Genomic DNA, 112,905 nt, shown 5'->3' with positions numbered 1-112,905 from the left:
ATCTGCCTCGACGGTCTGCGCCCCTCCCACCACGTCGACCAGGTGCTGGCCGCCATCCGAACCCGGCTGGCGCACGAACCGGACGAGGAGCGCTCCCTGACCGCGGAGGAGATGCGGCGACTCGCCCGGTGCCGCATCATCGAGCTGGTGACGGAGGCGGGTCTGACGCCCGACCCGTTCCCCCCGGTGGCATATGACCCGCGGTAGCCCGTCCGTGCCTGTTTGACTGCCGCTTTGATCACACCGGAGCCCCCGCCGCAATGGAACCGACAAAGCGTCGCTACGATGGCCAGGGCCGGTGGACCGTACCCGGCCGGGTCAGACCGACAGTCAAGCCGGCCGACCCCAATCCCCGCTCCCGGAGGGTTCTTCCGTGCCGGCTGGAACGCTGTACCGCGGCCGGGAAGGCATGTGGTCCTGGGTGGCTCATCGAGTCACCGGTGTCCTCATTTTCTTCTTCCTGTTCGTACACGTCCTGGACACCGCTCTCGTGCGTGTCTCCCCCGAGGCGTACGACGACGTCGTGGCCACCTACAAGACCCCGCTCGTCGCACTGCTCGAGTACGGCCTGGTGGCCGCGATCCTGTTCCACGCGCTGAACGGTCTCCGCATCGTCGCCGTGGACTTCTGGTCCAAGGGCGCGCGCTATCAGAAGCAGATGCTCTGGACCGTCCTGGGCATCTGGATCGTGCTGATGGTCGGGGCCCTGTACCCCGTCCTCGGTCACGCCGTACGTGAAGTCTTCGGGAGCTGAGGCCGATGTCCACCGAGACTCCTTCCACCGCGATCGGTGACGTCGAGGGCGTAAGCCTGTACGACGTCGACAACCCGGCCCCGGTGATCGAGCCCCCGCGTAAGCGCACGGGCAAGACCCCCAAGGGTTCGCGCACGAACTTCGAGATGTACGCCTGGCTCTTCATGCGCCTGTCGGGCATCGTGCTGGTCGTCCTCGTCATCGGCCACCTGCTGATCCAGCTGGTGCTCGACGGCGGCGTGTCCAAGATCGGCTTCGCCTTCGTCGCGGGCCGATGGGCCTCGCCGTTCTGGCAGGTCTGGGACCTGGCGATGCTGTGGCTCGCCATGCTTCACGGCGCCAACGGCCTCCGTACGGTCATCAACGACTACGCCGAACGGGACAACACCCGCTTCTGGCTGAAGATGCTCCTGTACACCGCCACGGTGTTCACCGTCCTGCTGGGCACGCTGGTGATCTTCACCTTCGACCCGAACATCCGCTAGGCGCCGGGACAGAGGGACCAGAGGGAAACCATGCAGATCCACAAGTACGACACCGTCATCGTCGGCGCCGGCGGCGCCGGCATGCGCGCGGCCATCGAGTCGACCAAGCGCAGCCGCACCGCCGTGCTGACGAAGCTCTACCCCACCCGCTCCCACACGGGCGCCGCGCAGGGCGGCATGGCCGCCGCGCTGGCCAACGTGGAGGAGGACAACTGGGAGTGGCACACCTTCGACACGATCAAGGGCGGCGACTACCTGGTCGACCAGGACGCCGCCGAGATCCTGGCGAAGGAGGCCATCGACGCGGTCCTCGACCTCGAGAAGATGGGCCTGCCGTTCGGCCGTACGCCCGAGGGCAAGATCGACCAGCGCCGCTTCGGCGGTCACTCCCGCAACCACGGTGAGGCCCCGGTCCGCCGCGCCTGCTACTCGGGCGACCGCACCGGCCACATGATCCTCCAGACGCTGTACCAGAACTGCGTCAAGGAGGGCGTGGAGTTCTTCAACGAGTTCTACGTCCTGGACCAGCTGGTCGTCGAGGTGGACGGCGTCAAGAAGTCCGCCGGCGTCGTCGCCTACGAGCTGGCCACCGGCGAGATCCACGTCTTCCAGGCGAAGTCGGTCATCTACGCCTCGGGCGGCACCGGCAAGTTCTTCAAGGTGACGTCGAACGCGCACACCCTGACCGGTGACGGCCAGGCCGCCTGCTACCGCCGTGGCCTTCCGCTGGAGGACATGGAGTTCTTCCAGTTCCACCCGACGGGCATCTGGCGCATGGGCATCCTGCTGACGGAGGGCGCCCGTGGTGAGGGCGGCATCCTCCGCAACAAGGACGGCGAGCGCTTCATGGAGAAGTACGCGCCGGTCATGAAGGACCTCGCGTCCCGTGACGTCGTGTCCCGCTCCATCTACACGGAGATCCGTGAGGGCCGCGGCTGCGGTCCCGAGGGCGACCACGTCTACCTCGACCTCACGCACCTCCCGCCGGAGCAGCTGGACGCGAAGCTCCCGGACATCACCGAGTTCGCGCGTACGTACCTCGGTATCGAGCCCTACACGGACCCGATCCCGATCCAGCCGACCGCGCACTACGCCATGGGCGGCATCCCGACCAACGTCGAGGGCGAGGTGCTGGCCGACAACACCACCGTCGTCCCGGGCCTGTACGCCGCCGGCGAGGTCGCCTGTGTCTCCGTGCACGGCGCCAACCGCCTGGGCACCAACTCGCTGCTCGACATCAACGTCTTCGGACGCCGGTCGGGCATCGCCGCCGCCGAGTACTCCGCGAAGAACGACTTCGTCGAGCTTCCCGAGAACCCGGCACAGCTGGTCCAGGACCAGGTCGAGCGGCTGCGCAACTCGACGGGCACCGAGCGGGTCCACGCGCTCCGCACGGAGCTGCAGGAGTGCATGGACGCCAACGTGATGGTGTTCCGTACCGAGCAGACCATCAAGACGGCGGTCGACAAGATCGCCGAACTGCGGGCGCGCTACCTCAACGTGTCCATCCAGGACAAGGGCAAGCGGTTCAACACGGACCTGCTGGAGGCCATCGAGCTGGGCAACCTGCTCGACCTGGCCGAGGTCATGGCGACCTCCGCTCTGGCCCGCAAGGAGTCCCGCGGCGGTCACTACCGCGAGGACTACCCGAACCGCGACGACGTCAACTTCATGCGCCACACCATGGCGTACCGCGAGGTCGCGGACGACGGCACCGAGTCGATCCGGCTCGACTACAAGCCGGTCGTCACGACCCGCTACCAGCCGATGGAGCGTAAGTACTGATGGCTACCCCGACCCTGGACAAGACCGACAAGGCCGAGGCGGGCTTCGCCGACTCCCCGTACATCACGGCCACGTTCCGGATCCGCCGCTTCAACCCCGAGGTCTCCGACGAGGCCCAGTGGCAGGACTTCCAGATCTCGATCGACCCGAAGGAGCGTGTGCTCGACGCCCTTCACAAGATCAAGTGGGAGATGGACGGCACCCTGACGTTCCGCCGCTCCTGCGCGCACGGCATCTGCGGCTCCGACGCGATGCGGATCAACGGCAAGAACAGGCTCGCCTGCAAGACGCTGATCAAGGACATCAACCCGGAGAAGCCGATCACGGTCGAGGCCATCAAGGGCCTCACGGTCCTCAAGGACCTCGTGGTCGACATGGACCCGTTCTTCCAGGCCTACCGCGATGTCATGCCCTTCCTCATCACCAAGGGCAACGAGCCGACGCGTGAGCGTCTGCAGTCCCCCGAGGACCGCGAGCGCTTCGACGACACCACCAAGTGCATCCTGTGCGCCGCGTGCACGTCCTCGTGCCCGGTGTTCTGGAACGACGGCCAGTACTTCGGCCCGGCGGCCATCGTCAACGCGCACCGATTCATCTTCGACTCGCGTGACGAGGGCGGGGAGCAGCGCCTGGAGATCCTCAACGACCGTGACGGTGTGTGGCGTTGCCGCACGACGTTCAACTGCACGGACGCCTGCCCGCGTGGCATCGAGGTCACCAAGGCGATCCAGGAAGTGAAGCGCGCGCTGATCACCCGTCGCTTCTGACCCACGCGTCGCACCGGAGGCCCCGCTTCCCGCACGGACTGTGCGGGAAGCGGGGCCTCTTGGTGCGTCGGGCGGGCCGGGACGGTACGGTCGTGCGGAGCCGTCGACCGGCTCGCCCTCTCCCGGCGCAGGACAGCACGGGAGCAGATGGATTGATGGAGAACGGGGAACGTCGTGAGCGATCCGAATCCGTACGCGGACGACTCATACAAGTGGGGCCCGCCCCAGCCGCCGGGCAACCCGCCCACGATGCCGGACGGCCAGGGTTACGGCTATCCGGCGCCGGGCGCCGCTCCGACGTACGGCTATCCGCAGCCGCTGCCCGACTCCGCGGCCCAGCCCGGTCCCGGTTACGGCTATCCGGGCCCCGGACAGCCGACGGAGCCCGGCTTCAACCTGCCGGTGCAGCAGGGCGGCGGCGGAGTCCCGGTGCTCTCGCTCGGTGACATCACGGTGATGAACGACGGCATCGTGACCCCGTCGGGCACCCTGCCGCTCAAGGGCGCGGTGTGGACGGCGACCGACATGTCGCGCACGGAGGAGAAGATCCCGACCGTGGGCATCGTGCTCGCGATCGTCTTCGCGCTGTTCTGCCTCATCGGTCTGCTGTTCCTCCTGATGAAGGAGAAGCGCACGACCGGCTTCGTGCAGATCACGGTCACCAGCGGCGGCCGGCACCACCAGACGATGATCCCGGCGACGGGCCCCGAGACCTTCCAGTGGGTCATGTCGCAGGTGAACACCGCGCGTTCGATGAGCGCCTGAGTCCGGGACGGCCGCTCCTCCTCGCCCGGTTAGCCTTGGGACCGTGGTGGAGCAAGAGAAGAAGGCGCCGAAGAGCGAGCAGACCCGCACCCTGATCCTGGAGACCGCGCTCCGGCTCTTCGAGGAGCGGGGGTACGACCGGACGACGATGCGGGCGATCGCCCAGGAGGCCGGCGTCTCCGTCGGGAACGCCTACTACTACTTCTCCTCCAAGGAACACCTGGTCCAGGGCTTCTACGACCGGATCGCCGCCGAGCACGAGGCGGCGGTCCAGCCGGTCCTGGCCGGCGAGACGGATCTCGCCCTGCGCATCCGGGGCGTGCTGCTCCGCTGGCTGGACGTGGCCGAGCCGTACCACCGCTTCGCCGCCCAGTTCTTCAAGAACGCCGCCGACCCGGAGAGCCCGCTCTCCCCCTTCTCGGAGGAGTCCGTGGGCGCCCGCGAGGCGGTGATCTCCGTGCACGAGCGGTGCCTGGCCGGATCCAGCACCAAGTACGACCCCGAACTGGGCGTCATACTGCCGCAGTTGATGTGGCTGATGCAGATGGGCCTGGTGCTGTTCTGGGTCTACGACCGGTCCGAGGGCACCGGCCGCAGCCGCCGGCTCGTCGAGCGCACCGCACCGATCGCCGCCCGGGCCATCGCGCTCTCCCGCTTCCGGGTGCTGCGGCCGCTCGTGCGGCAGATCCACGACGTCCTGGTGGAGTTCCTGCCCGGGGCGCGCGGCGCCCAGGACGTCAGATCCAGCTGAGTTCCCACAGCCGCCAGATCCCGGTGCCGTCGGAGAGGTACTGGGACCCGGACACGGACTGCTTGCTGACGACGTAGTCCTTCTTCTGCCACAGCGGGACCAGCGGCACGTCCTCGCCGACCAGCTTCTGCATCTCCTTGAAGTCGTCCGAGGTCCGGCCGCGGTCGCTGTACTGCTGCGTGGCCGCGATCAGGGCGTCCATCTTCTCGCTGCTGTAGCCGTTGTGGAGGGAGTTCTCGCTGCCGACCAGGGGCTGGCTGAAGGTGTCGGGGTCCGGGTAGTCGGGGAGCCATCCCAGGGTGTACGCGTCGTACTCACCGGCCGCGTAGCCCTTCTGGAAGGCCTGCCACTCGACGGCCTTCTCCTTGACCTCGAAGAGCCCGTCCTTCTCCAGCTGGCGGACCAGCTCGGCGGACTCCGCCTTGTTGGCGTCGTCATCGCGGTGGGCGAAGGTGATGTGCAGCGGAAGATCCACACCGGCCTCCTCCATCAGCTCCCTGGCCCGGTCCGGGTCCGACTCCGGGTAGGAGTCGAAGAAGGGGGTGCTGTGCCCGATGTAGCCCTGCGGGATCAGGGAGTACAGCGGTTCGACGGTGCTCCGGTAGGCCTTGGTGACCAGCGGCCCGCGGTCGATGAGCCAGGCGATGGCCTGGCGGACCTTCTTGTCCGCGAGCGGCGCGCCGTCCCGGACGTTGAAGACGAGGTTGCGGATCTCCGCGCTGTCCGCCTCGGTGACGCGCTGGTCATCGGCGGCCGGGTCGAGCTCGGCGAGCTGCTCGGAGGGGAGCTGGCGGTGGGTGACATCGACGTCCCCGGCCGTCCAGGCCGCCTGGAGCGCCTCGGACCCCTCGAAGTAGCGGATGTCGACCGCGACACCCGTCTTCTTCAGCGCGCCCTTGTACGCCGGGTTGGGCACCAGCTCGGCCTGGACGCCGGGCTCGAACGACTTGAGGGTGTACGGGCCCGAACCGTCGACCTGGCCGCCCGTGCGGAGCTTGTCCTTCGGGTACCGGGTGGGGTCGACGATGGACCCGGCGCCCGTGGCCAGCTTCTGCGGGAACGTCGCGTCCCTGGCCGAGAGGTTGAAGGTGATCGTGCGGCCCTCGGTCACGATGGAGTCGAGGCTGGGGAACAGCACCGAGGGCCCCGCGTCCGCCTTGATCCTGAGCATGCGCTCGAAGGAGTACTTGACGTCCTCGGCCGTGATCTTGCGGCCGTTGGAGAAGGTCAGGTCGTCCCGCAGGCTGCACTGGTAGGTCTGGAGCTTCTGGCCGACGAAGTCGCAGCTCTCGGCGGCGTCCGGTTCCGGCACGACCGCCCCGGGCCTGAAGGTCATCAGGGACTGGTAGAGGTTGCTGTAGATCGCCCAGGAGCCGGCGTCGTACGCACCGGCCGGGTCGAGCGAGGTGACCTCGTCGGACGTTCCGACCGTGATCGGGAACTCGTTCACCTCGTCCGAGGGAAGCAGCTGCCAGGCGCCGACGCCCGCGATGACCAATACCGCCAGAATCGCGAGAATCCGTAGACGGATGAACCGCATGTGCCGTGCTCCCTTGCCAACCCCACCCCGGCTCACGTGCACAGAGAGGCACATCATCGCCGCATGATCACCCTTACCCAATCACACGATATTCACATCTGGAAGGCCAGGGTGGGCACTCACAGGTTTCGGGCTCAGGCCTGCGGGGAAGCGAGTTCCACCACGGTGATGTCGGAGGGGGCGCCGACGCGCACGGGCGGGCCCCAGGCGCCCGCACCTCGCGAGACGTACAACTGCGTGTCGCCGTAGCGTTCGTATCCGGCGACGGTGGGGTTGGCGAGCTCCGCCAGGAGGTTCCCCGGCCAGAGCTGGCCCCCGTGCGTGTGGCCGGAGAGCTGGAGTCCGACGCCGTATTCGACGGCCTGGTCGATGACGACGGGCTGGTGCGCGAGGAGGACGGAGGCGCGGCTGCGGTCGCGGTCGCCGAGCGCGCGGGCGAAGTCCGGGCCCTGGCCCTCGCTCTCGCCCGCCACGTCGTTGACTCCGGCGAGGTCGAAGCCGGCGATCTCGACGCGGGCGTTCTCCAGCGGGTGCAGACCCAGCTCGCGTACGTGGTCGACCCATTCGGCGGCGCCGGAGAAGTACTCGTGGTTACCGGTGACGAAGTAGCTGCCGTGGCGGGCTTCGAGCCCGGCGAGCGGCTCGGCCGCGGGACCGAGGTCGGCGACGGATCCGTCGACGAGGTCTCCGACGACGGCGACCAGGTCGGAGCCGGTGGCGTTGATCGCGTCGACGATCCGCCGGGTGTGGGCGCGGCCGAGGATGGGGCCGAGGTGGATGTCGCTGACCACGGCGATGCGGAAGCCGTGGGCGCCCCGCGGGAGTCCGGCGAGGGGGACGGTGATCCGCTTGGTGCGGGGGCCGCGCAGCACCCCGTAGGTGCCGTAGCCGACGGTGCCGAGCCCGGCGACGGCGGCCGCTCCGCCGACGGCACGGGCGACGAAGAGCCGGCGCGAGGGGCCGGCGACGGACGGGGCGGGAGTCTCGGCGCGCGGCGCGAGGTCCGTACGGGTGCTGCCGCCGCCCGAGCCGGGCCCGGAGGTGGTGGCGGAGGCCTGGTGAGGGCGCTCGGAGGCCGGAGCGGCGGCCTGGTCCGTGGGCCGGCCGGCGGTCGCGGTGGCCTGGTCCGTGGGCCCGTCACCGGCCGTCGCGGCCCGGCGGGCGAGCAGCCGGCGCAGCAGGGGCCGGACGGCCTCGCCGACCAGCAGGGCCAGCGTCAGGTAGAGCAGAGCGGCCAGCCAGAGGTAACCCGGCCAGGCGAGCACCTGCTGCACCGGGAAGGGGACCCCGGCGCGGCTGGAGACCAGGGCCCCGACGCTCAGCAGCGGCAGTACGAAGGCCGCGACGGTGCCCGCGCGGCGCGCGAGGCTGTCCTTCGCCGTCGTGTCACCGATCAGCCGGCGCCACACATACCGGTGTACCGCGGCGAGCAGTGCGAGAACCGCGACCGCCACCAGTACGAAGACCACAACCACGTACGCTCCCCCGCTGAAACGATCCTGTACGGACGGCGGCCCACGCCCGGGCCGTCATCTGCCTTCGCGACGCAAAGCCCTGACGCCACGGAACCCGATGACCCCCACAGCCGTCCCCAGAAGAAACGAGGTGATGGCGAGCAGGAGATGGACCCAGAAGTACGCGGTCGGATCGCCCGCGTCGTCGAACGCGAGCCCGCTGCCGTCCTTCCAGAGATTTTTGACAAAGGTGACCCAGATGACCCAGCTCCACGCTCCGAAGACGAGCAGGAACCAGGAGACGGAGCGGCTGAGCTTCATGGAATCAGTATCGCCGCCGCGCTCCCGTCCGATCGCCCGGGGTGGGCTGTCCCGGCGGTATGCACGGCGGGTCAGGCCATCCGGGTCCCCATCCTCAGCAACGCCATGTACGTTTCCGACCGTGCCTGCTCTGAAAAAGACCGTAATGACGGTCCTCTCTGCCGCGTTGCTGTCCGTATGTGTCGTCAGTCCCGCCGGGGCAGCCGACAAGGACAAGACCGACGACAAACAGCCGAAGCCGAACGGTCCGATGTCGACCGTGGGCGGCAAGCGGCTGGGCGAGGTGGGCACCCAGGTCGATCTGGGCCCAGGCGCCCCGGTCCTGCCGAAGGACCTCACCGCACGGTCGTGGATCGTCGCGGACGCGGAGAGCGGGCAGGTGCTCGCGTCGCACAATTCTCACTGGCGGCTGCCGCCCGCCTCCACCCTGAAGATGCTCTTCGCCGACACGGTCCTGCCCGCCCTGCAGCCGAAGTCCCTCACCCATCTGGTGACCGAGGACGAACTCGCCGGCGTCGGTGAGGGAAGCAGCCTGGTGGGCGTCAAGGAGGACCACTCCTACACGGTCCACGACCTGTGGCTCGGCGTCTTCCTGCGCTCCGGCAACGACGCGGTGCACGTGCTCTCCGAGATGTACGGCGGCGTGCCCGCGACGGTCGCCGCGATGCAGCGGCACGCCGAGGAGCTCCAGGCGCTGGACACCACGGTCGTCTCCCCCGACGGTTACGACGCCCCGCACCAGGTCTCCAGCGCGTACGACCTGACGCTGTTCGCCCGGAGCGGCATGCAGAAGGCGGACTTCCGCGAGTACGCCGCAACGGCGACGGCGGAGTTCCCCGGTGAGCAGAAGAAGGGCAAGAAGCGGGAGAGCTTCGAGATCCAGAACACCAACCGGCTGATCACCGGTGACATCGGGGTGGAGCCGTACAAGGGCATCGCGGGCGTCAAGAACGGCTACACCACCCACGCGGGCAACACCTTCACGGGGATCGCCGAGCGCGACGGGAAGGTGCTGCTGGTGACGGTGATGAACCCGTCGTCGGAGGAGAGCCACGCCGTCTACAAGGAGGCCGCCGGCCTGCTCGACTGGGGCTTCTCCGCCAGCGGCAAGGTGACCCCGGTCGGCGAGTTGGTACCGCCGAAGTCCGCCGTGGTCTCGAAGGGCTCGGAACCCGCGGGCACGGGCAAGGGCGCCGCGAAGGAGAAGAAGCCGGCCACGACGTCCCACGCCGCCGCCACCGGCTCCAACGGGGTCTGGACAGCGCTGTCGGTCGCCGGCGGAGTGCTGGTGGCCCTGGCGGCCGCGGTGTTCCTGGTCAACCGGCGCTGGCCGCTGCCCGACCTGGTGCGTCGCCTCCCCCGTCGCTGACCTCCGCGCCCTCCGCCTCCGCTGTGCCGTCCTTGCTCGGCGTCGCCGTCCAGGCGGCACAGACCAGCAGCAGCTTCGCGCTGAAGTTGATCCACAGGAGGAGGGCGATCGGCACGCCGAAGGCGCCGTACATGCTCTTCGAGGCGACATCCCTCATGTAGCTGCCGAGCAGCAGCTTGAGGAGTTCGAAGCCGACCGCGCCGACCAGCGCCGCCACGATCAGCCGCCGGCGCGGCGGCTCCACTCCGGGCAGCAGGGTCAGCAGGTAGAGCAGGATCAGGAAGTCGGCGACGACGGCCACGACGGCGGCGGCCGCCTGGAGCAGCATCCCGCCCGCGCCGTCCTCGGGGATGCCCGCGCGGTCGGCCGTCCAGCCGATGGCCGTGGACGCGACGGTGGAGACCGCGAGGGTCACGAGCGCCGCTCCACCGAGACCGAGCAGCAGACCGGCGTCCTTGAGCTTGCGGACGACCGGGTTCCCCTCGTCCACGTCGTCCTTCTCCCACACGGCGCGCAGGCAGTCCCGCATCGAGCCGATCCAGCCGATGCCGGTGAAGAGCAGCAGCACACCGGCGACGACCCCGACCGTGCCCGCGTGGGCCACGAGGCTGTCGATGCCGAGCTGGTCCGAGATGCCGGGCACCTGCTCGGCGAGCTTGTCCTCGATCTTGTCGAGCTGCTGGGGGGAGAGCAGCGCGGCGCCGATGGCGGCACCGACGGCGATCAGCGGGAAGAGCGCCAGGAAGCTGAGGAAGGTGATCGCCGCGGCGAGCCTGGTCCAGTGGACCCGGTCCAGCGTCTCGTAGGAGCGCCAGGCGTGCGTCTCCATCAGCCGTGCGACGAACGGCCCGACGACGGGGAGTTTCTTCAGCCAGTCCATGCACTACGCGTACCCTCCCGGGCACGGAAAACCGTCGCCCGGGGCCGCCCGGATCACCAATCACCCATTTCGGTGAGTGCTGTAACAAATCCCTCAAACGGGTTTTATTGGGCGATACGGTCACTACCACGTCCGTCGACACCCCGCTAGGAGTTATCCCGTGAAGGACGCCTTCGGTGCCCCGCGTTCCCTGCTCGTCCTCGGCGGCACCTCGGAGATCGGGCTGGCCACCGCGCGGCGGCTGATCGCCCGCCGCACCCGGGCCGTCCAGCTGGCCGGGCGGCCCTCCCCCGCCCTGGAACGCGCTGCGGCCGAGCTGCGCGAGCTGGGCGCCGACGTCCGAACCGTCGCCTTCGACGCGCTCGACTCCGCCTCCCACGAGGAGGTGCTCGGGAAGCTCTTCACCGACGGGGACATCGACATGGTGCTGCTGGCCTTCGGGGTCCTGGGCGACCAGGCGCGCGACGAGGAGGAGCCCCTGGCCGCGGTCCGGGTGGCGCAGACCAACTACACGGGAGCGGTCTCCGCGGGTCTGGTGTGCGCCGGCGCACTCCAGGCGCAGGGACATGGGTCGCTGGTGGTGCTCTCCTCGGTGGCGGGCGAGCGCGCCCGGCGCGCCGACTTCATCTACGGCTCCAGCAAGGCGGGCCTGGACGCCTTCGCGCAGGGGCTCGGCGACGCGTTGCACGGGACGGGGGTGCACGTGATGGTCGTACGCCCCGGCTTCGTGCGGTCGCGGATGACCGCCGGGCGCGAGGAGGCACCGCTCGCCACGACCCCGGGCGCGGTCGCGGACGCGATCGTGACGGGGCTGCGGCGGCGCTCGGAGACGGTGTGGGTCCCCGGGGCGCTGCGCGTGGTGATGTCGGCCCTGCGGCACGTGCCGCGTCCGCTGTTCCGGCGACTGCCGGTGCGGTAGGCCACCGCGGTCAGGCCGGGCTCAGGGGTGCAGGGACGGCCGGTCCATGGAGCTGCCGCCCTGGGCCGGTACGGCGGGTGCGGCGCCGCCGCCGCCGAAGGGGAACTCGTTGATCTTGCGCCAGACGCCGTCCGCGCCCTGCTCGTAGAGCGCGAAGGAACCACAGGTCCAGGCCGCCTCGTACGAGGAGAGCTCCTCGTACGCCCGGTCCATGGCCTCCTCCGCGATGCCGTGCGCCACGGTCACATGCGGGTGGTACGGGAACTGCAGCTCGCGCACCAGGGGCCCGGACGCCTCCCGGACCCGCTTCTGGAGCCAGGAGCAGGCCGAGGCGCCCTCGACGACCTGGACGAAGACGACCGGCGAGAGCGGGCGGAAGGTGCCCGTGCCCGACAGGCGCATCGGGAAGGGCCGGCCGGCCGTGGCGATCTGGGAGAGGTGGGTCTCGATCGCCGGCAGGTCGGCCGCCTCGGCCTCGGTCGGCGGAAGAAGGGTGACGTGGGTGGGGATGCCGTACGCGGCAGGGTCCCCGAAGCTCGCGCGCCGCTCCTGGAGCAGGCTGCCGTACGGCTCCGGGACCGCGATCGAAACGCCAAGCGTTACGGTCCCCACATCGTTCTCCTCAATCTTCGAAGGTCGTTCTTCGGTCGTGCCGACGCCAGTGTGGCCCCTTCGGCCGTGGTCCCGCCAGGGTCCTTGGACTCAGTGCTTCGCAGGCAGAAGGCCCATCCGGTCATAGGTCTGCGCCAGTGTCTCGGCGGCGACGGTCCTGGCCTTCTCGGCCCCCTTGGCCAGCAGGGCGTCCAGGGTCTCCGGGTCGTCCAGGTACTCCTGGGTCCGGGTCCGGAACGGGGTGACGAACTCCACCATGACCTCGGCGAGGTCGGTCTTGAGCGCGCCGTACCCCTTGCCCTCGTACTTCTGTTCAAGGTCCGTGACGGCGGTGCCGGTGAGGGTGGAGTAGATGCTCAGGAGGTTGCTGACGCCGGGCTTCTTCTCCGTGTCGTAGCGGATCACCGTGTCCGTGTCGGTCACCGCGCTCTTGACCTTCTTGGCGGTGACCTTCGGGTCGTCGAGGAGGTTGATCAGGCCCTTCGGCGTGGACGCCGACTTGCTCATCTTGATCGACGGGTCCTGGAGATCGAAGATCTTCGCCGTCTCCTTGAGGATGTACGGCGCCGGGATCGTGAACGTCTCGCCGAAGCGGCCGTTGAAGCGCTCGGCGAGGTCCCGGGTGAGCTCGATGTGCTGGCGCTGGTCCTCGCCGACCGGGACCTGGTTCGCCTGGTAGAGCAGGATGTCGGCGACCTGGAGGACCGGGTAGGTGAAAAGGCCCACGGTCGCCCGTTCGGCGCCCTGCTTCGCGGACTTGTCCTTGAACTGCGTCATGCGGGACGCCTCGCCGAAGCCGGTGAGGCAGTTCATGATCCAGCCGAGCTGGGCGTGTTCGGGGACATGGCTCTGGACGAAGAGCGTGCACCGCTCCGGATCGACCCCGGCCGCCAGCAACTGTGCGGCGGCGAGCCGGGTGTTGGCCCGGAGCTCCTTCGGGTCCTGCGGCACGGTGATCGCGTGCAGGTCCACCACCATGTAGAAGGCGTCGTGGGACTCCTGCAGCGCCACCCACTGGCGGACCGCACCGAGATAGTTGCCGAGGTGGAACGAGCCTGCGGTGGGCTGGATTCCGGAAAGCACGCGGGGTCGATCAGAGGCCATGGAGCCATTGTCTCAGGTGTGGAACCGATCTCCGGCAACCGGTGGAGGAAAGATGTGAGGGCGCGGGAAGGGGCTCGGCCGGGGGGCCGCCGCGGCGGCGGGGCCTCGGTGATCACCCGTGCGCGGACCGGGGCACCGCGATGAATGAGACGAGAAACACGGTCCGCCCGGCAGGGTGTGCGCGGTGTCCGTGAGGCGCGCCGCACGCGGAAGGTTTCCAGGTCCTGGATCCGACCGACGATACAAAGTGGGCACCACCCCCGCCCCCGCCGCACGACGAACGGAGATCCCGTGTCGACCACGGAAACCGCCATCGCCTCCGCCGAGGCGCACAGCGCGCACAACTACCACCCGTTGCCCGTCGTCGTCGCCTCGGCGGACGGCGCCTGGATGACCGATGTCGAGGGGCGCCGTTACCTCGACATGCTCGCCGGCTACTCGGCGCTCAACTTCGGGCACGGCAACAGGCGCCTGATCGACGCGGCCAAGGCTCAGCTCGAACGCGTGACCCTGACTTCCCGCGCCTTCTACCACGACCGGTTCGCCGAGTTCTGTACACAGCTCGCCGAGCTCTGCGGCATGGAGATGGTCCTCCCCATGAACACGGGGGCCGAGGCCGTGGAGACGGCCGTGAAGACGGCCCGCAAGTGGGGCTACCGCGTCAAGGGCGTCCCGGACGGCATGGCGAAGATCATCGTCGCCGCCGACAACTTCCACGGCAGGACGACCACGATCGTCAGCTTCTCCACCGACCATGAGGCTCGGGACGACTTCGGCCCTTACACACCGGGGTTCGAGATCGTTCCGTACGGGGATCTCACCGCGCTGTCCGGAGCGATGACGGAGAACACCGTCGCGGTGCTGATGGAGCCGATCCAGGGCGAGGCCGGGGTGCTGGTTCCGCCGCCGGGCTATCTGGCCGGGGTGCGGGAGATGACCCGGGAGCGGAACGTGCTGTTCATCGCGGACGAGATCCAGTCGGGCCTGGGCCGCACGGGCCGGACCTTCGCCTGCGAGCACGAGGGCGTCGTCCCCGACATGTACGTGCTGGGCAAGGCGCTGGGCGGTGGCGTCGTACCCGTCTCGGCCGTCGTGTCGTCCTCCGCGGTCCTCGGTGTGTACAGGCCGGGCGAGCACGGGTCGACCTTCGGCGGGAATCCGCTGGCCTGCGCGGTGGCCCTGGAGGTGGTCGCGATGCTGCGCACCGGTGAGTTCCAGCAGCGGGCGGCGGAGCTGGGCGACCATCTCCACCACGAGCTCGGGCTGCTGGCCGGCGGCGGCGCGGTGGAGGCCGTGCGGGGCCGGGGCCTGTGGGCGGGGGTCGACGTCTCCCCGGCCCTCGGGACGGGCCGGGAGATCTCGGAGAAGCTGATGGACCGCGGGGTGCTGGTCAAGGACACCCACGGCTCCACGATCCGGATCGCCCCTCCCCTGGTGATCAGCAAGGAGGACCTCGACTGGGGCCTGGACCAGCTCCGCGGCGTACTGGCCGGCTGAGCGCCCGGTCCGGCCGCGGGCGCCCGGTCAGAGGATGACGTGGGGCAGGAAGCGCGCGTACTCGTCCGTGACCAGCCCCGCCGATTCCCGGATGCCGAGCCCGGCGGCCTCGTCCTCGACCACCCAGGCGCCGAGCACCACCCGGTTGCCCGCGAAGTCGGGCAGGGGGGCCAGCTCCTGGTAGCAGCAGGGCTCGTCGCGCAGGACCGGGGCGCTGCCCGGTTCGTGGACGGTGACCCCGGCGCCCTCACGGCCGAGCAGCGGCTTGGCGACGTAGCCCGCCCCGTCCGGCCCGGCCAGCTCGCGGGGTCCGTCGAGGTAGGCGGGGAGGAGGTTGGGGTGGCCCGGGTACAGCTCCCAGAGGATGGGCAGCAGCGCCTTGTTGGAGAGGAGCATCTTCCAGGCGGGCTCGATCCAGCAGGTGCTGCCGGTTCCTCCGCCGTTGTCCAGGGTCTCCAGCACATGCGGTCCGAAGCGGTCCGTCGCCAGCCATTCCCACGGGTACAGCTTGAAGCAGCTGCGGATGAAGCGGAGCCGCTCGTCGACGAAGCGGCGGGACAGCCGGTCCCAGCCGATCCGCTCGACGGAGAGCGCCCGGGTCTCGATCCCGGCCTGCTCGGCGGTCTCCCTCAGATACGCCACCGTCATCAGGTCCTCGCCCAGCTCGTCGCCGTCGGAGTGGGCGAAGTGGAGAGGGCCGGGCGGCAGCAGCGGCGCCTGCCGCTTCCAGGCGTCGACGAGGCGCTCGTGCAGGGAGTTCCACTGGTCGGCGCCGGGGAAGCGGTCCTCCATCCAGAACCACTGGGGGCTGGCGGCCTCCACCAGCGAGGTGGGGGTGTCGGCGTTGTACTCCAGCATCTTGGCCGGGCCGGTCCCGTCGTACCGCAGGTCGAACCTGCCGTACAGGGAGGGCAGTTCGGCGCGGCGCCGCCAGGACTCGGCGATCAGGCCCGCCAGCCGGGTGTCCGTGATGCCGAGATCGGCGAAGCGGTCGTGCTCGACGATGTGCGCGGCGGCGGCCAGACACATCGTGTGGAGCTCCTCCACGACCTCCTCCAGCGCCTCGACCTCGGGCAGGGAGAAGACGTAGTAGGCGCTCTCGTCCCAGTAGGGGCGCAGGGAGCCGTCCGGGTAGCGGGTCAGGGGGTAGATCAGCCCCTGCTCCTCGACGGTCTCCTGCCAGCCGGGGCGCGGTTCCGTGGTGCGGCGTTCCATGAGGGGTCTCAGCCGCCGCTGGAGCCGGAGGAGCCGAATCCGTCGCGCTCGACCGCGGACTTGTCGAAGCTGCCGCCGGAAACGCGGTTGTTGTGGCTGCTGCCGCCGTAGTAGTACTTCCCGCTGCCGTTGCTGTCCTCGCACTCGTACTCCGGCAGGATCTCCTGGGTGACCCGGTCGACGCACCGCTCGTCCGGTTCCGAGCCGCACGCGGTGAGCGTCGCCGCGAGTACTCCCATGCCGCCGAGCACGACGGTGCTCGACCTCAGCTTGCGCCTGTCCATGTGCTGTTCTCCCCCGTCGTACCCACGGGCCGGTGTACGCCCACCCGCCAACTGCCAGTCAGATTAGATGCACGATCCCCCCGACTGAAACCCGGTGCCGCCCACTCTCCGGCGTCACGCCTACGGCAGCACCCGGCAGAGCGCGTCCAGCGCCCCCGCCCATCCGCTCTCCGACGGCGTGCCGTAACCGATGACCAGCCCGTCGCGGCCGGGGGCCGCGTCCTGGTGCCGGAAGCGCGAGAGCCGCTCCAGCGCGAGCCCCTGCCAGGTGGCCGCCTGGACGACCGACTGCTCGGTCCCCTCGGGGAGTTCGAGCACGGCGTGCAGCCCCGCCGCGATGCCGCTCACCTCGAAGTCCGGTGCCCGCTCGGCGAGCGCCTCGACGAGCTGGTCACGACGGCGCCGGTAGCGCAGCCGCATCGCCCGCACGTGCCGGTCGTACGCTCCTGAGGCGATGAGCTCCGCGAGGGTCAGCTGGTCCGGCGCCGCGGACATCCAGTCGAAGCCGCCCTTCGCGTCGCACACCTCGTCCACCAGTCCCTCCGGCAGCACCATCCAGGCCAGCCGCAGCCCGGGCGCCAGGGACTTACTGGCCGTCCCCATGTAGACCACCCGTTCCGGGTCGAGGCCCTGGAGGGCGCCCACCGGCTGGCGGTCGTAGCGGAACTCGCCGTCGTAGTCGTCCTCCAGGATCAGACCGCCCGAGGACCGCGCCCAGTCGACCGCCGCGGCCCGCCGGTCGGGATGGAGCGGGACGCCCGTGGGGAACTGGTGGGCTGGGGTCAGCAGCACCGCGCCCACGCCCGGTGCCCCTCCCAGCTCCCCGGTCCTGGCCCCGAGCGCGTCCACCGGGAGGCACGGGGTGCGCAGGCCGGCGTCGGCCAGGAGGTTCCAGTGGATGTCCAGCCCGTACGACTCGACGGCCGCCGCCCGCACCTTGCGGCGTCGCAGCACCTTCCCCATCAGCGTGAGCCCGTGGACGAATCCGGAGCAGATCACGATGCGCTCCGGGTCCGCGTACACCCCGCGTGCCCGTGCCAGGTAGTCCGCCAGCACGCTCCGCAACTCGAAGCGGCCCTGCGGGTCGTCGTACCCGAAGGCGGCGTCGGGGGCGGCGGTGAGGGCCCGTCTGGCGGCCTTGAGCCACTCGGCGCGGGGGAACGCCGAGAGGTCCGGCGAGCCCGGCATCAGGTTGTGGACGGGCCGCCGTCGCACCTGCCGGCCCGCGGCCCCCCGGGCGGCGGGTCCGGGCGCGTCGGCCCGCTGCGCGACCCTGGTCCCCGAACCCTGCCGCGCGGTGAGCCAGCCCTCCGCCACGAGCTCGGCGTAGGCGTCGGCGACGGTGTTGCGTGCGATCCCGAGATCCACGGCGAGCGTCCGGGACGAGGGCAACCGCGTGCCCGGGATCAGCCGTCCGGTGCGCACGGCCTCACGCAGCGCGTTCATCAGCCCGCTGCGCAGGCCCGTGCCGACCGGTTCGATATGCAGGTCGGCGCCGAAAGCGGCCCAGGAATCTGTCATGGAAATGGACCATACCGGTGCGCCATCCGACCGTTAACTTCGCATCATGACGACGCACGCACAGCACCACACACCCACCGACAACGCCCCCGAGCACCCCGCCCGCCTGCAGTGGGCCCAGCTCGTCCCGGATGTCTACAAGGCCATGGTCCGGCTGGACGCCGCGTCCCGTCAGGGACTGGACCCGACACTGCTCGAACTGGTGAAGGTCCGCGCCTCGCAGCTCAACCACTGCGCCCTCTGCCTGGACATGCACTCGAAGGACGCCCTCGCGGCGGGCGAGTCCGTCGAGCGGCTCATCCAGCTCAGCGCCTGGGAGGAGTCGCAGCACTTCTACACGGAGAAGGAGATCGCGGCGATCCAGCTGACGGAGGCGGTGACGGTCCTGACCGACGGTTTCGTGCCGGACGAGGTCTACGCGAAGGCCGCGAAGCGGTTCGAGGAGGCCGAGCTGGCGCAGCTGATCGCCGCGATCACGGTGATCAACGCCTGGAACCGGTTCGGTGTGACCTGCCGGATGGCCCCGGGGCACCACACGCCCGGCGACATCAAGCACTGAGCCGCAGCCGCCGAGCCCCGTACCCACCTCCCGCCCCGGAGCCCTGATGAACGAGCCCGTGTCCGTCTTCCGCGCCCTGCACCACGGCCGCCCCTCCGGCGACCCGCTGGTCCTGCCCGGCCCGTGGGACGCCGCGAGCGCCCGCGTGTTCGAGGAGGCAGGCTTTCCCGCCCTGGCCACCCCGAGCGCGGGTGTCGCCGCCTCCCTCGGTCACGCCGACGGGGAGACGCCGGCGGACGAGATGTTCGCGGCGGTGGCGAGGATCGCCCGAGCGGTGTCCGTTCCCGTCTCGGCGGACGTCGAGGCCGGTTACGGTCTGGCCCCGGACGAGCTCGTCGACCGCCTCCTGGAGGCCGGGGTCGTCGGCTGCAACCTGGAGGACTCGGTGGACGGCGTGCTCGTCGACCCGCCGAGGCAGGCCGACCGGCTCGCCGAGGTGCGCGCGGCGGCGGGCGGGCGTCTCTTCGTCAACGCCCGCATCGATACGTACATCCACGGGGACCCGGCCGCCACGGACGTGGTGGCGGACACGGTGGCCCGCGCCCGGCTCTACGCCGACGCCGGTGCCGACTGCGTCTACCCGATCATGGCCCCGCCGGACACCCTGCCCGCTCTGGCCGCGGCGGTCCCGGTCCCGCTCAACGCGCTCGGCGCACCCGACGGCCGGGCCGCCACCCGCCGGCTCGGCGAGCTCGGCGCGGCACGGATCACCTTCGGCCCGCAGCTCCAGCGCAGGGCGGCGGACGCCGTGCGGGAGCTGGCCGGGCGGCTGCTCGGCGACTGAGCAGACGTACGAGGGCGCCCCCGCAGCTGCTGCTGCGGGGGCGCCCTCGTACGTCCTCCGGGGCCGGCCGGTGGCCGGGCTCCGGTCAGATCAGGCCGAGCTCGCGGACCGCGTCGCGCTCCTCGGAGAGCTCCTGCACCGACGCGTCGATGCGCGCACGGGAGAACTCGTTGATGTCCAGGCCCTGGACGATCTCGTACTTCCCGTCCTTCGTGGTGACCGGGAAGGAGGAGATGATGCCCTCGGGAACGCCGTAGGAGCCGTCCGACGGGATACCCATCGAGGTCCAGTCGCCCTCGGCGGTGCCGTTGACCCAGGTGTGCACGTGGTCGATGGCGGCGTTGGCGGCCGAGGCGGCCGAGGACGCGCCACGGGCCTCGATGATCGCGGCGCCGCGCTTGGCGACGGTCGGGATGAAGGTGTCGGCCAGCCAGGCCTCGTCGTTGACGACCTCGGCGGCGTTCTTGCCGGCGATCTCCGCGTGGAAGATGTCCGGGTACTGGGTCGCCGAGTGGTTGCCCCAGATCGTCAGCCGCTTGATGTCGGAGACGGCGGCACCGGTCCTGGCGGCCAGCTGCGAGATCGCGCGGTTGTGGTCCAGGCGGGTCATCGCGGTGAAGCGCTCGGCCGGTACGTCCGGGGCCGCGGCCTGTGCGATGAGGGCGTTGGTGTTGGCCGGGTTGCCGACGACGAGGACCTTGATGTCGTCCGCGGCGTTGTCGTTGATGGCCTTGCCCTGCGGCTTGAAGATGCCGCCGTTGGCGGACAGCAGGTCGCCGCGCTCCATGCCCTTCGTGCGCGGGCGGGCGCCGACCAGGAGGGCGACGTTGGCGCCGGCGAAGCCGACGTTGGCGTCGTCCGTGATCTCGATGCCGCGCAGCAGCGGGAAGGCGCAGTCGTCGAGCTCCATGGCGGTGCCCTCGGCGGCCTTCAGGCCCTGCGGGATCTCGAGGAGTCGCAGGTTGACCGGCACATCCGGGCCGAGCAGGTGGCCGGAGGCGATGCGGAAGAGCAGCGCGTAGCCGATCTGGCCGGCTGCGCCGGTCACGGTGACATTCACGGGAGTGCGGGTCATGGCGGTCTCCGTTAGACAGCTGGCGGTAGGGGTCCCTGCCCCTGGTGCTGGATACCTCTGAATCTTGACGTGAAGAGATATCCAGCGGTCAGGCTATCCGACCCTCGCCGCAGGAGCCGCCCGGCCCCCTGTGGGACCGCGCACAGTCGGTCACGCAGCGCAGCGGCTCCGCTGCCTTCACACAGCGCAGCGGCTCCCCTGCCTCACGTGCCTCACTCCGGCGTGGTGCAGCCGGTCGTCCCGGAGGCGAGGGTCGCGCAGGCCTTGGCGTCGGAGGCCTTCTTCACGGCGACCATCGGGGTGTACGCCTCGGCGTCGGCGTCCACCGTGCCGTCCTGCTCCGACGGACCGGCGGCGATCTTCACGGTGTCCCCCGGGGACGCCTGGGTGAGACGGGCCCACGCGGCGCCGCAGGTCTCGCTGTAGCGGACCTCGACGAGGCCGCCGCCGACGGTCTCCCTGGCCACCGTGCCGGCGAACTGGCCGCCGCAGCCCATGGCTTCCGGGTCCTGGCCGGTGCAGTCGGCGCCGCTGCACTCGACCCCGGCGGGCAGCTGGGACGCGCTGGTGCCCGGCGCGGCGGACGGCGTCGCGGCGACCGCACCGGTGTCGTCGTCGCCACCCAGATCGGTGAGCATCACGGCCCCGGCCATCAGCAGGAGCGCGCCCACGAGCCCCGCCAGGAAGAGCGTCAGCCTGCGCCGGCCGCCCTCCCGCCGCTCTCCGGGACCGCCCGCCGGGCGGCGTCCGCCGCCGGTGGAGTCCGGCACCGCCCCCGGCTGCGGCTGCTGCGGAATCCGCGGAACCGTGCCGCGCTGGACGGGCACGGACGGCGGACGGCCGCTGTCGCGCCCTCCACCTCCCGGCCCCGCGGCGGTGGAGACTCCCGTACCGCCGCCGTCCGCACTCCTGCCCGCCACGGTGGCCGCGGCCACACCCGCCTCACCGAGCGCCGCACGCGCCTGGGAGATCCTGATGGTCTCCATCGTCATGTCGTGGCGCATCTCGGAGCGGCTCCAGGCCCGCTCGGCCAGCTCCCACATGGTCGTCAGATGGTGCTGCTGAACGCCCGTCACCTCGGCGAGGGCGACGATCGCCCCCTTGGGTGCGAGCAGCCTGCCGTTGAGGTAACGCTCCCACGACGTCCTGCTGTAGCCCGTGCGGTCGGCGACCGCGGCCAGGCTCAGACCGCTGCGGTCCACCAGTCTGCGCAGCTGGCCCGCGAACTCCCGTACCTGCGGATCGAGTTCCTCCGGTAGTGCCTTCCAACGAGGCATTGGTTCCCCCCCAGTCGATTCCCCCGGACGTTCCCCGGCGCGCCCCCGATCCCGGCACCGGGCCCTTCCCCCCTGCCGTCGGAGCGTCTGGTCCTGCGCTCCGGACTACCCAGAAGGATGCACGGATCCAGGATGTCAGTTCCGGACAAAGGGGCGCACGGGGGCATTCGGTATGAGCGCGGCCTCCGCTGTGCGCCGTAGCGCGCACCGCGCACGGTTCCCCTCGTTGCGTGACGATCACACGATGGCGGAATGGTCACTTCCGTGCCACAGGCACCGGGCATCCCTTGAACCCGGTACCTCATGTCCATGACGCTTGACCCAGGACAGGGCAAGGCCGCTCAAGTCACCGCATTCCGGCGCTTCTTGCACCGGCGCCCTGTCCGGTGTCCGTCCCTTCTCGGGGGAGGGGACGGACACCCCTCAGCGGATCGTGAAGTGGACGACGTCCTGCAGGAACGGGACCCGCAGCCAAGGACGGGGCTGCTCCATCAGCGCGAGCAGCACGATCAGCGCGCCCATCAGGCCGTACGTGACCAGGTCGGTGAACCGGGACCGTACGGCGAGCATGCCGACCGAGGGGACCGTCCAGCGGAGCACCGCTCCCGCGAGCAGGGCGACGCCCATCACGATGGCGCCGACCCTGAACGCCTCGGCGAAGGGGTCGATCGCCACGATCAGCAGGCCGATCCCGGCGGTGCAGAGCACCGTGAGCAGCGGCCACTGCCGGGCGGGTGCGGGGGCGTCCCCCGGTGCTGCCCGGCCGCCGCCCTCGGGACGCGCGGTGTCCCGGGTCAGCGAGAAGCGACGCGAGGGCGCCCAGGTCGAGCCACTCCGCCCTGCTGCCGCTTCCCCGGAGGCCCCGTCCGCCTCAGTGGTGCCGGGGACCCCCTCTTCCCCGGGGACACCGGCCTCGCCCCGCACTGCCTCTCCCGGTGCCCCGGTCTCCCCTGACACCTGGACCTTCTCGGACACCCGGGCCTCCTCGGCCGTGTCTGCCTCCTCGGCCGGCCCGTCCGCGTGCGTACCGCCCGCCGGACTCGTACCAGCGCCCATGACGTTCCTCCGGTCCGGGTCAGCCCGCGGATGCGGCGGAGTCCTCGGCGGCGCCGCGCTCGGCCGCCTCGACCACGTTGACGAGCAGCTGGGCCCTGGTCATGGGGCCGACGCCGCCCGGGTTCGGGGCGACCCAGGCGGCCACCTCCGCCACTCCGGGGTGGACGTCGCCGACGATCTTTCCGTTCTCGTCACGGCTGACGCCGACGTCCAGCACGGCCGCGCCCGGCTTCACGTCCTCGGGCTTGATCAGGTGGGGCACACCGGCGGCCGCGACGATGATGTCGGCCTTCCTGAGGTGCGCCGAGAGGTCACGGGTGCCGGTGTGGCACTGGGTGACGGTCGCGTTCTCGGACTTGCGCGTCAGCAGCAGCGGGAGGGGGCGGCCGATGGTGACGCCCCGGCCGACGACGACCACATGGGCGCCGTTGATCTCCACACCGTGGCGGCGCAGCAGGGTGACGACGCCCTGCGGGGTGCAGGGCAGCGGGCCGCTCTCGTTCAGCACGAGCTTGCCCAGGTTCATCGGGTGGAGGCCGTCCGCGTCCTTGGCCGGGTCCATCAGTTCCAGGATGCGGTTGGTGTCGATCCCCTTGGGAAGGGGAAGCTGCACGATGTAGCCCGTGCAGTCCGGGTTGGCGTTGAGCTCCCGTACGACCTCCTCGATCTCCTCCTGCGTGGCGGTGTCGGGGAGTTCGCGCTGGATGGAGCCCATGCCGACCTGGGCGCAGTCACGGTGTTTGCCGTTCACGTACCAGCGGCTGCCCGGGTCGTCGCCGACGAGCAGGGTTCCCAGGCCGGGTGTGATGCCCTGTGCCTTGAGGGCCGCCACGCGGACGGTCAGATCGGACTTGATCGCAGCTGCGGTGGCCTTGCCATCGAGAATCTGGGCAGTCATGGCACCCATCCTCGCGGATGACCCCGCCCCCGTACCAATCCTGGCTTGCCACGTGGACGCGAGATTGCACTTGCACAACACATTCGGCGATCGGCTGGACAAAAGGTGGATGTCACGACGACGATAAGGCCCGCATCACTGCGGGCAGTGTCGGGGGGACCAACCGTTAAGATCGCGCAGCTTTCCTCCGTCAGGACCGCGTCGTCCCCACGTCACAACGGAGGAAACCCGCCATGAGCTTCGGCGACCCCAACAACCCCTACGGCCAGCAGCAGGGTGGCCAGCAGCCGGGCGGGCAGCAGCCGGGCTACGGCTACCCGCAGCAGGCCCCGCAGGGTGTCCCGCAGCAGGGTTACGGCTACCCGCAGGCGCCGCCGGTCCAGGGCGGCTACGGCTTCCCGGGCGGACCCACCGAGATGCCCGGCGGTGTGAAGGCCGCGCGCGTCATGCTCTACGTGATCGCGGGCCTCCAGGTCATCGGGACGATCTTCGTCGCCCTCGCCGCCGTGGCCGTGAACGCCGCCAAGGACGACCCGACGCTGCAGGAGGACGTCCAGTTCCAGGAGCTGGCCGACTACTCGGGCAGCGCTCTGTGGGGCATCGCCGTCTTCGCCGTGCTGTGGGGAGTCCTCGCGGTCGTCTTCGCCTCCAAGTTCGGCAAGGGGGGCAACGGGATCCGCATCGCGACGATCGTCTTCGCCGTGATCACCGCGATCCTCGGCATCTACCCCTTCATCGTGATGGGTCTCGTCCACACGATTCTCGCCGTCCTGGTCGTCGTCTTCGTGGCGAAGTCCGACGGCGGCGCCTGGTTCAACCGCCAGCGGCAGCCGCAGTACTGACGTCGCCGTACACACGTCGCGTGAAGGCCGCAGCACCCGCTCACCGGCGGGTGTGCGGCCTTCAGCCGTTTCCGGGCGCCGGGGTGGTCCGCTCCATGACGACGAAGGAGCCCACCTCGCGGGTGACCCGGTAGCGCGCCTCGGGGTGGAGCTGCTGGGCGTACTTCACCGGGTCGTCGATCGGCCGCGACCAGCCGAAGTCCAGGTTGATCGCGACGACGTCGGGTGCGGTGCCGGGTGCCCCGCCGACCCAGTAGACCGTGCGGTCCCCGGTCAGGTGCGCCATCAGCGTGATGTCCGTCTCCACCCGCGCGCCCACGGGTATCGCCTCCAGCGCCTCTTCGGCGGCGTGGGTGCGGGCGTCGGCGCGGTACGTCTCCGGGCGCAGCAGGTCGCGGAGCGGGAGGTGCTGGGTGAGGGCGACGGCGATCGCCACCGCGACGGGGACGGCGACGTTCGCGTAGGAGACGAGCCAGGGCCGCTTCGAGCCCCGGCTGCGCCGGATGCCGTCGGCCATGGCCAGGAAGATCACCGGCATCAGGATCGCGCTGTAGTGCCAGACCATGCCCCAGTGGTTGGAGTCCTGGGAGAGCAGACGCCAGCCGAGCGTGGGCAGGACGAGCAGGACCAGCGGTGAGCGGAGCGCCATGAAGGCGGTGATGCCGACGAGGAAGACCAGCATCTCCAGCTTGACGGAGGAGTCGAGCACACCGAGGACGGAGTCGAGCAGGGAGACCTCCTGCCCGCCGTTCTCCTCGATCTTCTTCCAGTAGTCGTACGTCCCCGCGCTGCTGGCCGCCGGGATGAGCACCAGCACGGTCAGCGCGAACGCGAACACGCCGAAGGCCGCCAGCAGGAACCCCTGGAGCCGCCGCCCGTACAGGGCCAGGAGCAGGCCGACGACGGCGACGGTGATCCCGAGGTCCTCCTTGACCAGGACCAGCGGCAGCGACCACAGGACGACGGCCCGCGGGCGCTCCATGAGGAGGGCACGGCAGGCCAGGGCCAGCAGCGGGACGGCGAACGCTATCTCGTGGAAGTCGGCCTTCACCGCTTCCTGGAGCCCCCAGGACAGCCCGTACGCGACGGTGACGCAGAGGCCGGAGCGGCCGCCCAGGATCTGCTGGACGGTGCGCCCGACGATGACCGCGGAGCCGGCGAAGAGCGCGGCCTGGGCGAACAGCAGGGCGACGGCGGACGGCCAGATCCAGTAGAGCGGGACGAGGAGCGCCACCACGGGGCTGAAGTGGTCGCCGAGTATCAGATAGCCCGGTCCCTTGATGTCGACGACCGGCGCGTCGAAACCGGCGTACGCGCGCACCTCCTGCTCGAAGATGCCCAGGTCCCAGGAGGGCGACTGGAAGTGGCTGTACCGCAGGTACGCGTAGAGGAAGTAGAGCGCGCACAGGACCACGGCGGCGATGAGGTACGGGCGCAGCGGCGCCGGGTGCGTACCGACGGCCGGCTCAGGGGCCTGCTCTCCGGACGCCTCGGTCTCGCTCTGGTTCAGGTCAAGCACGGTGCCCCCGCAACGAAATCCCTCACTGGTCACTGCCGGTCCCGCCCGGCACGGCCCGACAAGGCCATTCATTAGAACAGAGGGACGACTGATCTCCGTACGCCGGGACGCGCCGCAGGCCGCACCCGGAACGGGTACGGCCTGCGGGATGTCACTGCGGGCGCCGTCAGTGGAAGAAGTGGCGCGTGCCCGTGAAGTACATGGTCACGCCCGCCTTCTGCGCGGCCTCGACGACGAGCTCGTCACGGACCGAGCCGCCCGGCTGGGCGACGGCCTTGATGCCGGCGGCGGTCAGGATCTCCAGACCGTCGGGGAAGGGGAAGAAGGCGTCGGACGCGGCGTACGAACCCTGGGCCCGCTCCTCGCCCGCCCGCTCGACCGCGAGCTTCGCGGAGTCGACACGGTTGACCTGTCCCATGCCGACGCCGACCGACGCACCGTCCTTGGCGAGCAGGATCGCGTTGGACTTGACCGCCCGGCAGGCCTTCCACGCGAAGGAGAGCTCCTTCAGCTCCTCGGCGGACAGTGCCTCACCGGCGGCGAGGGTCCAGTTGGCCGGGTCGTCGCCGTCGGCCTGGAGCCGGTCGGTGACCTGGAGGAGCGCGCCGCCGTCGATCGGCTTCACCTCGAACGCGGACGTCGGGGCCTCGGGGCAGCGCAGCACGCGGATGTTCTTCTTGCGGGCGAGGATCTCGACCGCACCGTCCTCGTACGCCGGGGCGACGATGACCTCGGTGAAGATCTCCGCGACCTGCTCGGCCATCGCGACGGTCACCGGGCGGTTGACGGCGATGACGCCGCCGTAGGCGGACAGCGGGTCGCAGGCGTGCGCGTTGCGGTGCGCCGTCGCGACGTCGTCGGCGATCGCGATGCCGCACGGGTTGGCGTGCTTGATGATCGCGACGCACGGCTCGGCGTGGTCGTAGGCGGCACGGCGGGCGGCGTCGGTGTCCGTGTAGTTGTTGTAGGACATCTCCTTGCCGTGCAGCTGCTCGGCCTCGGCGAGGCCACCCTCGCCCTCGGTGTAGAGCGCGGCCGGCTGGTGCGGGTTCTCGCCGTAGCGCAGGACGTTCTTACGCGTGAAGGTGTCACCGAGGAACTCGGGGAGGCCCGAGTCACCGGCGGCTGCGTAGTCGCCCGCGAACCAGGAGGCGACGGCCACGTCGTAGGCGGCGGTGTGCCGGAAGGCCTCGGCGGCGAGCCGCGTGCGGGCGGTCAGGTCGAAGCCACCCGCCTTGACCGCGGCGAGGACGTCGGCGTAACGCTCGGGGCTCGTCACCACGGCCACGGACGGGTGATTCTTGGCGGCGGCGCGGACCATCGAGGGGCCGCCGATGTCGATCTGCTCCACGCACTCGTCGTCGGACGCGCCGGAGGCGACGGTGGCCTTGAACGGGTAGAGGTTGACGACCACCAGGTCGAACGGCTCCACGCCGAGCTCGGCGAGCTGCTCGCGGTGGGCGTCCAGGCGCAGGTCGGCGAGGATGCCGGCGTGCACGCGGGGGTGCAGCGTCTTGACGCGGCCGTCGAGGCACTCGGGGAAGCCGGTGAGCTCCTCGACCTTGGTGACCGGCACCCCGGCGGCTGCGATCTTCCCGGCGGTGGAGCCGGTGGACACCAGCTCGACACCCGCCTCGTGCAGACCGCGGGCGAGGTCTTCGAGCCCCGTCTTGTCGTAGACGCTGACCAGGGCGCGGCGGATGGGCTTATTCACCGACATGACCGAGATGAACCTTTCGTCCCTCAATGCGATAGCCGTCGCGGGCGAGCCGCCCCACGGCCTCGACGAGCAGCTTGCGCTCGACTTCCTTGATGCGTTCGTGGAGGGCGGCTTCGCCCTCCACCGTTTCCTCTTCGGTCACCTCGACCACGCCCTGCGCGATGATCGGACCGGTGTCGACGCCGTCGTCGACGAAGTGGACGGTGCACCCGGTGACCTTCACGCCGTACGCGAGTGCGTCGCGGACGCCGTGAGCACCGGGAAAGCTGGGGAGCAGGGCGGGGTGGGTGTTGACGATCCGGCCGCCGAACCCGGCGAGGAACTCCTTGCCCACGATCTTCATGAATCCCGCGGATACGACGAGGTCCGGACGGTGTTCCGCCACGGCCGCCGTCAGGGCCGCGTCCCACTCCTCGCGGCTCGCGTACTCGCCGAGCTTGCACACGAAGGTGGGAAGCCCGGCCCGCTCGGCACGCTCGATGCCGAGGGTGCCGTAGCGGTCCGCGCCGACCGCGACGATCCGGGCGCCGTAGCCATCGGGGTCGTCACCGATCGCGTCGAGGAGTGCCTGGAGGTTCGTGCCTGAGCCGGAGACGAGCACGACCACACGGGCCGGAGCGGCGGAGAGGGGCGGGGAGGCCACGGCAGGGCCCTTTCTCGCGTGGTGCAGCAGGTACGCGATGTACAGGAGGTGCGTTTGTATGGTCGTACGAAAGAAGCTCGTCCCGGGATACGGGGAACTCTACGAACGGTTCGACCGTCAGCAACGATACCGGCACACCCGGCGGCCCCCACGGGACGGGGGCGTAGCCGGGAGGTAGCGTCAGGGGACAGGGAACCGCCCCCGGGCGGAAATGACGAGATGGGGAAGACGTTCACCACATGCCGGACCGCCTCCGCACCGCCCTTGGCCACCCGCTGCCCGAGCGGGCATCCACGCTGATGCGGGAACGCCAGTCCTCATCGCCGGACTCCTCGTCGGGCTCGGGTTCCTCTTCGGGTTCGTCGTCGGGCTCGGGTTCCTCGTCCGGGTCGTCCGGGTCGTCCGACGACAATCCGTTCGCGGCACCGCCCGAGGACCGGCCCGATCAGCCCTGGCAGCCACGCCACCCTCCCCACACGCCGAACCACGGCAACGGCGGAAGCGATGACGGCGGCGAGGGACAGTCCGACGACCGCCCCGTCTGGGGCAGCCAGTGGAGCGACCAGCAGCCGGGCCGGCAGAGCGGCGGCTTCGGCGGCCGTCCCGGCGGCACCGGCGGACCGCGCGGCCAGGGCGGTGGCCCGGAGGGCAGCCCCGGCGGGCTGCGCTGGGACCCGACCGACCCCGCCCAGCGGCGGGCGCGGTACGCGGTGCTCGGCGGCATGTGGGCGTTCTTCTTCGCCCTCTTCGACTTCCCCGAGATCGCGATGCTTCTCGGCGCCCTCGCCGTGTACTGGTCGATCAGCGCCCTCCGTGGCGGGCCGCGGAAGAACCAGGCGGCCGGCACCGGGCAGGCGGCGGTGTCCGGCGCGAGCAGCCCTGACCGGGCCACCGCGCCCCCGCAGCCGGGGGCCGCGCCCGTCGTCGCGCAGAGCAGCAGCCGTCAGCAGACGACGGCGGCCGTCAGCGGCCTGGTGACGGCGCTCCTGGCCCTGGCGATCGTGGCCACCGGCTATACGGTCCAGCTGGTCTACCGCGACTACTACACCTGCGTGAACGACGCACTCACCAAGACCGGCGCCATCGCCTGCAACGACAAGCTGCCCGACCCGCTGGAGCCCTTCTTCGGCGTGAAGAAGTAGCTCCGCCCCGCGCTGGAACGCTCGTCACGGAGCAGCTTCCCGGCCGGGTTCCGGGTGCCCCTCGGCATCCGGGACCCGGCCGTTCGGCGTATCCGGGCCGGCAACGGGCTCGGGCTCGGGAACGGGAACGGTGGCCGGGGCTGGAACAGGCGCGGGTGCGGTCACGGGGGCCGACGCGGGCGCCGGAGCGGGCGCGTGCGCGGCAACCGGTGCGGGGGCCGGCGTGGACGGCGGCGTGGGTGTCGGCGCGGCGGCCGGTACCGGGCCGGGTGCGGGCTCCACGTCCGCCGGGAAGTCCGCCATCAGCCCGCCCGACCTCTTCTTCAGCGCGGCCAGGCGCGCCTCGCTCGCCCCGCCCTCGTGCCACGGGCCCGCCGACAGGAAGTCGTACGGCTCCGCGCCCTCGCCCGCTCCCCCGGACCCCTCCTCCGTACTCGGCTCCGGCTTCTGCCCCGGTTCCGCCGTCGCCCGCTCCCCCTTCAGCGCGTCCCACCGCCATCCCCACCGGTGTTCCCTCAGCCGCCACGCCCTGAGCAGCAGCGCCGCCGGTACGCCGATCACCGCCGTCCACGCGAGAGCGGCCGGGCCCACCAGCCACCACACGGGGCCGAACTCCGCGAGCGCCCCGGTGCCCAACGGGCCCCCCGAGACCGCCGCCAGTACCGACGCGCCGGCCCCGCAGCCCAGGGCCGCCAGCCCCGCCACCAGCGCGGTACGCGCCTGACCCCACGCCTCCTCACGCGCCCCGCGCTCAGCAACCGCCCCCCGGGCGACGAACCGGGCGACGGCCAGGGCCGCGACGGACGGCACCGCGACCGCCGCCCAGTTCGCGAGCGTCCCCGGGCCGTGGGACGGCACCGCGGCGAGCAGCGGGAAGTCGGGCAGCGTGGGGGGCCCGGTGAACGCGAGCGGTGTGACCACGGACTCCGTGCCGAGGGCGAATCCCGGCCCGAGGCCGTAGGCGGCGCCCCACATCGCCGCGTTCGGCACGAGCGCCGTCGCCAGCAGAAGGACGGAGATCCGGCCCGCCCAGTCGCCCGAGAGCCCCACGAACGATTCCCGTGCCGCCCCCGTGTGCCACACCAGTGCCACCGCGACCAGCAGTGCCCCGCCGCCGAGCAGCGTGAGCACACCGACGGCGGCCGACCGCAGTGCCACCGCGGCCCCGGACCGGAAACGGGAGTGGGCTGCGGCCTCCTGCAGCCTCAGCGGCGCCCAGACCAGCAGCGGGGTCAAGGGACGCCCACGGGCCGTCCACACCCCCGCGGCGGCCGCGGCGGCCACCACGAAGGTGACGGGGAAGGCGAGCGAGGCCCGGTCGGCGGGCAGCGCCCCGTCCCGCGCGTAGGCCGCCGCGGCCAGCGCCACCAGCAGATATCCGGCGCCCACCGCGCAGAACGCCCCGACCGCCGAGTGTCCGCGCGACGCCTTCTCCTCGGTCTCCGCCGAGTCCCTGGCGGCCCGGTGCAGCAGCCACACGGGCAGCACGACGAGCAGCAGCGGGACCGTCCCCACGGGCGCGGGATGGCCTCCCACCGTGTCGGCCCTGACGAGTTCGGCACCGTGGGCGAGCAACCAGATCCCGGTCGCCACATGGAGGGCCCCGGCGGGCCCGCTGTCCGGGTACGGAGAGCTGATCCACAGCACCATGACCAGGACCGCCAGCGCGCCCAGCCCGAGCCCGGCGGCCAGCGCCCCGCGTACGAAGGCGGAGGCCAGTGCGGCGGACCTGCTCCGCTCGGCCGGCAACGTCGGGCTGCGTTCGGTCACTTGGGTCACGCGGCCATGCTGCCAACGACACGCGCTGATTCCGTGTAACGGGCGAATGGCCGTGGTGTCGCCCAATATACGTTTATGTACTTTTTCACCCAGTGCAGCGCCATCGGGGACGGAGGCCGGGCATGACGCGAAGCGCCACCGGCCCGGCTCCCGCCGCCCCCCTGCCATCCCCGAAGGAGCGCCGCAGACTGCGCGAGGCCAGGGCACTGAGTGAGGAACAGGTCGCTGCGGCCGTGGGAGTCACGCCCGCCACCGTCCGCGCCTGGGAGACAGGGCGCACGAGCCCGCGGGGCCCGCGGCGCACGGCCTACGCCAGGCTCATCGGCTGCGACGAACACCGCCCTGCGCCGCCCCCCTCCGTCGAAGCCACCGGGAGCAGCACGATGTCCCCGACCGAGCCCGGCACCGGCACCACCCCGGACACGCCCACGCCCGGAAAGCCCTCCTTCCACACCCCCACGCCGAAGGCGCCGGCCCTGGGCGTCCCTGCCCAGGACGTCCCTGCTCAGGACGTCCCTGCTCAGGACGTCCCTGCTCAGGACGTCCCTGCTCAGGGCGGGAGCGCGCCCAGGACCACGGCGCCGGACGCGCACGACCCCGCTCCGCAGCCCCGGCCTGCCCTCACCGCCGAAGAGGCGTACGACGCGCTGTACGGCCGCACGGCACCGGGTCTCACCCGTCAGATGTACCTGCTGACCGGCCGCCGGAAGCTCGCCCGGGAAGCCGTCGAACACGCCTTCCGGATCGCCTGGCAGCGCTGGCCCGAGGTGGCCAGGGACCGCGATCCGGCGGGCTGGGTGCGGGCGGCGTCGTACGAGTACGCGATGTCGCCCTGGCACCGGCTGCGCCGCACCCACCGCCGGCCCGACGCGCTGCCCGAGGACCCGGCGCGGCGTGCGCTGCTCGACGCACTGCTCGGCCTGCCGCCCGTGTACCGGCGCACCCTGCTGCTCCACGACGGGGTGGGGCTCGGGCTGCCCGAGACGGCGGCGGAGACGGAGGCGAGCACTCCCGCCACGGCGAGCAGACTGCTCAACGCCCGGGCCGCCGTCGCCGAGCGGCTGCCCGGAACGGTGGAGTCGACGGAGCCCGGCGGCAGGCCGGCACTCCACGACCGGCTGGGCGCACTCGCCGTCGCGGAAGAGGTGCCCGAACCGCCACCGGCCCCCGCCGTCCGCGCGGGCAGCGAGCGCATCGCCGAGCTCTGGACCCGGGCGGCGCTCTGCTTCGGGGTGCTGCTCATCGGCACGACCGCCTTCACCCTGTACACGGCCCCCACCCAGTACGAGCAGCCGCTGGCACCCGCAGAACGTGTCGGCGGCGTTTTTCCGCGGGGTGGGCCGGAGAAGCCGACGCCGCAGGACCTGAAACTGCAGAAATCGCTGCGGGGCGAGCTGACGCACGGCCCGGAGCGGCTGGTGCCACGGATTCCCTGACCGGAGCCCGGATGGAACTCTCCGGCGGGGATCCCTCCGGCGGGCGTCCGGAACGGAAACGGCGCGGGCCCGCACCCCTTCGATGAGGGGTGCGGGCCCGCGCCGTTTCCGCTGTGAGGCGGTGCGACGGGTGACGCGGTGGGCGTCAGCCGCCGAGGATCTCGCGCGCCAGCTTGGCGGTCTCGGTCGGCGTCTTGCCGACCTTCACGCCTGCTGCCTCGAGGGCCTCCTTCTTGGCCGCGGCGGTGCCGGAGGAGCCGGAGACGATGGCGCCGGCGTGACCCATGGTCTTGCCCTCCGGGGCGGTGAAGCCCGCGACGTAGCCGACGACCGGCTTCGTGACGTTCTTCGCGATGTAGTCGGCGGCACGCTCCTCGGCGTCGCCGCCGATCTCGCCGATCATCACGATGAGGTCCGTGTCGGGGTCGGCCTCGAACGCGGCGAGCGCGTCGATGTGCGTCGTACCGATGACCGGGTCGCCACCGATGCCGACGGCCGACGAGAAGCCGATGTCACGGAGCTCGTACATCATCTGGTAGGTCAGCGTGCCGGACTTGGACACGAGACCGATGCGGCCGGGCTTGGTGATGTCGCCCGGGATGATGCCGGCGTTGGACTGGCCGGGGGTGATCAGGCCGGGGCAGTTCGGGCCGATGATCCGGGTCTTGTTGCCCTTCGAGCCGGCGTACGCCCAGAAGGCGGCCGAGTCGTGGACGGCGATGCCCTCGGTGATCACGACGGCCAGCGGGATCTCGGCGTCGATCGCCTCGACGACCGCGGCCTTCGCGAAGGCCGGCGGCACGAAGAGGACGGACACGTCGGCGCCGGTCTTCTCGATCGCCTCGGCGACCGACCCGAATACGGGTACCTCGGTGCCGTCGAAGTCGACGGAGGTGCCCGCCTTGCGGGGGTTCACGCCACCGACGATGTTGGTGCCGTCGGCCAGCATGAGCTTGGTGTGCTTCATGCCCGTGGCGCCGGTCATCCCCTGGACGATGACCTTGCTGTCCTTGGTGAGGAAGATAGCCATGGTGTTGGAGTCCCTCGTCCTTACTTCGCAGCCGCGGCGAGCTCGGCGGCCTTGTCGGCCGCGCCGTCCATGGTGTCCACACGCTGAACGAGCGGGTGGTTGGCGTCGGAGAGGATCTTGCGACCCAGCTCCGCGTTGTTGCCGTCGAGGCGCACGACCAGCGGCTTGGTGACTTCCTCGCCCTTGGACTTGAGCAGCTCCAGGGCCTGGACGATGCCGTTGGCGACCTCGTCGCAGGCGGTGATGCCGCCGAAGACGTTGACGAAGACGGACTTGACGTCCGCGTCGCCGAGGATGATCTCCAGGCCGTTCGCCATGACCTCTGCGGAGGCGCCGCCACCGATGTCGAGGAAGTTGGCGGGCTTCACGTTGCCGTGCTTCTCACCGGCGTACGCGACGACGTCCAGGGTCGACATGACCAGACCGGCACCGTTACCGATGATGCCGACCTCGCCCTCGAGCTTGACGTAGTTGAGGTTCTTGGCCTTGGCGGCCGCTTCGAGGGGGTTGGCCGCGGCCTTGTCCTCGAGCGCCTCGTGGCCGGGCTGACGGAAGTCGGCGTTCTCGTCGAGAGACACCTTGCCGTCCAGCGCCAGGATGCGGCCGTCCTTGGTCTTCACCAGCGGGTTGACCTCGACGAGGAGCGCGTCCTCGGCGACGAAGGTGTCCCACAGGGTCACCATGGCCTCGGCGACACCCTCGGCCACCTCGGCCGGGAACTTCGCCTGGGCCACGATCTCGCGGGCCTTCTCGATGTCGACGCCGTCGACGGCGTTGACCGGGACCTTCGCGAGGGCCTCGGGGGTCTTCTCCGCGACCTCCTCGATGTCCATGCCGCCCTGCACCGACGCCATGGCGAGGAAGGTGCGGTTGGTGCGGTCGAGGAGGTACGAGACGTAGTACTCCGCCTCGATCTCCGGTGACAGCTCGGCGATCATCACCTTGTGGACCGTGTGGCCCTTGATGTCCATGCCGAGGATGTCGGTCGCGCGAGCGACCGCCTCGTCCGGGTCTGCCGCCAGCTTCACGCCGCCGGCCTTGCCTCGGCCACCGACCTTCACCTGCGCCTTGACGACGGACTTGCCGCCCAGCCGCTCGGTCGCCTCGCGGGCTGCCTCAGGCGTGTCGATCACTTCACCGGCCAGCACCGGTACACCGTGCTTGGCGAAGAGGTCCCTCGCCTGGTACTCGAACAGGTCCACGCGCGTCCGTCCCTTTTAGTGGTCTCGCGGTTCGTTTTCTGCGTGGGCGTGCCGCGAGGGCAACGTGACTGCGCAGTCACAAGGGAGGCGCACACGGTGACCGGGTACGCGGCATGTCCATCCGGCAGGTTATCCCCCGCACCGGACCGGACCCTAAATTGCAGATCACACCTGAGCGGTGATACCGGTCACAGACCCCGCTGGTGGCCGGGTTACGAGGGACAAAACACCACCTCCGCGGGGTCCCGCCGGACGGCCCGTGGCCGGGCCGCGGACCCGGGACCCCGGCCGGTCAGCGCCCTGTGTCCGGTATCGGCAGCGGCCGTTTCTCGATCGCCGCCGCCATGACCTCGGGAAAGAGGTCCGGAGTGCAGGTGAAAGCGGGGGCTCCGAGCGCGCCCAGCGCGGCGGCGTGCTCGCGGTCGTAGGAGGGCGTGCCCTCGTCGGAGAGGGCCAGCAGGGTCACGAACTGCACTCCGGACGCCTTCATCGCCGCGGCCCGTCCGACCATCTCGTCGCGGATCCCGCCCTCGTGGAGATCGCTGATGAGGACGACGACGGTGTCCGCCGGACGGGTGATTCTCGACTGGCAGTAGGCGAGGGCGCGGTTGATGTCCGTACCGCCGCCGAGCCGCGTGCCGAAGAGGACGTCGACCGGGTCGTCGAGCTGATCGGTGAGATCGACGACCGCCGTGTCGAACACGACGAGCCGGGTCGCCAGGGTCCGCATCGAGGCGAGCACCGCGCCGAAGACCGAGGCGTGGACGACGGAGGCGGCCATGGACCCCGACTGGTCGACGCAGAGGATGACGTCCTTCTTCACGGACCGGTCCGTGCGCCCGTAACCGATGAGACGTTCGGGTATGACCGTACCGGCCCCCTCACGTCCGGGGAGGGGCACGTAGTTCTTCAGGTTGGCCCGGATCGTGCGGTCCCAGTCGATGTCCCGGTGGCGCGGCCTGGAGGCCCTGGCCGAGCGGTCCAGGGCGCCGGTGAGCGTCGCCCTGGTGCGGGTGGCCAGCCGGCGCTCCAGGTCCTCGACGACCTTCCGTACGACGGCGCGGGCCGTCTCCCTCGTCGTCTCCGGCATGGCCTTGCCGAGCGAGAGCAGGGTGCCGACCAGGTGGACGTCGGGCTCCACGGCCTCCAGCATCTCCGGCTCCACCAGCAGGGCGGAGAGCCCGAGGCGGTCGATCGCGTCGCGCTGCATGACCTGGACGACGGAGGCCGGGAAGTACGTACGGATGTCGCCGAGCCAGCGGGCCACCGAGGGGGCGGACGCCCCCAGCCCTGCCGAACGCTCCGCCCCGACCCGCCCGCCGGGCTTCCTCCCGCCGTCGTACAGCGCGGTCAGCGCTCCGTCCATCGCCGCGTCGCGCCCGGTGAGCGCGCGTCCCGTGCTCTCGGCACCGTCCGCGCCGAGCACCATGCGCCAGCGCCGCAGCCGCTCGTCCTCGGCAGGAGTCGCGTCCATCGTCCTCTTCCCCTTCTCCGTGTCCGCCCCGCTCGTGGTCATCCGGCCGCCTCCTTGGCCGGGGTGTCCAGACCGAGCAGCAGCCGGAGCACGGGCACCACCGCGTCCGCCCGCTCCTCGTCGAGTCCTTCACCGAAGCCCGGTGCGGCGGGTACGCCCTCGTCGCGCGCCCCGCCGGAACCCGGTCCGCGGCGCACGAGCTCGCCGAGCGTGCGGCGTACACCTGGCTCGTAGGCCGAGAACGTCCGGCGCAGCAGGGGCAGCACGACGGTGAACGTGTCAGCCGGTATGCCCGTCAGCCAGGTGTCGACGAGCCCGAGGAGCCGCTCGTCGTGGACGAGCAGCAGGCCGCCGCCCGCGGCTCCGCCGACGAAGCCCTCGATCCAGCCGGCCGCGTCGGGTGGTGCGGCGCCCGGCGAGAGGGCGAGTCCCATCAGGCGCGCGGCCTCGCTCTCGGCCAGCCGGCCGTCGTCCAGGAGCAGGCGCGTGGCGCGGCCCCGGACGACCCCGGCGACCGCGTCCCTGGCGGAGAGCCTGCGCAGGGCTCCGGCCCACCGCTCGGGCAGTCCGTCCGCCCCTACGGCGCCGGCGAGCAGCCCGACCGCGGTGTGCACGCCCTCCACCCGGCGATGGGCCTCCGCGGCCGCGTCCGCGTCGAGGCCCGTGCAGGTGGGCGGCAGGCCCACGCAGACACGCTCGGCGAGGCCGACGGCCACCTCTCCCAGGGCCGCGGTGTCGGTGGAGCGCACGTCCCCGTACCGCAGGGAGCGGGCCAGGGCCGGCAGCGCGTCCGCGAGGTGGCCGACGTCCGCGTCGAGGGCGGCCCGGTCGGAAAGGGCCCTCATCACGACGGGCAGGGCGTCCGGCAGTCCGGCCAGGAGGCACTGCTCGGCGAGCGTCGTGACCCCGGCGAGCGACGACGCGGAAACGGCCTCCGACTCGGCCCTGGCCGTCGCGGCTCCGAGCACGGTGGTGCCCCACACCCCGGCCTCGGCGATCCGGACGAAGAGCTCGGGCTCCCAGCGCAGCCGCCAGCTCTCCCGGAAGGTCCCCGTGCTCCCCCGGCCCGCGACGGTTTCGCCCCAGCCCACTCCGAGGAGCCGCAGCCGGTGCAGCAGTCTGCTGCGGGCCGCGTCGGTGTCCTTGCGCAGGTCGAGGCCGAGCTCGCGCCTCTCCGCCTCGGGCCTGAGCCTCAGCGTGCGCTGCTGCCGGTCCAGGTCGCGCTGGAGGGGGACGGCGGGGGCTGTCTCCGGGACCTCGCCGAGGATCTCGCCGACGACGAGCCGGTCCCGCACGAGGGCCAGTGGCACATCGGACCCCTCGCACATGACGGCCCTGACCGCGTCGGTGGCCTCGGCCAGGCCGACGGCCGGGCGGTCGCGCAGGGCGGCCAGCGTCCCGGCGAGCCGGACGGCCTCGATGACATGCGCCGGGGACACGGCCCTGTCCGCGTCGCGCAGCAGGCCGGCCACCTTCGTCATCCAGCGCTCCACGGGCCGGTCGTGGGCGCCGAAGAGGTGCCCGTACCAGCCGGGGGACTCGATCCCCGCGCCGTATCCGCTGTGCCGGGCCAGCCTGCGATGGGTCCAGGGCACCCAGGTCAGCTCCGCCTTGACCTTGGGCATCCCCTTGAGGAGCGCCCGGTCGGCGGCGACCGTCGTCCGCGCGCCGAGGGCAGGCACGTGCCACGCACCGCAGACCACGGCGATGTCGTCGCCGAACTCCTTGCGGGCGGCGCGCAGCTGAAGGCGCATGGCGGCCTCCCGCACGGCGTCCTGCGGGTGGCCCCCGTCGCCGTACGCCTCACGCAGCGCGGTCATCGCCTCGGCGAGCGCGGCGAACGGCGCGCACGGATCAGCCGGTCCGCCGTCGGCCGCGCGGTGCTCGACGACGTCCTCCCACCAGCGCTCGGGGTCGTCGTAGCCCGCGGCACCGGCGAGGATTCCGATCGGATCGATGCCCCTGCCTTCCTCCGGGCCGTCCTCACGCCGCTCCGTCAACGCCAGGGAGTGCGCGGCGGGCAGGTCCACGAACCGCACGGGGACCCCGTGCGCCGATGCCCAGCGGATCGCCACCCACTCGGGGGAGAAGTCGGCCATCGGCCAGAAGGCGGCACGTCCCGGATCGTCCACGGCGTGGGCGAGCAGCGCGACCGGCGGACGCATCCGGGCGTGCGCGGCGAGCGGCAGCAACGCGTCGGCCTCGGGCGGCCCTTCGACGAGCACGGCAGCCGGCCGTACGGATTCGAGGGCGGCCAGCACCGCGCGGGCGGAGCCCGGGCCGTGGTGGCGCACCCCCAGCAGCAGCGGTCCCCGGGGAGCTGTGGTCCCCCCGGCGCGGGCTGTCATTCGGCGGCCTCACGGCAGGCGCGGTAGAAGTCCTTCCAGCCGTCCCGCTCCCGGACGACGGTCTCCACGTACTCCTGCCAGACCACGTGGTCGGTCGTGGGATCGCGGACGACGGCTGCGATGATGCCGGCCGCCACGTCCCCGGGGCGCAGGACGCCGTCGCCGAAGTGGGCGGCGAGCGCGAGGCCTCCGGTGACGACGGAGATGGCCTCGGCCGTGGACAGCGTCCCGGACGGCGACTTGAGCTTGGTGCGGCCGTCCGTGGTGACGCCGTCGCGCAGTTCGCGGAAGACCGTGACGACGCGCCGGATCTCGGTCATGCCGTCGGGCGTCGGTGGCAGGTCGAGCGAGCGTCCCGTCTGGGCCACGCGCCGGGACACGATGTCCACCTCGGCCTCGGACGTCGCGGGGAGCGGCAGCACGACGGTGTTGAACCGGCGGCGCAGGGCGCTGGAGAGCTCGTTGACCCCGCGGTCGCGGTCGTTCGCCGTGGCGACGAGGTTGAACCCCTTCACCGCCTGGACCTCCTGACCCAGCTCGGGGACGGGGAGCGTCTTCTCCGACAGGATCGTGATGAGCGCGTCCTGCACGTCGGCGGGGATACGCGTGAGCTCCTCGACGCGCGCCGTCATTCCCTCGGCCATGGCCCGCATGACGGGGCTCGGCACCAGAGCCTCGCGGCTGGGTCCGTCCGCCAGCAGCCGCGCGTAGTTCCACCCGTAGCGGACGGCCTCCTCGGGGGTGCCCGCGGTGCCCTGGACCAGCAGGGTCGAGTCTCCGCTGACGGCCGCGGCCAGGTGCTCGGACACCCAGGTCTTGGCGGTCCCCGGAACACCGAGGAGCAGCAGCGCCCGGTCGGTGGCGAGCGTGGTGACGGCTACTTCGACAAGACGGCGCGGACCCACGTACTTCGGAGTGATCAGCGTGCCGTCCGGGAGTGTCCCGCCGAGCAGATAGGTGGAGACGGCCCATGGCGAGAGCTTCCAACGGGCAGGCTTGGGGCGGTCGTCGGCGGCGGCGAGCGCCTTGAGCTCGTCGGCGAAAGCATGCTCGGCGTGCGGCCTCAGAGCTTCGCCGCCGGCTGCGTCGGTCTGTACGGACACGGTCATGGATCCCCCTCCGGATCGGTCGATCCGATGCGGTTTCCACGGTGCACCATGCCACTGACAATCGGTCCCGGCACACGGCCGGGACCGGTCTCGGTCTCGGTCTCGGTCTCGGTCTCGGCGTGAAGGATCAGCCCGTGACGGGCGAGACCGCGACGCACCCGCCGCTCGTGAGGAGTTCCTCGCCCTTCGCCTCCCCGATGACCTCGCCCTTGTGCGTGATGGTGCAGGCGAGCTCCGCCGTGCCCTCGTCCGGTGCGACGGGCATCACCGCGGCCGGCATGATCCCGCGCAGCGTGACGGTCTTCTTCCACGGCAGGGTGGGCGACTTGACCGTTTCGATCTCCGGATCCATGGCGTCGCCGCCACCGCCGTGGAACTGGATCTCGCCGACGCCCGTGCCGGTGACTTCGTAGGTCACCTGGTACGTCTCGTCCACGACCTTGTCGACTGATTCAGGAGAACAGCCGCCGAGGCCGAGCACGAGGCCGCAGACGGCCGATGCCGACGCGGCCGCACGCGTGGTCACTCCGTGGCGTGTGGTGCGCATGGTGCGGTTCATCTGAATCCCCCGATTCGTTTGCCGAACTCTCCTCCTCGCAGAGAAGCGCACGGACGCGAAGCGGTCAAGGCGCCTCGGAACGGGTGGAATCGCAGGTCGGGGCCGATTGTCAGTGGTGCGCTCTACCGTCGGGTCCATGGTGCTGTCTCAAGGGGGAGAACCCTGGCGCTCCACCAATCCGGTGGAGGCACGCCAGGCGATGGAACGAGTGCTGGACCTCGCTTCTGACGTGTGGTCACGCGAGGCGGGGGGTGCGTTCGCCGCGGAGCGTGCGTGGACCGGAGCGGGGTGCGGCCAGGGCGTGGTGTGGGGGATCCGCGAGGCCGGCGAGGGGCCACCGCACCGCACAGCGGTGGACACGAACGATGCGGCGTACACGTGCGGTTGTACCGGCGGGGAGACGCCCTGCGGGCACGCCCTGGGGCTGCTGCTGCTCCATGCGTCCGAGGCCCCGATGCTGGACCGGACGAAGGAGCCGCCCCCCTGGGTCGCGCAGTGGCTGGCCGACCGACGCGCGCGGGCGACGTCCGGGGGGTCCGCGGCACGCGCGGCTGCCCGGCGCGCCGACCGCAGGGCCGAGCGCGTCACCGGCGGCGCGCAGGAGATGGACCAGCGGCTCATCGACCTGCTGCGCGGCGGACTCGCGGCGGCGGACCGGCCGGGATACGGGCTGTGGGAGGAGACGGCAGCCCGCATGGTCGACGCGCAGGCCCCAGGGCTGGCGTCCCGTGTGCGGGAGTTGGGGTCCGTCCCGGCTTCGGGGCCCGGCTGGCCGGCGCGGCTGCTCGAGGAGTGCGCGCTCCTGCGTCTGCTGGACTCGGCCTGGCTCGGACTCGACCGGCTGCCCGCCCCCCTGGCGGCCACGGTCCGTTCGAGGGTGGGGCTGACGGCCTCGGCCGAGGGACCGGCCGTCCGCGACCACTGGCTGGTCCTCGCGCAGTACGACACGCCGGACGGCAGGATCGTCACCCGTCGCACCTGGATGTACGGCAGGGATTCGGGGCACACCACACTGTTGCTGTCCTACGGCGCGCCGGGACGTGCCCCCGCCCCGCCGCTGCCGGTGGGCACCGTGATGGACGCCGAGGTGACGCCGTATCCGGGCGGCGGAGGACTGCGGGGCGAGCTGGGACCGCAGTTCGGCGAGCCCCTCGCCACAACGGCGCCGCCGCCCGGCGGCACCACCGCCGACGCCCTTGCCGCGTACGGGAACGCGCTGCGCGACGACCCCTGGCTCGACGCCTGGCCGGCCACGCTGCGCGCGGTCATACCCGCGCCGTCCGGGGACGGCTGGCAACTGGTCGGCGCGGCGGACGGCTCCGCCCTGCCGGTCGCACCCGCGGCGCTCTCCCGGCCCGGTCTGTGGAAGCTCGTGGCGCTCTCCGGCGGCCGCCCGCTGACGGTGTTCGGCGAGTGCGGGCACCGGGGTTTCGACCCGCTCGCGGCGTGGTGCGCCGAGACCTCCGACGCCGAGGACGGGCCGAGGGCGGCGGTGGCGCTCGCCTGACCACCACGCGTTCCCTCTCTCCCCTCGACCGACCACCGGATCACCGGAAGGGACCCGATGTCCACCACCGTCACGACGAACGACGCAACCGTGAGCGCCCTGTGGGAAGACCTCGTCACCTCGGCGCTGCTCGGCACCGACCGGCGCCCTCTCCGGGCGGATGACGGCACCGCGGTCGGTCCGGCGGCGCTGCTCGACACGGCGGCGGTGCACACCGTGCGCCGCAGGGCGGCGCTGCGGCCGGCCACCGGGGCCGCCCTGCCCGTGCCCGCGCCCGCCGATCCCCGGCCGGCGCTGCCCGCCCCCGCCCGCCGCCGGCTCGCGCAGTTGCTCGCCGACCGCTCGGCGCCGCCCACCGGGGGGAGGCGCGGAGCGGCTCCCGATCTCACCGAGCTCATCCCCCAGTGGCTGGCCTCCGCCGGTGCGCACGGTTACCGGGCGCCGGCGGAGCTTCTGCCCGCGCTGCTGGACGCGGCGAGAGCGCGCACGGATCTGCGTCCGCACGTGCTGGCGTTCGCCGGTCCGCGCGGGATCTGGCTGGCCGGGCTGAACCCCGAGTGGAAGTTCGCGCTGCGCGCCTCCTCACGCGGCGCGCAGCGGCCGGACACCGCGGATCCGGAGGCGGTGCGCAGGCTCTGGGAGGAGGGGCTCTTCGCCGAACGGGTCGCGCTGCTCGGGGCCGTACGGGAGCGGGATCCGGGTGCCGCCCGGTCCCTGCTCGCCACCACCTGGTCCACGGAACGGGCCGAGGACCGGCTGATGTTCCTCGATTCGCTGCGCTCCGGCCTTTCGGGGGCGGACGAGACGTTCCTGGAGGAGGCCCTGGCGGACCGCAGCCGCAACGTGCGCTCCACGGCCGCCGAGCTGCTGTCCGCCCTGCTCGATTCGGCGCTCGCCCGGCGGATGGCGGCCCGTGCCACATCCTGCGTGAACCCCGACCGTACGGGCGGAGCCGTATCCGTCGCCGTGGAGGCTCCGCACGAGTGCGACGCCGCGATGCAGCGCGACGGCGTGGTGCCGGTGCCGCCCTCGGGGCGAGGTGAACGGTCCTGGTGGCTCGGCCAGTTGGTGGAGGCGGCACCGCTCGGTGTCTGGCGGGAGAGGTTCGGCGGCCGGACGGCGCAGGAGCTCGTGGCGCTGCCGGTGGCCGACGGCTGGGCGGGTGAGCTGCACGCCGCCTGGTGCCGGGCCGCCGTGCGGCAGCGGGACCCCGAGTGGGCGCGGGCGCTCCTCGGGGCCCCCTCGACGCCCCTGGCGAACGGCCCCGGGACGGCGTCGCTGGCGGAGCGGTCGAAACTCCTCGCCACTCTGCCCGCCCCCGAGCGGGCGCTCTGGGTCGCCGGTTTCATAGCCGCGCACGGCCTGTCCGAGGCGTTCCAGCTGCTCGGCGTCTGCTCAGTGCCCTGGGACGGGCCGCTCGGCCGGTCGGTGGTCGACGCACTGGACATCGCCCGGGACGCGGGGAGCTACCCCTGGAGCTTCAGCGGGGTGATGGGCCTCGCCGAGCGCTGCCTCAACCCTGCCGAGGCGGACCGGCTCGCGGTGCTCACCACCACGCCCGACGAGCCGGAAGGTGCCTCACCGGGGGCGGGTGGCTACTGGTCGGAGGCGTTCCAGCGCCTGGTCTCCACCCTGCGCCTGCGCGCCGCCATGGACGCGGAGCTGGTCCAGGACGGCACGGAATGACCACGGACGGACGTCGGGATCCCGGCGGGCTCAGGACTCCGCGGACTCAGGCCTCCGCGGGCTCAGGCCTCCGCGGACTGGCGGACGTGCGTGTTCACCCAGTCCACGATCGAGGCCGTCGTCGCACCCGGGGTGAAGATCTCCGCGACCCCCTGCTCCTTCAGCGGAGCGATGTCCGCCTCGGGGATGATGCCGCCGCCGAAGACCTTGATGTCCTCCGCCTCGCGCTCCTTCAGCAGCTCGATGACCTTGGCGAAGAGCGTGTTGTGAGCACCCGAGAGGATCGAGAGACCGATGGCGTCGGCGTCCTCCTGGATCGCGGTGTGGACGATCTGCTCGGGGGTCTGGTGGAGCCCCGTGTAGATGACCTCCATGCCCGCGTCCCGCAGCGCCCGCGCGATCACCTTGGCCCCGCGGTCATGGCCGTCGAGGCCCGGCTTGGCCACCACCACACGGATCGGACCGGTCACACCCATCAAAGCCTCCACATGCGTTTCCCGTGCCCGGAGGGCCGGTGATGTGAACGAACGTTATCCACAGCATCCCGCACGGTCTCGTTTCGCGGTGGACCGGGAGGGGGAAATCACACATGGGACATGTTCGCCGGCGTCGTTCCCAGCACCGTGCGGCCGATCAGCCGCACGGGGAGCGCCGCCAGGGGAGCCGCAACGAGGTCGTCGTACCACCGCGCCGTCAGCCGCACGGCACGGTGGTACGGCCCACGGCCGCATCATGGCCGCCGGGCCGCCGGTCACCTCCGCAGCACCCCCGTGAGGGCGTACGGGGCAGGGAGCCGCCTCCCCCGCATGCCAGTGCAGGAGGTCGGCCATGAAGGTCCTGTCCTTCCTACCCCTACTGCTGCGCAGGCCGTGCCTGCGCCCCGCCTGGCTGTCGTCGACGCTGATCAGAGCCACCGCGCTGGAGCTGGTGATCCTCGCCGGGCATGTGCTCATCTACCCCTCCGGCCTCGCCCCTGAGCGCCGGCACCGCACGCCCCCGCCCGACACCGGCGCCGGATCCGACGCGGAACCCGGGCGGCTCACCCGTTCGGCGGACACAGCTGACGCGGCTGACACGGCGGACACGACCGCACTGCCCTCCGCGGCCGACACCCGCCCGCCCGTCGTGCTCCTGCACGGCTTCATCGACAACCGCTCCGTGTTCGTCCTGCTCCGCCGCTCCCTGGCCCGGCACGGCTGGCACCATCTGGAGTCGCTCAACTACTCACCGCTGACCTGCGACATCCGCACGGCGGCCGAGCTGCTCGACCGCCACGTGGAGGAGATCTGCGCCCGCACCGGGCACCGCGAGATCGACATCGTCGGCCACAGCCTCGGCGGCCTGATCGCGCGGTACTACGTGCAGCGGCTCGGCGGGGACCGGCGGGTCCGCACCCTCGTCACCCTCGGTACACCGCACAGCGGCACCGCCGCCGCCCCGCTGGCAGGCGCGCACCCCATCGTGCGCCAGATGCGCAGCGGATCGGATCTGATCGAGGAGCTGCGTCGCCCCGCCCCGGGCTGCCGGACACGGTTCATCAGCTTCTGGAGCGAGCTGGACCGGGTGATGCTGCCCGTCGAGACGGCCTGCGTCGATCACCCCGACCTCGACGCGGTGAATGTGCGCGTCACGGGAATCGGCCATCTCGCCCTGCCGGTCCACCCCGCGATCGCGTCCGCGATCCGTCAGGCACTCGAGTCCGACGGCGCGTCCCTCGGAGCTCCGGGAGCTGCTCCGGGAGCCGCCTCCGTCGCCTGATCCCCCGCCTCAGGCCCCCACACGCCCCCGTCGAATAGAACAATTGTCGAACATAGAGCCAAGGCTGCCTCTCCGGTCCACCGAAAGGCGGCCGATTGCCCGTTTCCTGAGGGGCTGAAAGCCGCCGAAGATTGTCGTCCTCACCTACCGCCGGGTACAGTCGCGGCCACTACTCACCCTGGGATCCCCCCACCGGACCCCGGAACAGGTCCTGCTGCCGAGGCGAGAGAGAAGTTGGTGAACGACCAGCACCCCCACGCCGGGTATGCCGGATACGACAGCCAGTCCACCGGCAGCTTCGACACCGACCCGCTCTTCGGAACCCTGCCGGGTCAGCACGACAGCAGCCACGGAACGACGTACGGCGGCGGCTACGCCCCGGCGTACGACGGCGGCTACGGCGGCGGCCAGTGGGACACCGGAGCGCATCAGCAGGCCTCGTACGACGCCTATGACGCCCAGGCCCACCCCCCGCAGGCGCCCCAGGGCTACGACACGACGGCCGCCTGGATGCCCGAGGCCGGAATCCCGGCCCAGGCCCCCGCCCCCGACGCGACGGGCCAGTGGGACACCACGGGCTGGGACCACACCGGCCAGGCCGGCCAGTGGGCGACGGGCGACACAGGCGCCTTCCCCACCACGACGTTCGAGACCACGGCCTACGCGACCGGCACGTACAGCGTGCCCGCCTTCGAGACCACGGGTTACGAGAGCTACGCGACGCCCGACACCGGCACCTTCGACGCCACCGCCTGGAACACCGGCGCCACGCCCGAGGACGCCGCGTACGCACCCGCACAGACGTCGTATCCCTCGTACGAACACCAGTCGGCGTCCTACGAGCCGTACGAGACCGCCGAGTTCGCCTCCCACGACGGCGTCGGCGCCCAAGACCTCCACGACCTCCACGGCGCCCAGGACCCGCACGACTCCCCCGGCTCCCACGACCACGCCGGAACCGCCGGGGACGGGATCGCACAGACCGACCCGTACGCCGAGGCTCTCGAAGCCCGCGGTGAGCCCGAGCCGCTCTCGGACGTCGTCGACGTGACCGCGGAGTCCGCGTCCGTGGCCGCATCCGCCCGCCCCGTGAACCGTTCCGCCGCCCCGCGCGGCGGCCGGGGCCGGCGCCGTACCCCCGCGAAGCGCTCGGCGCTCCTCACCGTCGCCGTCCCCTCCGCCTGCGTCATGAGCGTCGCGGGCATCGCCGCGGCCTCGGTGAGCGGTGTCGGCGGAGGCGAGGAGACGAAGGACGAGACCGCGTCCATGGCGGCCGCCGACACGGTCAAGCCGGCCGTGGCCAACAACAAGCTGGACACCCAGCTCGCCAACCTCAGCGCCGACGCCGAGAACTTCGCCGACCGCGCCAGCCGCACCCAGGAGCGCATCGACCTGAAGGAGCGTCAGGCCGCCGAGAAGAAGAAGCGCGAGGAGGAGGCCGCGCGCCGCGAGGCCGCGCGTCCCAAGTTCATGCTGCCCGTGAAGCAGCACGGCCTCAGCGCCACCTACGGCCAGGCCGGTGTGAACTGGATGTCCGTCCACACGGGCATCGACTTCCCCGTCTCCTACGGCACCCCCGTCATGGCGGCGACCGACGGCACGGTCCGCACCCAGTGGAACAGCGCCTACGGGAACATGGCCATCGTCACCGCGGCCGACGGCACCGAGACGTGGTACTGCCACCTCAGCACCACCAAGATCCGCTCCGGCTCGGTCAAGGCGGGCGACGTCATCGCCTACTCGGGGAACTCCGGCAACTCCACCGGCCCGCACCTGCACTTCGAGGTACGGCCCGGTGGCGGCTCCGCGATCGACCCCATGCCCTGGCTCCGCAGCCACGGCATCAACCCGAACTGAGTCCGGCCGTCACATGAGGGCTGCCCCCCTGTGACGGCCGGCCCGGGTCAGAGCTTCTCGACCGGCGCGTAGCGCAGCAGCAGCTTCTTGGGCCGCTCGTCGCCGAAGTCGACCGTCGCCTTCGCCTGGTCGCCGAACCCCTCGACCGCCGTCACCGTGCCCAGGCCGAACTGGTCGTGCGTGACCCGGTCCCCGACCACCAGCGTGACCACCGGCTTCTCGGAGGTGCGCCGGGTCGCGAACCCCGACGGCCCGGACTTCGAGCGCGACGAGGACAGCGACGACGTGATGCCGGACGTCGGCCCCGCCGGAGCCGCCATCGGCCCCTTGCGCTTCCACTCCAGGTGCTGGTCCGGGATCTCCTCCAGGAACCGCGACGGCGGGTTGTACGAGGGCTGCCCCCACGCACTCCTCATCGACGCCCGGGTCAGATACAGGCGCTCCCGGGCGCGCGTGATGCCCACGTAGGCGAGCCGGCGCTCCTCCTCCAGCTCCTTCACCTGTCCCAGCGCGCGCATGTGCGGGAAAACGCCGTCCTCCATGCCCGTCAGGAACACCACGGGGAATTCGAGGCCCTTCGCGGTGTGCAGCGTCATCAGCGTGACGACGCCGGAGCCGTCCTCGTCCTCGTCGGGGATCTGATCGGCGTCGGCGACGAGCGCGACCTTCTCCAGGAACTCGGCGAGGGTGCCCGCACCCTCCTCCTCCGCCCGCTCCTGCTCGAATTCGAGAGCGACGGACGCGAGCTCCTGGAGGTTCTCGATACGGGTCTCGTCCTGCGGGTCGGTGGATGCCTGGAGTTCGGCGAGATAGCCGGTCCGCTCCATGACGGCCTCCACCACGACCGCCGGGCCGGCGCCGGACTCCACGATCGTGCGGAGCTCCTCCATCAGCGTGTTGAACCGCTTCACGGCGTTCGCCGACCGGGCCGCCATGCCGTACGCCTCGTCCACCCGGCGCAGCGCCTGCGGGAAGGAGATCTTCTCGCGCATCGACAGGGCGTCGATCATCGCCTCGGCCCGGTCGCCGATGCCCCGCTTGGGCACATTGAGGATGCGGCGCAGCGGGACGGTGTCCTCGGGGTTGGACAGCACCCGGAGGTAGGCCAGGACGTCCCTGACCTCCTTGCGCTCGTAGAAGCGCACTCCGCCGACCACCTTGTAGGGCAGTCCGACGCGGATGAAGATCTCTTCGAAGACACGGGACTGGGCGTTCGTGCGGTAGAAGACGGCGACGTCGCCCGCCTTCGCGTCCCCGGAGTCCGTCAGCCGGTCGATCTCGTCGGCGACGAACTGCGCCTCGTCGTGCTCGGTGTCCGCGACGTAGCCGGCGATACGGGTGCCGGCGCCCGCGTTCGTCCAGAGGTTCTTGGGGCGGCGGCTCTCGTTGCGCTCGATGACGGCGTTGGCGGCGGAGAGGATCGTCTGTGTGGAGCGGTAGTTCTGCTCCAGCATGATCGTGGTCGCGTCCGGATAGTCCTCCTCGAACTGGAGGATGTTGCGGATGGTCGCGCCGCGGAAGGCGTAGATCGACTGGTCCGCGTCACCGACGACGCACAGCTCGCCCGGGGCGTCGTCCTCGCCGGCCGGGCCCACCAGCTCGCGCACCAGGGTGTACTGGGCGTGGTTGGTGTCCTGGTACTCGTCGACCATGACGTGCCGGAAGCGGCGGCGGTAGTGCTCGGCGACGTCGGGGAACGCCTGGAGCAGGTGGACCGTCGTCATGATGATGTCGTCGAAGTCCAGGGCGTTGGCCTCGCGCAGCCGCGCCTGGTAGAGCGCGTAGGCCTGGGCCAGCGTCTTCTCGAAGCCGTCGGCGGCCTGACCCGCGAACGTCTCCTCGTCGATCAGCTCGTTCTTCAGGTTCGAGACCTTCGCCGTGAACGACTTCGGCGGGTAGCGCTTCGGGTCGAGGTCCAGATCGCGGCAGACCAGCGCCATGAGCCTCTTGGAGTCGGCGGCGTCGTAGATCGAGAACGAGGAGGTGAAGCCCAGGCGCTTCGACTCACGGCGCAGGATCCGCACACAGGCGCTGTGGAAGGTCATGACCCACATGGCGTTGGCGCGCGGGCCCACGAGGTCCTCGACGCGCTCCTTCATCTCGCCGGCGGCCTTGTTGGTGAAGGTGATCGCGAGGATCTGCCCCGGATGGACCCCTCGCTCGGCCAGCAGATGGGCGATCCGGTGGGTGAGCACCCTGGTCTTGCCCGAGCCGGCCCCGGCGACGATGAGCAGGGGGGACCCGGCGTGCACGACGGCGGCACGCTGCTCGGTGTTCAGCCCTTCGAGCAGCGCGGCGGAGTCGGTGACGGGGCGCGGGGCACCGTCGCGGTAGTAGGCGTCACGCGGCGGCGGAGGCGCGTCGAAGACGTCCTCGAAGAGGCCCTCCGGCACCGCTTCGGGCGCGTGCTCCTCGGGGGGCGGCGGGGGGCCGTCCTCCGCTTGCTGGAGGCCGGTCAGGAAACTGTCGTCAAAGAGGCTGCTCATCGCCTCACGAGTCTAGGCGGCCGCACCGACAGCCCGGGGCCGCATCGGCGACAAGGGCCCCGGACCGTGTGCGTAACGAGATCATCCACCCACAGAACGTGAGATTCCAGGGTGGTTCCCCGGCCCGTGGACCGCCACCCGGAAAAGGTCACGAAAATGTATCGGGCATATCGAACATCAACCTTCACAGGGACACCACGGGTTGGCTAGCGTGCTCCGACGGGTGCCCCGTACCCCCTTGAGGCGAACCGCGCCACACGGGCACCCCCGCCGAATCCGTACCCCCCGAAGGGTGTCCGGAACCGGGGACCCACACGCAGCACCGGGGTGAATCGGTCCGTCTCCACCGGACCGTAGGGCAGCCTTCCGTTCCGCCCGAACCCGACAGCTAACCCGGTAGGCGGTCCACGGAAGGAGATGCCGGCCTTGGCGTCGCATCGCAAGCCGCGCACCCGGGTGCGCACCACCACCCCCGCCGTCGGTCTCACGACCGCGGCGCTCGCCTCCGTCACCCTGCTCTCCACGCAGAGCGCGACGGCAGCCCCCGCCGAGCCCAAGCCCAGCATCGAGGAAGTGCAGAAGAAGGTCGACGCCCTGTACCGGCAGGCCGGCACCGCGACGCAGCAGTACAACAAGGCGAAGAGCGCGTCGGCCGAGCAGCGCTCCAAGGTCGACGCGCTGCTGGAGGCCGCGGCGAAGCGGGCCGACAAGCTCAACGAGACGCGCCGGGAGCTGGGCAACTACGCCGCCGCGCAGTACCGCAGCGGCTCGATCGCCCCGACGGCGACGTTCTTCCTCGCGGACGACCCGCAGTCGTACTTCGACCAGGACCAGCTGATGGCCCGGATGACCAGCCAGCAGCAGAAGGCGGTCGCCGACTTCCGTACGCAGCAGAAGGAGGCGGCGGCGAAGCGCGTCGAGGCGACGAAGAGCCTGGAGACGCTCACCGAGTCGCAGGCCACGCTGCGCACCAGCAAGCAGCAGGTGCAGACGAAGCTCACCGAGGCCCGCTCGCTGCTGTCGGAGCTGACCGCCGAGGAGAAGGCGCGACTCGCGGAGCTGGAGCGCGAGAAGGAGGCCGAGGCCAAGCGCAAGGCCGAGGAGCTGGCCCGGCAGCAGGCCGCGAAGGAGAAGGCCGAGCAGGCCGCCAAGGAGGAGGCCGCGAAGGAGGATGCCGGCTCGGGCACCGGCACGGAGACCGGCGGCACGGGCTCCGACAGCGGCTACGCCTCGAAGGCCGAGAAGGTCCTGGCCTTCGCACGCGCCCAGATCGGCAAGCCGTACGTCTGGGGGGCGACTGGCCCGTCCTCGTACGACTGCTCCGGGCTCACCCAGGCGGCCTGGAAGGAGGCGGGCGTCGATCTGCCCCGCACCACCTGGGACCAGGTCGAGGTCGGCACCCGGGTGGCCACGGCGGATCTGCAGCCGGGAGACCTGGTCTTCTTCTACGACGACATCAGCCACGTCGGCATCTACAAGGGCGACGGCATGATGATCCACGCGCCGAAGCCGGGTGCGAACGTCCGCGAGGAGTCGATCTACTACATGCCGATCTACGGCAGCGTGCGCCCCGCGTGACGCGCGGCAGCACCACCGGCGGGCGGGCCCGGGGCACAGCCCCGGGCCCGCCCGTGCGCGCTCAGGTCCAGAGCGTGGCGATGAAGATGTTGGCGACCGTCAGCCCGCCGACGGCGGCGAACGCGCCCTTGCCGACCTTCTCCTCGTCCCGCTTCACGTAGACGAGCGCCAGGACCACGATCAGGACCAGCAGCTTGACGCCGATCTTGACGTTGTTCACGCTCTGGTCGTCGGCCTGGTTGAGCCCGACCAGGGCGACACCCGTGACGAGCATGGTGAGCGCGCCGTGCAGCATGGCCGGGACGAAGCATGCCGTGCCTGCCCCCATGGCCTTCATCTGGGTCAGGAAGCCGCCCAGCAGGGAGGCGATACCGATGATGTGCAGGGCCACGAAGACATTGATGAGTACGTCCATGGCCGCAGCCTAACCGCGGCCATATCACCACTCTTCGGCCAGGTACGACTTACTGATGAGTTCCCCCGGACCCTGCGCGGATTGCCGGACTCCGGTTGATTTTTCCGGTCAACCGACGGAAACGAAACAGCATATGAGGGCAATAGCTGTCATTACACCTCTTCCCTGTGCGCCGGGTTTAGCGTCCCTCCCAGGTGACCGGCTCTGCACCACCGCCCCCGTACCGGGCGGCTCCCGGTCGCCCCGCCAGGAATCCGGCGGCGGGCCACTCCCCCCTGTGGTGACCCGCCGCCGGACCCCGGCGGGCCCGCGGCACCCACCGACGGGCAGTCGAACGGAAGGACGCACCACCCCCGTGGCCGCCCATCGAGAAGCCGCTCACCGCAAGCCCAAGCAGCGTCTGTTCACCGGGCCTGCTGCCCGCACAGCAGCCACCCTCGCCCTCGCCGGGGCCGCGACCGCGACCGCCCTCGAAGGCGCCGCCCAGGCCGACCCCCAGCTCACCCCGGCCCAGGTCGAGGCCAAGGTCGACCGGCTCTACCACGACGCCGAGGTGGCCACGGAGAAGTACAACGGCGCGAAGGAGGAGGCGGCGGCCTCCGAGAAGTCCCTCGAAGCCCTCCGGGACGAGGCCGCCCGCAGGACCGAGCGTCTCAACGCCTCGCGCGACGCCCTCGGCTCGTTCGCCACCGCGCAGTACCGCAGCACCGGCATCGACCCCGCCGTCCGGCTGGCCCTCTCCTCGGACCCGGACGAGTATCTGGAGCGCGCCTCCTACGAGGACCGGGCGGGCGACCGCCAGGCCGGTGCGCTCCAGGGCGTACGCCGACAGGTCAGCGACATCGCCCAGCTGCGCGCCCGGGCGAAGGACGAGCTGGAGGTCCTCGCCTCACGCCGGGCCGACCTGAAGAAGCACAAGGACGCGGTCCGCACCAAGCTCGCCGACGCCCGGAAACTCCTGGCCGGCCTCACCGCCGAGCAGCGCGCCGGCTACGAGCGCTCGGCCGACGCCGCGCACGGCGGCAGCGCCGCCCGGGCCGGCCGGGGTGCCCCACGCGGTTCCGTGGCCGCCCCCAACGCCCGCGCGGCACAGGCCGTCGACTTCGCGTACGGGGCGCTCGGCAAGCCGTACGTCTGGGGCGCCACCGGACCCGCGTCCTTCGACTGCTCCGGCCTCACCCAGGCCGCCTGGCGCGCGGCGGGAGTCTCCCTGCCCCGTACGACGTACACCCAGATCAACGCGGGCCAACGCGTCTCCCGGTCCGAACTCGCCCCGGGCGACCTGGTCTTCTTCTACTCCGGGGTCACCCACGTCGGGCTCTACATCGGCGGCGGCCAGATGATCCACGCCCCGCGCCCAGGTGCCCCCGTCCGTATCGCGCCGATCAGCGAAATGCCTTTCGCGGGAGCGACACGGGTCGCATAGGCTCCCGGGCCCATGGACACCGCCATCCAGCATTACGCCCGTACGCTCGCTCTCCGCTCGCCGGACCACTACCGGGTCGGCCCCTTCACGGTGCGCCACAACCCGGGCTGGGAGCTGAAGTTCGCCAACTACGCCATCCCCGACCAGGGGGCCGAACCCACCGCACAGGACGTCGCCGACCTGGTCGCCGCGTTCCGTGAGCACGACCGGCTGCCCCGGCTGGAGTTCCTGCCCGCCTGGGCGCCCGCAGTCGAACCGGCCCTGCTGGCGGCCGGTTTCACCGTCGAGAACCGCGCACCCGTCATGGCCTGCACCGCCGACGGCCTGCTTACGCCCAAGCCGGTGGACGGCCTCCGCATCGCCGAGCCCGTCACCGACGCGGAGTTCACCTCCGCGGCCGCCGTCCAGCACACCGGTTTCGGCGGGGAGGGCGGCCCCGACGACGGCGAGATCGCCTGGCTGCGCCGGGCGACGGAGAGCGGCGGCGTCTCGGGACTGGCCACCGTGGACGGCCGCCCCGCCGGCGCGGGCGGCTGCTCGCCCCCGGCCGACGGCATCGGCGAACTGGCCGGTCTGGCCGTCGCCGACGCCTTCCGCCGCAGGGGCGTCGGTGCGGCGCTCTCCGCCTGGCTGACCCGCACGGCATTCGAGCGCGGCTTCCACACCGTATGGCTGGAGCCGGGCGGTCCCGACGTCGAGCGGATCTACGCGGGCGTCGGCTACCGCAGGACCGGCGAGAAGCTCAACATCTCGCTCGACCCCGCCTGAGCACGGGCCGGGCTCAGACCAGCCGTCGCGCCGTGGCCCACCGGGTCAGCTCGTGCCGGTTGGAGAGCTGGAGCTTGCGCAGCACGGCCGAGACATGGGACTCGACCGTCTTCACCGAGATGAACAGCTGCTTGGCGATCTCCTTGTACGCGTACCCCCGGGCGATCAGCCGCAGCACCTCGCGCTCGCGCTGCGTCAGCCGGTCCAGGTCCTCGTCGACCGGCGGGGCGTCCGTCGAGGCGAACGCGTCAAGGACGAACCCGGCCAGCCTCGGCGAGAACACCGCGTCGCCCTCCTGGACCCGGAAGACCGAGTCGACGAGGTCGGTGCCGGTGATGGTCTTGGTGACGTAGCCGCGTGCGCCGCCACGGATGACGCCGATGACGTCCTCGGCGGCGTCCGAGACGGACAGCGCGAGGAAGCGCACCGGGTTCTCGACGCCGCCCATCATCGGGGCGCAGCGCCGCAGCACCTCGACACCGCCGCCTCCCGGGAGGTGGACGTCGAGAAGGACGACCTCGGGACGGGTCGCAGTGATCACGGTGACCGCCTGATCGACGTCGGCGGCCTCGCCGACGACCTCGACCCCGGTCTCCTCGGTGCGGCCGATCTCGGCCTGGACGCCGGTGCGGAACATCCGGTGGTCGTCGACGAGCACGACCCGTACCCGGCGCTCCGGGCCCCCGGTCGCTTCGGTGTTCTCGGTCATTCGCTCGCCCTCTCCATCTCCAGCTCGACTTCCGTGCCCCCGCCGGGCGCCGAACGCAGCCGCGCCGTGCCGCCGTTGCGCTGCATCCGGCCGATGATTGATTCTCGTACGCCCATCCTGTCGCCCGGAACGGCGTCCAGGTCGAATCCCGGCCCCCGGTCCCGTACGGAGACGAAGACCGTGCGGCCCTCGACCTCCGCGTAGACCTGGACGGCACCGCCCTCGCCACCGTACTTGGCGGCGTTGACCATCGCCTCGCGTGCGGCCTGCATCTGCGCCGCCAGCTTCTCGTCGAGCGGGCAGTCGCCGACGACGACGACCTCCAGCGGGACCCCGTGCATGTCCTCCACCTCGGCGGCGGCCCGCTTGACCGCCTCGGCGAGGCTCGCCGGCTCCTCGGCCTCCTCCTTGCCGGTGCCCTCCGGGTTGTACAGCCAGTTGCGCAGCTCGCGCTCCTGGGCGCGGGCGAGCCTGCGGACCTCGCCGCCGTCGTCCGCGTTGCGCTGGATCAGCGTGAGCGTGTGCAGGACGGAGTCGTGGACATGGGCGGCCACCTCGGCACGCTCCTGGGCCCGGATGCGCATCAGGCGTTCCTCGGAGAGGTCCTGTGTCATCCGCACGAGATAGGGGCCCGCGAGCAGCGCGATCCCGGTGAGTACGGCGATGGCGGCGGTCAGCGCGGTGCCGAGCTGGGCCGCCGAGCCCCGCACCACCATGAAGGCGGCGAGGCCGAGGCCGACGAGCGCGACGCCCGCCAGTCCCCGGGCCAGTTGCAGCACACGGCGGCGGCGGCCGACCTCCATCCAGCGGGCGCGGCGCGCGTTGTCGGCCTGGCGCCACACCAGGACGGAGCCCGCGCCTATCAGCAGCGCGGGCCAGACGTAACGGTCCGCCTTGCTGCCCATGTCGACGTTGCCGACGAAGACCATGGCGCCGACGAGCAGCGCGACGAGGGCGAACACCTGGCCCTTGTCCGGCTTGCGGAGTCTGCGCCGGCCGTCCGGGGCGGTCTCGAAGAGGGACCGCTCCACCCCGCCCATCCCGCCGCCCCCGCCGACCCCGAGCGGTACGACGATCCAGAACACCGCGTAGAGCAGGGCGCCGAGGCCGTCCGCGAAGAACAGTCCGAGGAAGACGAACCGGACCCAGGCGACGGGCAGCCCCAGATGTCCGGCGAGCCCGCGCGCGACACCGCCGAGCATCCGCCCGTCGGCGCTGCGGTAGAGCTTGCGCGGCGCCGGCTCCTCCGGGTCCTGGGCGTGGGAGCTCGGGGCTCGGGTCGTGGCTGCTGGCATGTACCGATCGTCACACGTTCCGGCGGGCCGCGGCATCAGGGTCTGCCCGGACTCGACCCTGAGGAGGCCACAGGGTGACCGGGCGGGCACCCACCGGCCTCCGGGACGCAATATCAGGGATCGGCCAGGGTCGTCGCGGGTCCCACAAGGGCGTACGGGCCGTCACCATGGAGCCATGACCGTTCCCCAGGACGCCTCCCCCGGCGTCACACCGCCCCCCGAGCCGGCACCGCGGCTGCAGCGCAGCCCGCGGCAGAAGGTCGTGGCCGGGGTGTGCGGCGGGCTCGGCCGGTACTGCGACGTGGACCCGGTGATCTTCCGGATCGTGCTGGGTGTCCTCGCTGCGACGGGCGGCATCGGGCTGATCTTCTACGGCTTCGCGTGGCTGCTGCTCCCGGTGGAGGGCGAGGACGAGAACGAGGCGCGCAGGCTGCTGTCGGGCCGGGTCGAGGGCGCCTCGCTGATCGCACTCGTGCTGGCCCTGGCGGGCTGCGGGCTGCTGCTGTCGATGCTGCACAACGGCGGGATGCTCGCCTTCGCCGCGATGCTGTCGCTGACCGTGATCGGCTTCTCGGTCTGGAGCCGGCACCGCCGGACGGCCCCGCCCGAGGACGCGCCGGGCACGACGGCACACACTCCAAAAAGTACGGCGCACGCCGCCGGCCACGGGGCGCCGCCCGAGGTGAAGGCGCCGCCCACGCCGGGCAGCCCGTCCTGGTGGCGGGACCCGATCGTCAAGGACGGCACGACCGGCCCGGCGGGGACCGGCTATCTCTGGGGTCCCGAGAACGCGGTGTCGGAGGCGGCGGAGCTCGACAGGAACAGGCCGACGGCGGACGCCCCGTACCGGCCGCCCTACCGCCCGACGGGCACCCGGGGCCCCCGCTCGATCGGCGGTCTCGTCTTCCTCCTCGCCCTGATCGCGGGCGGCCTCGGGACGGGGCTGAGCTGGGACACCCATCCACTGGGTACGAGCCTGCAGATCGGGCTCGCGGCGGCGCTCGGGGTGTTCGGCCTCGGCCTGCTCGTCGCCTCCGTCCTCGGCAGGACCGGCTTCGGCACGGTCCTGCTGGCCATGATCACGGCGGGGCTGCTGGCGGGGGCCTCGGCCGTCCCGGACGACGTCGGCACCGACTGGGTCCGCAAGGAGTGGCACCCGGCGTCGGTGGCCACGGTCCAGCCGCAGTACAAGCTGGGCACCGGGGTCGCGAAGCTCGACCTCTCCGGGGTCACCGTCCCGGAGGGCGAGACCCTGCGCACCCGGATCGAGGTCGGCGCGGGCCGCGCGCTCGTCGTCGTACCGGCCGGGGTGACGGTGAAGGTGGACGCGGAGGCGGGCCTCGGCGACATCCAGTTCCCGTCCGACCAGCGCAAGGACGTGGACATCGCCCCCGACCGGCGCACCCGGCAGACCATCGGACCCGCCGAGGACAGCAAGCCCGCCGGCACCGTCGAGCTGGGCATGGGAGTCGGCATCGGACAACTGGAGGTCACCCGTGCTACGTCATGAGATCCGGCCGGGCCGCGCGGTGGCGGGCCTCGTCATGCTGACCCTGGCGGCCGGTTACGCGGCGGACGCGGCGGGCGCGTGGAACGCCCCGTGGACGTTCTTCGCCCCGGTGTTCCTCGGCGGCCTGTGGCTGGCCGCCACGGCGACCTGGGTGAGCTACCGGCTACGGCGACGGCGGGAGGCGCGGAAGGCCGCGGCGGAGGCGTCGGCACCGGAGCCCGCGCCCGGTGGTTCCACCGTGGTGCCCTGACCACCGCGCGGCCCTCAGATACGCCCGCGGCGCCGCCCTCCTCGCAGGGCGTCCACCGACCAGTAGGGCGCTCCGGCCAGCAGCAGCGGCAGCCAGGCCATGAGGTAGACCAGGTCGTTGCCGTAGTAGTACGGCGTGCTCTGCCAGCTCACCGTCAGCCACAGGCTCAGCGAGATCAGCGCCCCGCCGAGCGCCGCGAGCCGCGCCCACAGGCCGGCCAGGGTAGCGAGGCCGACGAGGAGCTCGCCGATCGCGATGGCGTACCCGAAGCCTTCGGGGCTCTTCAGAGCCAGGTCGACGAGGCCCGGGATCGCCGCGCTGTCACGTACGGCGTTCATCATCTCGCCGATGGAGCCGGCCCCGCTCGCGGACAGGAACGCACTGTCGGTCAGCTTGTCGAGCCCCGCGTAGACGAAGGTGACGCCGAGAAAGATCCGCAGGGGCAGGAGCGCGTACTGCCCCGCCCGGTCGCGGAGACTTCTCGGCTCGTCGAGCCCGTAGGAACCGCCCCTGTACCCGTGCATCACTGCCCCGCTTTCCGTTGGCCTTCCGACAGACCATACGTACGCCGGTTCGGTGCGGCTCACCAGGTGTGCGGTCAGTCCGTGACATCGATGCGGCAGGAGTTGGTCTCCACGCCCGCGGCCGTGACGACCTGTACCTCCACCTCGCCGGGTTCGACCTCGACGGGCACGGGCACGGTGAGCACGGTGTCCGCCGGGTTGGCGAAGCCTCCGGTGACCGGGATCAGGGGCACGTGCACGTGTACGCGGCCGATCCTGACGACCACCCGTGCCAGCCGGTCGGGACTCCCGGCGCCCGGCGGCACGAATCCGGCACCCCGGATCTCGATGTCGTCGCCGGTACGGATCGGGGCGTCCAGGTCCCCGGCCTCCCTGGCCCGGACGACCGACAGGATGACGGGCCGGCCGCCCTCGGCGTACTTCCCCGCGAAGTACGTCACCGCCGAGACGCCCACCAGGACCGCCAGGCCCCACGGCAGATCCGGCAGCTGCTCGGGGCGGCGGGCCAGGCGGACCGCGGCGAACAGCACGGCGACCGTACTGACCAGGACGTACTGCACATCGGTGAAGCTGCCGCGTCCGGAGTCGTCGGTCAGCAGATCGGCGGCCCGTGGCCGGTCGGCCCGCAGCTTCTGCAGCCGCTGCCCCAGGACGCGTACGGTCACCACCCGGCGTACGACGACGGCGACGGCACACACCAGCGCGAGCACGGACAGCACGCCGGCCGAGCGGACCAGGTCCAGCCCCTCGATCAGGGCGTCGCGGTCGGCGTGTGCCGACGCCCCGGCCAGCTGGAGCGCGAGGACGAGGACGGCGAAGACCGCGAGCAGCACCCAGGATGCCGCGACCGTACGTGAGGTGGAGAGCCGGTTGTCCTCGCCGATCAACGGGGCGAGGAGGCCGCCGCGGGCCCGGTGGACGCGGGCGGCGCCCGTCAGCAGGCCCGCGGTGACGAGTGCGGCGAGCAGGCCCGCGGTGCGTGCGGTGGACCAGCCGGCGCCGATGGCGGTGACGGCCTCGGCGATGACCAGCAGGGCGACGCCGCCCCAGACCACGGTCAGGGTGCGCCGCCAGAGGGCGTGGAGCCAGGCGTCACCGGCCTCCCTGCTGCGGTCGGCGACGGTGCGGGCCGACTCGGTCAGCTCGTCCGACACCCACTGCCGGGACGCGGACACCGACTGGGCGACACCGCCGGGCAGGCCCTGGCCGGCGGCGAGTTCGTCCCGCTTGGCGAGGAAGGCCGCCACGGCCCGCCGGTGCCCTTCGCGTGCCCCGTGCGGGCAGTCGCCGCACGTACAGCCACCGCCGTGCGTACTTTTCGCCCTCGCCTCGTCCAACGCCACGGAGAACGCCGCCCTTTCCCGCCCCGGTACCAACCAACTCGCCTCTGATTTCTGCGAATTGTGCCGTACGGGGCCGCTCCGTCCCGCATCGGGGCGGCTCGGGGGCGCTCGTTGTACGGATGTGCGATTGTCAGGCGCTGAGGACGAGGTAGGCGAGGCCCAGTGTCCCCCGGTATCCCCCGTAGTAGCCGGTGCGGCGGGCGTCGACGGCCTCGGTCACCGCGGCGTGCAGCCGGTGCCCCGGATTGGCCAGCGCCCAGCGCTCGCCGCGCCCGATGTTGGCGGCGGACTCGAAGAGGTCCCACTCGCGCCGGTCTGCGACGGTCACCTGGAGCGGCCTGAGTCCGGCCGCCTCCGCCTGCCGGATCAGACCCAGGAGCGGGCCGAAGTCGTCCGGCTCCGCGCCGAGGCCCTCCAGCGCGGCGGGCGAGGGCTCACGCTCCCAGAACCCGTCCCCGAACAGCACCCGGCCACCGGGGCGTACGGCGGCCCGCAGGGCCTTCAGCGCCTCCGGGGTACCGCCCGGCCAGGCATGCGAGGAACCGATGGAGACGGCGAGGTCGTAGCCGGTCGCCGGATGCTCGGCCGCCGGGACCTCGTGGAACCGCACCCGGCCCGTGAGCCCTCGCTCCTCGGCCAGCCGCAGACCCCGCGCGACGGCGTCCGGGTCGGTCTCCATGCCGTCCCCCGTGGAGCCGGGCGCCGCCTCGACCAGGCGCATCAGCAACTCACCCCAGCCGCTGCCGAAGTCGGCGATCCGGGCGCCGGGCGCGGGGGCGCAGGCCGAGATCAGCTGGGCGGCGTGCTCCTCGGAGAGCGGGGTGTTCCAGGTGAGGCGGTCGTTGCCGGGGGCGGACATGAGGGCGCGGACTTCTTCGGCGGTCATGGTGAGGCACCTTGGCACGGGCGCTGGGATCGTGCCAGTGGATTCAGGGGCGGCGCCGGTTGATCGCCGTCAGATCGACGTCCAGGGGGAAGGGGACCGTCAGGGTGAGCTTGTCACGGTGGATGCCGGTGGGCACGTAGACCTCCAGCGCGGGGTCGAGTTCGTAGACGTACACGATCGGCAGCCCGTCCTCGTCCGCCTCCACCCGCCAGTAGTGCCGGACTCCGGCGGCCGCGTACTTCCGGGGCTTGACGTCGCGATCGCGCTCCACCGAATCGTCCGAGACCACCTCGACGGCGAGCAGGATGTCCTCGGGCCGGAACCAGGTCTGGCGGTGGCCCGTGTTCGCCTCGACGGGGAACACGAGCACGTCCGGCTCCGGTCTGTTCTTCTCGTCCAGCTTGATCGTCATCTCGCGCAACACGTCCAGGTGAGCCGGCGCCTGGTCCAGGAGCGCGTTCTCGAACAAACGCATGGCGCGCCCGTGAAAGGCGGTCTGCGGACTCATGAAGACGAGATTCCCGTCGATCAGCTCGGTGTGGGGCGGGAGGCCCGGAATCCGGTCAAGGTCGTCCGCCGTCCAGCCGCCCTCCGGCGGGACGGGCCACCGGTACGGCTGCTGCTCAAGCCCGGGCTCGGGTGCGGCGCTCATGATTGCTCCCATACGCCGAAGTCTCGTCTCTTCACTCAGCGTACCCATCCGATACGACGATGCCGCCGCCCAAACGAATGAGCGACGGCATCGGCATTGACCTCAGGGAGCGGGGGTCACTCCCACTCGATCGTCCCCGGCGGCTTGCTCGTCACGTCGAGCACCACGCGGTTGACGTCGGCTACCTCGTTGGTGATGCGGGTGGAGATCTTCGCCAGCGTCTCGTACGGCAGGCGCGACCAGTCGGCCGTCATGGCGTCCTCGGAGGAGACCGGGCGCAGCACGATCGGGTGGCCGTAGGTGCGGCCGTCGCCCTGGACACCGACGCTGCGGACGTCCGCGAGCAGGACCACGGGGCACTGCCAGATGTCACGGTCCAGGCCGGCCGCCGTGAGCTCCTCGCGGGCGATGGCGTCGGCCTCGCGCAGCAGGTCGAGCCGCTCCTTGGTGACGTCGCCGACGATACGGATCCCGAGGCCGGGGCCCGGGAACGGCTGGCGCTGGACGATCTCCTCCGGCAGGCCGAGCTCCTGGCCGACCATCCGGACCTCGTCCTTGAACAGCTGGCGCAGCGGCTCGACGAGCTGGAACTCGATGTCGTCGGGAAGCCCGCCCACGTTGTGGTGGGACTTGATGTTGGCGGTGCCGGTGCCGCCGCCGGACTCGACGACGTCCGGGTAGAGGGTGCCCTGGACGAGGAAGGCGACCTCGGGGCCGTCCTCCTGGAGGATCTCCAGCTGGGCCTGCTCGAAGACGCGGATGAACTCGCGGCCGATGATCTTCCGCTTCTGCTCCGGGTCGGACACGCCGGCCAGGGCGTCGAGGAAGCGCTTCTCCGCGTCGACCACCTTCAGCTTCGCGCCGGTCGCGGCGACGAAGTCCTTCTCGACCTGTTCCGTCTCGCCCTTGCGCATCAGACCGTGGTCGACGTACACGCAGGTGAGCTGGGAGCCGATGGCCTTCTGCACGAGGGCTGCGGCGACCGCGGAGTCCACGCCGCCGGAGAGGCCGCAGATGGCGCGCTTGTCGCCGACCTGCTCGCGGATCAGGGCGATCTGCTCCTCGACGACGTTGGTGGTCGTCCAGGTCGGCTCGATGCCCGCGCCCCGGTAGAGGAAGTGCTCCAGGACCTGCTGGCCGTAGGTCGAGTGCATGACCTCCGGGTGGTACTGGACGCCGTAGAGCTTCTTCTCGTCGTTCTCGAAGGCGGCGACCGGGACGACGTCGGTGGACGCGGTCACGGTGAAGCCCTCGGGGGCGGCGGAGCAGGCGTCGCCGTGCGACATCCAGACCGACTGCTCGGAGGGCGTGCCCTCGAAGAGGGTGGAGCCGGCCTTGGAGACGGTGAGCGGGGTGCGGCCGTACTCGCGGGCACCGTTGTCGTCGACCGTGCCGCCGAGGGTGGTGGCCATGATCTGGAAGCCGTAGCACATGCCGAAGACCGGGACCCCGGCCTCGAACAGCGAGCGGTCGAGGCTGGGCGCGCCCTCCGCGTACACCGAGGACGGTCCGCCGGAGAGGATGATCGCCCGGGGGTTCCTGGCCAGCATCTCGGCCACCGGCATGGTGGACGGGACGATCTCGCTGTAGACCCGGGCCTCACGGACGCGTCGGGCGATGAGCTGGGCGTACTGGGCGCCGAAGTCGACAACCAGGACGACGTCGGTCGTGGTGTCGGGGGCGGCGGGGGGTGCTGCTGGCACTGGGGCGGCCTTCCGGCGGTGGAGAGGGGGTCGGTCCTCCCAATTCTACCGGCCGTGGGACATGGCCCCGCCGGGCTCCCGTCTCACCATCCGGGCCCGGCGTGGACCCGGCCCGGGGCGGGGTCCATACTGGCTCCATGCGTCAGCACACGATCTTCGTCTTTACCTATGGCACCCGGCCCGCCGGCTGCCATGGTCGTGCTGCTTGAGCAACTGACAAGCAACGTTCCAGGCGCCCCGGGCCGACAGGCCCGGGGCGTTCTGGCGTTCGGGACCTGTCGCTCCGGGCCCTCAGCCCACCGGGAGTCACAGATGACCAGCACCGCACCCACGAAGACGGCCGCCGAGCGGACCGGCGCGCACACCGACGAGGCCGCGTCCCTGATCGGGGGCGCCCGCACCCGCATCGACGCGCTGGACGACCGGATCATCGGCCTCGTCCAGGAACGGATGGCCGTCTCGGCGGTCATCCAGGAGGCGAGGATCACGTCCGGAGGCCGCCGGGTGAACCTCTCGCGGGAGATGGACGTCCTCAGCCACTACAGCGATGCCCTGGGCAAGCCGGGCACGGCACTCGCCATGACGCTGCTGGAGCTGTGCCGCGGCCGGGTGTGACGTACGGGAAGGCTGTACGGCCGCACCCGCGTTCGGTCCGGGTCTCACCCGTACGGCGCGTGACCCGGCCCGGGACGGCTTCGTTGGTCCGTGTGTCCGTGCCAGCCAGGGGCGGCATCGGTAGGAATCCACGCGTGGCTCCGCCGGGACGTGTGGCGTACCGCAGGTACGCCGTGGGAGCACGACCCGGCGCGTGTGACCGGTCGGCAGGGGACAGCAGCCCGGTCACCCATGTGCGGCCGGTTCCGGGGGCGCCCGGGACCGGCCGCCTACGGACCGTCGTGAGCGGCGGCCTCAGGCCTGCCGGGCCCGGCGCCGGTTCGTCGCGTACAGCACGCCGCCCGCGGCCAGGGCGATCACCGCTCCGCCGGAGGCCATCAGCGCGACCGAGCCGGTGGAGGCGAGGCCACCACCCGTGCTCGCCGCCGCGGTGCCGGACGAGCCCGTGCTCCCGCTCGGACCCGAGCCGGAGGACGTGCCCGAGGTGCCGGACGTCCCGGAGTCCTGGCCCGCTGTGTCACCGCCGGCGGAGCCCTCGGTGGCCCCGCCGGTGCCGGTGGTGCCGTCCGACGTCCCGCCGGTGTTCTCGGAGCCGGAGCCGTCGTCGTTGAGCACCAGTCGCGCGGTGTTGTCGGCCGGCTTCGGGTCGAAGGGCAGTTCGGGGTCGCTCAGCCAGGTGTTGCGGATCCGGACGGCGCCGTCGGCGTTCGGAACCAGTTCGGTGATCTTCAGGTCGAAGGGCAGCGAGACGTCGGCCCCGTCGCGCACGGTCATCGACGTGTCGCAGACGTAGCGGGGTGCGCGGTTCTGGTCCTCGCGGTACTTGCCGTCCGCCGTCACGCCCCGGCAGGACTCCGGCTTGCGGGTGACCTCGGCGCCCTCGGGGACGGTGAAGTCGAAGGCGGCGACGGGCTCGCCGGACCGGATGTAGCCGATCCAGGCCGGTCCGTCGTTACGGAAGCCGATGTCCGCGGTGACGGTCTCCCCCACGGCACCGTCCGCCTTGCCGCCCACGGCGACGAAGTTCGCGGTGTTCTCCGTACGGAAGTCGATCTCCTGCTGGTTGTCCAAGGGGTCCAGGTCCGCGCCCCGGGCGGAGGAGATGACCTTCTTCAGGGTCAGTTCGGGGCCGGTGCCCCGGGTGAAGGCCGCGCCCGCGCGCTGTGCGGAGCGCTGTGCGGCGCTGTCCTCGTTGATGCGGTAGATGAAGGTGTCGTAGAACGCGCGCTCGGTGGCCTTGACGGACAGCGGCTCCGCCAGTGTGTAGGTGGCGCCCGGTTCGTAGGAGCCCGCGACCGAGCACAGGGCGGTGGCCCAGGCGAAGCCGTCGAACGGCTCTTCCCCGGCCTCGCCGTCGTACTCGCAGTTGGCGTAGCGCTCGGGGATCTCCATCCCGCGTGAGTACCTCAGGGTCAGCAGGACGCCGTCGGCGGCCGTGGTGCCCTTGTTGGTGAACGTGATCGGGGCGGGCTGTACGTCGCCCGGCTCGAGCTCCTGCTTGAAGGGGAGTTGCTTCATGACCAGGTCGGGGCCGCCGACGGTCACCTTCGTCGAGAAGGGCGTGAAGGTGACCCCGTCCGCCGATCCGGTCACCTCGATGGTGCCGGAGGTGCCGTCCTTGCTGCCCTTCGCCGCGGCGAGGTCGAAGTCGGCGATGGAGCTGAGACCCGCGTAGACGCCCCAGTCGCGGCAGACGGCCGTGGCCCCGGTGATCTCGCAGTCCGATCCCGTGTCCTCGGCCGGGGTGAGTTCGGCGACGCCCGCGATGCCGCTGAGGTCGAGGGTGTAGGTCACCTCGCCCTCGTAACCCATGCTCTCCTCGTCGGGGTCCGGGTTGTGGACGGTGAGCCCGAGTGAGGACTTCTGGGGGCTGCCGGTCTCCGGGTAGGGGTGCAGGGCCGTCTCGGCGGGGCCGCCGAGCGTGAAGACCGGGCCGTCCGCCTGCGCGGGGGCGGCCACGGCGAGCGAACCGGCGGCGATCAGCCCGGCCGCGGCGAGGCCGCCTGCCGTCCGGCGCAGCGCTGTTCTCGGGGAAAGGCGTGTCATCGCGAACCTCTGGGGATCGGCGGAGCTGTGTGACTGCTGTGACGCAGTACGGGTTCGACCACGCAGCGGTGCGAACAGTTGCTGCGGCCGAGATCACGAATTGGGCACGGCGCACAGGTGTGGCGGGCGCCACATAAAGATTCTGTGAAACCCAGGACAACCGTTGTCGCATTTCACAGGTCATGTATGGCGAACACACCGGCTTGTTCCGTCCCCACAACGGCGGCCTGTTCATCCTTTTCAGGCGTACCGCAGTCCACGCGGTACCACGGACCCGCTGAGGCCCCAGATGAAGCTCCGCCGCACCCTGGCACTCGCTGCCGCCACCGCTGTCATAGGCCCGGTCGTCCTGCTCTCGGCACCGGCCGCCTTCGCGGACGTCGAGACCACGACGACCGAGAGCCCCTCGGCCACGCCGACCGAGACGGAGAGCGAGTCGCCGTCCCCGACGGCGACCCCCGAGAACACCGAGTCCGCTTCGCCGTCCGTGACGCCGTCGGCCACGGAGTCGTCCGAGGGCACCACGCCCGGGACGGCCTCCCCGACCCCGACCGCCACCGAGTCGGAGACGGCGTCCGCGACGCCGACGCCCACCGCTTCGGAGACCGACGAGGAGGAGGGGGACGAGCCGCTCGACGACTGCGAGCCGCGTCCGCTCGAACTCTCCATCAACGGCCTCTCCGGCAAGATCGTCCGGGGGAGCGGCTGGGACCGGTTCACCCTCAACGTCTACAACGACTCGGAAAAGACCGTGAAGAACGTCGCGTTCTTCGCGGGCGCCGCTGCCGACAAGGCGGGCGAGCAGCTCTTCACGACCAAGCAGGTCCGGCTCCAGGCCCTCAACGAGGCGGAGGGCACCTGGGAGGACATAGAGGACCTGGAGGACGGCACGTCATCCGGCTACGTCGGCCAGACCGACGAGATCAAGCCCGGCTACGAGGTCGACATCGACCTGCGCCTCAAGGTGGAGGCCAGCGCCCCGGTGGGTGCCGGCTTCAGCCTCGGCGGCGGGCTCGTCTTCGGCGAGGAGCTCCAGGCCGTTCCGTGCTTCACCGACGTCGCGTACAAGTTCCAGATCGTCAAGGCCGGTGACGACGACGGCGCGAAGCCCCAGGAGGGCGGCAACGTCCCCGTCCCCACCACGAAGCCGGCCGCCGACACCGCCGAGGTCACCGGCAGCCTCGCCGAGACCGGTTCGTCCTCCAGCACGTCGGTGATCGCCCTCGCGGGCGGCGCGGCCGTGGTGCTGGGTGCCGGTGCGATGTTCGTCGTGCGGCGCCGCAGGAACGGTGACGCCGCCGCGTAAGGCGCGTCACCCGTAGGACCGCGAAGGGGCTGCACTCGGAGGGGGGTGCAGCCCCTTGGCGTTCCCGGACTCAGGCGTCCGACGCGGCCTTCTTCGGCGGCACCGCCGGAATCCCCAGGAACGGCAGCTTCAGCGCACCGAACGCCTCCTTCGGCACGGCGGGCGCCTTCGGCTCGACGGCGGCGAGCCGTTCGTACGCCGTGTCCTGTGCCGGGCGCGGGTCCGTCTCGCCCTTGTTGGGCCAGAAGGACATCGCGCGCTCCGCCTGTGCCGTGATGGTCAGCGAGGGGTTGACGCCCAGGTTGGCGGAGACCGCGGAGCCGTCGACCACGGAGATGCCGGGGTGTCCGTACAGCCGGTGGTACGGGTCGATGACGCCCTCGTCCGGGCTCGCCCCGATCGGGCAGCCGCCGAGGAAGTGCGCGGTGAGCGGGGTGCCCATCAGCTCCCCGATGTTCGATCCCGCGAAGCCGTTGATCTCCTGGGCGAGCAGTGTCGCGCCCTGGGTGGCCTCGGCTATCTGGGTCGGGTTGGGCGAGCCGTGGCCCTGGCGGGCGGTGAGCAGGCCCTTTCCGACGCCGCCCGGCTTGCGGTACGCGGTCAGTGAGTTGTCCAGCGACTGCATGACGAGCCCGATGATGGTCCGCTCCGACCAGCGCCGGTTGGACAACGAGCGCATCGTGAGCCACGGGTGCCGGGCCACGTTGCCGAACCAGCTCAGCACCCGGTGGGTGCTGTAGGGCACCTGGAGGATGGTCAGCGCGCCCATGGCGTTGGAGCCCTTGCCGTACCGCACCGGCTCGATGTGGGTGTTCTCGTCCGGGTGGATCGACGAGGTGATGGCGACGCCCTGGGTGAAGTCGGCCTTGGCGGTGCCGTGCTTCTTGCGGTAGCGGCGGTCGCTGGTCTGCGCCCCCACCAGGCCCTCGGAGTTGGTGCGGGTCAGCTCGCCGAGCCGGGACGACAGCCGGGGCAGCAGCCCTTCGTCCTTCATGGTGTGCAGCAGGGTCTGGGTGCCGTACGTGCCCGCCGCGACGATCACCTTCCGGGCCCGCAGCACGGACGGTGCCGCCTTGCGGCGCCGGTGCGTGGGCACGGTCGAGACGCGGTAGCCGCCGTCCGGGTCGTCGGTGACCGCGACGACGGAGGTCATCGGGTGGATGACGGCACCGGCCTTCTCCGCCAGGTAGAGGTAGTTCTCGTTGAGGGTGTTCTTCGCGCCGTGCCGGCAGCCCGTCATGCACTCGCCGCACTGGGAGCAGGCCTTGCGGTCGGGGCCCGCGCCCCCGAAGTAGGGGTCGGCCGTCTCCCCGCCGGGTTCGGTGCGCGCCGTGCCGTCGGCGTCCTGGCCGTCGCCGAAGAAGACGCCGACCGGGGCGAGGTGGAAGGTGTCGCCGACGCCCATGGACTCGGCCACGGACTTGAGGTGGACGTCCGCCGGGGTCACGGTCGGGTTGAGCCGCACCCCGAGCATCCGCTTCGCCTGGTCGTAGTACGGCGCCAGCTCGTCCTTCCAGTCGGTGATGTCCGCCCACTGGCGGTCCTCGAAGAACGGCGCGGGCGGCACGTACAGGGTGTTGGCGTAGTTGAGGGAGCCGCCTCCGACGCCCGCCCCGGCCAGCACCATCACCTTGCCGAGCAGGTGCACCCGCTGGATGCCGAACAGGCCGAGCGCGGGTGCCCACAGGTAGTTCTTGATGTCCCAGGAGTTCTTGGGCAGCGTCGCGCGCGTGAAGCGGCGGCCGGCCTCCAGGACACCGACCCGGTACCCCTTCTCGCTGAGCCGCAGGGCTGAGACCGCGCCGCCGAAGCCCGAGCCGACGACGAGGACGTCGTAGTCGTACGCGTCGTCGTCCGCCGCCGGAGCGGCCTGATTCTGGGCAGGGCTGTCCTGGGACATGGCTCTCCTCGGTACGAAAAGGGCAGATAAGGGGTGGCTGAGGGGGTCAGCGCAGCCGGAAGGCCTTCATCGCCTTGAGACTGCGGCTCATGAAGGCGGCGTACTTCTCGTCGTCCATCCCGAAGGCCGGAGCGAGGGGGATCAGCCGCTGCTGGGCGACCGTCTGGGCCTCGGTGTACTTCAGGATGCCCTCGGAGCCGTGCCGCCGGCCGAGGCCGGAGTCCTTCATGCCGCCCATGGGCGACTGGACGCTGCCGTACGCGGGTGCGTACCCCTCGTTGATGTTGACCGTGCCGGTCCGCAGCCGCGCGGCGATCCGGTGGGCGCGCACGACGTCCTTGGTCCAGATGCTGGCGTTGAGGCCGTAGGGGGTGGCGTTGGCGAGGGCCACCGCCTCGTTCTCGTCGGTGAATCGGTAGAGGGAGACGACCGGGCCGAAGGTCTCCTGAGCGCAGACGGCCATCGGCTCCCGCACGTCGGCAAGGATGGTCGGCTCGTGGAAGAACGGGCCGATGTCGGGGCGGGCCGCCCCGCCGGCGACGACCACCGCCCCCTTCTCCACGGCCTCGGCGACATGGCGGGTGACGGTCTTCAGCTGCCGCCCGCTGACGAGCGAACCCATGTCGGCCCCGTACGCGAGGGAGTTACCGAGCCGCATCGCCTTCGTACGGGCGGCGAAGCGCTCCACGAAGGCATCCGCGACGGATTCGTGGACGTACAGCCTCTCGACGGAAATGCAGAGCTGACCGGCCGAGGAGAAGCAGGCGCGTACGGCGCCTTCGGCGGCCTTCTCGACGTCAGCGTCCTCCAGGACGAGCATGGGGTTCTTGCCGCCGAGCTCCAGCGAGACACCGACCAGCCGCGCCGCGGCGCGCAGGGCGACATCACGCCCCGTCGTGGTCGAGCCGGTGAAGGAGACGTAGTCGGCGCGCGAGACGACCTCCGGCCCGACGACGGGTCCCACTCCGAGGACGACCTGGAACACCTCGGCGGGAAGTCCGGCCTCGATCAGCAGGTCACGGGCCCACAGGGCGGTCAGCGCTGTCTCCGTGTCGGGCTTCATCACGACGGCGTTGCCGGAGACGAAGGCGGGCAGCGCGTCGCCGACGGAGAGTTCGAGCGGGTAGTTCCAGGGGGCGATCTGGCCGACGACCCCGCGCGGCTGGCGCAGTTCGGTGACCTTGGTGAGGACCGGGACGACTCCCGTGTGCCGCTTCGGCTTGAGGTACCAGGCGGCCTTGCGCCCGTAGTGCCGGGCCGCGACGGCGACGGCCTGCACCTCTTCGTGGGCGTGCAGCCGGGCCTTGCCCGTCTCCAGCTGGATGAGGTCGAGGACCTCGGACTGGCGCTCCAGGACGAGGTCGTGGAACCGGAGCAGCACGGCTGCTCTGGCCCGGACCGGCGTGGCGGCCCAGGCGGGCTGGGCGGCCCGGGCGCGCTCGAAGGCGGCCTCGACGTCCTCGGGGGTGGACTCGGGAAGGTCTGCCAGCTTCTCCCCGGTGAAGGGGCTGTGGTTGACCGTGCGGCCCGAGCCGACGACGTCACGGGTCAGCCGGGCGACCACCTCGGGCGTGACCACGTCGGCGGCGGTGCGCGCGCCCGCGGGGGCGGCGGCCACCGGGTTGGTGCCGACACAAGTGCCGGGGGCGGCGGAGGTGTTCGTAGAGACCTGCGAGTCCGTCATGAGGGCGAGAGTATGTCCACCCGCCCACTTTGGGTACCCGTGGGTAACAGGTTTTCACAGACCCCGCCAGAGGCCCCTGCCCCGCCCGGCCATACGGCCAGTGATCACTGGCGGTATAACCGCTGATCAGGGGCGATTCGCCGCCCTTCGCGGGATCGGGCGTCAGGATTCGTGAATCCTCGGCCGCCCGGCCACCTCGGTGTGGCCCGTACGGGGGTGAGTCCCCTCAGCCCGTCCCCTCCGGCGGTTCCCACCCGCGCAGCATGGTGTCGAAGAGCTTCCGGGTCTCGGCCCAGTCCCCCTCGGGCCCCGTCATGTAGAACGCGTACTCCGGCCCGCCCTCCTCGGCGAAGTACATCTGGTCGATGCCGTGGCGCGGGCCGGGGAAGTCCTTGGACTCGACCCAGGTGAACTCCCACAGGGAGCCGGGCCGGTCGCGGAAGACGTTCTCCTCCAGCAACAGGCGTTCGTACGCCGGCAGGCGCACGGCCAGGTCCTTCTCGATGCTCTGCATGTGCGCGTACGAGTTGTTGAAGTCGGGCTGCGGATCGAGGCTGATCCGGATGCGGTGCGCGCCGTTGTCCGGGGTGTAGTCGATCTGACCGTCGTTCAGCTGCCGCTCCCAGCCCTCGGGCACGACGAGGCTGAAGCCCTCGGGGTCGGTGACCTTCTTCCAGCCGTCGGGTGTCTCCGGCCGGGTGGACCCGCTCTCGTTGCCGGACGTGTCGTCGGCGGCGGAGCCGGTGGGGGCGGGGGCCGGGCCGGCGGTGCTCAGGTCCGACGTGCCTCCGGTCGCTCCGCCGCCGTTGTCCGCCTTCATCGCGACCAGACCCGCGGCCCCGCCGATCAGGGCGGCCACCGCGATGACGAGCAGGACCGTGCGCCAGCGGCCCCGGCCGCGCGGGGTGGCGGGCGGCGCGGTGTGCGGGGGCACGGGCGGCGGGGGCAGGGGCGGGGGGAGCTGGGCGGTGGAACCGTCCGGGCTGAAGAAGTCGCGCAGGTCGTCCTCGGAGACCCGCTGCGTCGGCACGTGCGCCTGCGCGGCCCGGGGCTTCCGCCCCTCCATCGCGTCCAGCAGCATGCGCTCGGCCTCCTCGGCCGTGGGACGGTCCGCGGGGTCCTTGCGCAGCAGCGCGATGATCACGGGCCCCAGCGCGCCACCGCGCAGCGGCGGGGGCGGTTCCTCGGTGACGACGGCCTGCATGGTGGAGATGGGGGACGTACGGCGGAAGGGCGAGCTGCCCTCGACGGCCGTGTAGAGCGTGGCGCCCAGCGACCAGAGATCGGACGCGGGGCCCGGGTCGCCGCCGCGCACCCGCTCGGGTGCCAGATAGTCGATGGAGCCCACCAGTTCACCGGTCCTGGTGATGGTGGAGTCGCCCTCGATCGCGGCTATCCCGAAGTCCGTCAGCAGGACCTGGCCGTCCCGGGCGAGCAGGACGTTGGCCGGCTTCACGTCACGGTGCAGAACACCCGCGCCGTGGGCCGCCCGCAGGGCGCTCAGCACATGGAGCCCGATCCTGGCCGCCTCGCGCGGCTCGACCTCACCCGACTCCTTCGTCGCGTCGGCGAGCGAGGGCCCGTCGACGTACTGCATGACGATCCAGGGGCGGTTGTCGTATTCGATGACGTCGTGCACGGTGACGACACCCGGGTGCGTGATCCGGGCCGCCGCGCGCGCCTCCTTCTGCGTGCGGGCGTGCAGCACGGCCCGGTCCGCCTCGGCGACGTACAGTCCGGCGGTCAACTCCTTGACGGCGACCGTCCGGTGGAGCACTTCGTCCTGGGCGCGCCACACCTTGCCCATGCCGCCTCGGCCCAGGACCTCACCCAGTCGGTACCTTCCGGCCAGTACGAGCCCGGCGTTCGTGCCCTGCGCGTGTTCCACGTCTGTTCGCCCCGTTCCTTGGGACGACAGGGTACGGACGGGAGGGGGCAGCGGGAAACCTCGCATCGCTCACGAGACCGCACTGTGATGCTTGTCGCGTCGCGCCGACGCGCTGTCAGGAGCCCGCGCGGTAGCTGGAGATGGCCTGCTCGTAGATCTCCGAGACCTTGTCGCGCTCGTTCTCCGGGCCGATGACCTGGACGATGTGATACCTGCCGTCCACGATCATGACCAGGTTACGGACGTACACCTGACGACCGTCGCCCTCCTGCCAGGTGAACTGCCCCTCCGCCATGGCCTGTCGCCCGATGTCGACACGGCGCAGGCCGGTGGACGTGGCCCAGCTGGACTCCCGGAAGGGCTTCAGCTCGGGCTCCGCGGTCCGCTGGTAGTCCAGCGGGTCACTCCCGTTGGTCTTGACGGTGTCCCGGCCGGGCACGACGAGCACCGTGAACCCGTCGCTGCCGTAACGGATCTGACGGTCGGTGCCGGTCGCGCCGCGCTGCCAGCCCTTCGGCACGCCGATCTCGAAGCCCTCGGCGTCCTTGCGCAGTTCGTAGCCCTCCGCGAGAGCCACGGCGGAGCGGCTGGTCTGCGGCTTCTCCGAGCCCGGTGACCCCGACGAGGCCGATTCGGACGGCCCGCCGGACGGCGCCGCGCCGCCGGACGGGCTGTTGCCGGGGTCCGGTGCGGCGGAGCCCGAGGGCGACGCGCCCGTTCCCGTCCCCGATTCCGACTCGGGCATGAACAGCATGGCGTAGGCGATGGCGGCCGCCATCAGCAGCAGGATCAGCACCAGCAGCAGCCGTCCCAGCCGTCGCGGTGCCCGGCCGCCCGGCGGAGGCTGGCGCAGCACCTTGGGCCCCTTGGGCTCGCGGGGCGCACGCGGCGGCTTCTCGTACACCTCCTGCTGCTCGTACGTCTGCGGCTGCTCGCGGCGCTGCGGCTTCCCCTGGCGGTGCCGGCCGTGCGCCGCGCCTCCGCGGCCCCGGCGGCGGCGCACCAGCTCGCCCCGGCGGCGTACGACCGGAAGGCGGGTGGCATCGGCGGGCGGCAGCGTGACGATGTCGGCGCCGGCCTCCGGCTCCGGGGCCGAGCGCACGAGGGAGCGCAGCCAGCCGCGCAGCTCCTCGAAGTCGGGCCGCTCCGTGGGGTCCTGACGCAGCAGCGACTCGACGACGGGCCGCAGCGGGCCGCACTCCTCCGCGAAGGCGGGCGGCTCGCCGCACACCATCTGGACGAGCTCGGCGGCGTTCTCCTCCGGATACGGCGCGTGGCCCTGCACGGCGCGGTAGAGCAGCGCGCCGAGCGCCCACAGGTCGGTGGAGGGGCCGATGGGCGGGGCGAGCTGCCAGTTGTCGTGGACCGGTCCCGCCTGCTCGGGCGCCCACCGCTCGGTGACCGCACCGACCACGGCGATGCGGGCCTGCCGGGCGCGTTCGGCGGCGAGGGGGGTGGCCGGGCCCCGGTAGGCGGGGGTGGTGCCGCTTCCGGCGACGACCTCGTCCCACCCTCCGGCGGGCGTACGGGCGGCCACCGGCTCCGGCGGCGGCCGGTCCTGGCGCTCCACGGGACCGCTGCCGAGACGCCGGGCGTCGGCGCGCAGCGCGTCCTCGCCGGAGCCGCCCGATCCTCGGGAGCCGCCCGCGGGAACGGGCCGGCCGGAGCCGGGGCCGTCGCCCCATGTGCCGGCGAGGTGGACACGCCGGCCGGGGGGCGTGGGGCCCGGGCCCTCGTCGTCGTCCTCGTCCTCGTCGTCCTCGTCGTACGCGTAGGTGTTCGGGTCGTCCGCCGCCCGGCCCCAGATGGCGGGCAGCTGCGGCAGTCCAGGGGCGGGAGGCGCGACGGGCTGCTCCCGCTCATCCGTGCCGGGACCCTCGCCCGGACGGTCGTCGCGGTCGTGCTCCGCGCGCTTCCGGTCCTCGCCCGCGCGGGCCGCGGCACGGGCCCCCGCGCGGTAGGCGGCGATGGCTCCGGCACGGGCGGCGCGCAGCTGCGCGGCGCTCCCCGCGCCGGGCTCCGCCGCGGGCAGGCCGTCGGGCGGTGCCACCTCGATCTCTCCACGGGGCGCGGGGGCCGGCACGCCGTCGGTGGACGCCCGGGGGCCGGGCAGGGCCTCCGGAGCGGACAGCGCGCCGGGGCCGTGCAGGGCGGCGCCCGGCTCGGACGACGCGGGGGGCTCGTACGGACCGGCCTCGACTGCCGGAGGTTCGTACGGACCGGCCTCGACGGCCTGGGCCTCGTACGGGTCCGCCTCGGCGGCCGGGGGTTCGTACGGGCCGGTGGGGCCCGATTCGACCGCCGGCGGCCCGTAGGCGTTCTCCTCGTCCGGATCCGTGCGAGGCGCCGGAACGTATCCGCAGAGTGCCTCCTCGGCCGCGCCTGCCGCGAGTCCGGTCAGCACGACTCGGCCGTCGTCGCAGACCAGCACCGTGCGGACCGTGATGTTGCGGTGCGTCCAGCCGTGCGCGTGCAGCACCCGCAGCGCCGTGAGCACGTCGGAGCCGATCTCGGCGGCCCGGTAGGGGTTGAGGGGCCGCTCCGCGAGGAGCGCGGCGAGCGGCCGGGCGGCCACCAGCTCGCTCACTATCCAGAGCGATCCCGCCTCGGCGAACACGTCGAAGACCTGGTCCAGGCGCGGATGGTCGGGCACCTGGGCCGCCGCCTGCGCGGCCTCGATCGCCCGCCGGACCGCGGGGTCCGTGGACCGCCGCACCGTACGCCCGGTGGCCCGCCTGGCCGAGGGAAGACCGTCGGCGTCGAGCACCTCCGCGTCCACGACCTCCGGCAACGGCACCTGCCGCACCAGGACTTCCTGTCCGCTGTACGTGTCGAAGGCCCGCGTCTCGACCAGCTCGAAAGCGTCGGACGGGGGCAGCGGAAGGCGGTAGCGGTCGGCAAGTACCCGACCCGCATAGTCGTCCACGACGCCTCCCCAGAGCGCGCTGTCCCCCGGTCACCGAGACCGCATCCGTCAATTGCGGTCACTTGCTGTGCAATTGACCCTTCGTTCCGGCTGCGTACGGTCTTCGACCTCTCACAATACGTGGCAAGTCGAGGGCGCGCGGCCGTGTCACGGCAACCCGGCCGCCCGGGCGGTTGCCCGGGCGGTCAGTCGGTCGGCTCGAACGTGGCGAACGCCGTCTCGCGCAGCGTCCGGCACTCGTCGTCGTCCCAGGTGTCCGCCTTGCAGCTGATCATGATCGAGTAGCCGTGGGTGGCGTCGACCTTGAAGCCCCGGTTGAGGACCCGGATCCGCATGCCCTGCTGGTCGCGTGTGAACTCCCAGTCGGCGACGGTCGGGTAGCCGTTGTACTCGACCTTCTTTATCCCGATGTGCTTGTAGCCGTTGCTGAGGCTCTTGGTCGCCGCGACCGCCCCGGCCCAGGCGGCCGCCGCGTCGTCCTTCGGGGAGGAGTTGTAGTCGATCTGGACCCGGGGGAACCCACCGTCGGCGTTGTAGATGGCGCCGGAGTTCTGTCCCGCTATTTTGTCGAACTTGAAGTCCCCCGGCATCGCCATGGAGAAGTGGAACTGTTGGTTGGTGACCGTCTTGAACCCGGCGGGCAGCGCGTCCGGGTCCGGGGTCTGCTCGCCGGTCTCCGGCGAGGAAGACGTGTCGCCGGTCGCCTCGCCCTTGTCCTGCCCCTGGCCGTCCTTGCCGCCGTCCTGCTCGCTGTCGTCGCCCTTGCCCGAGCCTCCGCCGGAGGCGGCCTCGGTGTCGCCGCCGCCCGCCGCGCCGGCGGACGCGGCGGTGTCGCCCTTGGAGCCGCCGCCTTCGTTGCCCGTGTCGTCACCGCCGAGGGTGAGCGCCAGGACCGTACCGAGGACGGCGAGCACGACGACGCCGGCGATGACCGCCAGCGTGCGGCGCGGCACGACATCGGTGATCGACGCGCGGGGCACGGCCGGACGTCCGGAGCCCGCGGGCCCGGAGGCCGACGCCGTGGCGCCCGCGGCCGGGGACTTCGCGTTGCGTACGGACCGCAGGGCGCCGCGCAGCCGGTCCCGCGTGCCCTCGGCGATCCCGGAAACGCCGACCGGAGTGGTCGCGGAGGAGGCGGAACCGGCGGCCTGGCCCGCGGGGGCCGATCCGCCGGTGTCCGGTCTTCCGGAGCCCGTGACGGCCCCGGGCACGCCGCCCTCGGCTGCCGGGGTGGACACGGCGGCGGCAGCGGCAGCGGCGGCGGCGGCGGCCTTCTTGCCACCGCCCTTGGAGTCGCTCCTGCCGCCCTTGTCGCTCTTGGCGTCACCGATCGTGGGCAGCGCCATGACCTGGGTGGAGTCGGCCGGCGGCACGACGGGCTGTTCCGGAGCGTTGATCACCGCGTTGAGCAGGACGCGCGCCCCGGCGTCGTCCAGCCGCTCGTCGGGGTCCCTGGCGAGCAGGCCGTAGATGACCTCCTCCAGCATGCCCGCGTGCGCCGGCGGCTCGACCGGTTCCGTCATCACCGCGGTGAGCGTGGCGATCGCCGAGCCCTTGTCGTACGGCGGGCGGCCCTCGACGCTCGCGTACAGCAGCCCGCCCAGCGACCACAGGTCGGCGGGCGGCCCCGGCTTGTGGCCGCGGGCCCGCTCGGGCGAGATGTAGGAGGGTGCGCCGACGAGCATGCCCGTCGAGGTGACCGAGGGGTCGCCCTCGACCTGCGCGATCCCGAAGTCGGTCAGGACGACCCGCCCGTCCTCGGAGATCAGCACGTTGGACGGCTTCACGTCGCGGTGCAGGATGCCCTCGCGGTGCGCCGAGCGCAGCACGTCGAGGACGGCGAGGCCGACCTCCGCCGCGCGCCTCGGCGTCAGCGTCCCGTCCTCACGGATCACCTCGGCGAGGGACTTCCCCTCGATGAGTTCCATGACGATCCACGGCCGGTCGTCCTCGTCGACCACGTCGTAGACCGTCACCGCACTGGTGTTGCGGATCCTCGCGATCGCCTTCGCCTCACGCAGGGTTCGCGTGATGAGACGCCGCTTCTCGTCCTCGTCGATCGACGACGGGAACCGCAGTTCCTTGACCGCGACCGTACGCCCCAACGTCTCGTCGGCAGCACGCCAGACCGTGCCCATGCCGCCCCGGCCGAGCACCTCCCCGAGCCGGTACCGCCCCGCGAGGAGACGTCCGTCCTTGTCCCCTTGGGGCTCCCGCGCCTGCTCCGCCTCCGACATGCGTCCCCTCTGCGATCAACCCGCCCTGGCAGAGCGTTCATTGTCCCTCACCCCGGGACCGGTGGTGGCCCCGGGTCCGGGGCGGCCCTGGTGCGGCCGACGGAAGAAATCCCCTGCCATGCCTACATACAGGGCGCTGCCCACCGCTCCGCCGGTGCTGACTCCGCTCGCCCTGGGAACGGCGAGCCTGCCAAGCGAACCACACCTCACGACCGCATCGTCCTCCCTCCCCCGGTTCGCCGTCGAGGGCCGCGCCCCCGCGGCCCCCTTCCGGCGCGCCCGCAACACCCCCGGAGCGAGGAGGAATACGACTCGGGGGCCGCGGAATCCCCCTCTCCGCCCGCCGGACGGAGCCGGTCCGCCCGCGCCGGGGCCCCCGCGCCCGGGCCCCCGGCGCGGCTTTCCGAGACGCCCTCAGCGAGGCACGATGTCCGGCGCCCCCAGCCGTGCCGCGTCCGCTGTCTGGTCGTCGGGCTGCCGCTGGGACTCCCGCTCCGCCTCCACGCGCTTGCGGTAGTGCTCCACCTCCCGCTCGGCCTGATCCGTGTCCCAGCCGAGCACCGGCGCCATCAGGTCCGCGCACTCGCGGGCACAGCGGGTGCCCCGGTCGAAGGTCTCGATGGAGATCCGGGTGCGCCGCGTCAGGACGTCGTCGAGGTGCCGGGCGCCCTCGTGCGAGGCGGCGTAGACGATCTCGGCCCGCAGATAGTCCTCGGCGCCGGCCAGCGGCTCACCCAGTGAGGAGTCGCCCTTCACGAGCTCCAGGAGCTCCTCGGTCATCGAGCCGTACCGGTTGAGCAGGTGCTCGACCCGGACGACGTGCAGACCTGTACGGGCGGCCATCCTGGCCCGGGCGTTCCACAGGGCGCGGTACCCCTCGGCGCCCAGCAGCGGGATGTCCTCCGTGACGCACTCCGCCACCCGCTGGTCCAGCGCGTGCACCGCCTCGTCGACGGCGTCCTTCGCCATCACCCGGTACGTCGTGTACTTGCCGCCCGCCACGACGACGAGCCCGGGCGCCGGGTGCGCCACCGTGTGTTCGCGCGAGAGCTTGCTCGTGGCGTCCGACTCGCCGGCCAGCAGGGGGCGGAGCCCGGCGTAGACGCCCTCGACGTCGTCCCTGCCCAGCGGGGTGTTCAGCACCGAGTTCACGTGTTCGAGGAGATAGTCGATGTCGGCGCTGGAGGCGGCCGGATGGGCCTTGTCCAGGTCCCAGTCGGTGTCGGTCGTGCCGATGATCCAGTGCCTCCCCCACGGGATCACGAAGAGCACCGACTTCTCGGTCCGCAGGATGAGCCCGGTCGAGGAGTGGATCCGGTCCTTGGGCACCACGAGGTGGATGCCCTTGGACGCCCGGACGTGGAACTGGCCGCGCTCGCCGATCAGCGCCTGGGTGTCGTCCGTCCACACCCCGGTGGCGTTGACCACCTGCTTGGCCCTGATCTCGTACTCCTCGCCGCCCTCGACGTCCTGCACCCGCGCGCCGACGACCCGCTCGCCCTCGCGGAGGAAGCCGGTCACCCGCGCCCTGTTGGCCACATGCGCGCCGTAGCCCGCGGCCGTGCGCACCAGGGTCGCCACATAGCGCGCGTCGTCCATCTGGGCGTCGTAGTACTGCAGGGCGCCGACCAGGGCGTCCTTCTTGAGCGCGGGGGCGACCCGGAGCGCGTGGCGCCGGGAGAGATGCCGGTGCACGGGCAGCCCGCGGCCGTGGCCGGAGGAGACCGACATCGCGTCGTACAGCGCGACGCCCGAACCCGCGTAGAGCCGCTCCCAGCCCTTGTGCCGCAACGGATAGAGGAAGGGGACGGGCCTCACCAGGTGCGGCGCCAGCCGCTCCAGCAGCAGCCCGCGCTCCTTCAGCGCCTCCCGTACGAGTGCGAAGTCCAGCATCTCCAGATAGCGCAGCCCGCCGTGGATCAGCTTGCTCGACCTGCTCGATGTGCCGGACGCCCAGTCGCGCGCCTCGACCAGTCCGGTCGAAAGGCCTCTGGTGGCGGCGTCCAGCACGGTCCCGGCGCCGACCACGCCCGCTCCCACGACCAGCACGTCCAGTTCGCGCTCGGCCATCGCGGTCAGCGCCTCGGTGCGCTCCGCGGGTCCCAGTGTCGCTGTCCTCACTGCTGCCTCCCGGTAATCCCGGTGCATCGGGGGTCGTACGGCACGTGAGCGGAGACCGGCCGGAGGGGCCGGGCGCCCGTGCCCACCCCTCGATTCTGTCCGCGGTCCACGACTTCAGCCACCGCCTGTGGACAACACCCGCCCCACAAGAGTCACAGAATGCGACATATAGGTCATATTTACGCCTAGTCTGACATAGCGCTGTCCCCAGCAGTTGCACTTTCTGTCTCTTGGCCTTAGGGAAAGGACGGCCCACATGCCCGCAGACCTCGCCGTCATCGGACTCGGTCACATCGGCCTGCCCCTCGCCCAAGCAGCCGTAGGCGTGGGAATCCACACTGTCGGCTACGACACCGACCCACGCCCCTTCGCCGAGCTCTCCGCGGGCCGTACTCCGGTCGAGGGATCCCTCAGCGCATCCGACATCCGGCGGATGATCTCGGGCGGCTTCCGGCCCACCGCCGACCCGGCCGAGCTGGGCCGGGTCCGCACCGCCGCGATCTGCGCCCCCACCCCGCTCGGGCCGGACCGCACCCTCGACCTCCGCGCCGTCACCGACGCGGCCCGGGCGCTCGCCGCCCGGCTGCGGCCGCACACCACCGTCCTGGTGGAGTCGGCCGTACCGCCCGGCACCACCGAGAACGTCGTACGCCCCCTGCTGGAGGAGGGCTCCGGGCTGCGCGCCGGACGGGACTTCCACCTCGCCCACTCCCCCGGCCGCCTCGACCCCGGCAACCGCACCCACGTGTACGGCAACACCCCGAAGGTCATCGGCGGCCTCACCCCCGCCTGCACCGAATCGGCCGCCGCCTTCTACGGACGGCTCACCGACAAGGTCGTCCGGGCCCGCGGGCCGCGCGAGGCGGAGATGACGAAGGTCCTCGAAACCAACTTCCGGCACGTCAACATCGCGCTGGTCAACGAGATGGCGGTGCTCTGCCACGACCTCGGTGTCGACCTCTGGGACGTCATCAGGTGCTCCGAGACCAAGCCGTTCGGCTTCGAGCCCTTCCGTCCCGGCCCGGGTGTCGGCGGCCACGGCGTCCCCGTGGACCCGGGCCACTTCCCGTACAACAGCCGTACGCCCGGACACTCGTTGCGCATGGTCTCGCTGGCCAAGGAGATCAACGACCGGATGCCGAGTTATGTGATCCAGCGCTGCGCGACCCTGCTGAACGAACACGGCAAGTCCGTCCGGGGGGCCCGGGTCCTGCTGCTCGGGGTCACCTACAAGCCGGACCTCGCCGACCAGGAGGCCTCGCCCGCCCGGGAGATCGCGACCCGGCTGATGGACATGGGCGCCCAGATCGGCTACCACGATCCGCACGTCCTGGACTGGCGGGTGCGCGATCTGCCCGTCCCCCGCGCCGACTCGCTCTACGAGGCCGCCGCCGGGGCCGATCTGACGGTGCTTCTCCAGCACCACCGCACGTACGACCTCCAGGGACTCGCGGTGAAGGCCCAACTCCTCCTGGACACCCGGGGAGCGACCCCGGCGGGAGCCGCACACCGTCTGTAGGAAGGCCCCCGAGGCCAGTGCCCCCAAGGATTACGGTGGGCCATGTCGGCATGGACTGCTAGCCTGCGGCGTCACTTCACGCACCGTCGTGCGCGTATCAGTCCCAGGGGGAAGATCCACCATGAGCCAGCCCGTGCAGCCGCCGAACCCGCCACAGCAGCCCTACGGCGGACAGCCGGCCGACGGCAACCCGTACGCGGGTCAGCAGCCCGTCCAGCCCGGCAACCCGTACGGCCAGCAGCCTCCGGCGCCGACGGGCAACCCGTTCGCGGGCCAGCAGCCGGGCCAGTTCGGCGGCGGACCGTTCCCGCCCGCCCCGCCGGCGCCCGGCAACAAGGTCGGCCTCGGTGTGCTGGCCGCCCTGGGCGCCGCGATCGTGGCCGCCATCCTCTACGGCGTCCTGGCCGGGTCCATCGAGCGTGAGGTCGGCTACGCGGCCATCGGTGTCGGTTTCCTGGTCGGCTTCGCCGCGAGCAAGATAGGCGGCGCCAACCCCGCCGTCCTCGGCGCCGGCGCCGTCTTCTCCCTGGTCGCCGTCTTCCTCGGCCAGCTCATCGGCATGTCGATGATCCTCGCGGACGGTCTGGGCGTCGGCTTCTCCGAGGTGTTCTTCGACCACTTCAGCGATGTCCTCGACATCTGGAAGGAGGAGGCCGACTTCATGACGTACCTCTTCCTCCTCCTGGGCCCGGTGGCCGCCTTCGGTGGCGCCAAGCGCGCCGGCTGACACCCAGGGCCTGTCGTCCGGATCCGGACGACAGGCCCGCACGCACGCACGACGGCCCGGACCATTTCCCTGGTCCGGGCCGTCGTGCGTATAGCGTGGGAGATCAGCGGCGATGCTGCGAGTCCGCCACCGTCACCTCGACGCGCTGGAACTCCTTGAGGTCGCTGTAGCCCGTGGTGGCCATCGCCCGGCGCAGCGCGCCGAAGATGTTCATCGAGCCGTCGGGGTTGTGCGAGGGGCCGGTGAGGACCTCCTCCGTCGTGCCGACGGAGCCGAGGTCGACCAGCTTGCCGCGCGGCACGTCCTCGTGGACGGCCTCCATGCCCCAGTGCCGTCCGCGGCCGGGCGCGTCCGTGGCGCGGGCCAGCGGGGAGCCCATCATCACGGCGTCCGCGCCGCAGGCGATGGCCTTGGGCAGGTCGCCGGACCAGCCGACGCCGCCGTCCGCGATGACGTGGACGTACCGGCCGCCGGACTCGTCCATGTAGTCGCGGCGGGCCCCGGCCACATCGGCGACCGCGGTCGCCATCGGGACCTGGATGCCGAAGACGTTGCGCGTGGTGTGCGCCGCGCCGCCGCCGAAGCCGACGAGGACACCGGCCGCGCCGGTGCGCATCAGGTGCAGGGCGGCGGTGTACGTGGCGCAGCCGCCGACGATGACCGGGACGTCCAGCTCGTAGATGAACTGCTTCAGGTTGAGCGGCTCGGCGGCACCGGAGACGTGCTCGGCGGAGACCGTCGTACCGCGGATGACGAAGATGTCCACGCCCGCGTCGACCACGGCCTTGGAGAACTGCGCGGTGCGCTGCGGCGAGAGCGCGGCGGCGGTGACGACACCGGAGTCGCGCACCTCCTTGATGCGCTGCCCGATCAGCTCCTCCTGGATGGGGGCGGAGTAGATCTCCTGGAGCCGCGGGGTGGCGGTCTCGACGGGCATCTCGGCGATCTCGTCGAGGAGCGCCTGCGGGTCGGCGTGCCGGGTCCACAGCCCCTCGAGGTTGAGGACGCCGAGGCCGCCCAGCTCACCGATGCGGATGGCGGTCTGCGGGGAGACCACCGAGTCCATGGGTGCCGCCAGGAAGGGCAGCTCGAAGCGGTAGGCGTCGATCTGCCAGGCGATCGAGACCTCCTTCGGGTCACGGGTACGCCTGCTCGGTACGACAGCGATGTCGTCGAACGCGTATGCCCTGCGGCCGCGCTTGCCGCGCCCGATCTCGATCTCAGTCACGATGTGTGGCCTTTCCCTCTACGTCTGCGCTGTCCAGTATCGCCGACGCACGCGTGAGGGGCGGTCCCGGGAACCCGGGTCCGCCCCTCACGTGCGCTGATGTCTTACTTCCTGCTGTAGTTCGGTGCTTCGACCGTCATCTGGATGTCGTGCGGGTGGCTCTCCTTGAGACCCGCGGAGGTGATCCGGACGAAGCGCCCCTTGCTCTCCATCTCGTCGACCGAGGCCGCGCCCACGTAACCCATCGTCTGGCGGAGACCGCCGACGAGCTGGTGCAGCACGTTGGCCAGCGGGCCGCGATAGGGCACCTGGCCCTCGATGCCCTCGGGGACGAGCTTGTCGTCCGAGGACACCTCGGCCTGGAAGTAGCGGTCCTTCGAGTACGAGCGGCCCTGCCCACGGGACTGCATCGCGCCCAGCGAACCCATGCCGCGGTACGACTTGAACTGCTTGCCGTTGATGAACATCAGCTCACCCGGGGACTCCTCGCAACCGGCGAGCAGCGAGCCGAGCATCACCGTGTCCGCGCCGGCCACCAGGGCCTTGCCGATGTCGCCGGAGTACTGCAGGCCGCCGTCGCCGATGACCGGGACGCCCGCCGCGCGGGCGGCCAGCGCGGCCTCGTAGATCGCGGTGACCTGCGGGACGCCGATGCCGGCGACCACACGGGTGGTACAGATCGAACCGGGTCCGACGCCGACCTTGACGCCGTCCACGCCGGCGTCGATCAGGGCCTGGGCGCCGTCGCGGGTCGCGACGTTGCCGCCGATCACGTCCACGTTCACGGCCGACTTGATCTTCGCCATCCAGTTGAGGGCGTTGCTGTTGTGGCCGTGCGAGGTGTCGACGATCAGGAAGTCGACCCCGGCGGACGCGAGCGCCTGCGCGCGGTCCAGCGCCTCGGGGCTGGCGCCGACGGCCGCGCCCACCAGCAGACGGCCTTCGGCGTCCTTGGCGGCGTTCGGGTACTGCTCGGCCTTCTTGAAGTCCTTGACCGTGATGAGGCCCTTGAGGATGCCGGCCTCGTCGACCAGCGGCAGCTTCTCGATCTTGTGGCGGCGCAGCAGCTCCATGGCCTCCACGCCGGAGATCCCGACCTTGCCCGTGACCAGCGGCATCGGCGTCATGACCTCGCGCACCTGGCGCGACCGGTCCGACTCGAAGGCCATGTCACGGTTGGTCACGATGCCGAGGAGCTTGCCCGCGGGGTCGGTGACCGGCACTCCGCTGATGCGGAACTTCGCGCAGAGCGCGTCGGCCTCGCCGAGCGTGGCGTCGGGGTGCACGGTGATCGGGTCGGTCACCATGCCGGACTCGGACCGCTTCACCAGGTCGACCTGGTTGACCTGGTCCTCGACCGAGAGGTTGCGGTGCAGCACACCGACACCGCCCTGCCGGGCCATGGCGATGGCCATCCGGGCCTCGGTCACCTTGTCCATCGCGGCGGAGAGCAGCGGGATGTTCACACGTACGTTCCGCGAGATGAGCGACGAGGTGTCGACCGCGTTGGGCAGCACGTCAGATGCGCCCGGCAGCAGCAGCACGTCGTCGTATGTCAGCCCGAGCGTCGCGAATTTCTCGGGCACTCCGTCGACGTTTGCAGTCATGACACCTTCCCCAAATGGCCTTGATCGGTGCGGATGTCCATGCTAACGGCCCAACGGGGTGTCTCATTCCACGAGCAAGATCACCTGGCGGTTCTGTGGCTTCCTCCACACCGTGGGAGCCCGCGGGAACCGTCCCCTACTGGCCCGCGAGGGCCCGCAGTCTGCTCAGCGCGCGGTGCTGGGCGACGCGGACGGCGCCCGGGGACATCCCGAGCATCTGCCCGGTCTCCTCCGCGGTCAGTCCGACCGCGACCCGGAGGACCAGCAGCTCACGCTGGTTCTCCGGCAGATTGGCGAGAAGCTTCTTGGCCCAGGCCGCGTCACTGCTGAGCAGCGCCCGCTCCTCGGGGCCGAGCGAGTCGTCGGGCCGCTCCGGCATCTCGTCGGAGGGCACGGCGGTCGATCCGGGGTGCCGCATCGCGGCGCGCTGGAGGTCGGCGACCTTGTGGCCCGCGATGGCGAAGACGAACGCCTCGAAGGGCCTGCCGGTGTCCTTGTACCGCGGCAGCGCCATCAGGACCGCGACGCAGACCTCTTGCGCGAGGTCCTCCACGAAGTGACGGGCATCACCGGGCAGCCGGTTCAGCCGTGACCTGCAGTAGCGCAGAGCGAGGGGGTGGACATGGGCCAGCAGGTCATGGGTGGCCTGCGCGTCACCGTCGACGGCACGGTGCACCAGAGCACCGATCACCGTCGTCCCGTCCTCGCGCATCGGACCATGGTGCCTTGACGGCGTCCGATCCGATGCATCGCGTCCCGAGTTGTGCACCGAAGCGTTATCAGCGGGTGCGCCGGTATGTGCGTCGTCTGCGTCGTGAGCGAGTGCTCCAGCGTTCTGAGCGGTTGCGCCGGATGTCATGTCCTGCGCCCTCCCCTTCCGCTCGACCGAATGTTCCCCGAGGAACTCCACAACCCCAAGGATGCGGCATCGGCCGGGAAGCGTCACATAGCGCTGGCGGGGGGCCCGGCCGCAGGTCCGCCGCCACCGTCGCCCCGTCCGCCGGCGTGCGGACGGGATCGCACGGCTACCGGCCGCGCAGCGGCATCAGCGGACCAGGCCCCAGCGGAATCCGAGCGCGACGGCGTGCGCACGGTCCGAGGCCCCGAGCTTCTTGAACAGACGCCGCGCGTGCGTCTTCACCGTGTCCTCCGAGAGGAACAGCTCACGCCCGATCTCCGCGTTGGAACGCCCGTGGCTCATGCCTTCGAGCACCTGGATCTCCCGCGCCGTGAGGGTCGGCGCCGCCCCCATCTCGGCGGACCGCAGCCGGCGCGGGGCGAGCCGCCACGTCGGATCCGCGAGCGCCTGGGTCACCGTCGCGCGCAGCTCGGCGCGCGAGGCGTCCTTGTGCAGATAGCCGCGGGCCCCGGCGGCGACCGCGAGCGCGACACCGTCCAGGTCCTCGGCGACGGTCAGCATGATGATCCTGGCCCCGGGGTCCGCCGAGAGCAGCCGCCGGACCGTCTCCACACCCCCCAGGCCGGGCATGCGTACGTCCATCAGAATCAAATCCGAACGGTCGGCCCCCCAGCGGCGGAGGACTTCCTCGCCGTTGGCCGCCGTCGTCACACGCTCGACGCCGGGCACGGTCGCAACCGCGCGGCGGAGCGCTTCTCGGGCAAGCGGGGAGTCGTCGCAGACGAGGACGGATGTCATGACCGTCCTCCGCAGCTGATGCGCGTCACCTTGAGCCTCCAGGCTGATACAAGTCGTCACCTGTGCGGTTGACCCCCTCGGACATTTGCCCGAGCTCGTTCTCCGTCAACCGCCTCTCCCCCATCAACGACGGTCACTCGAAAGAGTTACGGGCCAAAGCATCCGGTTCGGCACTCTAAGTGAGGGCCCGCACACGGAGGAGAGCGACACGGGATCATTCACCCGTCAACCGATCTCTCACCCTGCGACCTGCACCATTTAGCGGGTTTTCTTCCCTTTTGCTGGCGTCTGCGACTAGATTTCCAATCAGTCATATTTACATCTACTAACACCGTAGATGTACGGTCGGGACTCAGGTCACCGACGAGAAACAACGGTCGAGGAAGCCGTTTCCGAACCAGCAAGGTTTCGAGGGGACACGCAATGGCAGATTTCTCCCGCCTTCCCGGACCCAACGCGGACCTGTGGGACTGGCAGCTGCTGGCCGCCTGCCGCGGGGTCGACAGTTCGCTCTTCTTCCACCCCGAAGGGGAACGCGGAGCAGCCCGGAGTGCCCGTGAGACCTCGGCGAAGGAGGTCTGCATGCGCTGCCCGGTGCGCGCGGAGTGCGCGGCGCACGCGCTCGCGGTACGAGAGCCCTACGGCGTATGGGGCGGCCTGACCGAGGACGAGCGCGAAGAGCTCATGGGCCGCGCCCGCAACCGTCTGATCTCCGCCCACTCAGGGCCGGCCCCGGAGGCCGGTCACACCTGACACCCCGCACGACCCGCCGAACGAAGAAACGTTTTTTCACACCTGCCGCAGGACCCGGCGCCACGGGTACCGCGGGCCGGGCAGGTCAGCGTGCGGCCGCCAGGGACAGCTGGTCCAGGGTCGCCGCCACCGCCGGCACCCGGGAGAGGTCGGGCAGGGTGAGGGCAACGATCTCCCGCTCCACGGCAGGCTCCACCGTCACGGTGCGTGCGCCCTTGGAACGTACGGACTCGATGGCCAGCCGGGGCAGGACGGCGACCCCGAGACCCGCTCCGACGAGGCCGATCACCGCCGGGTAGTCATCCGTCGCGAAGTCGATCCGCGGGGTGAAGCCGGACTCCTCGCAGACCTCGACCAGCTGGCGCCGGCAGCGCGGGCAGCCGGCGATCCACGACTCGTCGGCGAGCTCCCCGATGCCCACCGCGTCCGCGTCCGCCAGCCGGTGCCCCTCGGGGACCAGGCCGATCAGGCGGTCCCTGAGCAGCGGGCGCACGACCAGGTCGTCCCACTCCCCTCCGGCCGTCCCGTAGCGGAACGCCAGCGCGATGTCGCAGTCCCCGTCGCGGAGCATCTCCACCGAGCGCGGCGGTTCCGCCTCGACGAGCGAGACCTGGGTGCCGGGGTGCGCGGCGCGCAGCGCGGCGAGAGCGCCGGGGACCAGGGTGGAGCTCCCGCTCGGGAACGACACGAGCCGCACCCGGCCGGCCCGCAGCCCGGCGATCGCGGCGATCTCCTCCTCGGCGGCGGTCAGCCCCGCGAGGATGCCGGAGGCATGCCGCACCAGCGCCTCACCCGCCTGGGTGAGGCGCATCTCGCGCCCCGTACGGATCAGCAGCGGAGTCCCCGCCGAGCCCTCCAGGGCCTTCATCTGCTGGCTGACGGCGGGCTGGGTGCAGCCCAGCTCCCGCGCGGCGGCGGAGAAGGAACCGCTGGTGGCCACGGCGCGCAGGACACGGAGATGACGGGCTTCGATCACCCTTCAACCATAAGGGACTCTTGCAGCCTCAGGCGATTAATCATGTGCGGCTTTGAGGGCCGCACCGTTAGCCTGTTCGGTCATGAAGGTGCTCACCGTGAATCTCGGCCGCCCCACGCCCTCTCCCCACAGCGACGGAGCCGACGGGCTCACCGGGATCGGCAAGCAGCCGTCCGCCGGTCCCGTGCGGGTCGCCGACCCCGGCCCCAAGGGCAGCGGCGGCAGCGGCCTGGCCGGTGACGCGGTGTGCGACCTCAGGCACCACGGCGGATCGGACCAGGCCGTGTACGCGTACGCCCGCGAGGAGCTCGACACCTGGGAGAAGGAGCTCGGCCGCCCCCTGCCCAACGGCGTGTTCGGCGAGAACCTGACGACCCTCGGGCTCACCGTGAGCCACGCGCGGATCGGGGAGCGCTGGCGGATCGGCGACGACGTGCTCCTGGAGGTGACGTCGGGCCGCATCCCGTGCCGTACGTTCGCGGGCCACATGGGCGAGCGGGGCTGGGTGAAGCGGTTCACGCGCGAGGGGGCCACCGGCGCGTATCTCCGGGTGATCGAGCCGGGGACGATCCGTTCCGGTGACCCGGTCGAGGTGGTGCACGTCCCCGGCCACGACATCACCACGGCCCTGGAGTTCCGGGCGACGACCACGGAGCGGGAGCTGCTGCCGCGGCTGCTCGAAGCCGGTGACGCGCTGCACACGGAGACCCTGCGCGCGGCACGGGCGTACGTGGCGAAGCGGAGCGCCGCGTCATGATCCCGCCTCCCGGTCGCGCAGTGCCGCGCGGGCCGGGAGGGTCACGGCGAGGAGGCCGAGGGAGACCGCGGCCGCGGCGAACGTGGCGTACGGCAGCGGGGGCACGTGCGGGGACTCGCCCGTCACGCCCCGCATCATCGGCGTCAGCGTGATCATGGCGATCACCGTGCCCAGGGCCACGCCCGCCGCGTCGTCACCGGCGGAGGAGGCCGCGACACCGGCGAGGACCGCGCCGCCACCGAGGGCGGCCAGCCCGAGGACGGTCCGGATGACGCCCGGCCGCAGCCGCTCCACCGAGGCTTCGGCGAGCGCCTGTCCTGGCGTGATCCTGGCGGGCCTGCGCCCGGCCGCCCAGCCGGCGCCGAGTGCCGTGAGCAGACCGGCCCCGACGGCGATGACCAGCGGGATCCACGAGACGTGCAGACCGACCGCGTCCGGGATGACCCCGCGGTCCTTCGGCTGCCCGAACCACCGGTGCGCGAGCCCGATGCCCGGCAGACAGCCGGCCGGACCGGTGCTACCGCGGTAGGGGGCGGACGAGGCCCCACCCGGACGAAGGGTGGCCCCACCTGGAAGAAGCCGGGTCCACCGCCCGTGCGCGAGGCGGCTAACGTGCCGCCTATGACGACTGCACTGATTACGGGCGCGACGGCGGGGATCGGGGCCGCCTTCGCGCGGCGGCTCGCGAGTGACGGGCACAATCTGGTGCTGGTGGCCCGTGACACGGAGCGGCTGCGGGCCCAGGCCACGGAGCTGCACGACGGACACGGCATCGAGGCCGAGGTGCTGACGGCCGATCTGTCCACGGACAGCGGGATCGAGGCGGTCGCGGCACGGCTGACGGACCGTGTGAGCCCTGTCGACCTGCTGGTCAACAACGCCGGTTTCGGCAACAAGGGGCGTTATCTGGACGTCCCGATGGCCGATGAGCTGACGATGCTGAAGGTCCACTGCGAGGCGGTGCTGCGGCTGACCTCGGCCGCGGCGGACTCGATGCGGGAGCGCGGTCGCGGAGGGGTGGTCAATGTGGCCTCCGTCGCGGCCTTCCTGCCGCGGGGGACGTACGGGGCGTCGAAGGCGTGGGTGGTCCAGTTCACCCAGGGCGCGGCGAAGGACCTGGCGGGTTCGGGGGTACGGCTGATGGCGCTGTGCCCGGGCTTCGTACGGACCGAGTTCCACGAGCGGGCCGGGATGGGGACGGGCAACATCCCGGACTGGATGTGGCTCGACGCGGACAAGCTGGTGGCCGCGGCCCTGGCGGACCTGGCCCGGGGGAGGTCGGTGTCGATCCCGGACCCGCGCTACAAGACCCTGATGGGCCTGGTGAAGCTGACGCCCCGCAGCCTCCTCGGCGGAGTCACCTCCCGCGCGGGCCGGACGTACGGCCCGCGGTAGGCGGCGCACGGCGAACGCACCGAGGCCCGGTGCCCCCGCGACGGGGGTACCGGGCCTCGCTGTCCTGCGGAGCCGTACTAGTGGCTGTGGCCGTGGCCGCCGTGACCGGCGTCGGCCTCTTCCTCGGCCGGCTTCTCGACGACCAGGGTCTCGGTCGTGAGCAGCAGCGACGCGATGGACGCGGCGTTCTCCAGGGCGGAGCGGGTGACCTTGACCGGGTCGATGACGCCGGCCTTCACCAGGTCGCCGTACTCGCCGGTCGCGGCGTTGAAGCCCTGACCCTTGTCGAGCTCGGCGACCTTCGAGGTGATGACGTAGCCCTCGAGGCCCGCGTTCTCCGCGATCCAGCGGAGCGGCTCGACGGCGGCGCGGCGCACGACCGCGACACCCGTGGCCTCGTCGCCGGTCTTGCCGAGGTTGCCCTCGAGGACCTTGACGGCGTGGACCAGAGCGGAGCCACCACCGGAGACGATGCCCTCCTCGACCGCGGCGCGGGTCGCGGAGATGGCGTCCTCCAGACGGTGCTTCTTCTCCTTGAGCTCCACCTCGGTGGCCGCACCGACACGGATCACGCACACGCCGCCGGCCAGCTTCGCGAGGCGCTCCTGGAGCTTCTCGCGGTCCCAGTCGGAGTCCGTGGACTCGATCTCGGCCTTGATCTGGTTGACGCGGCCCTTGACGTCGGCGGAGTCGCCGCCGCCGTCGACGATGGTCGTGTCGTCCTTGGAGACGGTGACGCGGCGGGCGGTGCCCAGCACGTCCAGACCGGCCTGGTCGAGCTTGAGGCCGACCTCCTCGGCGATGACGGTCGCACCGGTGAGGGTGGCGATGTCGCCGAGCATGGCCTTGCGGCGGTCACCGAAGCCCGGGGCCTTCACCGCGACGGCGTTGAAGGTGCCACGGATCTTGTTGACGACGAGGGTGGAGAGCGCCTCGCCCTCGACGTCCTCGGCGATGATCAGGAGCGGCTTGGATGCGCCGGCCTGGATGACCTTCTCCAGCAGCGGGAGCAGCTCCTGGATGGAGCCGATCTTGCCCTGGTGGATCAGGATGTACGGGTCGTCGAGGACGGCCTCCATACGCTCCTGGTCGGTCACCATGTACGGGGACAGGTAGCCCTTGTCGAAGGCCATGCCCTCGGTGAACTCGAGGTCCAGACCGAAGGTGTTGGACTCCTCGACGGTGATGACACCGTCCTTGCCGACCTTGTCCATCGCGTCCGCGATGAGCTCGCCGACCTGCGGGTCCTGCGCGGAGAGCGCGGCCACGGCGGCGATGTCGGCCTTGTCGTCGATCGGGCGGGCGGTCGCGAGGAGCTCCTCGGACACGGCCTTCACGGCGGCGTCGATGCCCTTCTTCAGGGCGGCCGGGGACGCGCCCGCGGCGACGTTGCGCAGGCCTTCGCGGACGAGGGCCTGGGCGAGCACGGTGGCGGTGGTGGTGCCGTCACCCGCTACGTCGTTGGTCTTGGTCGCCACCTCCTTCACCAGCTGGGCACCGAGGTTCTCGTACGGGTCGTCGAGCTCGACCTCGCGCGCGATGGTGACACCGTCGTTGGTGATGGTGGGAGCGCCGAACTTCTTGTCGATGACGACGTTGCGGCCCTTCGGGCCGATCGTCACCTTCACCGTGTCGGCAAGCTTGTTGACGCCGCGCTCAAGGGCGCGACGGGCGTCCTCGTCGAACTTCAGAATCTTCGCCATGGGCTGAGCTGTCCTCTCAAACGAACTGCGCCCCTCGCCGCCCGGCTAGTGATTTCGCAGGGGGCCAGGGGCGCAGAACAGAAGCAAACGTGGGTGAACTACTTCTCGACGATCGCGAGAACGTCGCGCGCCGAGAGGACGAGGTACTCCTCGCCGTTGTACTTCACCTCGGTGCCGCCGTACTTGCTGTACAGAACGACATCGCCGGTCTTGACGTCGAGCGGCAGGCGCTCGCCGTTCTCGAAGCGGCCCGGGCCCACGGCCAGGACGACGCCCTCCTGGGGCTTCTCCTTGGCGGTGTCCGGAATGACCAGGCCGGAAGCCGTGGTCTGCTCGGCGTCGAGCGGCTGGACCACAATGCGGTCCTCGAGCGGCTTGATCGCAACCTTGGAGCTGGTGGTCGACACGATCCGGTCTCCCCCTTCGGAGATCTCACGGGGTTTAACAGTCTGTGGGATGCCCGACCGGACCGATCCGTCGTCGCGGGTGCCGGACCTGCCCTGTCGCGCAGCTGTTCTGGCACTCTCCCTGGGGGAGTGCCAGCACTGACACTATGACCGCGATTAGCACTCGGTCAAGCGGAGTGCCAATTCACCACCCTCGCGTGGCGCCGTGGGACCGGCGCACGCCCGGACAACGCGGGAGATCTCCACAGGGTTCCGCACGGCGGATGACCGCCCGTCAGACGTAGTCCTCCAGCCTGGCCACGGCGTATCCCTTGTCGGTGACCGTCTTCATGACGTTGCGGATCATGTCGGCCATGGAGCCGTCCCAGTCCTCACGCCCCCGGAAGTGGGTGAGGATGATGTCGCCGGGGTGCAGGTCCTGGTCCCACTCGCGCCACTCCATGTGGTCGGGAAACGCCTCGGCGGCCCACAGGGGCACGGCCTTGATGCCGCAGGACCTGGCGATGCGCAGGGTGTCGCCGTTGTAATTGCCGTACGGCGGGCGGAAGAGGGTGGGCCGCTTCCCCAGGAACTTCTCGATCTTGTCCTGCGAGCCACAGATCTCCCGCTGCTGCTCCTCCCGGGAGAGCCCCGGGAGATAGCGGTGGTTGAGCGTGTGGTTGCTGAGGGTGACACCCCGGGCCTGCATGTCCTTGAAGTAGCCGTAGTCCTCACTGACTTCGTAGTCGCTGAGGAAGGCGCTGTACGGGATGTTCAGCTCCGACATCATCCGCAGCAGTTCAGGATCCTTCTCCGCGCCGTCGTCCATCGTCAGGAAGACGACCCGCTCCTTGGTCGGCACGGTGGTGAAGACCGGCGGCAGATCCTCCGCGCCCTCGACCTCGAAGCCCTCACGGGTGGTGATGTGCGGCTTCTCGGCCGGCGGCGCGGGTGCGACGAGCGGGACCTTGGCCAGGCCCCACTTCCTCGCGACGGCGGTACGGGCAGCGACCGCCCGCTTCAGCCGCTCGGCCTCGGCCTTCGCCTTCGCCTCGGCCGCGGCGGGGCCCGCCTGCGCGGCGGCGGCACCCGGCTGCCCGGCCACCGGCTTCTGCCGCCCGGCGGCCCCTTCGTCCGCACCGTCGCCACACCCGGAGGCAGCGGCACCGGTCAGCAGGGCGACCAGGACCGCGCAGACCGGCCTGTGGCGCTTCGGTACTCTTTTGTCGTTTTGTCGTACTAGCTGCATGGCGCCGCATCCTGCCACCGGGCCACCGGCCGTCTCCGGCGACACCTCCGGGGGACCCGCCGGGTCCCCCGGCTGGCTCACAATGGACTGGTGAACGCCTTTCCCCCTGCCGATCAGGCCGGCCCGGCCGACCCGCTCGCCGCCTTCGCCGCCCTCCGCACCCCCGAAGGCGCGGCGCTCCTGGACGAGCTGCGCGACCACGACCCCGCCCGGGAGCTGGCGACCGCGACCCGGCTGCGCCGCACGCACCCCGCCGCCCTCGTGTCGGCGGCGCTCGGCCAGGCGCGGCTGCGTCAGCGCGCGGTGGCGAAGTTCGGGGCGGCGGACGCGTACCGCATGTTCTTCACCCCCGACGGCGTGGAGCAGGCGACACGCACCTCGGTCGCCGGCTACCGGGCCGGGCGGTTCGCGGAGCTCGGCGTACGGAGCGTCGCCGACCTGTGCTGCGGCATCGGCGGGGACGCGATCGCCCTGGCCAGGGCGGGCATCTCGGTCCTGGCGGTGGACCGCGATCCGCTCACCGCCCAGGTCGCCCGCGCCAACGCCGAGGCGCTCGGCCTCCAGGACCTCGTCGAGGTGCGGTGCGCCGATGTCACGGAGGTCGACACCTCCCCCTACGAAGCGGTCTTCGTCGACCCCGCGAGGCGCGGCGGGCGGGGCAGGATCTTCGACCCCGAGGCCTACTCACCGCCGCTCTCCTGGGCGACCGGGGCCGCGCTGAAGGCCCCCCGCGCCGCGCTGAAGATCGCCCCCGGTGTCCCGCACGAGGCGATCGAATCGCAGGCCGAGGCCGAGTGGATCTCGGACGGCGGGGACGTGAAGGAGGCCGTGCTCTGGTTCGGCGAGGGCTTCGCCCCCGGGACCTTCCGGGCCACGCTGCTCCCGTCCCGCACCACCCTCGCCTCCGACGGCCCGCTCCCCGCCCCGCCGGTCGGCCCCGTCGGCCGCTATCTGTACGAGCCGGACGGCGCCGTCATCCGCGCCCATCTGGTGGCGGACATCGTGGAACGGTGCGAGGGCAGGCTGATCGACGAGACGATCGCGTACGTCACGAGCGACCGGCCGTACGAGTCCGACGCCACGGCCGCGTACGAGATCACCGATCAGCTGCCCTTCAACATGAAGAAGCTGAAAGCCCTGCTGAGAGAGCGTCAGGTGGGCGTGCTGACCGTCAAGAAGCGCGGCTCGGCCGTCGAACCGGAGGAGCTGCGCCGGAAGATGAAGCTCCAGGGGCCGCACGCGGCCACCGTCTTCCTGACCCGGGTGGCCGGGGCGCCGACGATGCTGATCGGGCAGCCCGTGAGGCGGACCTGATCAGCGGCCCGCCGCGACCAGGGATTCCGCCGGGGCCCCGGTCGGCATCCGCAGCACCCAGCGGCGGTGGGCGAACGCCTTCACCAGGCCGGTAAGCCCCGTGAGCCAGGCGAGGAACCCGAGCCCCATCAGCCAGGCCACCAGGCCGTACGTCTCCTCGCCCGCCCTGGCGGTCGCCGGGACGGCCACACAGCCGAAGAGCCCCGCCGCGCAGAGCGTGAACGACAGCAGCAGCCACGCGAGGCTCGCCCGCGGCCGGCGCAGGAGCTTGTCCCCCTCCGGGTCGCGGTCCAGCGCGCCCCACTGCACGAGCAGGCGGTGGACCCGCAGGTCCCTGGCCGCGCCCACGGCCATGAGGACGGCCGCGGGGACCAGCACCGCGGCACCGACGGCGAGGCAGATGACCCCCGGGATCACACCGAGGGCGTCGTAGGCGTCCTCGAACACGAGGAACGCCGAACCCACCAGGGACCAGCCGAGCGCGGCGAGCCCCGCCCACATCCACAGGACTCCGAGCCTCCCCGGTCCGATGAACATCTTCACCAGTTCACCGAGGATCAGCGCCCGGTCCCTCAGCAGGGCGTCGCGGTCGGGCCACGTGCGTATCTCCACGGGTGGAGGAGGCGGCGGAAGCGGTGAACGACTGGGCATGGCCCAGAGATTACCGAGTGCCACGCCCGCCCGGGGACGGCGGACAAGTCTGGGTCAGGTCAGCGGGTACGACGTGCGGCCGGACACCTCGTCGATCTCGTCGTGCGCCTTGGTGAGCAGCTTCATCGCCAGCTCGTTGAGCGCACGGGCACCGGCGATCTCCTCGCCGACCCTCGGCTGCTCCGCGTCGGAGGGGTGGCGGCTGGCGTACCCGTGGGCCCGCACCTCGGTCCCGTCGCTCAGCCGCACCATCGCGGCCGCGCGGGTCCTGTGGGTGTCCTCCTCGAATTCCAGCTCGACGTGCCAGCCGACCGTGGTCTCCATCATGTCGGTCACCTCCCGGGATTCCTGCTTCCAGGGTGCGCCCGATCCCCCGCCCGCGCACGGCGTGCGGCGCTGCGCGGCTCAGGCGTCCCGCAGGGCCTGGACGTCCAGCTTCCGCATCCCCATCATCGCCTTCATCACGCGGTCGGCCTTGCCCCGGTCGGGATCGGCGAGCAGCTCGGGCAGCGCGCGCGGGACGATCTGCCAGGACAGGCCGTACCTGTCCTTCAGCCACCCGCACATGCTCTCCTCACCGCCGTCGGTGAGCTTCGCCCACAGGGTGTCGACCTCCTCCTGGTCCGCGCAGTCCACGCTGAGCGAGATGGCCTCGCTGAAGTGGAAGTGCGGGCCGCCGTTGAGACCGAGGTACTCCTGGCCGGCGAGCACGAAGTCCACCGTCAGGACCGAACCGGTCTCCCCCGGCGCGGCGTCGGAATTACGGCTGATGTCGACGATGCGGGAGTCCCCGCCGAAGACCGAGACGTAGAACTCCGCGGCTTCCTGGGCCTGGTCGTCGAACCACAGACATGGCCTGATCTTCTGCATGGTCTCTCTCCTCGCACAAGGAACGTCGTCGTTCGCTCTGCAAGGTAGACCGGGCCCGCACCCGGAACTCATCGGAACACGCGCGGCCCGTAGGCCCGTCAGCCGACCGCCGGACCCAGGGATTCGAACCGCCACCGGTGCACCGGGCGGCTGATCAGCCCGGCGTCCGGCTCGGGCAGCTCGGGCAGCTCGTCGTCGTAACCCGCGTTCCACCAGGTGAGCACGAGCACCCGGTCCTGCGGCGCCCGCAGCAGCTCGCCGCGCAGCGGCTCCCGGGCCAGCTCGGCCGCCCGGGCCCGGGCCCACTCCAGCAGCTCCGCGCCGCGGCCCTCGGCGGCGCGGGCCTCCCACATCAGGGCGACGGTCATGAGTAGAGGTTGTCCTTGCTGATCTCGTGCACGTGGTCGTGGCTGTGGGCACCCGGCACATGGGTCTCCGTGACCGGCAGCGAGGAGTCCGCCGAGAGGTCCAGGTCGGACACCGGGCGGTTGCGCGCGACCATCTCCGCGCCCAGCGCGGCGACCATGGCGCCGTTGTCCGTGCAGAGCCCCGGCCTGGGGACCCGCAGCCGGATCCCCGCCCTCTCGCACCGCTCCTCGGCGAGCGCCCGCAGCCGCGAGTTGGCGGCCACGCCGCCGCCGATCATCAGGTGGTCGACGCCCTCGTCCTTGCACGCCCGGACGGCCTTGCGGGTGAGGACGTCCACGACGGCCTCCTGGAAGGACGCCGCCACGTCGCGCACGGGCACCTCCTCGCCGGCCGCGCGCTTCGCCTCGATCCAGCGCGCCACGGACGTCTTGAGCCCGGAGAAGGAGAAGTCGTACGCGGGATCGCGCGAGCCGCTCAGTCCGCGGGGGAACGCGATCGCCTTCGGGTCGCCCTCCCTGGCCAGCCGGTCGATGACCGGGCCGCCGGGGAAGCCGAGGTCCAGCACCCGGGCGATCTTGTCGAACGCCTCGCCCGCCGCGTCGTCGATGGTCGCGCCCAGCGGGCGTACGTCGCTCGTGATGTCCGGGGCCAGCAGCAGCGAGGAGTGCCCGCCGCTCACCAGCAGCGCCATCGTCGGCTCGGGCAGCGGGCCGTGCTCCAGCTGGTCGACGCAGATGTGCGAGGCCAGGTGGTTCACCCCGTACAGCGGCTTGTTCAGCGCGTACGCGTACGCCTTGGCGGCCGACACACCGACGAGCAGCGCCCCGGCGAGCCCGGGGCCGGCCGTGACGGCGATGCCGTCGAGGTCACGGGCGCTGATCCCGGCGTCCTTCAGGGCGCGCTCGATGGTGGGGACCATCGATTCCAGGTGGGCTCGGGAGGCGATCTCGGGGACGACACCGCCGAAGCGGGCGTGCGTCTCGACGCTGGACGCCACGGCGTCGGCGAGGAGCGTCGTGCCGCGCACGATGCCGACGCCGGTCTCGTCGCAGGAGGTCTCGATACCGAGTACGAGCGGTTCGTCAGCCATCAGTCTGTCTCTGTTCCTTGTACGGTCAGCCGCATGACGAGTGCGTCGATGTTCCCCGGCTGGTAGTAGCCACGGCGGAAGCCGATGGGTTCGAAGCCGAAGCGTTCGTAGAGTTTCTGCGCGCGGGTGTTGTCGACACGGACCTCCAGCAGCACGGCGGTGCACTCGAAGGCCGTGGCGTGCCGGAGCAGGTCGGTGAGGAGTTCGGATCCGAGGCCGCCGCCCCACTGGCGGCGGCTGACCGCGATCGTCTGGACGTCGGCGAGGTCACCGGCCGAGGCGAGGCCCGCGTAGCCGACGATCCGGCCGTCGACGGGGTCCTCGGCGACGACGTAGCGGTGGGTGGCCCGGGGCCCGCGCGCGCGGGCCAGCTCGGACCAGAACATGCCGGCGGACCAGGCGTCGTCGGGGAACAGCTCGTGTTCCAGCTCCAGCACCGGCTCGATGTCCCACCAGCGCATCTCGCGGAGCACAGCGGTCGCGGTGGTCACTTGGGGGTGACCACCTTGTAGTTCTTCGGGACCTGGGCGTCGGGCCTGCGCAGATAGAGCGGCTGCGGCGGCAGCAGTGCGGCGCCGGAGGCCAGCCGCTCGGCGGCCAGGGCGGCGAGCGCGGCGGCGGAGACGTGTTCCGGGCCGCGGGCGTCGGGGAAGGCCTCGGGGTAGAGCAGCGCGCCCGCGCCGACGACGGGCAGTCCGGCGAGCCGGTCCGCGATGTCGGCGGGCCGGTCGACGGCGGGCTCGCCGTCCCGGGTGCGGAAGTCCTCGTACCGCGCCCAGTAGACCTCCTTGCGGCGCGCGTCGGTCGCCACGGCGAACGGGCCTTCGAGGCCGTCCAGTCCGGCGGCGTACGCGAGGGCGTCCAGCGTGCAGAGTCCGTGCACCGGCACGGAGAGGGCGGAGCCGAACGTCGCGGCGGTGACGAGGCCGACGCGCAGCCCGGTGTAGGGGCCGGGACCGACGCCGACGGCCAGGTCGGTCACGTCGTCGAGCCTCACCCCGGCCTCGGCGAGGACCCGGTCGACGGCGGGCAGCAGCAGCTCCCCGTGCCTCCGGGCATCGACCTGGCCTGTCCCGGCCACGACGGAGGACCCGTCGTGGAGGGCGACGGTGACGGCGGGGGTGGCGGTATCCATGGCGAGCAGCAGCACACAAACAGCCTACGGCTCCGCCGACCCGGTCACGGCAGCCCGTACGACTGCCCGGTCTGCCCTGCCTCTGCTGGTACCGTCGCCGGGTATACGCGTGTACGACGTAAATACTTGTACGACATGCGACGGACGGCATGTGAAAGGGGACCTCACGGTGGCAAGGGGCAGCTCGGGAATCGTGGCCGGGCTCACTGCCGCGGCGTTGGCCGCGGTCTGTTTCCTCGCCTACCAGGCGTCGGCCCACGCGCCCGACTCGGTCGTCGCGCCCTCGGACAAGGCCTCCGGGACGACGGCCGCCCCCTCCCCGAAGCCCAAGGCGCCGAAGGAGCCGCTCGCGGTCCCCGCGGACTCCGACACGGGGACCCGCGTCGTGTACGCGCTGAAGGACCGCCGGGTGTGGATCGTGGACGACCAGGAGAAGGCTCTCCGGACGTTCACCGTCATGCCGAGCTCCGTGAACCCGCTGCCCGGCGTCTACGCGGTGACCTCGCGCTCCGGCAGCATCAAGGGATCGGACGGCGTCCCGATCGAGCACGTGGTGCGTTTCGCGAACGTCGGCGACGTCTCCGTGGGCTTCAGCGCCGCGCAGGACAACTCGATGGAGAGCCCCGACCCCACGATGAAGACCGGCGGCGTTCGCATGAAGCGCGCCGACGGCAACGCGCTGTGGACCTTCGCCACGGTCGGCGTGAAGGTCGTCGTCGTCCCCTGAGGGCCCTAAGCGGCGTCGCGCCCCAGATCCTCGGCGTCGCCCTCATCGGCGTGCTCCTCGCGGGGCGGCGTCGACACGGCCGTCGCGGCGGCGCAGGAGGCCAGCAGGTCCTTCATCGACACCGCGGACACCGACGGTGACTCCTCCTGCGGCGGCTGCGGCTGCACTTCACGCTCGGGTCCCGGCATGGATGCCTCCTCGGGCTTCGGTGAGAGGCGTGGTTAGGTAGACCTAACCAGTCCCTGTATCCCATGTGACCACGACGGGCCGCCCCGGCGCAACATTTTACCGACGTCCTGTCGGAAAGCGTCGGGAAACAGGGTCACGGAAGCCGCTCCGCCCCTCAGAGCTCCCGGAGCGCCGCCAGCTCCGCCTCCACCCCCGACCAGCGCGCGCCGATGCCCGTCAGGGTCACCGTGCGGCGCTCGTCGTCCGTGTCGCCGACCGCGCGGTCGATCACCACCCGCAGCCGGTCCTCCGACAGTTCCTCGACCTTGCCGTCGCCCCACTCCACGACGATCACCGACTCCGGCAGCGACACGTCGAGGTCCAGGTCCTCCATCTCGTCGAGACCGCCGCCCAGGCGGTACGCGTCGACGTGGACCAGGGCGGGGCCCTCACCCAGCGGCGGATGGACCCGGGCGATCACGAAGGTCGGCGAGGTGACGGCACCGCGCACGCCGAGGCCCTCACCGAGGCCGCGGGTCAGGGTTGTCTTGCCCGCGCCGAGCTCGCCGCTGAGCATCACCAGGTCGCCGGGGGCCAGCACACCGGCGATCCGGCGGCCCAGCTCCTTCATCTCTTCGGGGGACTCGACGGCGACGTCCAGGGTGACGGTGCCCGGTTCGACGGTGTCGGCCACGGGGCCGTTGTGCGCTGCTTCCATGCCGACCAACGGTAGAGGATCAGCACCCCTCGGCCGGAACGGCTCCGATCCGCACCAGCAGGTCCGCGAGCCGGTCGGTCACCGTCTCGGGGTGCTCCAGCATCACCAGATGACCGGCGTCCGGCACGATGACCAGCTCCGCGTCCGGAAGCTCGTCCGCGATCGCCTCGCTGTGCGAGCTCGGCGTCACGAGGTCCTTGTCACCGGCCAGGATCAGCACCGGAAGCCCGCGGAAGGCGGGCAGGGCCCCGCTCTTGTCGTGCTCCGTGAAGGCCGGGTAGAACTCGGCGACCACATCGATCGGGGTGGACTCGATGAGCCGCTCCGCGAACCGCGCGACCGCCGGGTCCACGTCCCGCGACCCGAACGAATACCGCTTGATCAGCCCCGCGAAGAGGTCGGCGGTCGCCCGCCGCCCGCGCTCCACCAGCTCCGCCTGCGAGCCGAGCGCCTTCAGGACCCCGGGCAGCACCTTGCGCACCGCGTTCACGCCCGCCACCGGCAGCCCGAAGTTCACCTCGCCGAGCTTGCCGCTCGACGTCCCCACGAACGCCACCGCGGCCACCCGGTCGCGGATCAGCTCCGGATACCGGTCGGCGAGCGCCATCATCGTCATGCCGCCCATGGAGTGCCCGACCAGCACCAGCGGGCCCTCGGGAGCCGCCGCGTCGAGGACCGCCTTGAGGTCGCGGCCGAGCTGGTCGATGCCGACCGCTACGCCCTCGGCCTGCGCCCTGCCCCGCTCGGACCGGCCGTGGCTGCGCTGGTCCCAGTAGACCGCGCGGACCAGGCCGCGGAGCGCCGCCCGCTGGAAGTGCCAGGAGTCCTGGCCGAGGCAGTAGCCGTGGCTGAAGACGACGGTCAGGGGCGCGGGGTCCTTGCTGCCGAAGAGCCTGCGCCGGCGCGGGCCGGAGCCCGCGGGGGCACTCGCCCCGGCGCCCACGCCCGCACGGCTCGTCCCGCCGTCCGGCTCGATCTCGTCGACCTCGTAGTACAGCTCGGTGCCGTCGTCCGCGACCGCCCGGCCGGGCTGCCCGCGCAGCGAGCCGTACGGACCGGAGGCGTCCAGCGCGAGGCGGGCCCTCTTGCGCATGCCCCGGCCGACGGTGAGCCGCTCGACGGCCACACCCGCGGCCGCACCCGCGGCGATGACGCCTATCGCCGCCCCGGCGACGCCCGCCCGGCGCCAGCCGGCCGCTGCGACGGCCGCCGTCGCCACCACGTCCTCGGCGCTGGTCTCACTCACCGTGCCGTGCTCCTTCGTCGTCGATGTGGTCGGGTCCGCCGGGCCGGGGTGTCAGTCCCGGGACGCGTCCTCGTGGAGATGGACGCGGGGGACGCGTGAGCCGATGCGTGTGACGATCTCGTACGCGATCGTGTCCGCCGCCCGCGCCCAGTCCTCGGCGCTCGGCTCGCCCCGGTCGCCCGGCCCGAACAGCACCGCTTCCGCGCCCGCGTCGAGGACGTCGCCCCCGAGGTCGACCACGAACTGGTCCATCGCCACCCGGCCCGCGATCCTGCGTACGGCGCCTCCGACGAGGACGGGCCCCCGGCCGGAGGCATGGCGCGGGATGCCGTCCGCGTAGCCGACCGGCACCAGGGCGAGCGTCGTCTCGGCGGAGGTCGTGTAGTGGTGCCCGTAGCTGATGCCGTGGCCCGGGGGGACCTGCTTGACCAGCGCGACGGAGGCGGCGAGCGTCATGACGGGCCGCAGCCCGAAGTCGGCCGAGGTGCCCAGCTCGGGGCTGGGCGAGATGCCGTACATCGCGATACCGGTGCGCACGAGATCGAAGTGGGACTCGGGCACCGTCAGCGTCGCCGGGGAGTTGGCGATGTGCCGCACCTCGGGCCGGACGCCCTCCTTCTCGGCGTACGCCACCATGTCGCGGAAGACGTTCAGCTGGGCGGCGATCGACGGGTGGCCGGGCTCGTCGGCGCAGGCGAAGTGCGACCAGAGGCCGGTGACGCGCAGGATGCCCGCGTCCTCGGCGGCGCGGGCGGCCGAGACGAGTGCCGGCCAGTCGGCGGGCTGGCAGCCGTTGCGTCCCAGGCCCGTGTCGGCCTTGAGCTGGACGCGGGCCGGGACCCCTGCCTCCGTGGCGGCGGCGACGACCTCGTCGAGTGCCCACATACCGCTCACCGAGACATCGATGTCGGCCTCGACCGCCTCGCGCCAGGGGCCGCCGGGCGTCCACAGCCAGCACATCACCCGGCCGCCGATCCCGGCCGCGCGCAACGCGAGCGCCTCCTGCGGGGTGGCGGTGCCCAGCCAGGCCGCGCCGGCCTCCAGAGCCGCCCTGGCGCACGGCAGCGCCCCGTGCCCGTACGCGTCGGACTTCACCACGGCCATGAGCTGCGCCCCGGACGCCCGCGCGCGCAGTTCCCGCACATTGGCGCGCAACGCGGCGAGGTCGATCTCGGCACGGGCTCTCAGGGTCGCTGTCTCGTTCATCGCGCCCAGTCTCTCAGAGCCGTACGCCTGTGCCCTCGACCCTCTGTGCCCGGTGAGGCGGTCAGCGGTGGTCCAGTGCGTGCTCCAGATGCTCGACGAGGACCGGGACATGGCTGACCGGGACGTCCTTCACCGCCGTGACGAGGGTGACGGCACCGCCCCGGCGCAGCAGCGCGAGCAGCTGCTCGACGGCCTCGGTGTGCGCGGGGCCGCCGAGCTCGGTCCGGTAGCGGTCCACGAACTCGTCGTACCGGGTGTCGCGGTCCTCGTGGTACCAGGTCCGGAGTTCCTTCGAAGGCGTCACGTCCTTGGCCCACAGGTCCACCGCCGCGTGCTCCTTGGAGATCCCCCGTGGCCAGAGCCGGTCGACGAGCACGCGGGTGCCGTCCTCGTCCTCCGGAGGGTCGTAGACCCTGCGTACGCGGATGCCGCTGCCGCTGCCCACGACCGACCACCTTCCGTTCCTGTGCTTCCAGCCTGGATCAGGCCCGCACGTCCCGCCAGGCAGCCGGTACCGCGTCCGCTACGTCCTGTGCCGTCACCGGCGCCCCGTCGGAGGTCCGGCGGGCCGCGAGCCCGTGCAGATAGGCGCCCACCGACGCGGCGTCGCGCGGGGCGAGGCCCGCGGCCAGCAGCGAACCGGTCAGCCCGGAGAGCACATCACCGCTGCCTGCCGTGGCCAGCCAGGACGTCCCGGTCGGATTGACCCGCACGGGCGTGTCCCCGGCCTCCGCGACGAGGGTCGTCGAGCCCTTCAGCAGCACCGTGGCGCGGTAACGCGCGGCCAGTTCCCGTACGGCGGCGAGCCGGCCCGCCTCGACCTCCTCACGCTCCACGCCCAGCAGCGCGGCGGCCTCACCGGCGTGCGGGGTGAGGACGGTGGCGGCGGTCCGCTCCCGTACGGCCCCGGCGTCCATCAGCCGCAGCCCGTCCGCGTCGACCAGCACGGGGACGTCCGCGGCCAGCGCGTCGGACACCGCGGTCGCGGCCTGCGCGCCGTCGCCGAGCCCGGGCCCGACCACCCATGCCTGGACGCGCCCGGCCTTCGACGGCGGCCCGGGGTGCACCAGCGTCTCCGGGAAGCGGGCGATCACCGCGTCGGCCCCGGGGCCCGCGTACCGCACGGCTCCGGCACCGCCCCGCAGCGCCCCGGCGACGGCGAGCACGGCCGCGCCCGGGTACCGCTCCGAGCCCGCGGCCACGCCGACGACCCCGCGCCGGTACTTGTCGCTCTCGGCGTCGGGCACGGGCAGCAGGGCGGCCACATCGGCGTACTGGAGGGCTTCCAGGTCGGGGCGCCCGGGCAGTTCCGCCGCCAGCCCGATGTCGACGAGCCGGAGGGCGCCCGCGTGTTCGGCGGCCGGGTCGATGAGCAGCCCCGGCTTGTACGTACCGAAGGTGACCGTCGCGTCCGCCCTTACGGCCGCGCCGAGCACCTGGCCGGTGTCCGCCTCGACCCCGCTCGGCAGGTCCACCGCCAGCACGGGAGCGTGGCCCCCGGTGACCGCGCGGACCAGCTCGGCGGCCTCGGGGCGCAGGCCGCCGCGGCCACCGATCCCGGTGATCCCGTCCACGACGAGGTCGACGGGGCTCAGCCCCTCGGGGGTGTCCAGGACCTGGCCGCCGGCGGCCAGCAGGGCGGCGAGTGCGGCCCGGTGGACCTTGTCCGGCGAGGTCAGCACGGCCCGTACGCCGGCTCCGCGCCGGGCCAGCCGGGCTCCCGCGTACAGCGTGTCGCCGCCGTTGTCGCCGCTGCCGACGAGGAGCAGCACCCGGGAGCCGTAGACCCGCCCGTTGCGCCGGAGCAGGTCACCGCAGGCCACCGCGAGCCCGGCGGCGGCGCGCTGCATCAGCGCGCCCTCCGGGAGCCGTGCCATGAGCGCCTTCTCGGCGGTCCTTACGGTCTCGACGCTGTAGGCATGTCGCATACCTCAACCCTCCGCGATCACCACGGCGGACGCCACCCCCGCGTCGTGGCTGAGCGAGACGTGCCAGCGGCGCACGCCGAGCTCGGCCGCCCGGGCCGCGACGGTGCCGCGGACCTCCAGGCGCGGCTTCCCGCTGTCCTCGACGCACACCTCTGCGTCGGTCCAGAGCAGGCCGCCCGGTGCGCCGAGCGCCTTGGCCAGGGCCTCCTTCGCGGCGAATCTGGCCGCCAGCGAGGCGATCCCCCGCCGTTCCCCGCCGGGCAGCAGCAACTCCCGTTCGAGGAAGAGCCGCTCGGCCAGCTGCGGCGTGCGCCCCAGCGCGGCGCCGAAGCGCTCGATCTCCGCCACATCGATCCCGACCCCAATGATCACGCGCTCACTCACTCATTCGACTGTCACGGACTTCGCCAGATTGCGCGGCTGGTCCACCTCGTTGCCCCGGGCGGTCGCCAGCTCGCAGGCGAAGACCTGCAACGGCACCGTGGCGACCAGCGGCTGAAGCAGCGTAGGCGTAGCCGGGATCCTGATGAGGTGATCGGCGTACGGGACGACCTCCTCGTCGCCCTCCTCCGCGATGACGACCGTACGGGCGCCACGGGCCCTGATCTCCTGGATGTTCGACACGATCTTGTCGTGCAGCACCGAACGGCCGCGCGGGGACGGCACGATCACGACGACCGGCAGCCCCTCCTCGATCAGGGCGATCGGCCCGTGCTTGAGCTCCCCCGCGGCGAAGCCCTCGGCATGCATGTACGCGAGCTCCTTGAGCTTCAGCGCGCCTTCCATGGCCACCGGGTAGCCCACGTGCCGGCCCACGAAGAGCACGGTGTCGTGGGCGGCCAGGGAGCGGGCCAGTTCGCGCACCGGCTCCATGGTCCCCAGCACGCGCTCGACGGCGCCGGACATCTCGGAGAGCTGGCGCACGACCGTGCGGATCTCGTCGCCCCACTTGGTGCCGCGCACCTGTCCGAGGTAGAGCGCGACGAGGTAGCAGGCGACGAGCTGGGTCAGGAACGCCTTGGTGGAGGCGACGGCGACCTCCGGCCCGGCGTGCGTGTAGAGGACCGCGTCCGACTCCCTGGGGATGGTCGACCCGTTCGTGTTGCAGATGGCGAGGACCCTCGCCCCCTGCTCACGGGCGTGCCGGACCGCCATCAGCGTGTCCATCGTCTCGCCGGACTGCGAGATGGCGACGACGAGGGTGCGCTGGTCCAGGATCGGGTCGCGGTAGCGGAACTCGCTGGCGAGCTCCGTCTCGCAGGGCAGCCTGGTCCAGTGCTCGATGGCGTACTTGGCGATCATCCCGGCGTGGAAGGCGGTCCCGCAGGCGACGACGACGACCTTGTCGACCTCGCGGAGCACACCCGGCGGGATGCGCACCTCGTCGAGGTGGAGCGCGCCCGAGCCGTCGATCCGGCCGAGCAGCGTGTCGGCGACGGCCTTGGGCTGGTCGGCGATCTCCTTGAGCATGAAGGAGGCGTGGCCGCCCTTCTCGGCGGCCGACGCGTCCCAGTCCACGTGGTACTCGCGTACGTCGGCGGGCAGGCCGTCGAAACCGGTGACCGTCGCCCCGTCCCGGCCCAGCTCGACCACCTGGTCCTGGCCGAGCTCGATCGCGTCCCGGGTGTGCGCGATGAAGGCGGCCACGTCGGAGGCCAGGAACATCTCCCCTTCCCCCACTCCGACGACCAGCGGCGAGTTCCGCCGGGCCCCGACGACCGCGCCGGGCTCGTCCGCGTGCACGGCGACCAGCGTGAACGCCCCCTCCAGTTGCCGGCACACCTGCCGCATGGCCTCCGCCAGGTCACCGCCGGACGAGTACGCCTCGGCGAGCAGATGGGCGACCACCTCGGTGTCGGTCTCGGAGGTCAGGTCATGGCCCCGCCCGGCCAACTCCTCACGCAGGGCGGCGAAGTTCTCGATGATCCCGTTGTGCACGACGGCGACCCGGCCGGCGTTGTCGAGGTGTGGGTGGGCATTGGCATCGGTGGGCCCGCCGTGCGTGGCCCAACGGGTGTGGCCGAGGCCGGTGTTCCCGGCCGGCAGGGGCCGGTCCTTGAGCTCCTTCTCCAGATTGAGGAGCTTCCCCGCCTTCTTCGCGGAGGCCAGCCCCCCGTCCGCGAGGACGGCGACCCCGGCGGAGTCGTACCCCCGGTACTCCAGCCGCTTCAGCCCCGCGACAACGACATCCTGCGCCGACTGCGCTCCGACATAACCCACGATTCCGCACATAACGACACCATAAGGCTGGCGCCCCTGGCGGGGGCGGCGTCGAAGGGTCTGGCGCTGCGCCGAAAGTGTCCCGCCGACCCGTGAACCTTTCCGGCCGGTGCGGGCAACAGGGGGTGCCAGACTTACCGACCGGACCGCTGGAGGCGCTGTGCCCGGAAGACGAACACCGCCACCGGGCGGGCCGGACGACGCCGAGCTGATCGCCCGGTCACTCGGCGAGCCGGAGCTCTTCGCCGGGCTGTACGACCGCCATGCTGCGGACATCCACCGGTACACCGCCCGCCGCCTCGGGGAGGGCGCGGCGGACGACATCACCGCCGAGGTGTTCCTCGTCGCGTTCCGCACCCGTGCCCGCTACGACTCCGCCCACCGCCTCGCCCGCCCCTGGCTGTACGGCATCGCCGCCAACCTCATCGGCAAGCACCGGCGCAGCGAGGTCCGCGCCCTCAAGGCCCTGGCGCGTACCGGCGAGGACCCCGTCGCCGCGTCCTGGAGCGAGCGCTCGGACGACCGGATCGCCGTCCAGGCGCCCCTGGCCGGCGCGCTCGCCGCGCTCTCCCCCGGGGACCGGCACGTGCTGCTGCTGGTCGCCTGGGCGGACCTGGGCTACCAGGAGGTGGCCGAGGCGCTCGGGATACCGCTCGGCACCGTCCGCTCCCGTCTCAACCGCGCCCGCCGCAAGGTCCGCGAGGCGCTGCGCATCGACCCCGCGTTCACTTCGGCCCCCCAGGAGCTGAATCCGTCATGGACGAAATGACCCAGCTGCGCGAACTGCGTGCCGACGCCCCGGCACCGGACCGTTCCGCACTCGCTCCCGGGCGGCGGCGGCTGACCGACGCCATCGCGGGCAGCCGGCGTGGCCGCAGGCTGCGGACCAGCTGGTGGCTCGCTTCGCTCGGCGCGGCCGCGGCGGTCACCGTGGCGGCCCTGCTCGGCACCCAGCTGCTCGACACGTCCCACCCGCGCTCCACGGGCCCCGCCACCATGGCGGGCGATCTCGACCTGTCCGGCCCGGCCGCGACGCTGGGCCGGGCAGCGGACTTCCTGGAGAGCCTGGCGCCTCCGCCGGAGCCCCGCGACGACCAGTGGATCTACACCAGGAAGGTGATAGGAGAGCCGGAGCTTGCGGCCGAGGACGATCAGAAGGGCAAAATCTCGTACGACCCCGACTCCTGGACCCCGTACGGCAACGCGGCCGCGGAGAAGGACGGGTCGGACGACGACCGCTCGGCCCGCGAGATCTACCGGGCCGCCGATGACCTGCCCGAGGACCCCGCGTCCCTGCTGGCCGAGGTCCGTGAGCTCTACCCTTCGGGAGCCGACACCCCCGAGAGCGAGGCCGCGCAGACCTTCCGCGGGCTGGGCGTGCTCATCGAGTCCTACCCGCTCGCCCCGGAGGCCCTCGCCCGCATCTACCGGGCGATGGCCACGGTCCCCGGTGTGGAGATCACCGACCACCTCGTCAAGGACGCGGCGGGCCGCGAGGCCATCGCCGTCACCCGGGAGGAGGAGGGCACCCATCAGCGGCGCGAGCTCCTCCTCTCCCCGTACGACTACGGCTACGCGGGTCTGCGCTTCGTGGTCACGGAGGATCACGAGATGAAGCTGCCCGAAGGCACCGACGGCATCGACCCGAAGCTCACCGCCGGTGACATCACCCTCACCGAGGCCCGCACCGCCGCAGCCGTCGTCGACGCCGAGGGCGACAAGCCCTGAGCGACGCGGCCCTGATCCTCCCGGCCGGGGCCGGTGTCCGCCACAGGGGTGCGGACACCGGCCCCGGCCGGGGCACCCGGCTCAGCCGACGTCGTGAATACGGTGCTCCCGCAGGTCGGGAGCGTGCCGGGCGACAGTGCGGTAGTCGGCGTCGTCATGCAGGACGGTCAGCCCATGGTGGGCAGCGGTAGCGGCGATGATCAGATCCACGGCCGAGGCGCTTCGATGCTGCCCCGCCCGGGCCATTCGCTGCTGTACCGCCCCGACCCAGCGTCCCGCGTTCTTCGGCACCGGAACATCGGGATACAGGTCGGTGAACATCTCGACGATCTCGTCGTACTCGCCCCCGGTCCGGGCGCTGAACAAGAACTCTGCGCGTTGCGGATAGCAAGAGCCCACCGACTCAGCGCAGATGGTGTCGTACCAGGCGGACTGCAACTCGGCGTCACTGAGCAACCGGACAAGCCCGGACGTGTCGAGCAGGTAGATCACCGATCGTCCTTCTCCACGCGGTGACGGCGCTCGGCATCCTCCACAGCCCCCCAACGCTGCGCACGTTCGAAGTGCCGAGCGATACGCGCCGCACGGTCCTGCTGGTCCGCGTAGTACCGAAGCGCCAGATTGACGGCTTCCTTCTTGGTCCTGGCCTTGGACAGCGCCATGGTGCGTTCCAGTGCGTCATCGTCTATGTCGATCTGGGTCACGGACATCCGGCGCCTCCCGTCAGGCGTTGTGGGTCATGTACAAAAAATTATAGGCGAGCCACATACGAGTGCGCTTCCCCTGCCGGAGAACCCACACCCACGTGACCGACCCCACCCCCCACTCCGTCAAGACTCCCGCAACAATGAGTACGTGATCACCTCAGCCGCACGGAGCCCCCGCCGCACCGAGCACGCGCCGACGCCCTACGTCGACCTGACCCGGGCCGAGTGGAGCGCCCTGCGTGACAAGACTCCGCTGCCGCTGAGCGCCGAGGAGGTCGAGAAGCTGAGAGGGCTCGGCGACGTCATCGACCTCGACGAGGTCCGGGACGTCTACCTGCCGCTGTCCCGGCTGCTCAACCTCTACGTCCAGGCCACCTCGGGCCTGCGCGGCGCACTGAACACCTTCCTGGGTGACGCGGGCAACGGGCACGGCGAGCAGCGCGGCACCCCGTTCGTCATAGGGGTCGCCGGGAGCGTCGCGGTCGGCAAGTCCACCACCGCCCGCATCCTGCAGGCGCTGCTGGCGCGCTGGCCGGAGCACCCCCGGGTGGAGCTGGTGACGACCGACGGCTTCCTGCTGCCGATGAAGGAGCTCGAGTCAAAGGGCCTGATGTCGCGCAAGGGGTTCCCCGAGTCGTACGACCGCCGGGCGCTGACCCGGTTCGTCGCGGACATCAAGGCCGGCAAGGACGAGGTGACGGCTCCCGTCTACTCGCATCTGATCTACGACATCGTGCCGGGTGAGCGGCTGACCGTACGCCGCCCCGACATCCTGATCGTCGAGGGGCTGAACGTGCTGCAGCCCGCGCTGCCCGGCAAGGACGGGCGGACCAGGGTCGGGCTCGCGGACTACTTCGACTTCAGCGTGTACGTGGACGCGAAGGCCGAGGACATCGAGACGTGGTACCTCCACCGCTTCCGCCGGCTGCGCGAGACGGCGTTCCAGAACCCGTTCTCGTACTTCCGCAAGTACACCCAGGTCTCCGAGGAGGAGGCGCTGGACTACGCGCGCACGATGTGGCGGACCATCAACAAGCCCAATCTGCTGGAGAACGTCGCACCGACGCGGGGCCGTGCCACCCTGGTGCTGCGCAAGGGGCCGGACCACAAGGTCCAGCGTCTGTCACTGCGCAAGCTCTGAACCCGGAAAGGGTGCACCGTGCTGCATCTGCGCCTCATCGTCCCCGCCGACCGCACCGACGAGGTGCTCGGGCTGATCGACCGGACCGTGGGCACCGCCCATGTCGCGGTGCTCACGGGTGCGGCGCGGAGCCCGGTGGGCGATGTGATCCTGTGCGACGTTGCGCGGGAGGCCGGTGACGAACTCATCGGCTCCCTGCGGAAGATGGGCATCGCCGACTGCGGTTCCATCACCGTCGAGAACATGGACCTCACCCTCTCCAAGCGCGCCGACGAGGCCGAACGCGCGGCTCCGGGCGAAGGCGCGGACGCGGTGCTCTGGGAAGAGCTGAGCGAGGTGACGCACGAGGAGTCGACCTTCAGCGCCACCTATGTGGCCTTCCTCGCCGTCGCGACGATGCTCGCGGCCTGCGGTGTGATGCTCGACAACGCGATCCTGATCGTGGGAGCGATGGCGGTGGGCCCGGAGTTCGGCCCGCTGGCCGGGATCTCCACGGCCCTGGTGCAGCGCGCCCCGAAGCTGGTGGCGCGGTCGCTGTGGGCGCTGATCGGCGGCTTCGTCGCGGCGATGGTGCTGACGGCCGGATTCGCCTGGCTGATGGACGCGTTCGGGCTGTTCGACGCCGGGATGGTCACGGCGGACCGCCCCAACACCGGCTTCATCTGGCACCCGGACTGGATGTCGTTCGTGGTGGCGCTCCTGGCGGGCATCGCGGGGACGCTCTCGCTGACCTCGGCGAAGTCGGGGGCGCTGATCGGGGTGGCGATCTCGGTGACGACCGTGCCGGCCGCCGCCAACGCCTCGGTCGCCTTCAGCTACCAGGACTTCGCCCAGACCTGGGGATCGTCGGCGCAGCTGCTGGCCAACCTGGGCGGCATCGTGGTCGCGGGCACCCTGACCCTGCTGGTCCAGAAGGCGCTGTGGAACGTGACACGTCGCGCGAGCCCCGTGCACAAGAGCGCCGAGGGTGGTCGCCGGCGGCCGTGAGGACGGCGGGCGGTCCCCGGCGGCCGTGAGGCCGGCGGGTGTCTGCCCGGCAACGTCGCGCGTCCGGAGACTGCCGAACACGCGACAAGCGGAGCCGGACCGGCCGGTGGCACGATCCTGGACATGATCGACGCCCAGGAAGTGACCTGCCACCCCGGCCGGACCCGCTACCGGTGGTGCGTCGCGGGAGGCGGAACAGCCGGGACGGTCCTGGCCGTCGTGGGCCTGGTCCTCGGGGCCGGACCCCTCGGCGTATGGGTGTGCGTGGGTCTGCCGAGCGCGTCGGCCGGTTTCCTCGGTGTGTACATGGCCGCGACCCGGGTGAACGCCGGCGCGTACGGCCTGCACTCCCGGACGCCGCTGCGCCGCCGGACCGTACCGTGGAGCGACATCGCCTCTCTGCGCACGTACATCCAGTACGGGCGCAACCAGGAGTTCCGCCGTGTGGACGCGATGCTGGGTGACGGACGCAGGTGGCGGCTGCCTCTACCGATCAGTGTGTCCTGCGACGACCGTCCGGACTTCGACGCGAAGCTGGAGGAACTCCGCGCGCTGCACCGCCGTCACGGACACCCGGAGTCGGACCACTCCCCCGTCGTCACGAAGCGCTCCGCCGGGCACAGCTCCGCCCTGGCGTCGGTCCTGTGCGTGCTGCTGCTCGCGGGAGCCGGCCTTGCGGCCTGGTTCGTGCCGGTCGTCGGGGAGGAGAAGGAGGCGTGGACATCGGCGGTGCCGTGCACCGCGGAGACCCCCGCCGCTGAACGCGGCGAGTGCCTGAGCACTCAGCGGGCGGTGATCGCGCGCGTCGAGGTGGGAAAGGGAAAGCAGTCCAGCCGGCTGTACTTCGCCGACGGCCGGCCGCTGGAGCGGCTCGGGGTCTCGAAGGAGGGGGCCCGCGGATTCCACCCGGGTGACGCGGTGGAACTGACCGTCTGGCGGCACCAGGTGCGAGAGGTCACCGGTGAACACCACACGTGGCGCGAGCACTTCCCCGGCGCGGGCGAGACGGCCGTCATCGCCGCGGGGTGCCTCCTCGGCGCGGGCTGCCCCGGCGCCCGGGTACTGCTCCGACGGCGCGGGCGACGACTGCCCGACGACGAAGTCCTCCCGTCGGCGCTGCCGTTCGTGGCGGTGCTCGCCGGTACGGCGCTGTGGCTGCTGCCGCTCTGCTACCTCCACCCCACGGACCTGC

The 112,905-nt window shown here is 71.7% G+C and carries 103 protein-coding genes, 1 pseudogene and 1 riboswitch (2 of these 105 only partly in view); of the genes and pseudogenes, 38 read left to right on the top strand and 66 right to left on the bottom strand.

All coding sequences use genetic code 11. The features are described 5' to 3' along the window. The 7 genes from ACIBCU_RS08610 to ACIBCU_RS08580 all read left to right on the top strand — a co-directional run. On the top strand, positions 1-207 hold the 3' end of the coding sequence (locus ACIBCU_RS08610) for a 2-oxo-4-hydroxy-4-carboxy-5-ureidoimidazoline decarboxylase (RefSeq protein WP_399230880.1). The gene continues 354 nt to the left of window position 1, outside the view; the window shows 207 of its 561 coding nt (coding positions 355-561); the start codon falls outside the window, past its left edge; it ends in the stop codon at positions 205-207. Positions 208-373: 166 nt separating this feature from the next. Further along, complete coding sequence (gene sdhC / locus ACIBCU_RS08605) at positions 374-754, top strand: succinate dehydrogenase, cytochrome b556 subunit (protein ID WP_104788456.1); 381 nt, start codon at positions 374-376, stop codon at positions 752-754. A gap of 5 nt (positions 755-759) precedes the next feature. Continuing rightward, complete coding sequence (locus ACIBCU_RS08600; protein ID WP_362935452.1) at positions 760-1,239, top strand: succinate dehydrogenase hydrophobic membrane anchor subunit; 480 nt, start codon at positions 760-762, stop codon at positions 1,237-1,239. A gap of 30 nt (positions 1,240-1,269) precedes the next feature. Continuing rightward, positions 1,270-3,024, top strand: coding sequence for a succinate dehydrogenase flavoprotein subunit (sdhA, locus tag ACIBCU_RS08595; protein ID WP_362935449.1), 1,755 nt, complete (start codon positions 1,270-1,272; stop codon positions 3,022-3,024). Beyond that, the gene (locus ACIBCU_RS08590; RefSeq protein ID WP_356737513.1) at positions 3,024-3,791 is read left to right on the top strand and encodes a succinate dehydrogenase iron-sulfur subunit; all 768 of its coding nucleotides are present in this window, start codon (positions 3,024-3,026) and stop codon (positions 3,789-3,791) included. The genes sdhA and ACIBCU_RS08590 overlap by 1 nt, the downstream gene beginning before the upstream one ends. 174 nt (positions 3,792-3,965) lie before the next feature. Further along, complete coding sequence (locus ACIBCU_RS08585; RefSeq protein WP_362935446.1) at positions 3,966-4,556, top strand: hypothetical protein; 591 nt, start codon at positions 3,966-3,968, stop codon at positions 4,554-4,556. A gap of 43 nt (positions 4,557-4,599) precedes the next feature. Next, positions 4,600-5,307, top strand: a complete 708-nt coding sequence (locus ACIBCU_RS08580; RefSeq protein WP_399230168.1) for a TetR/AcrR family transcriptional regulator — start codon at positions 4,600-4,602, stop codon at positions 5,305-5,307. Here ACIBCU_RS08580 and ACIBCU_RS08575 read toward each other — a convergent pair. The 3 genes from ACIBCU_RS08575 to ACIBCU_RS08565 form a co-directional block, all read right to left on the bottom strand. Further along, positions 5,294-6,847: an ABC transporter substrate-binding protein gene (locus ACIBCU_RS08575; protein ID WP_399230165.1), complete on the bottom strand. Its 1,554-nt coding sequence runs from the start codon at positions 6,845-6,847 to the stop codon at positions 5,294-5,296. The genes ACIBCU_RS08580 and ACIBCU_RS08575 overlap by 14 nt on opposite strands. A 134-nt stretch (positions 6,848-6,981) precedes the next feature. Beyond that, positions 6,982-8,322, bottom strand: a complete 1,341-nt coding sequence (locus ACIBCU_RS08570; RefSeq protein WP_399230163.1) for a metallophosphoesterase — start codon at positions 8,320-8,322, stop codon at positions 6,982-6,984. Between the two features lie 54 nt (positions 8,323-8,376). Then, entirely contained in the window at positions 8,377-8,622 is a 246-nt protein-coding gene (locus tag ACIBCU_RS08565; protein ID WP_362935435.1) for an SCO4848 family membrane protein, read from the bottom strand. A gap of 121 nt (positions 8,623-8,743) precedes the next feature. Here ACIBCU_RS08565 and ACIBCU_RS08560 point away from each other — a divergent pair, with 121 nt between their 5' ends. Then, complete coding sequence (locus ACIBCU_RS08560) at positions 8,744-9,991, top strand: D-alanyl-D-alanine carboxypeptidase (RefSeq protein WP_362935432.1); 1,248 nt, start codon at positions 8,744-8,746, stop codon at positions 9,989-9,991. Here the strand turns inward: ACIBCU_RS08560 and ACIBCU_RS08555 are convergent. After that, complete coding sequence (locus ACIBCU_RS08555) at positions 9,939-10,871, bottom strand: YihY/virulence factor BrkB family protein (protein WP_362935429.1); 933 nt, start codon at positions 10,869-10,871, stop codon at positions 9,939-9,941. The genes ACIBCU_RS08560 and ACIBCU_RS08555 overlap by 53 nt on opposite strands. A gap of 160 nt (positions 10,872-11,031) precedes the next feature. Between ACIBCU_RS08555 and ACIBCU_RS08550 the strand changes: the two genes are divergently transcribed. Beyond that, positions 11,032-11,790 carry a decaprenylphospho-beta-D-erythro-pentofuranosid-2-ulose 2-reductase gene (locus ACIBCU_RS08550; RefSeq protein WP_362935426.1) on the top strand — a complete coding sequence of 253 codons (759 nt, stop codon included), beginning with the start codon at positions 11,032-11,034 and terminating at the stop codon, positions 11,788-11,790. 21 nt (positions 11,791-11,811) lie between these two features. Here the strand turns inward: ACIBCU_RS08550 and ACIBCU_RS08545 are convergent, their stop codons facing one another. Further along, on the bottom strand, positions 11,812-12,402 hold the full coding sequence (locus ACIBCU_RS08545; protein WP_362935423.1) for a 2'-5' RNA ligase family protein: 591 nt from the start codon (positions 12,400-12,402) through the stop codon (positions 11,812-11,814). Positions 12,403-12,492: 90 nt separating this feature from the next. Continuing rightward, on the bottom strand, positions 12,493-13,506 hold the full coding sequence (trpS, locus tag ACIBCU_RS08540) for a tryptophan--tRNA ligase (RefSeq protein ID WP_362935420.1): 1,014 nt from the start codon (positions 13,504-13,506) through the stop codon (positions 12,493-12,495). Between the two features lie 291 nt (positions 13,507-13,797). On the opposite strand from trpS, the gene rocD reads away from it, so the two are divergent. Beyond that, complete coding sequence (gene rocD / locus ACIBCU_RS08535; protein WP_362935417.1) at positions 13,798-15,003, top strand: ornithine--oxo-acid transaminase; 1,206 nt, start codon at positions 13,798-13,800, stop codon at positions 15,001-15,003. Between the two features lie 27 nt (positions 15,004-15,030). Here rocD and ACIBCU_RS08530 read toward each other — a convergent pair whose 3' ends face one another. The 3 genes from ACIBCU_RS08530 to ACIBCU_RS08520 all read right to left on the bottom strand — a co-directional run bounded on the left by ACIBCU_RS08530 (position 15,031) and on the right by ACIBCU_RS08520 (position 18,023). Continuing rightward, on the bottom strand, positions 15,031-16,218 hold the full coding sequence (locus tag ACIBCU_RS08530) for a glutathionylspermidine synthase family protein (RefSeq protein ID WP_399230159.1): 1,188 nt from the start codon (positions 16,216-16,218) through the stop codon (positions 15,031-15,033). Between the two features lie 8 nt (positions 16,219-16,226). Beyond that, positions 16,227-16,502, bottom strand: coding sequence for a hypothetical protein (locus ACIBCU_RS08525; RefSeq protein ID WP_362943664.1), 276 nt, complete (start codon positions 16,500-16,502; stop codon positions 16,227-16,229). Positions 16,503-16,622: 120 nt separating this feature from the next. Beyond that, positions 16,623-18,023, bottom strand: a complete 1,401-nt coding sequence (locus ACIBCU_RS08520) for a PLP-dependent aminotransferase family protein (protein ID WP_399230156.1) — start codon at positions 18,021-18,023, stop codon at positions 16,623-16,625. Between the two features lie 46 nt (positions 18,024-18,069). On the opposite strand from ACIBCU_RS08520, the gene ACIBCU_RS08515 reads away from it, so the two are divergent. Then, positions 18,070-18,582: a carboxymuconolactone decarboxylase family protein gene (locus tag ACIBCU_RS08515; RefSeq protein WP_399230154.1), complete on the top strand. Its 513-nt coding sequence runs from the start codon at positions 18,070-18,072 to the stop codon at positions 18,580-18,582. Positions 18,583-18,628: 46 nt separating this feature from the next. Next, on the top strand, positions 18,629-19,366 hold the full coding sequence (locus ACIBCU_RS08510; protein ID WP_399230152.1) for an isocitrate lyase/phosphoenolpyruvate mutase family protein: 738 nt from the start codon (positions 18,629-18,631) through the stop codon (positions 19,364-19,366). An 85-nt stretch (positions 19,367-19,451) separates the two neighbouring features. On the opposite strand, the gene ACIBCU_RS08505 is transcribed toward ACIBCU_RS08510, so the two are convergent. The 4 genes from ACIBCU_RS08505 to ACIBCU_RS08490 all read right to left on the bottom strand — a co-directional run bounded on the left by ACIBCU_RS08505 (position 19,452) and on the right by ACIBCU_RS08490 (position 23,672). Further along, entirely contained in the window at positions 19,452-20,441 is a 990-nt protein-coding gene (locus tag ACIBCU_RS08505; protein ID WP_362942827.1) for a malate dehydrogenase, read from the bottom strand. A 212-nt stretch (positions 20,442-20,653) separates the two neighbouring features. After that, entirely contained in the window at positions 20,654-21,718 is a 1,065-nt protein-coding gene (locus ACIBCU_RS08500; protein WP_362942824.1) for a DUF2690 domain-containing protein, read from the bottom strand. 423 nt (positions 21,719-22,141) lie between these two features. After that, entirely contained in the window at positions 22,142-22,774 is a 633-nt protein-coding gene (locus tag ACIBCU_RS08495) for a DUF3017 domain-containing protein (protein ID WP_362942821.1), read from the bottom strand. A 19-nt stretch (positions 22,775-22,793) separates the two neighbouring features. Next, positions 22,794-23,672 (bottom strand): bifunctional methylenetetrahydrofolate dehydrogenase/methenyltetrahydrofolate cyclohydrolase, encoded by an 879-nt coding sequence (locus ACIBCU_RS08490; protein ID WP_399230149.1) that lies wholly within the window; start codon positions 23,670-23,672, stop codon positions 22,794-22,796. A gap of 233 nt (positions 23,673-23,905) precedes the next feature. On the opposite strand from ACIBCU_RS08490, the gene ACIBCU_RS08485 reads away from it, so the two are divergent. Continuing rightward, positions 23,906-24,514: a hypothetical protein gene (locus ACIBCU_RS08485; protein WP_399230147.1), complete on the top strand. Its 609-nt coding sequence runs from the start codon at positions 23,906-23,908 to the stop codon at positions 24,512-24,514. Positions 24,515-24,575: 61 nt separating this feature from the next. Here ACIBCU_RS08485 and ACIBCU_RS08480 read toward each other — a convergent pair whose 3' ends face one another. The 3 genes from ACIBCU_RS08480 to purN all read right to left on the bottom strand — a co-directional run bounded on the left by ACIBCU_RS08480 (position 24,576) and on the right by purN (position 28,396). Further along, positions 24,576-26,033 carry a DUF2079 domain-containing protein gene (locus ACIBCU_RS08480; protein ID WP_399230145.1) on the bottom strand — a complete coding sequence of 486 codons (1,458 nt, stop codon included), beginning with the start codon at positions 26,031-26,033 and terminating at the stop codon, positions 24,576-24,578. 166 nt (positions 26,034-26,199) lie between these two features. Further along, positions 26,200-27,753, bottom strand: coding sequence for a bifunctional phosphoribosylaminoimidazolecarboxamide formyltransferase/IMP cyclohydrolase (gene purH / locus ACIBCU_RS08475; protein ID WP_399230142.1), 1,554 nt, complete (start codon positions 27,751-27,753; stop codon positions 26,200-26,202). After that, positions 27,740-28,396, bottom strand: a complete 657-nt coding sequence (gene purN, locus ACIBCU_RS08470; RefSeq protein WP_399230139.1) for a phosphoribosylglycinamide formyltransferase — start codon at positions 28,394-28,396, stop codon at positions 27,740-27,742. Before purN ends, purH begins: the two co-directional genes overlap by 14 nt. Positions 28,397-28,635: 239 nt before the next feature. On the opposite strand from purN, the gene ACIBCU_RS08465 reads away from it, so the two are divergent. Further along, on the top strand, positions 28,636-29,538 hold the full coding sequence (locus tag ACIBCU_RS08465) for a hypothetical protein (RefSeq protein ID WP_399230137.1): 903 nt from the start codon (positions 28,636-28,638) through the stop codon (positions 29,536-29,538). Between the two features lie 24 nt (positions 29,539-29,562). Here the strand turns inward: ACIBCU_RS08465 and ACIBCU_RS08460 are convergent, their stop codons facing one another. Then, positions 29,563-31,308: a DUF6350 family protein gene (locus ACIBCU_RS08460; protein WP_399230877.1), complete on the bottom strand. Its 1,746-nt coding sequence runs from the start codon at positions 31,306-31,308 to the stop codon at positions 29,563-29,565. Positions 31,309-31,439: 131 nt separating this feature from the next. Between ACIBCU_RS08460 and ACIBCU_RS08455 the strand changes: the two genes are divergently transcribed. Next, on the top strand, positions 31,440-32,753 hold the full coding sequence (locus ACIBCU_RS08455; protein WP_399230135.1) for a helix-turn-helix domain-containing protein: 1,314 nt from the start codon (positions 31,440-31,442) through the stop codon (positions 32,751-32,753). Between the two features lie 145 nt (positions 32,754-32,898). On the opposite strand, the gene sucD is transcribed toward ACIBCU_RS08455, so the two are convergent. From sucD to ACIBCU_RS08425, 6 genes are all read right to left on the bottom strand, one after another. Next, on the bottom strand, positions 32,899-33,783 hold the full coding sequence (gene sucD, locus ACIBCU_RS08450) for a succinate--CoA ligase subunit alpha (protein ID WP_099173770.1): 885 nt from the start codon (positions 33,781-33,783) through the stop codon (positions 32,899-32,901). A 20-nt stretch (positions 33,784-33,803) separates the two neighbouring features. Continuing rightward, a complete protein-coding gene (gene sucC, locus ACIBCU_RS08445) occupies positions 33,804-34,985 on the bottom strand; it encodes an ADP-forming succinate--CoA ligase subunit beta (protein ID WP_399230132.1) in 1,182 nt (393 codons plus the stop codon). Positions 34,986-35,277: 292 nt separating this feature from the next. After that, entirely contained in the window at positions 35,278-36,501 is a 1,224-nt protein-coding gene (locus ACIBCU_RS08440; protein WP_399230130.1) for a VWA domain-containing protein, read from the bottom strand. Beyond that, positions 36,498-38,807 carry a DUF5682 family protein gene (locus ACIBCU_RS08435; protein ID WP_399230128.1) on the bottom strand — a complete coding sequence of 770 codons (2,310 nt, stop codon included), beginning with the start codon at positions 38,805-38,807 and terminating at the stop codon, positions 36,498-36,500. The genes ACIBCU_RS08440 and ACIBCU_RS08435 overlap by 4 nt, the downstream gene beginning before the upstream one ends. After that, positions 38,804-39,916: an AAA family ATPase gene (locus ACIBCU_RS08430; RefSeq protein WP_399230126.1), complete on the bottom strand. Its 1,113-nt coding sequence runs from the start codon at positions 39,914-39,916 to the stop codon at positions 38,804-38,806. The genes ACIBCU_RS08435 and ACIBCU_RS08430 overlap by 4 nt, the downstream gene beginning before the upstream one ends. A gap of 127 nt (positions 39,917-40,043) precedes the next feature. Further along, positions 40,044-40,475, bottom strand: coding sequence for a hypothetical protein (locus ACIBCU_RS08425; protein WP_399230125.1), 432 nt, complete (start codon positions 40,473-40,475; stop codon positions 40,044-40,046). Positions 40,476-40,611: 136 nt separating this feature from the next. On the opposite strand from ACIBCU_RS08425, the gene ACIBCU_RS08420 reads away from it, so the two are divergent. After that, a complete protein-coding gene (locus tag ACIBCU_RS08420; RefSeq protein WP_399230123.1) occupies positions 40,612-41,982 on the top strand; it encodes an SWIM zinc finger family protein in 1,371 nt (456 codons plus the stop codon). Between the two features lie 57 nt (positions 41,983-42,039). Next, positions 42,040-43,668, top strand: coding sequence for a DUF5691 domain-containing protein (locus tag ACIBCU_RS08415; RefSeq protein WP_399230121.1), 1,629 nt, complete (start codon positions 42,040-42,042; stop codon positions 43,666-43,668). Positions 43,669-43,730: 62 nt separating this feature from the next. On the opposite strand, the gene ACIBCU_RS08410 is transcribed toward ACIBCU_RS08415, so the two are convergent. After that, positions 43,731-44,144, bottom strand: a complete 414-nt coding sequence (locus ACIBCU_RS08410) for a cobalamin B12-binding domain-containing protein (protein WP_362938383.1) — start codon at positions 44,142-44,144, stop codon at positions 43,731-43,733. A gap of 352 nt (positions 44,145-44,496) precedes the next feature. Here ACIBCU_RS08410 and ACIBCU_RS08405 point away from each other — a divergent pair, with 352 nt between their 5' ends. Together ACIBCU_RS08405 and ACIBCU_RS08400 are read left to right on the top strand one after the other, a co-directional pair. Beyond that, positions 44,497-45,426, top strand: coding sequence for an esterase/lipase family protein (locus ACIBCU_RS08405; protein WP_399230118.1), 930 nt, complete (start codon positions 44,497-44,499; stop codon positions 45,424-45,426). Positions 45,427-45,663: 237 nt separating this feature from the next. Then, a complete protein-coding gene (locus ACIBCU_RS08400) occupies positions 45,664-47,283 on the top strand; it encodes a M23 family metallopeptidase (RefSeq protein ID WP_399230115.1) in 1,620 nt (539 codons plus the stop codon). A gap of 47 nt (positions 47,284-47,330) precedes the next feature. Here ACIBCU_RS08400 and pcrA read toward each other — a convergent pair whose 3' ends face one another. Further along, positions 47,331-49,769: a DNA helicase PcrA gene (gene pcrA / locus ACIBCU_RS08395; protein ID WP_362938374.1), complete on the bottom strand. Its 2,439-nt coding sequence runs from the start codon at positions 49,767-49,769 to the stop codon at positions 47,331-47,333. Positions 49,770-50,027: 258 nt separating this feature from the next. Further along, a riboswitch (cyclic di-AMP (ydaO/yuaA leader) is annotated at positions 50,028-50,188 on the top strand. Here pcrA and ACIBCU_RS08390 point away from each other — a divergent pair. Continuing rightward, entirely contained in the window at positions 50,187-51,347 is a 1,161-nt protein-coding gene (locus tag ACIBCU_RS08390) for an NlpC/P60 family protein (RefSeq protein ID WP_399230113.1), read from the top strand. Its footprint overlaps the riboswitch before it by 2 nt. 61 nt (positions 51,348-51,408) lie before the next feature. Here ACIBCU_RS08390 and ACIBCU_RS08385 read toward each other — a convergent pair whose 3' ends face one another. Then, the gene (locus ACIBCU_RS08385) at positions 51,409-51,762 is read right to left on the bottom strand and encodes a hypothetical protein (protein WP_399230111.1); all 354 of its coding nucleotides are present in this window, start codon (positions 51,760-51,762) and stop codon (positions 51,409-51,411) included. A gap of 355 nt (positions 51,763-52,117) precedes the next feature. Here ACIBCU_RS08385 and ACIBCU_RS08380 point away from each other — a divergent pair, with 355 nt between their 5' ends. Then, a complete protein-coding gene (locus ACIBCU_RS08380; RefSeq protein ID WP_399230109.1) occupies positions 52,118-53,188 on the top strand; it encodes an NlpC/P60 family protein in 1,071 nt (356 codons plus the stop codon). A 12-nt stretch (positions 53,189-53,200) separates the two neighbouring features. Next, a complete protein-coding gene (locus ACIBCU_RS08375; RefSeq protein WP_399230107.1) occupies positions 53,201-53,956 on the top strand; it encodes a GNAT family N-acetyltransferase in 756 nt (251 codons plus the stop codon). A gap of 13 nt (positions 53,957-53,969) precedes the next feature. On the opposite strand, the gene ACIBCU_RS08370 is transcribed toward ACIBCU_RS08375, so the two are convergent. Beyond that, complete coding sequence (locus tag ACIBCU_RS08370; protein ID WP_362938361.1) at positions 53,970-54,665, bottom strand: response regulator transcription factor; 696 nt, start codon at positions 54,663-54,665, stop codon at positions 53,970-53,972. Next, positions 54,662-55,960, bottom strand: coding sequence for a PspC domain-containing protein (locus ACIBCU_RS08365; protein ID WP_399230105.1), 1,299 nt, complete (start codon positions 55,958-55,960; stop codon positions 54,662-54,664). Before ACIBCU_RS08365 ends, ACIBCU_RS08370 begins: the two co-directional genes overlap by 4 nt. A gap of 175 nt (positions 55,961-56,135) precedes the next feature. Here ACIBCU_RS08365 and ACIBCU_RS08360 point away from each other — a divergent pair, with 175 nt between their 5' ends. Continuing rightward, the gene (locus tag ACIBCU_RS08360) at positions 56,136-57,470 is read left to right on the top strand and encodes a PspC domain-containing protein (protein WP_399230103.1); all 1,335 of its coding nucleotides are present in this window, start codon (positions 56,136-56,138) and stop codon (positions 57,468-57,470) included. Further along, positions 57,457-57,720, top strand: coding sequence for a hypothetical protein (locus ACIBCU_RS08355; protein ID WP_362938352.1), 264 nt, complete (start codon positions 57,457-57,459; stop codon positions 57,718-57,720). Before ACIBCU_RS08360 ends, ACIBCU_RS08355 begins: the two co-directional genes overlap by 14 nt. 14 nt (positions 57,721-57,734) lie before the next feature. Here ACIBCU_RS08355 and ACIBCU_RS08350 read toward each other — a convergent pair whose 3' ends face one another. From ACIBCU_RS08350 to guaA, 5 genes are all read right to left on the bottom strand, one after another. Continuing rightward, a complete protein-coding gene (locus ACIBCU_RS08350) occupies positions 57,735-58,244 on the bottom strand; it encodes a DoxX family protein (RefSeq protein WP_362938349.1) in 510 nt (169 codons plus the stop codon). Between the two features lie 74 nt (positions 58,245-58,318). Continuing rightward, positions 58,319-59,587 (bottom strand): hypothetical protein, encoded by a 1,269-nt coding sequence (locus ACIBCU_RS08345; protein ID WP_362938346.1) that lies wholly within the window; start codon positions 59,585-59,587, stop codon positions 58,319-58,321. 130 nt (positions 59,588-59,717) lie between these two features. Continuing rightward, positions 59,718-60,473: a class I SAM-dependent methyltransferase gene (locus ACIBCU_RS08340; RefSeq protein WP_362938343.1), complete on the bottom strand. Its 756-nt coding sequence runs from the start codon at positions 60,471-60,473 to the stop codon at positions 59,718-59,720. Positions 60,474-60,516: 43 nt separating this feature from the next. Next, complete coding sequence (locus ACIBCU_RS08335) at positions 60,517-61,125, bottom strand: Uma2 family endonuclease (protein WP_399230100.1); 609 nt, start codon at positions 61,123-61,125, stop codon at positions 60,517-60,519. A 116-nt stretch (positions 61,126-61,241) separates the two neighbouring features. Next, the gene (gene guaA, locus ACIBCU_RS08330; RefSeq protein WP_362938337.1) at positions 61,242-62,828 is read right to left on the bottom strand and encodes a glutamine-hydrolyzing GMP synthase; all 1,587 of its coding nucleotides are present in this window, start codon (positions 62,826-62,828) and stop codon (positions 61,242-61,244) included. A gap of 312 nt (positions 62,829-63,140) precedes the next feature. Between guaA and ACIBCU_RS08325 the strand changes: the two genes are divergently transcribed. After that, positions 63,141-63,443: a chorismate mutase gene (locus ACIBCU_RS08325; RefSeq protein WP_104788373.1), complete on the top strand. Its 303-nt coding sequence runs from the start codon at positions 63,141-63,143 to the stop codon at positions 63,441-63,443. Positions 63,444-63,737: 294 nt separating this feature from the next. Here the strand turns inward: ACIBCU_RS08325 and ACIBCU_RS08320 are convergent, their stop codons facing one another. Next, positions 63,738-65,489, bottom strand: coding sequence for a peptidase (locus tag ACIBCU_RS08320; RefSeq protein WP_399230097.1), 1,752 nt, complete (start codon positions 65,487-65,489; stop codon positions 63,738-63,740). A gap of 289 nt (positions 65,490-65,778) precedes the next feature. On the opposite strand from ACIBCU_RS08320, the gene ACIBCU_RS08315 reads away from it, so the two are divergent. Next, positions 65,779-66,795, top strand: coding sequence for an LAETG motif-containing sortase-dependent surface protein (locus ACIBCU_RS08315; protein WP_362938333.1), 1,017 nt, complete (start codon positions 65,779-65,781; stop codon positions 66,793-66,795). A gap of 70 nt (positions 66,796-66,865) precedes the next feature. On the opposite strand, the gene ACIBCU_RS08310 is transcribed toward ACIBCU_RS08315, so the two are convergent. The 6 genes from ACIBCU_RS08310 to ACIBCU_RS08285 form a co-directional block, all read right to left on the bottom strand. After that, a complete protein-coding gene (locus ACIBCU_RS08310) occupies positions 66,866-68,695 on the bottom strand; it encodes a GMC oxidoreductase (RefSeq protein WP_399230095.1) in 1,830 nt (609 codons plus the stop codon). A gap of 46 nt (positions 68,696-68,741) precedes the next feature. Continuing rightward, positions 68,742-70,379 carry a succinic semialdehyde dehydrogenase gene (locus ACIBCU_RS08305; RefSeq protein ID WP_399230093.1) on the bottom strand — a complete coding sequence of 546 codons (1,638 nt, stop codon included), beginning with the start codon at positions 70,377-70,379 and terminating at the stop codon, positions 68,742-68,744. 226 nt (positions 70,380-70,605) lie between these two features. After that, positions 70,606-72,267 (bottom strand): serine/threonine-protein kinase, encoded by a 1,662-nt coding sequence (locus tag ACIBCU_RS08300; protein WP_399230091.1) that lies wholly within the window; start codon positions 72,265-72,267, stop codon positions 70,606-70,608. A 115-nt stretch (positions 72,268-72,382) separates the two neighbouring features. Further along, positions 72,383-75,193: a protein kinase gene (locus ACIBCU_RS08295; RefSeq protein ID WP_399230089.1), complete on the bottom strand. Its 2,811-nt coding sequence runs from the start codon at positions 75,191-75,193 to the stop codon at positions 72,383-72,385. 185 nt (positions 75,194-75,378) lie between these two features. Continuing rightward, on the bottom strand, positions 75,379-77,430 hold the full coding sequence (locus ACIBCU_RS08290; RefSeq protein WP_399230087.1) for a serine/threonine-protein kinase: 2,052 nt from the start codon (positions 77,428-77,430) through the stop codon (positions 75,379-75,381). A 414-nt stretch (positions 77,431-77,844) separates the two neighbouring features. After that, positions 77,845-79,551 (bottom strand): glycerol-3-phosphate dehydrogenase/oxidase, encoded by a 1,707-nt coding sequence (locus ACIBCU_RS08285; protein ID WP_362938315.1) that lies wholly within the window; start codon positions 79,549-79,551, stop codon positions 77,845-77,847. A gap of 256 nt (positions 79,552-79,807) precedes the next feature. Here ACIBCU_RS08285 and ACIBCU_RS08280 point away from each other — a divergent pair, with 256 nt between their 5' ends. Further along, on the top strand, positions 79,808-81,070 hold the full coding sequence (locus tag ACIBCU_RS08280; protein ID WP_362938312.1) for a nucleotide sugar dehydrogenase: 1,263 nt from the start codon (positions 79,808-79,810) through the stop codon (positions 81,068-81,070). Positions 81,071-81,191: 121 nt separating this feature from the next. Then, positions 81,192-81,797: a hypothetical protein gene (locus ACIBCU_RS08275; RefSeq protein WP_399230085.1), complete on the top strand. Its 606-nt coding sequence runs from the start codon at positions 81,192-81,194 to the stop codon at positions 81,795-81,797. Positions 81,798-81,900: 103 nt separating this feature from the next. Here the strand turns inward: ACIBCU_RS08275 and ACIBCU_RS08270 are convergent, their stop codons facing one another. The 4 genes from ACIBCU_RS08270 to ACIBCU_RS08255 all read right to left on the bottom strand — a co-directional run bounded on the left by ACIBCU_RS08270 (position 81,901) and on the right by ACIBCU_RS08255 (position 86,289). Continuing rightward, the gene (locus tag ACIBCU_RS08270) at positions 81,901-83,025 is read right to left on the bottom strand and encodes a GuaB3 family IMP dehydrogenase-related protein (RefSeq protein ID WP_104788355.1); all 1,125 of its coding nucleotides are present in this window, start codon (positions 83,023-83,025) and stop codon (positions 81,901-81,903) included. Positions 83,026-83,129: 104 nt separating this feature from the next. Further along, complete coding sequence (gene guaB / locus ACIBCU_RS08265; protein WP_362934930.1) at positions 83,130-84,632, bottom strand: IMP dehydrogenase; 1,503 nt, start codon at positions 84,630-84,632, stop codon at positions 83,130-83,132. A 136-nt stretch (positions 84,633-84,768) separates the two neighbouring features. Next, a complete protein-coding gene (locus ACIBCU_RS08260) occupies positions 84,769-85,344 on the bottom strand; it encodes a sigma-70 family RNA polymerase sigma factor (RefSeq protein WP_030123887.1) in 576 nt (191 codons plus the stop codon). 333 nt (positions 85,345-85,677) lie between these two features. Next, positions 85,678-86,289, bottom strand: coding sequence for a response regulator transcription factor (locus tag ACIBCU_RS08255; protein ID WP_003948568.1), 612 nt, complete (start codon positions 86,287-86,289; stop codon positions 85,678-85,680). Between the two features lie 423 nt (positions 86,290-86,712). Here ACIBCU_RS08255 and ACIBCU_RS08250 point away from each other — a divergent pair, with 423 nt between their 5' ends. Then, positions 86,713-87,042, top strand: a complete 330-nt coding sequence (locus ACIBCU_RS08250) for a WhiB family transcriptional regulator (protein WP_099173812.1) — start codon at positions 86,713-86,715, stop codon at positions 87,040-87,042. Between the two features lie 85 nt (positions 87,043-87,127). Here ACIBCU_RS08250 and ACIBCU_RS08245 read toward each other — a convergent pair whose 3' ends face one another. Further along, positions 87,128-88,018, bottom strand: a complete 891-nt coding sequence (locus tag ACIBCU_RS08245; RefSeq protein ID WP_362934933.1) for a LysR family transcriptional regulator — start codon at positions 88,016-88,018, stop codon at positions 87,128-87,130. Between the two features lie 82 nt (positions 88,019-88,100). Between ACIBCU_RS08245 and ACIBCU_RS08240 the strand changes: the two genes are divergently transcribed. Continuing rightward, the gene (locus tag ACIBCU_RS08240) at positions 88,101-88,775 is read left to right on the top strand and encodes an MOSC domain-containing protein (protein ID WP_362934936.1); all 675 of its coding nucleotides are present in this window, start codon (positions 88,101-88,103) and stop codon (positions 88,773-88,775) included. Positions 88,776-88,925: 150 nt separating this feature from the next. Here ACIBCU_RS08240 and ACIBCU_RS08235 read toward each other — a convergent pair. Then, positions 88,926-89,288: pseudogene (locus tag ACIBCU_RS08235) on the bottom strand (ABC transporter permease); the annotation flags it as partial. Positions 89,289-89,396: 108 nt separating this feature from the next. On the opposite strand from ACIBCU_RS08235, the gene ACIBCU_RS08230 reads away from it, so the two are divergent. Then, entirely contained in the window at positions 89,397-90,170 is a 774-nt protein-coding gene (locus ACIBCU_RS08230; RefSeq protein WP_362934939.1) for an SDR family oxidoreductase, read from the top strand. Positions 90,171-90,247: 77 nt separating this feature from the next. Here the strand turns inward: ACIBCU_RS08230 and groL are convergent, their stop codons facing one another. The 3 genes from groL to ACIBCU_RS08215 all read right to left on the bottom strand — a co-directional run bounded on the left by groL (position 90,248) and on the right by ACIBCU_RS08215 (position 93,508). After that, entirely contained in the window at positions 90,248-91,873 is a 1,626-nt protein-coding gene (gene groL / locus ACIBCU_RS08225) for a chaperonin GroEL (RefSeq protein WP_362934942.1), read from the bottom strand. A 98-nt stretch (positions 91,874-91,971) separates the two neighbouring features. Next, positions 91,972-92,280 carry a co-chaperone GroES gene (gene groES / locus ACIBCU_RS08220; protein WP_003966899.1) on the bottom strand — a complete coding sequence of 103 codons (309 nt, stop codon included), beginning with the start codon at positions 92,278-92,280 and terminating at the stop codon, positions 91,972-91,974. Between the two features lie 274 nt (positions 92,281-92,554). After that, positions 92,555-93,508 (bottom strand): polysaccharide deacetylase family protein, encoded by a 954-nt coding sequence (locus ACIBCU_RS08215; RefSeq protein ID WP_399230079.1) that lies wholly within the window; start codon positions 93,506-93,508, stop codon positions 92,555-92,557. Between the two features lie 90 nt (positions 93,509-93,598). On the opposite strand from ACIBCU_RS08215, the gene ACIBCU_RS08210 reads away from it, so the two are divergent. Next, positions 93,599-94,822, top strand: a complete 1,224-nt coding sequence (locus ACIBCU_RS08210; RefSeq protein ID WP_399230077.1) for a methyltransferase domain-containing protein — start codon at positions 93,599-93,601, stop codon at positions 94,820-94,822. Here the strand turns inward: ACIBCU_RS08210 and ACIBCU_RS08205 are convergent, their stop codons facing one another. The 7 genes from ACIBCU_RS08205 to tsaB all read right to left on the bottom strand — a co-directional run bounded on the left by ACIBCU_RS08205 (position 94,823) and on the right by tsaB (position 98,937). Continuing rightward, positions 94,823-95,473, bottom strand: a complete 651-nt coding sequence (locus ACIBCU_RS08205) for a hypothetical protein (RefSeq protein WP_362934951.1) — start codon at positions 95,471-95,473, stop codon at positions 94,823-94,825. 54 nt (positions 95,474-95,527) lie between these two features. Continuing rightward, on the bottom strand, positions 95,528-95,800 hold the full coding sequence (locus ACIBCU_RS08200; RefSeq protein WP_399230075.1) for a DUF1876 domain-containing protein: 273 nt from the start codon (positions 95,798-95,800) through the stop codon (positions 95,528-95,530). Positions 95,801-95,878: 78 nt separating this feature from the next. Next, positions 95,879-96,343: a VOC family protein gene (locus ACIBCU_RS08195; RefSeq protein ID WP_362934956.1), complete on the bottom strand. Its 465-nt coding sequence runs from the start codon at positions 96,341-96,343 to the stop codon at positions 95,879-95,881. 98 nt (positions 96,344-96,441) lie between these two features. Further along, entirely contained in the window at positions 96,442-96,711 is a 270-nt protein-coding gene (locus tag ACIBCU_RS08190; RefSeq protein WP_362934959.1) for a hypothetical protein, read from the bottom strand. Continuing rightward, positions 96,708-97,802 carry a tRNA (adenosine(37)-N6)-threonylcarbamoyltransferase complex transferase subunit TsaD gene (tsaD, locus tag ACIBCU_RS08185; protein WP_399230072.1) on the bottom strand — a complete coding sequence of 365 codons (1,095 nt, stop codon included), beginning with the start codon at positions 97,800-97,802 and terminating at the stop codon, positions 96,708-96,710. The genes ACIBCU_RS08190 and tsaD overlap by 4 nt, the downstream gene beginning before the upstream one ends. Beyond that, entirely contained in the window at positions 97,802-98,293 is a 492-nt protein-coding gene (gene rimI / locus ACIBCU_RS08180) for a ribosomal protein S18-alanine N-acetyltransferase (RefSeq protein WP_399230070.1), read from the bottom strand. The genes tsaD and rimI overlap by 1 nt, the downstream gene beginning before the upstream one ends. Next, entirely contained in the window at positions 98,290-98,937 is a 648-nt protein-coding gene (gene tsaB, locus ACIBCU_RS08175; RefSeq protein ID WP_362935066.1) for a tRNA (adenosine(37)-N6)-threonylcarbamoyltransferase complex dimerization subunit type 1 TsaB, read from the bottom strand. Before tsaB ends, rimI begins: the two co-directional genes overlap by 4 nt. 169 nt (positions 98,938-99,106) lie before the next feature. Here tsaB and ACIBCU_RS08170 point away from each other — a divergent pair, with 169 nt between their 5' ends. Further along, on the top strand, positions 99,107-99,664 hold the full coding sequence (locus tag ACIBCU_RS08170; RefSeq protein ID WP_362934965.1) for a hypothetical protein: 558 nt from the start codon (positions 99,107-99,109) through the stop codon (positions 99,662-99,664). 5 nt (positions 99,665-99,669) lie between these two features. Here ACIBCU_RS08170 and ACIBCU_RS08165 read toward each other — a convergent pair whose 3' ends face one another. The 8 genes from ACIBCU_RS08165 to glmS all read right to left on the bottom strand — a co-directional run bounded on the left by ACIBCU_RS08165 (position 99,670) and on the right by glmS (position 107,162). Then, positions 99,670-99,852, bottom strand: coding sequence for a hypothetical protein (locus tag ACIBCU_RS08165; RefSeq protein WP_362934968.1), 183 nt, complete (start codon positions 99,850-99,852; stop codon positions 99,670-99,672). A 155-nt stretch (positions 99,853-100,007) separates the two neighbouring features. Continuing rightward, on the bottom strand, positions 100,008-100,550 hold the full coding sequence (tsaE, locus tag ACIBCU_RS08160) for a tRNA (adenosine(37)-N6)-threonylcarbamoyltransferase complex ATPase subunit type 1 TsaE (protein ID WP_362934971.1): 543 nt from the start codon (positions 100,548-100,550) through the stop codon (positions 100,008-100,010). Between the two features lie 19 nt (positions 100,551-100,569). Beyond that, complete coding sequence (locus tag ACIBCU_RS08155; RefSeq protein ID WP_399230067.1) at positions 100,570-101,796, bottom strand: alpha/beta fold hydrolase; 1,227 nt, start codon at positions 101,794-101,796, stop codon at positions 100,570-100,572. Between the two features lie 51 nt (positions 101,797-101,847). Continuing rightward, positions 101,848-103,002 carry an alanine racemase gene (gene alr, locus ACIBCU_RS08150; RefSeq protein ID WP_362934977.1) on the bottom strand — a complete coding sequence of 385 codons (1,155 nt, stop codon included), beginning with the start codon at positions 103,000-103,002 and terminating at the stop codon, positions 101,848-101,850. 61 nt (positions 103,003-103,063) lie between these two features. After that, the gene (locus tag ACIBCU_RS08145) at positions 103,064-103,447 is read right to left on the bottom strand and encodes a DUF488 family protein (protein ID WP_362934979.1); all 384 of its coding nucleotides are present in this window, start codon (positions 103,445-103,447) and stop codon (positions 103,064-103,066) included. 37 nt (positions 103,448-103,484) lie between these two features. Continuing rightward, positions 103,485-104,930: an NAD(P)H-hydrate dehydratase gene (locus ACIBCU_RS08140; RefSeq protein WP_362934982.1), complete on the bottom strand. Its 1,446-nt coding sequence runs from the start codon at positions 104,928-104,930 to the stop codon at positions 103,485-103,487. A gap of 3 nt (positions 104,931-104,933) precedes the next feature. After that, positions 104,934-105,302: a holo-ACP synthase gene (locus ACIBCU_RS08135; protein ID WP_399230064.1), complete on the bottom strand. Its 369-nt coding sequence runs from the start codon at positions 105,300-105,302 to the stop codon at positions 104,934-104,936. A 12-nt stretch (positions 105,303-105,314) separates the two neighbouring features. After that, positions 105,315-107,162, bottom strand: coding sequence for a glutamine--fructose-6-phosphate transaminase (isomerizing) (gene glmS / locus ACIBCU_RS08130; protein ID WP_399230062.1), 1,848 nt, complete (start codon positions 107,160-107,162; stop codon positions 105,315-105,317). 148 nt (positions 107,163-107,310) lie between these two features. Between glmS and ACIBCU_RS08125 the strand changes: the two genes are divergently transcribed. Further along, positions 107,311-107,919, top strand: a complete 609-nt coding sequence (locus tag ACIBCU_RS08125) for a sigma-70 family RNA polymerase sigma factor (RefSeq protein WP_362934991.1) — start codon at positions 107,311-107,313, stop codon at positions 107,917-107,919. Beyond that, entirely contained in the window at positions 107,907-108,878 is a 972-nt protein-coding gene (locus ACIBCU_RS08120; RefSeq protein WP_399230059.1) for a CU044_5270 family protein, read from the top strand. Before ACIBCU_RS08125 ends, ACIBCU_RS08120 begins: the two co-directional genes overlap by 13 nt. An 81-nt stretch (positions 108,879-108,959) precedes the next feature. Here the strand turns inward: ACIBCU_RS08120 and ACIBCU_RS08115 are convergent, their stop codons facing one another. After that, a complete protein-coding gene (locus ACIBCU_RS08115; RefSeq protein ID WP_399230057.1) occupies positions 108,960-109,370 on the bottom strand; it encodes a PIN domain-containing protein in 411 nt (136 codons plus the stop codon). Next, on the bottom strand, positions 109,367-109,588 hold the full coding sequence (locus ACIBCU_RS08110) for a type II toxin-antitoxin system VapB family antitoxin (protein ID WP_399230055.1): 222 nt from the start codon (positions 109,586-109,588) through the stop codon (positions 109,367-109,369). Before ACIBCU_RS08110 ends, ACIBCU_RS08115 begins: the two co-directional genes overlap by 4 nt. Before the next feature lie 145 nt (positions 109,589-109,733). On the opposite strand from ACIBCU_RS08110, the gene coaA reads away from it, so the two are divergent. From coaA to ACIBCU_RS08095, 3 genes are all read left to right on the top strand, one after another. Next, a complete protein-coding gene (coaA, locus tag ACIBCU_RS08105) occupies positions 109,734-110,726 on the top strand; it encodes a type I pantothenate kinase (protein ID WP_399230053.1) in 993 nt (330 codons plus the stop codon). 18 nt (positions 110,727-110,744) lie between these two features. Continuing rightward, complete coding sequence (locus ACIBCU_RS08100) at positions 110,745-111,713, top strand: DUF389 domain-containing protein (RefSeq protein ID WP_362935003.1); 969 nt, start codon at positions 110,745-110,747, stop codon at positions 111,711-111,713. Positions 111,714-111,836: 123 nt separating this feature from the next. After that, positions 111,837-112,905, top strand: partial view of a PH domain-containing protein gene (locus ACIBCU_RS08095; RefSeq protein WP_399230051.1) — the 5' portion only. It continues 485 nt past the right edge of the window; only the first 1,069 of its 1,554 coding nucleotides appear in the window; it begins with the start codon at positions 111,837-111,839; the stop codon falls past the right edge of the window.

The sequence above is a fragment of the Streptomyces sp. NPDC051064 genome (assembly GCF_044455985.1).
Lineage (GTDB): Bacteria > Actinomycetota > Actinomycetes > Streptomycetales > Streptomycetaceae > Streptomyces.
The sequence above is the reverse complement of the archived record's forward strand: the minus strand, read 5'-3'. Positions and strand labels throughout refer to the sequence as shown.

What these genes read in the sequence shown, in the direction of transcription:
- ACIBCU_RS08495 (WP_362942821.1), bottom strand. Translation starts at nt 22,774, where the DNA reads ATGGGCGCTGGTACGAGTCCGGCGGGCGGTACGCACGCGGACGGGCCG.
- ACIBCU_RS08205 (WP_362934951.1), bottom strand. Translation starts at nt 95,473, where the DNA reads ATGCCCAGTCGTTCACCGCTTCCGCCGCCTCCTCCACCCGTGGAGATA.
- ACIBCU_RS08600 (WP_362935452.1), top strand. Translation starts at nt 760, where the DNA reads ATGTCCACCGAGACTCCTTCCACCGCGATCGGTGACGTCGAGGGCGTA.
- ACIBCU_RS08555 (WP_362935429.1), bottom strand. Translation starts at nt 10,871, where the DNA reads ATGGACTGGCTGAAGAAACTCCCCGTCGTCGGGCCGTTCGTCGCACGG.
- alr (WP_362934977.1), bottom strand. Translation starts at nt 103,002, where the DNA reads ATGAACGAGACAGCGACCCTGAGAGCCCGTGCCGAGATCGACCTCGCC.
- ACIBCU_RS08320 (WP_399230097.1), bottom strand. Translation starts at nt 65,489, where the DNA reads ATGACACGCCTTTCCCCGAGAACAGCGCTGCGCCGGACGGCAGGCGGC.
- ACIBCU_RS08255 (WP_003948568.1), bottom strand. Translation starts at nt 86,289, where the DNA reads ATGACATCCGTCCTCGTCTGCGACGACTCCCCGCTTGCCCGAGAAGCG.
- ACIBCU_RS08315 (WP_362938333.1), top strand. Translation starts at nt 65,779, where the DNA reads ATGAAGCTCCGCCGCACCCTGGCACTCGCTGCCGCCACCGCTGTCATA.
- ACIBCU_RS08335 (WP_399230100.1), bottom strand. Translation starts at nt 61,125, where the DNA reads ATGAGCGCCGCACCCGAGCCCGGGCTTGAGCAGCAGCCGTACCGGTGG.
- guaB (WP_362934930.1), bottom strand. Translation starts at nt 84,632, where the DNA reads ATGACTGCAAACGTCGACGGAGTGCCCGAGAAATTCGCGACGCTCGGG.
- ACIBCU_RS08435 (WP_399230128.1), bottom strand. Translation starts at nt 38,807, where the DNA reads ATGACAGCCCGCGCCGGGGGGACCACAGCTCCCCGGGGACCGCTGCTG.
- ACIBCU_RS08525 (WP_362943664.1), bottom strand. Translation starts at nt 16,502, where the DNA reads ATGGACAGGCGCAAGCTGAGGTCGAGCACCGTCGTGCTCGGCGGCATG.
- ACIBCU_RS08390 (WP_399230113.1), top strand. Translation starts at nt 50,187, where the DNA reads ATGCCGGCCTTGGCGTCGCATCGCAAGCCGCGCACCCGGGTGCGCACC.
- ACIBCU_RS08425 (WP_399230125.1), bottom strand. Translation starts at nt 40,475, where the DNA reads ATGAACCGCACCATGCGCACCACACGCCACGGAGTGACCACGCGTGCG.
- trpS (WP_362935420.1), bottom strand. Translation starts at nt 13,506, where the DNA reads ATGGCCTCTGATCGACCCCGCGTGCTTTCCGGAATCCAGCCCACCGCA.
- ACIBCU_RS08310 (WP_399230095.1), bottom strand. Translation starts at nt 68,695, where the DNA reads ATGTCCCAGGACAGCCCTGCCCAGAATCAGGCCGCTCCGGCGGCGGAC.
- ACIBCU_RS08290 (WP_399230087.1), bottom strand. Translation starts at nt 77,430, where the DNA reads ATGTCGGAGGCGGAGCAGGCGCGGGAGCCCCAAGGGGACAAGGACGGA.
- ACIBCU_RS08215 (WP_399230079.1), bottom strand. Translation starts at nt 93,508, where the DNA reads ATGCAGCTAGTACGACAAAACGACAAAAGAGTACCGAAGCGCCACAGG.
- ACIBCU_RS08340 (WP_362938343.1), bottom strand. Translation starts at nt 60,473, where the DNA reads ATGACCGCCGAAGAAGTCCGCGCCCTCATGTCCGCCCCCGGCAACGAC.
- ACIBCU_RS08230 (WP_362934939.1), top strand. Translation starts at nt 89,397, where the DNA reads ATGACGACTGCACTGATTACGGGCGCGACGGCGGGGATCGGGGCCGCC.
- ACIBCU_RS08510 (WP_399230152.1), top strand. Translation starts at nt 18,629, where the DNA reads ATGAACGAGCCCGTGTCCGTCTTCCGCGCCCTGCACCACGGCCGCCCC.
- ACIBCU_RS08350 (WP_362938349.1), bottom strand. Translation starts at nt 58,244, where the DNA reads ATGCACGGGTACAGGGGCGGTTCCTACGGGCTCGACGAGCCGAGAAGT.
- ACIBCU_RS08430 (WP_399230126.1), bottom strand. Translation starts at nt 39,916, where the DNA reads ATGACCGTGTCCGTACAGACCGACGCAGCCGGCGGCGAAGCTCTGAGG.
- ACIBCU_RS08520 (WP_399230156.1), bottom strand. Translation starts at nt 18,023, where the DNA reads ATGACAGATTCCTGGGCCGCTTTCGGCGCCGACCTGCATATCGAACCG.
- ACIBCU_RS08455 (WP_399230135.1), top strand. Translation starts at nt 31,440, where the DNA reads ATGACGCGAAGCGCCACCGGCCCGGCTCCCGCCGCCCCCCTGCCATCC.
- ACIBCU_RS08165 (WP_362934968.1), bottom strand. Translation starts at nt 99,852, where the DNA reads ATGCCGGGACCCGAGCGTGAAGTGCAGCCGCAGCCGCCGCAGGAGGAG.
- ACIBCU_RS08590 (WP_356737513.1), top strand. Translation starts at nt 3,024, where the DNA reads ATGGCTACCCCGACCCTGGACAAGACCGACAAGGCCGAGGCGGGCTTC.
- ACIBCU_RS08365 (WP_399230105.1), bottom strand. Translation starts at nt 55,960, where the DNA reads ATGCCAGCAGCCACGACCCGAGCCCCGAGCTCCCACGCCCAGGACCCG.
- ACIBCU_RS08140 (WP_362934982.1), bottom strand. Translation starts at nt 104,930, where the DNA reads ATGCGACATGCCTACAGCGTCGAGACCGTAAGGACCGCCGAGAAGGCG.
- ACIBCU_RS08190 (WP_362934959.1), bottom strand. Translation starts at nt 96,711, where the DNA reads ATGACCGTCGCCCTGATGTGGGAGGCCCGCGCCGCCGAGGGCCGCGGC.
- pcrA (WP_362938374.1), bottom strand. Translation starts at nt 49,769, where the DNA reads ATGAGCAGCCTCTTTGACGACAGTTTCCTGACCGGCCTCCAGCAAGCG.
- ACIBCU_RS08110 (WP_399230055.1), bottom strand. Translation starts at nt 109,588, where the DNA reads ATGTCCGTGACCCAGATCGACATAGACGATGACGCACTGGAACGCACC.
- ACIBCU_RS08360 (WP_399230103.1), top strand. Translation starts at nt 56,136, where the DNA reads ATGACCGTTCCCCAGGACGCCTCCCCCGGCGTCACACCGCCCCCCGAG.
- ACIBCU_RS08275 (WP_399230085.1), top strand. Translation starts at nt 81,192, where the DNA reads ATGAGCCAGCCCGTGCAGCCGCCGAACCCGCCACAGCAGCCCTACGGC.
- ACIBCU_RS08370 (WP_362938361.1), bottom strand. Translation starts at nt 54,665, where the DNA reads ATGACCGAGAACACCGAAGCGACCGGGGGCCCGGAGCGCCGGGTACGG.
- ACIBCU_RS08420 (WP_399230123.1), top strand. Translation starts at nt 40,612, where the DNA reads ATGGTGCTGTCTCAAGGGGGAGAACCCTGGCGCTCCACCAATCCGGTG.
- ACIBCU_RS08240 (WP_362934936.1), top strand. Translation starts at nt 88,101, where the DNA reads ATGAAGGTGCTCACCGTGAATCTCGGCCGCCCCACGCCCTCTCCCCAC.
- ACIBCU_RS08325 (WP_104788373.1), top strand. Translation starts at nt 63,141, where the DNA reads ATGACCAGCACCGCACCCACGAAGACGGCCGCCGAGCGGACCGGCGCG.
- ACIBCU_RS08250 (WP_099173812.1), top strand. Translation starts at nt 86,713, where the DNA reads ATGGCAGATTTCTCCCGCCTTCCCGGACCCAACGCGGACCTGTGGGAC.
- ACIBCU_RS08515 (WP_399230154.1), top strand. Translation starts at nt 18,070, where the DNA reads ATGACGACGCACGCACAGCACCACACACCCACCGACAACGCCCCCGAG.
- glmS (WP_399230062.1), bottom strand. Translation starts at nt 107,162, where the DNA reads ATGTGCGGAATCGTGGGTTATGTCGGAGCGCAGTCGGCGCAGGATGTC.
- sucD (WP_099173770.1), bottom strand. Translation starts at nt 33,783, where the DNA reads ATGGCTATCTTCCTCACCAAGGACAGCAAGGTCATCGTCCAGGGGATG.
- ACIBCU_RS08530 (WP_399230159.1), bottom strand. Translation starts at nt 16,218, where the DNA reads ATGGAACGCCGCACCACGGAACCGCGCCCCGGCTGGCAGGAGACCGTC.
- ACIBCU_RS08375 (WP_399230107.1), top strand. Translation starts at nt 53,201, where the DNA reads ATGGACACCGCCATCCAGCATTACGCCCGTACGCTCGCTCTCCGCTCG.
- ACIBCU_RS08200 (WP_399230075.1), bottom strand. Translation starts at nt 95,800, where the DNA reads ATGATGGAGACCACGGTCGGCTGGCACGTCGAGCTGGAATTCGAGGAG.
- ACIBCU_RS08500 (WP_362942824.1), bottom strand. Translation starts at nt 21,718, where the DNA reads ATGCCTCGTTGGAAGGCACTACCGGAGGAACTCGATCCGCAGGTACGG.
- tsaB (WP_362935066.1), bottom strand. Translation starts at nt 98,937, where the DNA reads ATGGATACCGCCACCCCCGCCGTCACCGTCGCCCTCCACGACGGGTCC.
- ACIBCU_RS08305 (WP_399230093.1), bottom strand. Translation starts at nt 70,379, where the DNA reads ATGACGGACTCGCAGGTCTCTACGAACACCTCCGCCGCCCCCGGCACT.
- ACIBCU_RS08465 (WP_399230137.1), top strand. Translation starts at nt 28,636, where the DNA reads ATGCCGGACCGCCTCCGCACCGCCCTTGGCCACCCGCTGCCCGAGCGG.
- ACIBCU_RS08385 (WP_399230111.1), bottom strand. Translation starts at nt 51,762, where the DNA reads ATGGACGTACTCATCAATGTCTTCGTGGCCCTGCACATCATCGGTATC.
- ACIBCU_RS08565 (WP_362935435.1), bottom strand. Translation starts at nt 8,622, where the DNA reads ATGAAGCTCAGCCGCTCCGTCTCCTGGTTCCTGCTCGTCTTCGGAGCG.
- ACIBCU_RS08415 (WP_399230121.1), top strand. Translation starts at nt 42,040, where the DNA reads ATGTCCACCACCGTCACGACGAACGACGCAACCGTGAGCGCCCTGTGG.
- ACIBCU_RS08440 (WP_399230130.1), bottom strand. Translation starts at nt 36,501, where the DNA reads ATGACCACGAGCGGGGCGGACACGGAGAAGGGGAAGAGGACGATGGAC.
- ACIBCU_RS08405 (WP_399230118.1), top strand. Translation starts at nt 44,497, where the DNA reads ATGAAGGTCCTGTCCTTCCTACCCCTACTGCTGCGCAGGCCGTGCCTG.
- ACIBCU_RS08505 (WP_362942827.1), bottom strand. Translation starts at nt 20,441, where the DNA reads ATGACCCGCACTCCCGTGAATGTCACCGTGACCGGCGCAGCCGGCCAG.
- ACIBCU_RS08120 (WP_399230059.1), top strand. Translation starts at nt 107,907, where the DNA reads ATGGACGAAATGACCCAGCTGCGCGAACTGCGTGCCGACGCCCCGGCA.
- ACIBCU_RS08490 (WP_399230149.1), bottom strand. Translation starts at nt 23,672, where the DNA reads ATGACTGCCCAGATTCTCGATGGCAAGGCCACCGCAGCTGCGATCAAG.
- purH (WP_399230142.1), bottom strand. Translation starts at nt 27,753, where the DNA reads ATGTCGGTGAATAAGCCCATCCGCCGCGCCCTGGTCAGCGTCTACGAC.
- ACIBCU_RS08280 (WP_362938312.1), top strand. Translation starts at nt 79,808, where the DNA reads ATGCCCGCAGACCTCGCCGTCATCGGACTCGGTCACATCGGCCTGCCC.
- ACIBCU_RS08195 (WP_362934956.1), bottom strand. Translation starts at nt 96,343, where the DNA reads ATGCAGAAGATCAGGCCATGTCTGTGGTTCGACGACCAGGCCCAGGAA.
- ACIBCU_RS08485 (WP_399230147.1), top strand. Translation starts at nt 23,906, where the DNA reads ATGAGCTTCGGCGACCCCAACAACCCCTACGGCCAGCAGCAGGGTGGC.
- groL (WP_362934942.1), bottom strand. Translation starts at nt 91,873, where the DNA reads ATGGCGAAGATTCTGAAGTTCGACGAGGACGCCCGTCGCGCCCTTGAG.
- ACIBCU_RS08410 (WP_362938383.1), bottom strand. Translation starts at nt 44,144, where the DNA reads ATGGGTGTGACCGGTCCGATCCGTGTGGTGGTGGCCAAGCCGGGCCTC.
- ACIBCU_RS08575 (WP_399230165.1), bottom strand. Translation starts at nt 6,847, where the DNA reads ATGCGGTTCATCCGTCTACGGATTCTCGCGATTCTGGCGGTATTGGTC.
- sdhA (WP_362935449.1), top strand. Translation starts at nt 1,270, where the DNA reads ATGCAGATCCACAAGTACGACACCGTCATCGTCGGCGCCGGCGGCGCC.
- tsaD (WP_399230072.1), bottom strand. Translation starts at nt 97,802, where the DNA reads ATGGCTGACGAACCGCTCGTACTCGGTATCGAGACCTCCTGCGACGAG.
- ACIBCU_RS08260 (WP_030123887.1), bottom strand. Translation starts at nt 85,344, where the DNA reads ATGCGCGAGGACGGGACGACGGTGATCGGTGCTCTGGTGCACCGTGCC.
- tsaE (WP_362934971.1), bottom strand. Translation starts at nt 100,550, where the DNA reads ATGGAAGCAGCGCACAACGGCCCCGTGGCCGACACCGTCGAACCGGGC.